Annotated in this window: 83 protein-coding genes and 1 pseudogene; 10 read left to right on the top strand and 74 right to left on the bottom strand. The window is 54.4% G+C overall.

What is annotated here, in order from left to right; all coding sequences use genetic code 11:
- Positions 1-2: 2 nt before the first annotated feature.
- From MJ257_RS07645 to MJ257_RS07625, 5 genes are read right to left on the bottom strand one after another with little or no spacing between them, the layout of a single operon-like run.
- Positions 3-647: a pentapeptide repeat-containing protein gene (locus tag MJ257_RS07645; protein WP_240268671.1), complete on the bottom strand. Its 645-nt coding sequence runs from the start codon at positions 645-647 to the stop codon at positions 3-5.
- Complete coding sequence (locus MJ257_RS07640; protein ID WP_240268670.1) at positions 647-1,501, bottom strand: nucleotidyltransferase domain-containing protein; 855 nt, start codon at positions 1,499-1,501, stop codon at positions 647-649. The genes MJ257_RS07645 and MJ257_RS07640 overlap by 1 nt, the downstream gene beginning before the upstream one ends.
- A gap of 12 nt (positions 1,502-1,513) precedes the next feature.
- The gene (locus MJ257_RS07635) at positions 1,514-3,742 is read right to left on the bottom strand and encodes a DEAD/DEAH box helicase (protein WP_240268669.1); all 2,229 of its coding nucleotides are present in this window, start codon (positions 3,740-3,742) and stop codon (positions 1,514-1,516) included.
- Entirely contained in the window at positions 3,739-5,085 is a 1,347-nt protein-coding gene (locus MJ257_RS07630) for an ATP-binding protein (RefSeq protein WP_240268668.1), read from the bottom strand. The genes MJ257_RS07635 and MJ257_RS07630 overlap by 4 nt, the downstream gene beginning before the upstream one ends.
- A gap of 25 nt (positions 5,086-5,110) precedes the next feature.
- A complete protein-coding gene (locus tag MJ257_RS07625) occupies positions 5,111-6,892 on the bottom strand; it encodes a TerB N-terminal domain-containing protein (protein WP_240268667.1) in 1,782 nt (593 codons plus the stop codon).
- A gap of 125 nt (positions 6,893-7,017) precedes the next feature.
- Here MJ257_RS07625 and MJ257_RS07620 point away from each other — a divergent pair, with 125 nt between their 5' ends.
- Positions 7,018-7,728: a M50 family metallopeptidase gene (locus tag MJ257_RS07620; protein WP_240268666.1), complete on the top strand. Its 711-nt coding sequence runs from the start codon at positions 7,018-7,020 to the stop codon at positions 7,726-7,728.
- Between the two features lie 8 nt (positions 7,729-7,736).
- On the opposite strand, the gene MJ257_RS07615 is transcribed toward MJ257_RS07620, so the two are convergent.
- Positions 7,737-8,279, bottom strand: coding sequence for a YgaN family protein (locus MJ257_RS07615; protein WP_240268665.1), 543 nt, complete (start codon positions 8,277-8,279; stop codon positions 7,737-7,739).
- 101 nt (positions 8,280-8,380) lie between these two features.
- Positions 8,381-9,199, bottom strand: a complete 819-nt coding sequence (locus MJ257_RS07610) for a VOC family protein (protein WP_240268664.1) — start codon at positions 9,197-9,199, stop codon at positions 8,381-8,383.
- A 216-nt stretch (positions 9,200-9,415) separates the two neighbouring features.
- Here MJ257_RS07610 and MJ257_RS07605 point away from each other — a divergent pair, with 216 nt between their 5' ends.
- Both MJ257_RS07605 and murI read left to right on the top strand, forming a co-directional pair.
- A complete protein-coding gene (locus MJ257_RS07605) occupies positions 9,416-10,114 on the top strand; it encodes an HD domain-containing protein (protein WP_240268663.1) in 699 nt (232 codons plus the stop codon).
- Complete coding sequence (gene murI, locus MJ257_RS07600; protein WP_240268662.1) at positions 10,095-10,871, top strand: glutamate racemase; 777 nt, start codon at positions 10,095-10,097, stop codon at positions 10,869-10,871. Before MJ257_RS07605 ends, murI begins: the two co-directional genes overlap by 20 nt.
- A gap of 85 nt (positions 10,872-10,956) precedes the next feature.
- Here the strand turns inward: murI and MJ257_RS07595 are convergent, their stop codons facing one another.
- The 5 genes from MJ257_RS07595 to MJ257_RS07575 all read right to left on the bottom strand — a co-directional run bounded on the left by MJ257_RS07595 (position 10,957) and on the right by MJ257_RS07575 (position 14,603).
- Complete coding sequence (locus MJ257_RS07595) at positions 10,957-11,502, bottom strand: GNAT family N-acetyltransferase (RefSeq protein ID WP_240268661.1); 546 nt, start codon at positions 11,500-11,502, stop codon at positions 10,957-10,959.
- A 23-nt stretch (positions 11,503-11,525) separates the two neighbouring features.
- Positions 11,526-12,074, bottom strand: a complete 549-nt coding sequence (locus MJ257_RS07590; protein ID WP_240268660.1) for a hypothetical protein — start codon at positions 12,072-12,074, stop codon at positions 11,526-11,528.
- A 37-nt stretch (positions 12,075-12,111) separates the two neighbouring features.
- Positions 12,112-12,582: a GNAT family N-acetyltransferase gene (locus tag MJ257_RS07585; protein WP_240268659.1), complete on the bottom strand. Its 471-nt coding sequence runs from the start codon at positions 12,580-12,582 to the stop codon at positions 12,112-12,114.
- 120 nt (positions 12,583-12,702) lie between these two features.
- A complete protein-coding gene (locus MJ257_RS07580) occupies positions 12,703-13,545 on the bottom strand; it encodes a Gfo/Idh/MocA family oxidoreductase (protein WP_240268658.1) in 843 nt (280 codons plus the stop codon).
- Positions 13,542-14,603, bottom strand: a complete 1,062-nt coding sequence (locus MJ257_RS07575) for a Gfo/Idh/MocA family protein (RefSeq protein WP_240268657.1) — start codon at positions 14,601-14,603, stop codon at positions 13,542-13,544. The genes MJ257_RS07580 and MJ257_RS07575 overlap by 4 nt, the downstream gene beginning before the upstream one ends.
- 231 nt (positions 14,604-14,834) lie before the next feature.
- On the opposite strand from MJ257_RS07575, the gene MJ257_RS07570 reads away from it, so the two are divergent.
- The gene (locus MJ257_RS07570) at positions 14,835-16,412 is read left to right on the top strand and encodes an FAD-dependent oxidoreductase (protein ID WP_240268656.1); all 1,578 of its coding nucleotides are present in this window, start codon (positions 14,835-14,837) and stop codon (positions 16,410-16,412) included.
- Positions 16,413-16,495: 83 nt separating this feature from the next.
- On the opposite strand, the gene MJ257_RS07565 is transcribed toward MJ257_RS07570, so the two are convergent.
- The 8 genes from MJ257_RS07565 to MJ257_RS07530 all read right to left on the bottom strand — a co-directional run bounded on the left by MJ257_RS07565 (position 16,496) and on the right by MJ257_RS07530 (position 31,166).
- Positions 16,496-21,226, bottom strand: coding sequence for an S-layer homology domain-containing protein (locus MJ257_RS07565; RefSeq protein ID WP_240268655.1), 4,731 nt, complete (start codon positions 21,224-21,226; stop codon positions 16,496-16,498).
- Between the two features lie 30 nt (positions 21,227-21,256).
- Positions 21,257-22,789 carry an extracellular solute-binding protein gene (locus MJ257_RS07560; RefSeq protein ID WP_240268654.1) on the bottom strand — a complete coding sequence of 511 codons (1,533 nt, stop codon included), beginning with the start codon at positions 22,787-22,789 and terminating at the stop codon, positions 21,257-21,259.
- 96 nt (positions 22,790-22,885) lie between these two features.
- Positions 22,886-23,803, bottom strand: coding sequence for a carbohydrate ABC transporter permease (locus tag MJ257_RS07555; RefSeq protein WP_240268653.1), 918 nt, complete (start codon positions 23,801-23,803; stop codon positions 22,886-22,888).
- Positions 23,804-23,820: 17 nt separating this feature from the next.
- The gene (locus MJ257_RS07550) at positions 23,821-24,789 is read right to left on the bottom strand and encodes an ABC transporter permease (protein ID WP_240268652.1); all 969 of its coding nucleotides are present in this window, start codon (positions 24,787-24,789) and stop codon (positions 23,821-23,823) included.
- A gap of 753 nt (positions 24,790-25,542) precedes the next feature.
- Positions 25,543-27,138: a response regulator gene (locus MJ257_RS07545; RefSeq protein ID WP_240268651.1), complete on the bottom strand. Its 1,596-nt coding sequence runs from the start codon at positions 27,136-27,138 to the stop codon at positions 25,543-25,545.
- The gene (locus MJ257_RS07540; protein ID WP_240268650.1) at positions 27,135-28,907 is read right to left on the bottom strand and encodes a cache domain-containing sensor histidine kinase; all 1,773 of its coding nucleotides are present in this window, start codon (positions 28,905-28,907) and stop codon (positions 27,135-27,137) included. The genes MJ257_RS07545 and MJ257_RS07540 overlap by 4 nt, the downstream gene beginning before the upstream one ends.
- 32 nt (positions 28,908-28,939) lie before the next feature.
- Positions 28,940-30,460 carry an extracellular solute-binding protein gene (locus MJ257_RS07535; protein ID WP_240268676.1) on the bottom strand — a complete coding sequence of 507 codons (1,521 nt, stop codon included), beginning with the start codon at positions 30,458-30,460 and terminating at the stop codon, positions 28,940-28,942.
- Positions 30,461-30,530: 70 nt separating this feature from the next.
- On the bottom strand, positions 30,531-31,166 hold the full coding sequence (locus MJ257_RS07530) for a pyridoxamine 5'-phosphate oxidase family protein (protein ID WP_240268649.1): 636 nt from the start codon (positions 31,164-31,166) through the stop codon (positions 30,531-30,533).
- Between the two features lie 169 nt (positions 31,167-31,335).
- On the opposite strand from MJ257_RS07530, the gene MJ257_RS07525 reads away from it, so the two are divergent.
- The gene (locus MJ257_RS07525; protein WP_240268648.1) at positions 31,336-31,800 is read left to right on the top strand and encodes an AraC family transcriptional regulator; all 465 of its coding nucleotides are present in this window, start codon (positions 31,336-31,338) and stop codon (positions 31,798-31,800) included.
- Between the two features lie 82 nt (positions 31,801-31,882).
- Here the strand turns inward: MJ257_RS07525 and MJ257_RS07520 are convergent, their stop codons facing one another.
- Together MJ257_RS07520 and MJ257_RS07515 are read right to left on the bottom strand one after the other, a co-directional pair.
- Positions 31,883-32,317 (bottom strand): VOC family protein, encoded by a 435-nt coding sequence (locus tag MJ257_RS07520; RefSeq protein ID WP_240268647.1) that lies wholly within the window; start codon positions 32,315-32,317, stop codon positions 31,883-31,885.
- Positions 32,314-32,793 carry a DinB family protein gene (locus tag MJ257_RS07515; RefSeq protein WP_240268646.1) on the bottom strand — a complete coding sequence of 160 codons (480 nt, stop codon included), beginning with the start codon at positions 32,791-32,793 and terminating at the stop codon, positions 32,314-32,316. Before MJ257_RS07515 ends, MJ257_RS07520 begins: the two co-directional genes overlap by 4 nt.
- Before the next feature lie 218 nt (positions 32,794-33,011).
- Between MJ257_RS07515 and MJ257_RS07510 the strand changes: the two genes are divergently transcribed.
- Positions 33,012-35,306 (top strand): Ig-like domain-containing protein, encoded by a 2,295-nt coding sequence (locus MJ257_RS07510; RefSeq protein WP_240268645.1) that lies wholly within the window; start codon positions 33,012-33,014, stop codon positions 35,304-35,306.
- A gap of 12 nt (positions 35,307-35,318) precedes the next feature.
- Here the strand turns inward: MJ257_RS07510 and MJ257_RS07505 are convergent, their stop codons facing one another.
- From MJ257_RS07505 to MJ257_RS07360, 30 genes are all read right to left on the bottom strand, one after another.
- The gene (locus tag MJ257_RS07505) at positions 35,319-36,302 is read right to left on the bottom strand and encodes a dihydrodipicolinate synthase family protein (protein WP_240268644.1); all 984 of its coding nucleotides are present in this window, start codon (positions 36,300-36,302) and stop codon (positions 35,319-35,321) included.
- Positions 36,299-37,597, bottom strand: a complete 1,299-nt coding sequence (locus MJ257_RS07500; protein ID WP_240268643.1) for a hypothetical protein — start codon at positions 37,595-37,597, stop codon at positions 36,299-36,301. Before MJ257_RS07500 ends, MJ257_RS07505 begins: the two co-directional genes overlap by 4 nt.
- A gap of 93 nt (positions 37,598-37,690) precedes the next feature.
- Positions 37,691-39,013: a helix-turn-helix domain-containing protein gene (locus MJ257_RS07495; RefSeq protein ID WP_240268642.1), complete on the bottom strand. Its 1,323-nt coding sequence runs from the start codon at positions 39,011-39,013 to the stop codon at positions 37,691-37,693.
- Complete coding sequence (locus MJ257_RS07490; protein ID WP_240268641.1) at positions 38,979-39,809, bottom strand: sugar phosphate isomerase/epimerase family protein; 831 nt, start codon at positions 39,807-39,809, stop codon at positions 38,979-38,981. The genes MJ257_RS07495 and MJ257_RS07490 overlap by 35 nt, the downstream gene beginning before the upstream one ends.
- A gap of 19 nt (positions 39,810-39,828) precedes the next feature.
- Positions 39,829-40,821: a Gfo/Idh/MocA family protein gene (locus MJ257_RS07485; RefSeq protein WP_240268640.1), complete on the bottom strand. Its 993-nt coding sequence runs from the start codon at positions 40,819-40,821 to the stop codon at positions 39,829-39,831.
- 70 nt (positions 40,822-40,891) lie between these two features.
- Positions 40,892-41,707 (bottom strand): carbohydrate ABC transporter permease, encoded by an 816-nt coding sequence (locus MJ257_RS07480; RefSeq protein ID WP_240268639.1) that lies wholly within the window; start codon positions 41,705-41,707, stop codon positions 40,892-40,894.
- The gene (locus MJ257_RS07475; RefSeq protein WP_372489754.1) at positions 41,704-42,675 is read right to left on the bottom strand and encodes a carbohydrate ABC transporter permease; all 972 of its coding nucleotides are present in this window, start codon (positions 42,673-42,675) and stop codon (positions 41,704-41,706) included. The genes MJ257_RS07480 and MJ257_RS07475 overlap by 4 nt, the downstream gene beginning before the upstream one ends.
- Positions 42,676-42,714: 39 nt before the next feature.
- Positions 42,715-44,112, bottom strand: coding sequence for an ABC transporter substrate-binding protein (locus MJ257_RS07470; RefSeq protein WP_240268637.1), 1,398 nt, complete (start codon positions 44,110-44,112; stop codon positions 42,715-42,717).
- A 137-nt stretch (positions 44,113-44,249) separates the two neighbouring features.
- Entirely contained in the window at positions 44,250-46,319 is a 2,070-nt protein-coding gene (locus tag MJ257_RS07465) for an alginate lyase family protein (RefSeq protein WP_240268636.1), read from the bottom strand.
- 66 nt (positions 46,320-46,385) lie between these two features.
- A complete protein-coding gene (locus MJ257_RS07460; protein ID WP_240268635.1) occupies positions 46,386-47,468 on the bottom strand; it encodes a dihydrodipicolinate synthase family protein in 1,083 nt (360 codons plus the stop codon).
- Positions 47,468-48,484, bottom strand: coding sequence for an NAD-dependent epimerase/dehydratase family protein (locus MJ257_RS07455; RefSeq protein ID WP_240268675.1), 1,017 nt, complete (start codon positions 48,482-48,484; stop codon positions 47,468-47,470). Before MJ257_RS07455 ends, MJ257_RS07460 begins: the two co-directional genes overlap by 1 nt.
- A gap of 167 nt (positions 48,485-48,651) precedes the next feature.
- Entirely contained in the window at positions 48,652-49,056 is a 405-nt protein-coding gene (locus MJ257_RS07450; protein ID WP_240268634.1) for a GNAT family N-acetyltransferase, read from the bottom strand.
- Positions 49,053-49,619 carry an ATP-binding protein gene (locus tag MJ257_RS07445; protein ID WP_240268633.1) on the bottom strand — a complete coding sequence of 189 codons (567 nt, stop codon included), beginning with the start codon at positions 49,617-49,619 and terminating at the stop codon, positions 49,053-49,055. The genes MJ257_RS07450 and MJ257_RS07445 overlap by 4 nt, the downstream gene beginning before the upstream one ends.
- The gene (locus MJ257_RS07440; protein ID WP_240268632.1) at positions 49,616-50,158 is read right to left on the bottom strand and encodes a GNAT family N-acetyltransferase; all 543 of its coding nucleotides are present in this window, start codon (positions 50,156-50,158) and stop codon (positions 49,616-49,618) included. Before MJ257_RS07440 ends, MJ257_RS07445 begins: the two co-directional genes overlap by 4 nt.
- A gap of 21 nt (positions 50,159-50,179) precedes the next feature.
- Positions 50,180-50,620, bottom strand: coding sequence for an aminoglycoside 6'-N-acetyltransferase (aac(6'), locus tag MJ257_RS07435; protein WP_240268631.1), 441 nt, complete (start codon positions 50,618-50,620; stop codon positions 50,180-50,182).
- Between the two features lie 40 nt (positions 50,621-50,660).
- Positions 50,661-51,086: a GNAT family N-acetyltransferase gene (locus tag MJ257_RS07430; RefSeq protein WP_275693728.1), complete on the bottom strand. Its 426-nt coding sequence runs from the start codon at positions 51,084-51,086 to the stop codon at positions 50,661-50,663.
- Position 51,087: 1 nt separating this feature from the next.
- Positions 51,088-51,588, bottom strand: coding sequence for a GNAT family N-acetyltransferase (locus tag MJ257_RS07425; protein ID WP_240268629.1), 501 nt, complete (start codon positions 51,586-51,588; stop codon positions 51,088-51,090).
- A 24-nt stretch (positions 51,589-51,612) separates the two neighbouring features.
- Positions 51,613-52,407: a phosphotransferase gene (locus MJ257_RS07420; protein ID WP_240268628.1), complete on the bottom strand. Its 795-nt coding sequence runs from the start codon at positions 52,405-52,407 to the stop codon at positions 51,613-51,615.
- A gap of 36 nt (positions 52,408-52,443) precedes the next feature.
- Positions 52,444-52,986, bottom strand: a complete 543-nt coding sequence (locus MJ257_RS07415) for a histidine phosphatase family protein (RefSeq protein WP_240268674.1) — start codon at positions 52,984-52,986, stop codon at positions 52,444-52,446.
- Positions 52,987-53,000: 14 nt separating this feature from the next.
- Positions 53,001-53,384 (bottom strand): nuclear transport factor 2 family protein, encoded by a 384-nt coding sequence (locus MJ257_RS07410; protein WP_240268627.1) that lies wholly within the window; start codon positions 53,382-53,384, stop codon positions 53,001-53,003.
- A 134-nt stretch (positions 53,385-53,518) separates the two neighbouring features.
- Positions 53,519-54,505 (bottom strand): LamG domain-containing protein, encoded by a 987-nt coding sequence (locus tag MJ257_RS07405; RefSeq protein ID WP_240268626.1) that lies wholly within the window; start codon positions 54,503-54,505, stop codon positions 53,519-53,521.
- A 61-nt stretch (positions 54,506-54,566) separates the two neighbouring features.
- Positions 54,567-55,193, bottom strand: coding sequence for a GNAT family N-acetyltransferase (locus MJ257_RS07400; protein ID WP_240268625.1), 627 nt, complete (start codon positions 55,191-55,193; stop codon positions 54,567-54,569).
- 157 nt (positions 55,194-55,350) lie between these two features.
- Positions 55,351-55,839: a GNAT family N-acetyltransferase gene (locus MJ257_RS07395; protein WP_240268624.1), complete on the bottom strand. Its 489-nt coding sequence runs from the start codon at positions 55,837-55,839 to the stop codon at positions 55,351-55,353.
- A gap of 156 nt (positions 55,840-55,995) precedes the next feature.
- Entirely contained in the window at positions 55,996-56,256 is a 261-nt protein-coding gene (locus tag MJ257_RS07390; RefSeq protein WP_240268623.1) for a helix-turn-helix domain-containing protein, read from the bottom strand.
- A gap of 14 nt (positions 56,257-56,270) precedes the next feature.
- Entirely contained in the window at positions 56,271-57,278 is a 1,008-nt protein-coding gene (locus tag MJ257_RS07385; RefSeq protein WP_240268622.1) for a GPP34 family phosphoprotein, read from the bottom strand.
- Positions 57,279-57,458: 180 nt separating this feature from the next.
- The gene (helD, locus tag MJ257_RS07380; protein WP_240268621.1) at positions 57,459-59,834 is read right to left on the bottom strand and encodes an RNA polymerase recycling motor HelD; all 2,376 of its coding nucleotides are present in this window, start codon (positions 59,832-59,834) and stop codon (positions 57,459-57,461) included.
- Between the two features lie 237 nt (positions 59,835-60,071).
- Entirely contained in the window at positions 60,072-60,557 is a 486-nt protein-coding gene (locus MJ257_RS07375) for a nitroreductase family protein (RefSeq protein ID WP_240268673.1), read from the bottom strand.
- Positions 60,544-60,888, bottom strand: coding sequence for a hypothetical protein (locus MJ257_RS07370; RefSeq protein WP_240268620.1), 345 nt, complete (start codon positions 60,886-60,888; stop codon positions 60,544-60,546). Before MJ257_RS07370 ends, MJ257_RS07375 begins: the two co-directional genes overlap by 14 nt.
- A gap of 160 nt (positions 60,889-61,048) precedes the next feature.
- Positions 61,049-61,219 (bottom strand): hypothetical protein, encoded by a 171-nt coding sequence (locus MJ257_RS07365; RefSeq protein ID WP_240268619.1) that lies wholly within the window; start codon positions 61,217-61,219, stop codon positions 61,049-61,051.
- Between the two features lie 98 nt (positions 61,220-61,317).
- Positions 61,318-62,076: an SDR family oxidoreductase gene (locus MJ257_RS07360; RefSeq protein WP_240268618.1), complete on the bottom strand. Its 759-nt coding sequence runs from the start codon at positions 62,074-62,076 to the stop codon at positions 61,318-61,320.
- Between the two features lie 172 nt (positions 62,077-62,248).
- Between MJ257_RS07360 and MJ257_RS07355 the strand changes: the two genes are divergently transcribed.
- Positions 62,249-62,857, top strand: a complete 609-nt coding sequence (locus MJ257_RS07355) for a TetR/AcrR family transcriptional regulator (RefSeq protein WP_240268617.1) — start codon at positions 62,249-62,251, stop codon at positions 62,855-62,857.
- 96 nt (positions 62,858-62,953) lie between these two features.
- Here MJ257_RS07355 and MJ257_RS07350 read toward each other — a convergent pair whose 3' ends face one another.
- From MJ257_RS07350 to MJ257_RS07245, 22 genes and pseudogenes are all read right to left on the bottom strand, one after another.
- Complete coding sequence (locus MJ257_RS07350; protein ID WP_240268616.1) at positions 62,954-63,610, bottom strand: PspA/IM30 family protein; 657 nt, start codon at positions 63,608-63,610, stop codon at positions 62,954-62,956.
- A gap of 1 nt (position 63,611) precedes the next feature.
- Entirely contained in the window at positions 63,612-64,133 is a 522-nt protein-coding gene (locus tag MJ257_RS07345; RefSeq protein ID WP_240268615.1) for a hypothetical protein, read from the bottom strand.
- Between the two features lie 148 nt (positions 64,134-64,281).
- A complete protein-coding gene (locus MJ257_RS07340) occupies positions 64,282-65,313 on the bottom strand; it encodes a glycoside hydrolase family 88/105 protein (RefSeq protein WP_240268614.1) in 1,032 nt (343 codons plus the stop codon).
- 23 nt (positions 65,314-65,336) lie between these two features.
- Positions 65,337-66,977 (bottom strand): type 2 periplasmic-binding domain-containing protein, encoded by a 1,641-nt coding sequence (locus MJ257_RS07335; protein WP_240268613.1) that lies wholly within the window; start codon positions 66,975-66,977, stop codon positions 65,337-65,339.
- A 32-nt stretch (positions 66,978-67,009) separates the two neighbouring features.
- Positions 67,010-67,909, bottom strand: a complete 900-nt coding sequence (locus MJ257_RS07330; protein WP_240268612.1) for a carbohydrate ABC transporter permease — start codon at positions 67,907-67,909, stop codon at positions 67,010-67,012.
- 18 nt (positions 67,910-67,927) lie between these two features.
- A complete protein-coding gene (locus tag MJ257_RS07325; protein WP_240268611.1) occupies positions 67,928-68,890 on the bottom strand; it encodes an ABC transporter permease in 963 nt (320 codons plus the stop codon).
- Between the two features lie 292 nt (positions 68,891-69,182).
- On the bottom strand, positions 69,183-71,453 hold the full coding sequence (locus MJ257_RS07320) for an AraC family transcriptional regulator (protein ID WP_240268610.1): 2,271 nt from the start codon (positions 71,451-71,453) through the stop codon (positions 69,183-69,185).
- 122 nt (positions 71,454-71,575) lie between these two features.
- Positions 71,576-72,658: a sensor histidine kinase gene (locus MJ257_RS07315; RefSeq protein WP_240268609.1), complete on the bottom strand. Its 1,083-nt coding sequence runs from the start codon at positions 72,656-72,658 to the stop codon at positions 71,576-71,578.
- Positions 72,655-73,359: a winged helix-turn-helix domain-containing protein gene (locus MJ257_RS07310; RefSeq protein ID WP_240268672.1), complete on the bottom strand. Its 705-nt coding sequence runs from the start codon at positions 73,357-73,359 to the stop codon at positions 72,655-72,657. Before MJ257_RS07310 ends, MJ257_RS07315 begins: the two co-directional genes overlap by 4 nt.
- Positions 73,360-73,368: 9 nt before the next feature.
- Complete coding sequence (locus tag MJ257_RS07305) at positions 73,369-74,145, bottom strand: ABC transporter permease (protein ID WP_240268608.1); 777 nt, start codon at positions 74,143-74,145, stop codon at positions 73,369-73,371.
- A 19-nt stretch (positions 74,146-74,164) separates the two neighbouring features.
- The gene (locus MJ257_RS07300; protein WP_240268607.1) at positions 74,165-74,941 is read right to left on the bottom strand and encodes an ABC transporter permease; all 777 of its coding nucleotides are present in this window, start codon (positions 74,939-74,941) and stop codon (positions 74,165-74,167) included.
- Positions 74,941-75,675 carry an ABC transporter ATP-binding protein gene (locus MJ257_RS07295; protein ID WP_240268606.1) on the bottom strand — a complete coding sequence of 245 codons (735 nt, stop codon included), beginning with the start codon at positions 75,673-75,675 and terminating at the stop codon, positions 74,941-74,943. The genes MJ257_RS07300 and MJ257_RS07295 overlap by 1 nt, the downstream gene beginning before the upstream one ends.
- Positions 75,676-75,895: 220 nt before the next feature.
- Positions 75,896-77,494 (bottom strand): response regulator, encoded by a 1,599-nt coding sequence (locus MJ257_RS07290; RefSeq protein WP_240268605.1) that lies wholly within the window; start codon positions 77,492-77,494, stop codon positions 75,896-75,898.
- On the bottom strand, positions 77,469-79,388 hold the full coding sequence (locus tag MJ257_RS07285) for a cache domain-containing sensor histidine kinase (protein WP_240268604.1): 1,920 nt from the start codon (positions 79,386-79,388) through the stop codon (positions 77,469-77,471). The genes MJ257_RS07290 and MJ257_RS07285 overlap by 26 nt, the downstream gene beginning before the upstream one ends.
- Before the next feature lie 73 nt (positions 79,389-79,461).
- Entirely contained in the window at positions 79,462-81,147 is a 1,686-nt protein-coding gene (locus MJ257_RS07280) for an extracellular solute-binding protein (RefSeq protein WP_240268603.1), read from the bottom strand.
- 117 nt (positions 81,148-81,264) lie between these two features.
- The gene (locus MJ257_RS07275; protein WP_240268602.1) at positions 81,265-82,155 is read right to left on the bottom strand and encodes a carbohydrate ABC transporter permease; all 891 of its coding nucleotides are present in this window, start codon (positions 82,153-82,155) and stop codon (positions 81,265-81,267) included.
- Positions 82,156-82,173: 18 nt separating this feature from the next.
- Entirely contained in the window at positions 82,174-83,109 is a 936-nt protein-coding gene (locus MJ257_RS07270; RefSeq protein WP_240268601.1) for an ABC transporter permease, read from the bottom strand.
- A 216-nt stretch (positions 83,110-83,325) separates the two neighbouring features.
- A complete protein-coding gene (locus MJ257_RS07265) occupies positions 83,326-85,311 on the bottom strand; it encodes a hypothetical protein (protein ID WP_240268600.1) in 1,986 nt (661 codons plus the stop codon).
- Positions 85,312-85,451: 140 nt separating this feature from the next.
- Entirely contained in the window at positions 85,452-86,873 is a 1,422-nt protein-coding gene (locus MJ257_RS07260; RefSeq protein WP_240268599.1) for a family 43 glycosylhydrolase, read from the bottom strand.
- Positions 86,870-87,652: an alpha/beta hydrolase gene (locus MJ257_RS07255; RefSeq protein ID WP_240268598.1), complete on the bottom strand. Its 783-nt coding sequence runs from the start codon at positions 87,650-87,652 to the stop codon at positions 86,870-86,872. The genes MJ257_RS07260 and MJ257_RS07255 overlap by 4 nt, the downstream gene beginning before the upstream one ends.
- Before the next feature lie 170 nt (positions 87,653-87,822).
- Positions 87,823-89,088 (bottom strand): alkaline phosphatase, encoded by a 1,266-nt coding sequence (locus MJ257_RS07250; RefSeq protein WP_240268597.1) that lies wholly within the window; start codon positions 89,086-89,088, stop codon positions 87,823-87,825.
- A gap of 103 nt (positions 89,089-89,191) precedes the next feature.
- Positions 89,192-90,107: pseudogene (locus tag MJ257_RS07245) on the bottom strand (RCC1 domain-containing protein).
- A 173-nt stretch (positions 90,108-90,280) separates the two neighbouring features.
- Here MJ257_RS07245 and MJ257_RS07240 point away from each other — a divergent pair.
- The 3 genes from MJ257_RS07240 to MJ257_RS07230 form a co-directional block, all read left to right on the top strand.
- Complete coding sequence (locus MJ257_RS07240) at positions 90,281-91,078, top strand: SDR family NAD(P)-dependent oxidoreductase (RefSeq protein WP_240268596.1); 798 nt, start codon at positions 90,281-90,283, stop codon at positions 91,076-91,078.
- The gene (locus tag MJ257_RS07235; protein ID WP_240268595.1) at positions 91,075-91,851 is read left to right on the top strand and encodes an SDR family NAD(P)-dependent oxidoreductase; all 777 of its coding nucleotides are present in this window, start codon (positions 91,075-91,077) and stop codon (positions 91,849-91,851) included. Before MJ257_RS07240 ends, MJ257_RS07235 begins: the two co-directional genes overlap by 4 nt.
- A gap of 37 nt (positions 91,852-91,888) precedes the next feature.
- Positions 91,889-93,264: mandelate racemase/muconate lactonizing enzyme family protein (locus MJ257_RS07230; protein ID WP_240268594.1), on the top strand; the 1,376-nt coding region annotated here is incomplete at its 3' end.

The raw sequence follows: 93,264 nt of genomic DNA, 5'->3' as shown, positions 1-93,264 counted from the left end.
TTCTATTTTACGATCAAGCCAAGCAGTTTGGCAAAGCCGATCGCCTGTTCCGGAGAAACCGTGCAGCCTGCCAAGGCATAAGCAGGGATATCCACGCGTTCGAACGTGCAGGTGCTGATGTCCATTCCCTTTAATGAGGTATCGTTAAAATCGGCCTCATTCAGATCAGAGCCCAGCAGCTCCACCTCCTTGAATTTGCAGCCGTAAAAATTCACGTTCTGCAGGGAGCAGTTCAGAAATCTCACCTGTTTTAAGGAAGCTTCCACAAGGTCGCTTATATTCATAATACAATGTTCAAACGTCACGGAGCCTGCATTGATTTTGGACAGATTCAGCCCCGTCAACTTGCAGTCCTTGAAATGCACCCGATGGATGATGGCTTTTTCCAGCACCGCATTGGACAAATCGCAATTCTCCAGCACGACGTCAGTCATGTCCATCCGCTCGAAGACGGTACCGACAAAAGAACAACCCCGAAGCACCACTTTGGATAAGATGCATTTCTCCATTACCCCATGCTCATAGGAAGCACCGGCCACCGTTGCTCCGACCAGCTCATGGTCCTCATCGCCCAGCACAACGTCCCAATCGGCTGGCGTTAAATCGGCCGAGAGCTGCGGGAGGCTAATTTTCGATTTTGCGGCCATCAAGATTCCTCCCCGGTTGACGTCTTCGCCAATTCATTTACTTCATCCATCAAGGTTCGGAGTTCGTGGATGCTTTCGCGGATTCCCTCTGGATCCGGTCCCAGCTTTCGGTATACCAGATCGATTCGTTCCTTGTAACGTTCGGGTTTGACGGCAAACGATTGAATGTTACGCACCGCTTTTTTCTCGTTCAGGCAATAGCGGCCATTTATTGCATACAGTGCCTGGTTGAGACTGGACACACATCGAAAGGCATGTCCGGCTACATAAGAGACATCGTCACGATCGGCATTGGCTTCCATGAACATCAGGGAAAAGCCCGCTTCAAACAGAAACTGGCGCAGCATCCCCTCTCGCAGTAGCGGCGGATAAGGAGAAGTCCGGGCTTTCAACCGGGTCAACCGGCTCTCATGTTCCCACAAGATCCGGCATACCGCCACCTCTCCCATATACATACTGTTCAGGAAAGCATGGGGATGTCCAGTCTGGTACATCATTTGGACTCTGCCTTCACAACCATCCTCAACTGCCTTTCGGACAGCCGTCATATCCCGGTACAATAAGTCTACGTGATATCCGCCGATGAGGAGCCAACCGCCGCCATTGACCCCCGGCCCCCATTCGCCGATGCCCGTCATCAGCCCGCTTCGATGCTGATCGTCGAGTTCCGTTGCGACTTGACTCAACCCAGCGATATCCAGGCCATTCTCGCCTTCATAGTACAGGCCGATGTCAATGTCCGAATCGGGACGATGGGTGTTCGTCGCCCGCGATCCTCCCAATACGATGGCTTGAAGGCCTTCCGTTCCCTGCAGGCGGTTAACGATACGTTCTAGTATCGGCTCGATCCCCATGGTTGACCTCCTCTACTCGTCAGAACTGCCCGAGCGAAATTCGCTTGGCTTCCCCGCGGCTTCCAAAGCCTCGGCCAAGCCCTTTACATCCAGCCCGTCCACGGCAAAAGCGCGCCGTACCAGCTCAGGCGGCACAAACTCATCGTATTTGCCCAGATAAGGGGCTTCCGACGCAGCCAGCAGCGCCTCCGGATGTGGAACCGAAGCCAGTTCCGCCTGAATGGCGGCTAGCAGCTCCTTGGCGCCCGCTCTCCCCGCCACAACCATATAATAAGGTTCCATCGGAACGACCTGGCGCAGCCCCATCGGGTCCGTCAGGTTATGCTTCAGCAGACGTTCCAGCGTGCGGAATTGCTTACTTCCTGCCCACGGCAAAATAAACAGCGAATCGCCGCCCGCCGGGATGACGGGACTGTTCAACAGCCCGCTCTCCCGGGCTAACCGGCGCGCCCGCTCCAAGCGGTTGGCCGCGCCCGGGGCGAGATACGGGTACAAGGTATGCTCCTCCAATACCTGGCGCATCTTCTGCATGACCCGGGTATGGACGTCTCCCCCGGCACCAAGCCAAAGCGTATCCACCTTGCCGCGGGAGGATTTCACGTACACCGCCTTATGCTTGCTGTCCACTTCCTCGACCTTCCACAGCTTCCCGGCCAGCGAGAAGCAATATCCCGGCGGCGGGACGGTGGTGATGCTGCCGATTTCCTCGGAGCCGTTGTAGACGACATGTTCTTCATCATCCTTAAAGACGGCATAGAAGCGGAAATTGTTGACCACCTTTTCCCCGCCCAGTCCGATGATCAGCGTACCTTCTTCGGTCTGCTGGACATGATCGGTCTGCAGCAAATATTGCAGCATCCCTTTGTACTCCTCGGGCTCGACGCCGCGAAATGCCGGCAGCGTCAGCACGGCCCGAGCCAAATCGGCCGGCTCCGCTTCACCGATGCTTTTCAGCGTGCTCATCGTCTGATGGTACAACACGCCAACCGGCTTCTTGCGCAGATCCACCGGTTCCACCCAACGCTCGCGTACATACAGCTCAATAACGGCGATCGCCCGCAGCAACATCCACGGCATGCGCGCTGGCAATTGGGCGTCCTCGTCTTCCTCTTCCGCGCAGAGGAACATCATCTCCGATGCCTGGTCTTCGCGCCGGCCGGAGCGGCCCAGCCGCTGCACGAAGCTGGAGCAGCTGTACGGCGCGCCGAGCTGGATGACTCGCTCCAGCTCCCCGAGGTCGATGCCGAGCTCCAGCGTCACCGTCGCTGCGGCCACCGCCGGGCCGGGGCCGGAGCGCAGCGCGGCCTCGGTCTCCTCGCGCAGCATCGCGGAAATGCTGCCGTGATGGATATGGAACACGTCACGCTCCTCCCGCTTCGCCGCAATCCGGCGCAGCTCCAGCGTGGTCAGTTCGGCGTCGGTGCGGCTGTTGGTGAAGACGAGCGCTTTTTTGCGATGGGTGTTATCGTAAACGAAGTTGTAATACTTCTGCTTGGCCAGCTCCAGATGCTCCGCTTCCCGTTCGTCCCGGGCATCCGGGAAGGAGAAGTGTTCGACCGACAGCTTCAGCTTGCGCCCGCCCTGCGGGGAGACCACCTCCACCGGCTGCGGCGTCCCCGCCCCAAGCCAACGAGCGGCAATATCGTAATCGCCGAGCGTAGCCGACAAGCCGATCCGCCTCGGCGTACAGGAAGCCATACGCTCTAATCGGGTCAATTGGCTGATGACCTGAATCCCCCGATCGGCCCCCATAAACGCGTGCACCTCGTCGATCATGATATACCGCAGATCATGGAACAACGCCGGGATCGCATTGGGGCGGTTCATGAGCAGCCCTTCCAACGATTCGGGAGTAATTTGCAGCACGCCGCAGGGGCGCTGCATCAGCTTCGTTTTCTCCGCTTGCGCGACGTCGCCGTGCCAATGCCAGACGGGCACCTCCCCATCACGCAGCAGCTCTTTGATCCGCTCGAACTGATCGTTGATCAGCGCCTTCAGCGGTCCGATGTAGAGAATGCCGACGGATTCCGAAGGCCGGTGGTAAAGCTCCGTAAGCGCAGGGAAAAAGGCCGCCTCCGTCTTCCCCGACGCAGTGCCCGACGCGATCAGAAGATGATGCGGCGTATCGAACAGCACGCGGCAGGCTTCGACTTGGGCATCCCGCAGCGAGTCCCATTTTTTGCGGTAAATATATTCCTGAATGAACGGCGCCAATCGGGAAAACGAATCCCCCCCGCTCATAGCTCAAACTCCGCCAAAAAATCATCCAGCTCGTCGGTGCCGCCCTTGTCCTTGGCCCCTTGGCTTCCGGATGCCGCGTATTCCTGCTCCCGTTCCCCCATCAGTTCCTCGAACGACAAAGCAGGCTGCTGATGCAGCAGGTGGAGCACATCCATGAAATCGCGCACGACCTCCCGGGTCGTGAGCAGCTCCTCGGCCCCGAGCCGATTCACCGCCGCCTGCATGAAGGCGATCAACTGCTCATCGGTCAGGCGCATTTCATACCCGAAATGCAGCGCGTGAATCTCGCGCAGCTTCTGCAGCAACAGCAGGATCTCCTCATGCGACAGCATGTCCAGCTTCAGGATCGGCGAGGTATACGAACGGCGCGTCCCGCTGCTGTAACGTCCGTCCATCAGCCGCGAACGCAAGGCATCGTAGCTGAACAGCCCCCGGCGCTCGTCCTCCACGAACTGCGGCGTTCCGCCCAGGTAAATGCCGAGGTACTGGGCTTTGCCCTGCATCGTGTCGTTGAACATCGTCAGAAGTTTCTCGTAATTGCTTTGGCGGGAGACGCTGTTCGTGATTTTGTACAGGTTCACGCCCTCATCGATGAACAGCAGCAGCCCGCGATACCCGATGCGCACCGCAAACTCCGCCCACAACTTCATGTAGTCGTACCAGTTGTCATCATCAATGATGACGCCGACGCCCAGCTCCTGGCGCGCCTCCGTTTTGGTCGGAACCTCTCCGCGCAGCCAGCGCAAGGCTGCCGCTTTCCGGTCATCATCGCCCAGCTTGTATCCCGACCAATAAGCCGCCAGCACCTTGGCAAAATCAAATCCGTGCACGAGACTCTGCATCTCGTTCGTCACCGCATAGATCCGCAGCTCGACCGCGTCATGCAGCTGCGGATCGCCGGGACGCAGGCCGGTGGCCTGCATTTGCTCCTGCTGGAGGGCAGCGATCCACTTCTGCAGCATCGTCTCCAGCGCGCCGCCGTCCGGCCGCGTCCGGGTGGATAAATGCATCATCATCTCCCGGTAAGTCGCCAGGCCCTGACCTTTCGTTCCAACCAGCCGCCGCTCCGGCGACAGATCGGCGTCGGCCACCACGAAGTCGCGGTCCATGGCATAATTGCGGATCATCTGGAGCAGGAAGCTCTTCCCGCTCCCGTAACGCCCCGTGATCAAGCGAAAAGCCGCTCCGCCTTCCGCGATATTGTCCATGTCCTGCAGGATCGACGCCACCTCCGGTTTACGCCCGACCGCGATATGCTCCAGTCCTACCCGCGGCACGACCCCGGCCGTCAAGGAATTGACGAGCGCCGTGGTCAGCCGTTTCGGGATTTGCACCTGTTTCATCCACCATCACCTCATCGTTCAAAACTTATCCTCTATCCCCCAGCGCTTCGCGTTGGGTGGAAAGCCACTCGTCGAGCACTGCGCGGTAGTCGTCCACAACTTCGTCCCCGTCAATGAGAAGATCCCCGATCCGCTCCATCGCCAGCTCATTGATTTCATCAATCAGCAGCTCGGGCATGGAGCCGGCCTGTTCCGCAATGGTTTGGCGTTTCGCAGCGCTATGCCCCTGGAGCAAGGCAGCCAGCATTTGCGCCTGGGGCGCAGTGAGGCTCATAAACAGCTCCTGCCATTCCTCCGGCAGGTTCGCCATCGGCTCTCTCCCGGTCTCCTCGGCGCCGGTTCGTTCTTCGGTCGATGCCCGAAGAACTTCTACCGCTGGATACGGCGATTGCGAATCGTTGGCCGTTTTCTCCGTTCGTTCTCCGGTCGGGATCGCGCTCACGGACCACACCGCGGTATCCTCCGGCATCGGATCATACCCCCGCTCAAAATCAAAGGTCGGTTGCAGCGGTTCAACGGACTTCTTCCCGAGCGGAGTTACGATCCGCTCCGGCGGCAGGCCAGGAGCTTCTGGCGCAAACGCAAGCGTCAGCTCCTCACTAAGCAGCATGTCCCGTACCTCGTTGGATTCCTGCTGCAGTTTGCGCAATTTCGCGGCGTTAATTTTCACCTTAGGCGTCCGGGCTTTCGCTTCTTCGGCCTTCCGACGCTCGAATTCCTTGCTGAGGTATCGGCCGACCAGCTGTTCGATTTCCGGCCCCACCTCGATCCCCCGCAGCTTGCCTTTAAACCCGGTCAACTCGCGCAGTTTGTTCTCCGTCAGGCGAACGAGCTGCGTCAGGAACGCGCGAAGCGGCGGATGCCCGCTATAGGGCAAGATGGAGACCGTTTTGGTGCGCCCGTATAAATCATGGTCGTACACGGCGCTGCGGAACAAGAAGCGGGAGACTTTGGTCTCCATCGGCTTAAACAGCTCCAGAATTCGGATTCCCTTGCTCCTTAAGAGATAGCCGTCGACCAGCGAAATGACCTTCGGTACGTAGCTCCGCATGTCCTTGCGCCCTTGCTCCAAGTAAAACCGACTTTTCTCCGCATCGTAATCGGTCAACGTGATCAGCAGATCCCAGCTCAGCTCCAAAGGATCGGCGGCGAATCTTCTGCGCCACTCCAGCTCCTTCAGCTCCATCGACAGATTCCGTGGCAGCTTGGCCATCGGCTCCGCGGGCAGCTCCTCTAGCTGGAACACCAACGCCAGATCGTATAACCATTCCCGCACGTAAAGATCCAGCTTGGGGTAACGCTGCCGATACCCCTGCCAGACCCGTTCCATCAAGGCATACCCCTCGGCGGGCTCCGACCAGCCGATCCCATGGATCAGCTCGTACAAATAGACGAACAGGTAAGAAAGATCGGTGTCCGGGTAACGTCCGGAACGGACCTCCTCTCGCCAGAACAAATACCATTTCAGTTGCCTCGGCTGCATCTCATCATAGGTCGGCCAGTAGGTCTGAAAAGGAACAAATTCCGCCGTATCCTCTACGGCTGCCTCCAGTTCCTTCGCTTTCTGGACAAACCGCTGCTCCCGGGAAAGATATCGGAAATCCTGCCGCCAATCCGCGTCGCGCTCCCAAAGGTCCGGAGCTACGACGCGGCTTATCGGCTCCGTCTTGCCGCTCACCTGCTTCGTGACGTCTTCCACTTCCAATTCGGCAAAAGTTAACCGGGGTTCAAGGCTCGTCTGCCGTTCCCGATCTCTATGTAAATGTGGGCTGAAAAAGCTGCGTTTCTCGTCCGCTCCGTCGTTCATCGTTCCAAAACCTCCGTCACGACCATTATACCATCGAACCGAAAATTTGTTCGCCTTTTGAATACTATTTTGCCCTCCCTTATAATGAAAAGCAACTGCAAGTTGCCAGGGAGGGCGAATGCTTGATGAATAAATGGCTGAAGGCCTTGTTGTTTCTGGTCGGGGCGGCGGTGTTGACCCGATTGATTCCTTTTTCCGACTGGTTCCGCATGCTGGATACGATGGTCCATGAGCTGGGCCATGCGATCGTCACCTTGCTGGCGTCCGGACAGGTGCTCCGCATTGAATTGCACCCGGATCACAGCGGCGTCACCTATTCGGTGCTGGCCTCGGGATGGAGCCAATTAGCCGTATCCTTGGCCGGTTATATCTCGGCTTCCCTGTTCGCGGTAGCTATGTTCTTCGGTTATTCCCGTCAAAACCAAGCCGCCGGCCTCGTCCTTATCAGTATGTTAGCGTTGGTTTCGTTGGTGCTGTTTGTGCGCTCGGGATACGGCCGGGGCTGGTTGATCCTGTTTCTATTGATAAACTTGGCGTTTTTCCTTTTGGGGGGACGAATTCGCAATTTCTACTACTTACTGCTGGCGTTTTTATGCTTGGAGGAGTCGGTGATGGGGCCGGTCACGCTGCTGCTGAATTCCATCGTTTCTCCCGGCCAAGCCGGAGACGCGACGAATCTGGCCCAGCTTACGGGGGTTTCCCCTCTGGTGTGGTCGTTGATATTTCTGGCCATTTCGCTCATTTGCGCCTTGTCCGCGCTGCAATTGTATTGGAATGACCGCAGACGAAGCCGGGAGAAAAGAAGGATGAGCGGATCGAGCTCGGTGAGCCCGTAGGATCGACCTCATCTGTCCTTCACGATCGTACATCTCAGCACGTGAACTTCCTGGTTATCACGGATCATTGCGTCGACATCGTCGCTGGACTCCATATGGTCCTTCCCCTTGTTTCTTGCGATCACACCCAAAACGACCGTTTCATTAGGGTTTACGGTAGTTGGCTGCATGGAGTGGGTCATTGCACTATCTAAATCGCCTTTGGGGATTTCCGTTTTGGAGCTGACCACGTTTCCTTTATGCCTGAAAGCAAGCGTCCAAACTTCGTCCCCGTTCCTCATGCCAAGGGTCGTTAAATACAGCCTAAAGGGATGATCGCTGATCTCTTCTATTGAAGTTTCCAGCCCAAGTACGGATCCTTTGCTTTCCCCATTTACGTACTGGTCGATCCAAAAATGAACCCGATCAGCCCCGGTCACTCCTAGGTTCACGTCAAATATCATCGTATTCCCGGAACCTGCCGCTTTCAAAATGGCATATTCCTCATTCTCCATGGGCAAGGTTTGAATGGAGATGCCGTCGATCTCCTTTCCCGGTAAATGATTGTCCAAGTTCACCGTCTCCGAACCGCTCTTTTCGCAACCCGATAGGACCAGGAAAGCAAGGAGTAGACAGGCCATGATGGGATTGATGAATTTTCGCATTCTGCACCTCACAAACTGCTGACGTTAAATCGATTCCCGTCCGGATCATAGAAATGAAAGCTTACCAATCCTTGGGTCAGAAATCCGCCGATTCCGGAGGTTTCGATTCCGCGTTGTTTTAGATATTGATGATACTTGAAAAAGTCCTGCCGCTCCCGAATCCAGCAGATCGGCTGGACCTGACCGTCCACTTTGCCCGCGTAAGCCTCATCTTTTTTTTGTTCAAGCACCCAAAGCGACTTCTCTTCCGAATGATTTAACTTCAGCTCCATCACCGCGTAGCCGCCGGCCGGATGATGTTCCACGCACTTCATGCCCAGATGTTGCCCGTACCATTGAATCGACTCGTTTAATCGGCTGACCCCCAGCCTAACCCAGGAGGGCGCCAAATCGGAGGAAGGCAGCGTCAAATCCTCCTGGAGCGTTAAACGAATGCCTTCGGCGGTAGCCCACACATCGAAATACCTGGTTTTGGGTCCCGCATACACGGCAGATACCCGCACTCCGTCGGTCACGAAAGCGCGCCGCAGACGATCCAATTCCCGGGTTCGAAAACACACTCGCAGGTCGGGTTCCACTGTGCCTCGTTCGGCATAATGATGAGGAAGCCGGGTCTCCGTAAGATAAGTAACCAGCCAGGTCCCGAAGTCCATCTGGGTCATTTTGCCTTGTGAACAGCGAGGATCGACTTTCCAGTTCTCTTGCCGAAGGATCTTCCAGCCGAAGTACGTCTCGAACCACTTTATGACCTGATCATGGTTATCCCACAACACATCGATAGATTGACCGTCAAAATAAAGCTCGGGGATCTCTTTGCCCGTTGCCATAGGGAAACCTCCCTCATACACATATTTCCAATCCTATTATCGCTGAACCCGTCCGTTTGATAAAGGAAAATATTCGTAAGAAGTGCCGCTTCCTTCCGAATCTTTCGTTCATATAATGCGACTGGGTATAACAAAACAAGTTTAAAGATTGGCGATTTTGAGGTAAGATGGTATTCGATGTTTCTATGAGCTGGAAATGGGAAAGGAACGGTGTGGATGGACCGGCGGCAGCAAATCATTGAACAGGCCGAGCAATTCGTGCAAAACGTGCACAGCGGAGACGGAAGCGGCCACGACTGGTGGCATATTCATCGAGTCCGGAATACGGCTCTGGCCATCGCTCGCAAGGAGAAGGCGGATTTGTTCGTATGCGAGCTTGCGGCGTTGCTGCATGACGTAGCGGACGAGAAGCTGAATCCATCCAAGGAAGCGGGATTGCATAAGGTACGCAGCTGGCTGGATGAACATGTCGGAGATCCGTCCGTCACGGGCGAAGTGATGGAGATCATCTCCACGATGTCTTATAATGGCGGGAAGAACCCTCCGATGTCTACGCTCGCCGGGCAAATCGTTCAGGATGCCGACCGGCTTGACGCCATTGGCGCCATCGGCGTGGCCAGAACGTTTGCCTTTGGAGGGTCCAGAGGCAGGTCCATGCATGAACCGGGGCGGGATTTCTCGGATTTCGATTATCGAAGCCGCGAGAAAACGACGATTTATCATTTTTACGAAAAGCTATTGAAATTGAAAGACTTGATGAATACCCGGCATGCCCGGAAACTGGCCGAATCGCGGCATGAATTTATGCTGGGATTCTTGGAGCAGTTTTACCGGGAATGGGATGCCACAGACGAACATCAGGATGAACAAACCACAACAAATTCAGGTGATATGAGTGAGAATCGCATTTTTTGATTCAGGCATCGGAGGCTTGAGCGTGTTGACGGAGGCCATGAGGAGGTTGCCTAAGGAAGATTTTCTTTATTTTGCCGATACCCTCCACGTGCCGTACGGGACCAAAACGCTGCCCGAGGTGAAGCGATTCGTTCAGGAATCGGTAAGCACCATCATGCGGGAAGAGATCAAAGCTTTGGTCGTGGCCTGCAATACCGCAACCAGCGCGGCAATCGAAGAGCTTCGGCGCATGTACGACATTCCGATCATCGGCATGGAGCCGGCCGTCAAACCGGCCGTCAAACGAAGCCAAGCCGCCGGTAAACGGGTGCTGGTTTTTGCGACTTCATTGACGTTAAGCCTATCGAAATATACCGACCTGGTGGCCCGGGTGGACGACCACAAAGTGGTGGATTCCATGCCGCTGCCGGAACTGGTGCAATATTGCGAGCAACTGCAGTTCGACCGAGACGAAATCGAGCGTTATTTCAGCCGCAAGCTTTCCGGCATCGATTTGGGACAATACAGCACGATCGTGCTCGGGTGCACGCATTTTCCTTATTACAAAAGCATTTTACAGCAAATTCTGCCTCCGCATATCGAACTGATTGACGGCAGCCAAGGCACGGTAGAGCGGCTGTGCTCCTTAATCGGCGGATCGGCCAGTCCCGCTCAGGAGTATACGGGCCATATCGAGTTTAGTTGCTCGGGCGAAAATCCCGCTTATCTGGCAAAAATGGCGCGAGCGTTGGATTACCTGCAATCGCAATATCGATAATCCTACGCTGCCCGCGTAAAGCCTTGTCTTGGCGAATGAACGGTCAGGACAGGGCTTTTTTTGCCGCGTAGACTCGGAACTCGATTTACTCCATCTCTTCGTTTAATAGAACCATATGAATATGATCTTCCCACTTCCCGTTGATCTTTAAGTATTTACTTGATATCCCTTCGTTTTGAAATCCCAGCTTCTGGACCACGCGAAGCGAGGCCTGGTTTCTTGGCATGATGTTCGCTTCAATCCGATGCAGGCGCAATTCATGGAACGCATGGTCCACCACTGCTTCGACGGCTTCGGTCATCAATCCTTTTCCTTGTTCCTGTTCATCGATCTTATAACCCAGATGGCAGGACTGGAACGCGCCTCTTACAATATTGCTCAGCGCCACCGACCCGATGATCCGGCCACTTCGGAATAACCAAAATTTCCGGAGCGATCCTTCTTGGATCTTGGCCGCCTCGTCCTGCAGAATTTCTTGTTGAACCGAGTAAGCATAGAAGTCCTCCGTTCTTAGCGGTTCCCACTCCTCAAGATGGGTTTTATTCCGGACGACAAACGCCAATACCTGATCCGCATAGGAATCATCGATCATTTGGAGCGTCATGCGTTTCGTTGTGATTTCATTTTTCATAGATAACCCCCGCTCTACCTGCTCTAATCGTTAGGCATAAATCTCCGCAGCACTTCGTCATCCCAAATTTGGACCTCGATGTATCGTTCCGGCCCATGATCTCCGAGCCTGTTCCACACCTGCGGCAAACCGTATTCCGCGATGACTTCGACGATTTCTCGCTTGGTGTAGACTTGTCTCCGGTACGGCTTATCCTCCTGATACCTCATGGTCGGGAAAAGATCGCCGTAAGTAAAACTGATTGAGGTTTCCTGGAATTCATCCCAGTTGATCCGAATCCAATCCGGCCGAGTATACCATGTCTTCAGCCAATCGCAGGACTCCAGCGTCATATAATGCGGATATGCATTTTGGGGTTGGCCCCCTTTTACGATAAATCGTTCTCTTGCGGTTTGTTCGAGTTCCTTTCGAATCAACATGTACTCGGCCGACCTTCGGCTGGCAAATGATTTGCCTTCCTGCCTGATTTGCTCGGATACTTCCAAAGCACGCTCTACCGGCAGGCTTGAGAGATTCCGAAACGGTCCGAGGTCCTTCTCAAAATAGTGATATAACATATAAGCTCCGGACACGCAATCTCCTTCTTCCAAGTGCTTTGTTAACTTATCCCTAGCATAAATCACATTCCATCGTTCTCATCGTAGCGGTTAGGCCGTTGTTTTCGTAAAACCGGATTCCTTTGGAATTCTCCTCAAACACCGACAATCTTAAGAAATCCAGGCCTCGCCGCTTCCCCCAGTCCTTGGACGACTCCAGCAACTTCGATCCCAAACCGCGGTTTCTATCCTCCTCGGAGATGACGATATCCAGGACGTAAACATACTTTTTCTCTTGGAGGCAGCTGATTTTCGGCGTTTCCTTCTCTTGCAGCAAGGAGAAACCCATCAATTTCCTTTCATCTTCATCTTCCACGACCAGAATCGCTGATTTTGCATCGTTGATCGTGTCGATGAGAAAACCAACGGGCCGTTCCGTACGTACGAACCTGGAAGGTTGGTAGAACACGGCGTCCGTATCCAGCTCCCAATAAAGCTTTTGGATGCCTTCGATATCTTCCATTGTTGCTTCTCGAATTCTCATTGTCTTGTCCTCCCTAGGATTATTCCCCTCATTATCCCGTTGGGAAAGCAAACCGACAATGACATTTTTACATAAAAACCCACCCTCAAGCGAAGGTGGGTTTGAGATTCAGTTCAACGATCACGAAGACGGCAGATTTACCCATGTTTCCGGCGTTTCCGCCGCCTTCTTCCCGTGCTCGATCAGGGTGATTACGGCTACGGTTTCCGCCGGATCGACCGCCGGCTGACCGGTTTCGAAGAACGTTACCAGGTTCCGGATGAACGGCTCAAAGAAATTGGAGACCGCAGAGGCTTGCGCAAAGTTTCCATTGCCGTATTTGATGCCAAGCGTAAAAGGGCAGTTGTCCCCCAAGTGGTGGATCGTAGCGCGGCGGCCTTCCCAGAAATCGATGAGAAGCGCGGGCGAATCCGCCGTTCCGGTATACATTACGCGCTGCGGATCCGCTCCCATCAGGCTCACGATGGGCTCGATTTGATGGATCGAATAGTTGGAGAAAGCGCCCGGCCCCCAGCTGCTGATCGTTTGAATTCCTGCCGGGTCGATCTCCGCATATTCGCTGGCAAAACGGAGCGCGGACGTCGAATACATCGGCGTTCCGTGCTTCACGGCCAACTCGAAGAGGCGAACCGCCGTGTCCCGGTCCGGAGCAAACGTCTTGTCGATGTAGGTCGGCTTGCCTGACCGGAGCGGCAGCTGCGACAATTCCTCGTGAACTTCCGGGTTGTCGGGAGACAACACGATCAAGTAGTCGCTTCGCTCGACAACGTCTTGGATGGACGGCAGCAATTCGATTCCATTATCCTTGCTCCAAGCCTCGTTTGTGCGTCCGTTCTCCTTGTCCCTTTTCCCATACGCATACGTCACCTTCATGGCGCCGGCGGTAGCCTGCTCGATCCAACCAGGATATTTGTTGGCGTGAAACTGGTCCAGATGCAGGTCGATAAACCCGATTTTTTTCATGGGATGGCGATTTCCTCCCCCTTGTCGGACGAATCATAGATGGCTTGGATGATTCGGGAGGACAGGATGACGGTGTCGATATGCGAGGGCTGCTTCTCTCCCGTTTGGATGCACTCCAGAAAGCCGTCGATTTCCTGTTGATACATATTGCCGGAGGTGAATTTCGGCGTCGTTTCGGTCAAAGCGCCGTCTGTCGCCGTATAGAAGGTGAAGTCCCCGCCATAGTTCAACCGGATGCCGCCCTTGTCGCCCAGGAAGTCGATAAACATCTCCTCGACCCCGATGTTCTGGGCCCAGGCTCCGTTCAAGGAGATGGTGGGGCCTTCGGTGCGGATCAGCGCGGTCACGAAATCGTCGACATCATAGGTGCCGCTATAGTCCGGCGGGCCCGCCCACATTTTGAGGTACGTATAGTTGGCCATGTCTTTCCCCAGCTTGGAGTAGGCCTGGCCCGTGACAGTTTTGGGCTTTGGATCCCCCGCGCAATACATGACGATGTCGAGGAAATGAACGCCCCAATCGATCAGCGCGCCGCCGCCGGCGATGGCTTTCGTGGTGAAAGCGCCGCCCAATCCCGGAATCGACCGGTGCGAGCGGAAGCTGGCATACACATGATAAAGCTCGCCGAGCTCGCCGTTTTGAATCATTTTTTTGATGCGGTTGACGCTTTCGTTGTACCGGTTGACCACCCCGATATTCAGAATTTTACCCGTCTCATGCTGAACCTTCTGCATCTCCAGGGCTTCGGCGTAAGTGCGGGCTGCCGGTTTTTCGCACAGGACATGCTTGCCTGCCCGCAGGCATTCAATGGCGATGGAAGCGTGCGAAGCGTTCGGCGTACAAATGGATACCGCATCGACCTCCGGATCTTCAACGATCTGCCGGTAATCCGTGATGGCCTGACCGCATTCGTATTTAACGACGGCCGCCTCCGCCCGGTCCATCAGGATGTCGCAAAAGTACTTGATTTTCACCTGCTTATGAGCTAAGTAGGACGGGATATGGGCGTGGTTCGCAATCGTGCCGCAGCCAATCACGGCAATGGTTATTTGGTTCATCGGCTTACCTCCTACAACGTGAAATAGTCGCTTCAAGAAAGTCTATGATGATTCCTAGCATACCAGATCAGGCGCGAATTGGAATGAGGCTGAGGGCGAATGCACATCAGATTACCATAAAAGGTCACCCGCCTCCCGTACCGTTCTCGTGCCGAACCCTTTACAATGAATGCAATCATAGGCAACCTGACGCCAAACTCTTAAATCCAAGCCAAAAGGAGAAACCATGCGATGAAACGCGAAATGCAGGCCGATATCGTGATTCTCGGGGGCGGAACCGGAGGAACCGCCGCGGCCCTGGCCGCTGCGGCTTCGGGCAAAACCGTCATCATGACGGAGGAGACGCTCTGGATCGGCGGACAGCTCACCAGCCAGGCCGTTCCGCCCGATGAGCACCCCTGGATCGAGCATTTTGGTTGTACGAGAACGTACCGGAATTTCCGCGAAGGCGTCCGCCACTATTATCGGGAACATTTTCCGATGACGCCGGCGGCAAGGAACCAGCCCGGGCTCAATCCCGGCAGCGGCATCGTCAGCCGGATCAGTCATGATCCGCGCGTCGGCTTGGCCGTGCTGCGGCAGATGTTGGCTCCGTACATTCACAGCGGTAGGTTGACGATTCTGTTCAACTATCGAATCCAACAAGCCGAATCCGCCGGGGACGTGGTGAGCAGCGTAACGGTGCGTCATCTTAGCACCGGAGATGAGCTCGTGCTTCAGGCCCCGTTTTTTATCGATGCCACCGAGCTTGGCGATTTGCTTCCGATAGCCGGCATCGAATACGTGACCGGAGCGGAGTCCAAAGCGCAGACCGGCGAACCCCATGCGGTGGACGGAGACCCCGCGCCACAGGACATCCAGGGCTTTACTTATTGCTTCGCCGTAGATTACGCGGAGGGAGAAGAGCATCTCATCGACAAACCCGAGATGTACGATTTCTGGCGACCGTATAAGCCCGATTTCTGGCCGGATCGGCTGTTAAGCTTGACCGGCGTGAGGCCATCCACGAACGAGCCGGTCGAATATGAAATTTTTCCGGGGCACGGGGGCAAATTCCCGCTGTTTCAATACCGGCAAATCCTCGATCCGGCCCATTTCGACAACCGTTTCGGCTTTCGTCCGCTCTCCCTGATCAACTGGCCGCAGAACGACTATTGGCTAGGCTCCATTATCGACGTTCCGGAGAAGGAAGCCGCGCATCATCTGCACCAAGCCAAACAGCTGAGCTTGTCGCTCTTGTATTGGCTGCAAACCGAGGCTCCCCGTCCCGACGGCGGGCAAGGCTACCCGGGTCTGCGTCTGCGCCGAGACGTCGTCGGAACGGAAGACGGGTTGGCCATGGCTCCCTATATCCGCGAGTCGAGAAGGATTCAAGCGGAGTTCACGGTGCTGGAGCAGCATGTCGCCACGGCCTCCCGGCCGGACGGCGTAGCCGAGTGGTTCCCGGATTCCGTCGGAGTCGGCTGTTACCGCATCGATCTGCATCCGAGCACGGGTAACCAGCCGTATATCGATATTTCCTCCTTGCCTTTTCAAATTCCGCTTGGCAGCTTGATCCCGAAACGGGTCAAGAACGTGTTGGCGGCGGGCAAAAACATCGGAGTCACCCATATCACGAACGGCTGCTACCGTCTTCATCCCGTGGAATGGAACATCGGCGAAGCAGCGGGGCATTGCGCCAGCTTCTGCTTGGACCGCAACCTCTTTCCTACGGATGTACGCAATCATGAAGAAACCTTATCCGACTTTCAGCAGCGGCTCCTCGATCAAGGGATTGAATTGCAATGGCCGAAGCTTCGTCCGGTCTAATCCGAAAAAAATCATGCCAGCCTCCGGATGACTTCATCCGCAGGCTGGCATTTTACGTTTCCCGTAGAACTCTCCAAACTCGCTTATGGATTGATCAGCCCCGCCAGCCGCAGCATTCGGGCGAGAACCGCCGCCGCTTCCGCACGGGTGGACGAGGCCTCGGGAGCGAACACCCCGTCCCCGCGCCCCTTCATTAAGCCCAAATCCACCGCGGTTGCAACGGCTTCTTCAGCCCAGCTTCCAATATGGCTGCGATCCTCGAACCCTACCAGCATGGAATCGGGATTTCCAGGGGCTACCTCCGTGCCTGCCAGCTTCAAGGCTCGAACCAACAGCACGCTCATCTGTTCCCGCGTCATTTGCTCGTTCGGACGGAACTTCCCGCCATCAAAACCTTCAATCAACCCGTGTTCCACCGCCGTCGATACCGCGCCCGCATACCACGCATCGGAGCTTACATCCGTGAACGTGATGCTCGTGCTAAAGTCACGCCCCTGTCCCGTTAGTCCGAGGGCGCGGACGAGCATGGCGGTAAATTGGACTCTCGTGATCGGAGCATGGGGACTGAATTCCGTGTCGGAGGTGCCCTGGGCGACCGTTTTGGAGGCCAACATCGCCACCTCGTCCGCAGCCCAGTGACCGCTCATGTCCGTAAAGGTCTTCCGGTGCGAAATCGCCGCATAAGTACCGCTATCCTTCAGCCGGAACGTCATCCGGGCCTTTCCGCCTTCCTGCTGGATCACCGCAGGCACGAACGCATAGCGGTTCAGGGAAGGTTCCAGAAGCAGAACGGTCGTTGTATCGGCATCTACGGCTCCGGTCAGCGGCGCGGTCGTCAGCTTGGCATCCGCTCCCTTAAAGGCAGGCAGGGCAGTCAAGGAGTCGCCCTGTCCCCAGAACAAGGAGATCTCCAGTAACGATCCAAGCCGTTCGGCCGGCTCCGGCAACAACTCGTTGAGCCGGTCTTCCTGCGCCTTCACGGGAAGGCCTATGCGAATCTGCAAGCGATCCGCCGCCCCTCTCTGGCTCAGGGATTCATTCAGCGCCTTCACAGGCAACTCCAACCTTCCTAACGAAGACTCTAGGAGGATGACGCCATTCGGCAACTCCTTCACTGCCGCCTCCAACCCCTGGATCGGCAGATGCAGGGTGATAACGTCGGAAGTTTCGTTAAAGCTGTATTGCAGCTGCTGCGATTGCGCCGGCTTCTCGCGAAGACTCTTCACCTCCTCAAGCATCCGCGTCAAATCGGCTTTGAGGTCAACGAGGTGCTGCCCGTTCTCCGCTGTTTTCTTCTGGACGCTTAACCGTTCCGGTTTCGCGGGTTGAGTTGGCGTGGACGGTGAACCGCCGCCGCCCGGCGACCCCGGTTGGCCTGGATTGGAGCCGCCATCCCCGGTGGACGTGCGAATGATTTGTACCGATTCGCTATTCGTCTTCAGCTCATCGACGTACACATCCACTTGGACGAAGTTGATTCCCGTCGTTAACGGAACGCTCGCCGTAAAAGTCCCGGTTGGGGAGATGGAAGCCGGCTCTCCGTTCACTTTGACGGAAGGCGACCCGGGCCCAAGCACTTCGACCGTCCCTTCCAACTGATAATGGCTGTCCCGTGTCTCTCGCAACTCATCGTCCATCAGGCCGCTTAATACCGCCGCGCGAACCTGATCTCCCACCTCGTAAGCATTCGCCACGAGCTGCCGGTTCGTTCTCGTGCCCGAAGGGTCGATCGTCGAGATGACGAAACCGCCTGGCGGAATCACGCTGTTGTTCTCTTCCGGAGCTCCCCAGCTCCAGTTGATGGCTTGCTTCCGGTTGACCACGCGGGTCACTTCCCCCGTGTTGTTTACGACCACCTCGACGCCAAAACGGTTCGTGCCGGTCGTTGTTCCGAAAGCTTCCGTCATCACGTTAATGTTGCCTTCCACCCGGTTCACGTTGTAATAATGACCTTCCAGGAACGTATCGGCGCTGTCGGGCAAGCTCATGCCAAGCTGGTAATCCTTCACCCATTCACGGTCCTGCAGCGCCGCCTTGGCAATCGCCCAGTTAATCTGGGAAGCGTCGAACAGCATCAGCCCGTTGGTCGTTTTCAAGCCCGCTTGGAATACCTCGCGCTGAACGGCAGGAAGCTGCACATTATTTAGCGCGATTCCCGCATACAGCGGAATTTCTCCATTCGTCACGATGTTGCCGAGAGTAATGTACTTCTGGATTTCTTGACTGGTCGTCTGGTAGGCGCCGATCATCAGAAAGTCCAGGTATTCGATATAACCGGTATCGTAATACTCCGGTGTATATACGGACTCGACCGGCAAGCCCAGGGAGGGATGGATGCGGAAGTTCTTGCTTCCCCAGTTCACCCCGTTCAGGTAATACGTCTCATACCAAGAACCGACATAGGAAGATACCTTGATGGTTCTTCCCGTTTGAGCTTCATAGGAGTCCACCAGCGCTTTCACTTCGCCGAAGAAGCTCTGGATCACGCTCGACCGGAACTCCCACCAATCCTGAATGAGCGGACCATCCACTCTGGCGTTATTTTCATAATAGAAAATATCATTCGGCCACTGGCTCAACGTCTTGCCGCGCTGGAGCAAAAACTGTTCGAACTTGACCCTCGTCTCCTCGCTGAAGTCCGCGCCTTCATTGTCGTACCGCCCCCGGTCGTGCACCACGCCGTCCACGTCATAATTTTTGATGATTTCCTCAAACGTCTTGAGCTGGTATTCGCGCACTTCATCGTTCGCCGGATTCACGAAAGCCACCAAGCCCTGCTTCGCACTTTCCCGCAGCCGTTTGATTTCGCCGTTATTCTCTGCGTAATGCACGCGCTCCTCCCAATCCAGGTGGTCATTCAGTACGGCGAACTCGTTATGGGCGATCGATCCTTCGGCAAATACGTTAACGGCAGCATGAATCTCCAGCCCCAGGGCATGGCCATGATCGATGAACTCCTGGAGCAAATCCAGGTTGGGGCTGGCCCCCGCCTTTTCGGGAGCTTGGATTTCGCTGACGTAAGGCCTTCCGGTCAAGTCGTTCTTCTTGTACGAGACGTACCCTTCAACGCCTTTCACATCGAAGGCGATGGAGGTCACCCCGCTGTCTTTGGCTTTTTGAAGAAAAGCCCGCACTTGCTCGCTCGTCTGGAACTTTTTCGCGTTGGAGGCTTGATCTACCCATAAAATGACTTCTTTGTCCGCGGCGAGATGGTCCCGGGCAAACACCGCAAGATCCCGCCGGTCCTGCTCGATCCCGTTCTTCAACACCCTCAATTCGATATAGTTGGTGCCTTTAGTTAAGGGATAGGTATAGTTAAAAGATCCCCCCGCATCAAAAGGAACGGAACTCCCGTTGACGAGCAGTTGGATGGCCGCCGGATTATCGATGTTCTCGATCATCCCCGAGAGGACCGTGTTGTCCTCCGGTACGGTGTAGATCTGCTGATTGTTCAGCTGAAGGCGGGCGATCAAGCCGTTGCCGCTCATCAGATCCCGCACCGATACGACTTCCCCGTTCTTGCGCAGCTTGATGATATCTCCAGCCTTGAAGTTTTCCGCCAGGAAGCGTTTGATGTAGTTGCCGGCATAACTGTTGTCTTGCGCCATCAGCACATAACCTTCCTCCGGTATATCAAGAGGAGTGGGTCCGGTCCATACGGGTGGCTGGCCGTTGATCGAAGGATTGATGACCTGCAAGACCCGATTGCTCGCGTCAACCTGGACCGCGACATTCGTCTGGGGAACCACGAGGGAGCCGCCGTAATCTCTGGTCAACAAAGCCACGATATTCGGCACGCCCGTCACGTCTTTGTCGACGTAGTCGATCTTGATCCGTGGACCATCGATGTCGATCGAGATGTCCTTGGGTGCCGCCTCGACCTCGATATAGTCCTGATTCTCCGCCGGTTCATACATAATCGTCATCATCTTCGTCGCCACTTCCTCCCCTGCCTGAAGCAGTTGGATCGTAACGGCGTTCGCTCCAGGACTTAAATACACGTTCTCGCGAAATACGCCATCTGCCGACAACTCGGCAGGATCCCCATTCACTGTGACGTCTAGATCCAGCTCCGCGTCATAATTCGCTACAAACCCGGCTACTTCAATGACGGGAATGTCCACGATGGTTTGATCCTCCGTGAGGATCATAAGTTCCGGAAGCTGCGGCTCCGGATCGGGCTCAGGTCCGGGGGTAGGGTCTGGAGCGGGCCCGGGTTCCGGCTCTGGCTCCGGAGCAGGAGATGGCGGAAGAAAATCCGCCGCGGTCACCTCCACCCCCGCTCGCATCAGCATCACCCGATCTCCGGCAGGATACTGCCGATAGAGCGCCGGCCGAAAACTCGACTCGTCCCAGGTGCTGTGCCCTCCGGCCAGTACGATATACCCTCCTTCCGGAATCGGGAGCATTCGCTCCGCATCCCAGGTTGTCGGGGGATCGTCTTGCGGGCCAACCACCTCCTGCACGAAGCCTTCCGCATCAACGGCGACCGCAACGTGTTGCTCCGGAACCCGCACCTCTGGCGCAGGGGTGTCATACGTTGCGCCGGTTACGGTCGCGCCGCTCGTGAACAAGGCGAGATAATCGGCCTTTTCCTCCAGCGGGGCCTGCGCCACGTTAATGTCCGTGAACACAAGCGAGCTACCGCCGTCCTCGCTTACAAACTGAATCGGTTCCCCTCCAGCCTCTTCCGCGTTCGGAATGTCCTCCATTCCGGCGGCCGAGGAGGTGATCGGCATCCCCGGCCAGAACAACGTCGCCAACAAAGAGAGAGAAATCAGCCCGGCCATCCGTTTCAGTAACGCACGCTTCATCAACTTCCCCCCTTTTCACCCGCGGATCAATTACTTAGTCGACTGGAACCATTCGTTCGCCGCAGCGACCATATCGGCTCCGCCTTCCGCTCTCCACTGCGCCAGGAATTGGTCATATTGCTCGATCGGCTTCGCTCCGGAAATGAATTGCAGCACGTTATCATCCAATAACGTCGTCAGCTTGAGCAGATTTTTGGATACGGCTTCGATCGGCGGTGCCGTTGACATGGGATCCACGACGATCAGGCCTTCGGCGTTTTTCTGGAAGGCTTCAAAATGCGCCTGAAGCACCGGATCCTTCCGTACGCGAGCCTGCCAGTAGATCGGATATTTCTCTTCGTCGACGCCCGTCATGAAGCTGCTGGCGTTGTTTAATTGATCGTTGAAGATCGGGAGAATCGGATAATACTTGTCATCCTTCACTTCGTAATGAACGCCTTCCTGGCCGAGGGCGATGCCTTTGAACGTCTCCGGCTCCAGCTTCGCGTTCAGAAACTCCATGGCGGCGTCTTTCTTTTTGGAGGACTTCAGAATTCCGATATACCAGGTCGTATTCGCCTTAGCGCCCACGACGGCTTTCCCATCCGGTCCCTTCAGATAAGGAATGATAGTCGTCTTGGCTTCGGGGAAGTTCTTCTGGAGCGCGGCAATCGTCGACCCCGCGTTCCACCAAGCCAGCTTATACATGGCCGCGTTGCCGCCGGAAAATTTCTCGATCGACTCCTGGGCCGTATTCAGCGGAGTTTCGGTATCCAGCAGGCCTTCTTTGTACAACTTGTTCATGTAGGCAATGTACTCTTTCATCTCCGGCTGCTCCGCCCGGTGCACCAGCTTGCCGTCCACTTCCTTCCAATCGGTGTACACGCCAAACGTCGTGGCAATGTCGCCGTAGATGGAATCCTTGCTCATCGTCAGAGGGATGACGTTTTTCTTTTCTTTGATTGTCCTTAGCACCGTATACAGCTCATCCCGGTTCGTCGGAATGGATAAGCCGAGTTCATCCAGCCAATCCTGCCGGACGACAAGCTCCTCGCCGATGCTCACGCCGGCTCCGGTCTCGGGAATACCGTAGATCTTCCCGTCGATCGTTGCGCTGGCGAAAGACTCCGGCTTGATCGATTGCTTGATATAGTTTCCATGCGCTTCCAGGAGTTCATCCATCGGCTCGAGCGCCCCCGCCGAAGCCAGGTTGTAGAACTGAGCCGCATTCAGCTTGGCGATGTCATAATTTTCTTTGCTGGACACCATCAGGTTGAGCTTCTCATCGGCATTCTCCGCCGGCAGCAATTCATATTCCACATGAAATCCGGTCCGTTCCTCGATGTATTTCGCCACGTATTCGGTCTTCGGATCGAATAGCCCATATTGCATAATCATTCGCAGGTCCGATTTGCCCGTGCTTCCCTCGCCGTTATTCCCTTCCGTCGATGCGTTGGTTGTACCGCCCGAAGGTTCGGCCGCATTAGGCTCCGACGTTCCTCCTCCTCCACCGCAGCCGGACAACGCCAACGCGAAACCTAGAATGGCGGTGAGTACCGCCGATGTTTTCGTCTTGAGAATCATAAATTACCTCCTTAAAATGCATTTCGATATAGGGGGTACTGCTGCAAGCGGAGCGCATCACCTCCTTCAGGAAGCTGTCATTTATCGACGTCCGTCTCAACCTTTTATCGAACCGACCAGCACGCCTTTGACGAAATATTTTTGCAGGAAAGGATATACGAGCAGAATCGGAATGGTCGCGAGCAGGATCGAAGAGGCTTGGATCGACTGAGGGGTCGTATTAATGGCGGCATCGACGTTGTCCTTGAGAAAATCGCCGCTGGAAGACACGAGAAGTTCCTTCAAATAGAGCTGCATCGGCTTGATGGCCGGATCGCTGATGTAAATCATCGCGGAGAAGTAATCGTTCCAGAACGCCACGGCAAAAAACAATCCGATGGTAGCAAGTACCGGCAACGATAAGGGGAGCATTACCGACGCCAGGATCCGGATATTCCCCGCGCCGTCCAGTTTGGCCGATTCCTCCAGTTCCTCCGGAAGGCCTTCGAAGTAATTTTTGATAATCAGCATGTTATACACATTGACCATGGCAGGGAGGAATAGGACCGGAAACGAATTGACCAGATTCAGGTTCTGCATTAGCAGGTAGGTGGGAATCAACCCGCCGCTGAACAACATCGTAAAGACGAAGATCAGCAAGAGCCCCTTTCTTCCGCGTAGCCGAACCTTCGACAACGGATAGGCCGTTAGCGTGGTCAGAAACAGACTGCACGCCGTTCCGACCACGGTCAGGGCGATCGATACCTTCAGCGAATTCAGGAACATGGAGTCTTGAAGCACATAGTGATACGTCTCGAGTTGAAGGCCCACCGGGAGCAAACCCACCTTTCCGGAGATGACGGCGCTCTCGCTACTTAAGGACTTGGCGAGCAAGTTGACGAAAGGAAGCAGCGTCGTCAGCCCCAACAAGACAAAGAATACATAATTGAACACCGTAAAGCATTTTTCGGAAAACGAGGTTTTTATCGTGCTGCGAGGCGATCGCAATCCTTCCAAAGTCGGCTTATGATCCATGTGCCCCTTCCCCTTTCCTACCAAATCCCGCGCTGCAGATATTTGCGGCTCGCCGCGTTGCCGGCGATCACCAACGTAAAGGAGATCACCGCTTCAAAAAGACCCACCGCCGTCGAGAAGCTATAGTCCTGACTGCCAAGCCCCATGCGGTACACATACGTGCCGATAACATCGGACACCTGGTAAACCACCGGGTTGTACATGACCAGAATTTGTTCGGTTCCGGCTTCCAGCACGTTGCCGAGCCGAAGGATAAACATCAGGATGATAATCGGCGCGATTCCTGGCAGGGTAATATGCCACAACTGCTTCCACCTGCCGGCTCCGTCCATTCTCGCCGCTTCGTACAACATCGGATCGATCGTGGTGAACGCCGCCAGGTAAACGATCGTGCTCCATCCGGTCTCCTTCCAGCCCGCCGAAGTGATCAGCACGCTTCGGAATACGCTGTTGTCCAGGAAGAAGGCGATCGGTTCCATTCCCATCGCGCTTAAGGTCTTATTGACGATCCCCCCGTTCGTTGACAACAGATCCATAAACACCCCGCCAACGATAACCCAGGACAGGAAATGCGGGAGATAAATGACGGTTTGCACCGTCCGCTTGAAGATCAAATTCCGCATCTCGTTTAGCATCAGGGCGATGATGATGGGTAAAGGAAACAAGATGACGATTTTCAGAAAGCTGATGATCACTGTATTTCTGAACACTTGGGCAAAATCCGGCGACGTAAACAGCTTCTCGAAATGCTTCCAACCGACCCACGGGCTGTCCGCAAATCCGCTGAAAATGTTGAAATCCTTGAAGGCAATGCTGATCCCGTACATCGGCGTGTATTTGAACAACAAAATAAACAAAATGCCCGGCACGAGCAGCAAATAAAGATCCCATTCCTTCCGGATGTCGAGTCCCAACCGGCTCCAATAACTTCGTTTGGGCTTGGGTGCTTTGGTCGATTCCGTTCCGATCCCGATCTTCAATGACATCGGCTTGCCCCCTTTCTTCCTTCAATCGTCCATTCGTAAAACAATTGTAAAATCGGACCGGCGGGCTGAGTAGGAGAGACCAATTACTATTTGTGGTAATCTGATGGTTTCTAAGCCTTTTGAGAGCAAAAAAAAGAAGCCTTGCGGCTTCTATCGGGCGTGAAGTTATGATCATATCAATCGACGTGGACGGTACGATTAAGGTTATGCATGATGGCATCGTACAGAAATCCGTAAATTCCTCATGGTCAAACCGATCAAAATAGTTCTTAAATCGTTGCATCGCGGCGTAATCTGATCGGTAAGCTCTCTCCGTGCTCATTTCTCGCTAACGCTTGCCAGAGAGCTTATTTCGGGAAAACAGGGGGATTTCCTATTCTAACGCTTGCCAGAGAGCTTATGAGGGGGAAAACAGCTCCTATTTCGCCGAAAATCGGGAAATAAGCGTTCTTATCAGCGTTAGATTCGGCGGGTCCCCTTTTGGGCACAAATAACGCCGCTCACAAGCGTTAGAGCTGAACTGCGGTCGCTGTCCCGGCTAGATACTCATCCACCAGCACCTTGAACTATGGAGCGACTACTGACTACTACTCTCTTCTGAATCTAGCGCCCTGCCTCTGCTCCCCACGTCCAACCCCCGCCGCCAAACGCCAGCACCCGCGCACCTAGCACCTCCCTCGGCACCCACCCCTCTGCGCCCTGCTCCCGCTAGGCAACCCGCCCAGAGTCCGGGCTTGCCAGCTTAACTGTAAACTAACTTTTGCACTCCCCGGGATTTACCCCCCAATACTTGCGGAAGACCTTGGTGAAGTAGCTCACGTCCCGGTAACCCACCGAGCGGGCGGCGTCGTAGACCTTATGCCCTTCCTGCAACAGCGATTTGGCCCGTTCCATCTTGCGTTCCAGCACATAATCCGAGAAGGCGGCACCCATCTCCTGCTTGAACAGCCGGCTAAGGTAAGAGGAATTGATATACATGCGATCCGCCACCATGTGCAGCGTTATTTCCTGATCCATTTCCTCGTTCAGCAAACGGAGAATCTCCTTCACCACCTGATGGCTGTTCGCTTTGCGCTGCTCTTTCACGTAGGCCACAACCCGGCGTACGATTCTCGCCAGAAGCGCCCAGGTTTGCGATTGGGTGCTGAGCAAACTAACGTTCTGAATATATTTCGCATCTTCTTCAAGCACCTGCTTGATCGTCCACCCCCGCTTTTGAATCATCCGGGTAAACAGGCCGTGCACAAAAAGAACCGCCTCATGAAAATCGTCCGAGGACTCCATCTTCGAAACCAGCCCATCCCAAATCCCCTGCAGGGCTTCCATGGCTTTGGCCTCGTCCGCGGTCTCCATCGCAATCTCCAGCTCCTTCTCCAGGTTCGGCTGAATCGCAAAGGGTCGGGCGCTCTCCCCGGCCGTCTCCCGATACGGGATGACAAGATTATGCCCGAACACGACCCGCTCCTGCAGGGCATGGCAAGCCTGCCGGTATAACGAATCCAGATGCTCCAACGGCCCCGCCGCCGCGCTAAGGCCGGCACTGGCGGTGCGATGCAGCATTTCTTTGGTCCGGGAAAGCAACTGCGACAAGTCCGCGTTCATCCGCAGCGGTGCCTCGCTCGCTTCCGCCTCGGGGCCGATCACGTAGACCAACATCAGGTTCATATCCGAGTTGGCGGCGATCCACCAGGTTGGAGGAGTTAGCAGCTCTTTAGCCAACAACTGCAGCGTAAACTTCTGGATCTCCGTCGACTCTCCGTCCTCCGGGGAAGGATCCAATTCCACCGCCGCAACCGCGATCCGATCCTCCTGCCGCAACGGAATGTGCAATTCTTTGCTTTTGGCCAGAATCTCCTCCCGTCCAACCTTGCCGCCGGCCCACTGAAGGAAAAACAGATTTTGCAAATGAGGCAGGTTGGACAGCCACTGCTTCTCTAACGCCGCCTGCCGCCGCCATTGCTCCAAATCCTGTTGCAGCTGGCGACGAGCATCCAGCACGGCTTCCAGAATCTCCTCCTCGCCCGCGGGCTTCAGCAAATACCGCGAAACCCCGTGTTTCATCGCGATCTGGGCAAATTCGAAATTGTCGTGCCCGCTCAAAATAATGACCTTCATCAACCGGTTGAGGAATCCGCGTTCCTTCAGCTCCCGTAATAGCGCCAATCCGTCCATGCCGGGCATTTGCACGTCGATCAGCATGAGGTCGGGTTTCTTCCGCTCCATGAGCTTTAAAGCATCAAGACCGTTAGCCGCCGTACCGATCATGTCGATCCCGTGCGACTCCCACGTGATATTATGGGCCAGCGCCTGGCGCAGCCGGGGCTCGTCCTCCACGATCATCAGATTCATCCCGTTCTCCCTCCCTCCAATGGAATCGATAATGAAACGGCCGTTCCTACGCCCCAGGTGCTCTGAACGGCCAGCTTCGCCTCCGGTCCGTAATACAGCTTCATCCGGCTCAGCACATTGCGCAGGCCGAACAAGTCCTTCGCCTGCTCTTCATCCTGCGAATAAGCGGCTACTTTGTGGAGATCCATCCGGTCAAGCTCCTGCTGGATATAGCGAAGCCGCCCCTCTTCAATGCCCGGTCCGTTGTCCTCCACGCGGATGAACACCGTATGCTCCTGTTCCATCCAACTCGAGATGACCAGACGTCCATCCGATTCTTTTCCTTCCATGCCATGGATGATCGCATTCTCGACGATGGGTTGAAGCAGCAGCTTTAACAGCGGAATCCGCTTGCTTTGCTCCGAGATCCGATATTCCACGCGGAAATTGTCCATAAATCGAAGCTGCTGGATGCGCAAATAATAGTTCAAGTGGACGATGCTCTCTTCGATCGTAAACTCCTGCCTGCCCTTGTTCAGGCTTAGCCGGAAAAAGCTGGAGAGGTTCATCACCATCTCGCTGATTTCCTCCGCATCGTAATTTTTGGCCATCCAATAGATCGAATCCAGCGTGTTGTACAAAAAATGGGGGTTGATCTGCGATTGCAGAAAACGGAGTTCGGTCGTCTTCAGCCGCAGCTGCTGCTCATAATGATCCTCGATCAAGTGCTTCTGCACCATGACCATGCGGTTAAACGATTGGATCAAAAATCCGAACTCGTCCTTTCGATTCGTACTGACATGGGTGCTAAGCTCTCCGTTCCCGAATCGTCGCATCCCTTTGGCCAGCTTCAGCACGGGAGAGGCGATTCCGCTGTAAACGACCCAGGAGACGGTAAAAGCAAGTATCAGGCTGAGTCCGATAATGGCAAACGTGAACTGGCGCAATTGATCGGTCTCCAGGTACAGCTCGCTTTTGGGCTGGAGCAGCGTCAACCGCCAGGTCGAGTAGGAAGAATCGATTGTGACGGACATGTCCTGCTCCGGGAGATGCGGTGCCGAAGGTTTGCCCACCTCAAGCAGCACCTCTCCTCGATCATTCGATAGCGCGATCCGGCTATTTTCGGAGGGCAGCAGCGTTTTGATAATGTTCAGTAATTTATTCTTGCTGAACGACACGACCAGCAAATTGGCTTGCCGATCGCTGTTGTACAAATCCATTGCCCGCAGCAGCGATATGCTGTCGGAGTTCGTCAATTGCCCAAAGGTCACCCCGTCCGTTACCGCATAGTCCGCCTTAACATAAGAGATGCCTGTCCCGTTATGGCGGGCGGTCTCCACAAACCATTCCTTCTGCGCGTCCCCCGCCAGTTGCTTGCCTCCGTAATGGGTGGAGATCAGCATGCCCGAGGCCGGATGGTAGACGGAAATTTGCGAAATATACCGGTTTACCGATACCGAATTCGACAATTGTTCCAAAATAGAAGAGAACGCCAGGATCGAATGCGGCGAGAAATCGCTCCCGTTCTCGTTCAGCAGCGCATTCATGGCGGGGTCGCCGGCGATCAGCGTGGAAATCTCCTCGACATTCTGAAAGACCAGGTCCAAATGGTTCATCGCCGAGGATAGGGCCGTTTCGGTACGCTGCACCGCCTGGTCATAAAGAATATCCCGCGACCTCTCCACCGCAAACAGGCTGATCAACACCAGGGGGAGCAAAATGAGTATAAAATATCCGGTCAGCCGGAATTGAATATGGTGCGAAAACCGGTTCAAGATCCATCGAATCACCGTACTCCCCCTTCCATACCGAGAAGCTCGCCTTATCTTCTGCTCTCGTACCAGCGATTGACTTCTTTCGTAATTTCACTCCCCCCTTCCGCTTTCCAACGTTCGACGTATTGGTCGAACGCGTCCAGCGGTTCGATGCCTAAAATGATTTTGACGAATACGTCCTCCAATCGATTGAGATGATCGCTGTATTTTCCCATGGCTGGCGTCGGAATCCCGTAAAATGCGCTAGGCATAATATTGCGGTGAATGGTCTGGATATTGTTGTACAGGTTAAAATCACCCAGCGAGTCGAGCCGCTGCTTAAACAACGTCTCGTCGGGAACGTCCACCAGGGACTGATAAATCCCGCGGTACAGGCTCTCGTCATGCAGGGCGAAATCCGTGACGATCCGATCTCCTTCCCGCCGCCAAATTTCATTTTCGAAACCAAGCTTCAACGTTTTATAATCGCTTGCGATAAAATCCAGCAGTTGAATCACTTCAGCGGCATGCGGTGAATCGGCGGGGATGACGTTATAGCCGCGAATGGTGTCTATGCTGTATACGCCTTTGTTCCCTTGGGGCCCTATCGGGTATTCCAGGGGAATCCAGCGGGCGTTCGGATCCCGTTTCATGTTGGCCGCAATCGGGCCGCGCGTGTCGTACCACGTCGCTGAGAATAGCCCGACCTTTCCGTATTCGATCTTCTCGAACAAGTTCGTCTGAAGGTTTAACGGGAACTCCCGTTCCAGCAGTCCTTCTTGGTACAACCGGGCCAGGAAGCCTAGCGTTTCCTTGGTTTCCGGCAAAATATTGCCATATACCAAATTCCCATCCCGCTCAAACCAGGTATCCAGCTGCGTACCGAAAGCGCCGAAGAACGGGGAGGACCGTCCAAGGTCTGCCGTGAACGTCAGACCGACGGTGTCTTGCAGGCCATTGCCGTCCGGGTCGTCCCGGGTAAAGGCTTGAATGACTTCGTAGTATTCGTCCAGCGTTTTCGGAGGGGCTAGGCCTAGCCGGTCCAGCCAATCTTTTCGCGCATACATCAATTCGATGCCCGTCACTTCGTTTAAGCTCGGTACGGCATAAATTTTGCCGCCGTATTTGACTCTGTCCCAGACTTCAGAGGGGATTTTCGCTTTCAGGTGGGGGCCGTACCGGTCGATGAGATCATCCAAGGGGAGGAGTGCCCCTTGCTTGACATAATTGTCGAACCAAACGGGCTCGTAGGCGTGCAATAGATCGGGGAGATTCCCTGAGGACATAATGACGTCCAGTTTCTCGTCGTAGACCTCGGTGGGAGGCGTGTTGACCTGGATGTCCAGGCCGGTTTGCTCTTCGATGTAGTTCAAATAGCGGTTGTCGTTCTCATCCATGCCTTCGGGAAAAGTCATGCCCAGATTGGAGATGACGATGTTGACCTGAGGACGGGACCGCTGATCTCCATTAAGGGGCGGCTCTTGGGCTTGGCCGGGAAAGCCGCAGCCCGCGAACCCCGTGACAATGCCCGTCAGCAGCAGCGAAAAAGGAAGCAGCCGTACGTTCCTGCGGAACTGGATCTTCCGCATTCTCGTTAATTTCGGAAGGCATTTGGATGTCTCCGCCTTGTTTCTCGCCATGCGCCCCTTTCCCTCCCTCCTAATACAACCGGTTTTCATAGCTATCCTGCAGCGATTGGCGGACCTCCTCTTCGGTTCTGCCCAGTTTCTTGGTATGTTCGGCTAAAATCGCCGACGGATTGGGCAAGGCTTCTGGCGTTAACCAAGAGCTTGGCTCCCATACCTGCGATCGGATAAAGGACTTGGCGCAATGCATATAACACTCTTCAACCTTCACGCCGATTCCGAACAGAGGCACCTTGTTCTTGGCTTTCAACCGCTCCATCAAATCCTGATCCCTGATGATGCAAGCTTGCCCGTTAATGCGCAGCGTTTCCTTTAATCCGGGAATGATGAAGATCAATCCGATCCGCGGGTTTTCCACGAGATTGCCCAAGGAATCAAAGCGTTTATTTCCCGGGCGTTCGGGGATAACGAGATGAAAGTCATCCAAGGTCAACACAAATCCGGCTTCATCGCCGCGGGGCGATACGTCGCAATTTCCTGCCGCATCGCTTGTTGCCATAAACAGCATAGGAGACTTAGAGATGAAATCGCGGATAGACGGATCCAGGCGAAACACGACTTTATGCTTCACCGGTTCGCTGGGATATCCGCATAGCTCGTTTAATTCTTGCTTGGAGGTTATCGTATCTCGAAATAATGACTGGTCCATGCTGATCCCCTTTCTTTACCCAAATTATACATAGCTTCGTCCAGAGATTTTGTCGAACGTTGAGGGCGATTCTCTTGAAAAAAATTTAAAAAACTTAGGGAAATTCATTTTATACCATGTTAGGATGCGATTGAGTCGCGATGAATCATCTTTAAGGAGGAATCCAAAAATGGAGTTTAAGCTTGAAACGCTTCCCCGCTATCGAATCGCTTATGCGAGGCACGCGGGACCCTATGGTCCCGACAACGTTCACACGATGGAGCAAATCAAAACATGGGCGGAGGCCAATCGCCTACTGAATCCCTCGGCGATCCTGTTCGGGATTCCACAAGACAACCCCCGAACAACGCCGCCGGAAAACTGTCGGTACGATGCGTGTATCGTTATTTCGACGGACGAAGATGTACGGGTAGAGGCACCTATCCGCATCGGTGAAATAGCCGGTGGAGATTACATGGTTCTCACGATAAAACACACCGCTCAAGACCTTCAGTTGGCCTGGGCCGAATTGTTGCCCATGCTTCATACCATGGGATATCAAATCGAGGACAAACCGATGATGGAACGATACACCGGGGAAATGATCCGGAATGAGTCTTGTGAAATCTGCGTGCCTATTAAAATGTTGCAGTGAGAGAGCTCGGCCCAACCCGGCTTCGGATATTTATGCTAAAGCCGGGTTGAGTTGATCTGATCCTGTCCTGTTCTGTTCAAAATCAAAAATCATCCTTGTAATCATCGACCGGATCCCAGATCGACCAGGCCCCTTCAAGGAGGTTCCCCTCAGGATCACGAAAGTAAAAATACTTGGCTTCCCCGTTACCCAAGGTCATCAACTCTTCCACCTCCACCCCCTTATTCCGCAGAAACCCGTGCGTATATTCGATATCGGGGCAATTCATCGCCATGATCGGGAACGGATTTCCGTTCCGCAGAATTTCAAGCCGTTGGGGACTTTCCGTCTCGATCAACAATAACGCAATCGATTGTTGATGGGGATGATGCAACACGGCCAAGTAAGACCCGCGGTCCTCAAATTTATTCATCAATTTAAACTCCAGATGGTCCGTATACCACCGAATGGACTTGTCGATATTGGAGGTTGGCACATACACATAACCAATCCGGGAAAATTTATAAGATTTGCTCATCCGGGAAATAACCCCCTGCCTATTAAATTGGCCGTCACCGGCTTCTTACCGATTTCTCGTGACCACACGGATAATTGTCCGATATGGTGGATCTCATGGGCGATCACGTGCCGCATCACTTCGCCGTAGGTATGGGCTTCCCGTTCTCCGTCATCCGTGATGTCGATCATCACGCGGTCCTCCAGGCTATCTTTCCACTCGTAAACAAAGGGGGCGACTTCCGCATGACAGAGGGCAGAGAAATCTTGGACCCGACCTAAGCCGGCGACCTCCTCAAAGGAAGGGATTTGAATGGCTTTCCCTTGGATTCCGCCGCAAATCCAACCATACTCGACAGCCACAATGTGATACAGCGTAGGGAGGATGTATCCAAGGCCGCCGACCCGTTTTTTCATCAATTCTTCCTCGTTGACCGACTCGCACCAGTCGAACCAATCCTTGCGGACCTGCCAGTTATACTCGAATAATTTCAACATCCCTTCTCCTCCTTCAAACGGCGATCTGATCACCTTCTAATTCCTCATCCAATGAATTAGACGGACTAAGCTTTTTTTCCTTCTCAAGATACAAGTGGATTGGGAGCTGGACAAGCCTCCTTTTTCGGACGATTTACGGAAGTATTCACTAATTCGTGAAGCGTTTACAATGGTGAAAAATGTCTCTCTATTTCAAAGAAGGAAGTGAGGAGATCTAGATGTTTGCGTTACTTGCTAAGCGAAAAGATGGGTTCTTCAAGCTGTTCGCCGCTCTATGCATCGCTTCTCTCCTTCCGCTTTACCCGCTCGGCCCCCTCCCAACGGTCTCAGCCGCTTCCCTCGTAACGATTGATGCCCCCGCCAACGGAGATGAAGTGGAGGTAGGAACGCTTACCGTGTCCGGCCAGTACATGGAGGCGTACAACATTGTGCTGATCGTCAATGGAACGGATCAATTGCCGACCTGGACGGACAGCGAAAACGGCGAAGCCTCGGGAGTTTGGAGCGCCGAGCTGGACACCAGCCGATATGACGGCGAGATCACGCTGCTTGCCAGAGGGACGCAAAGCACGACCCGATACGGCGTATCGAGTCAGCCCATTACGATCCGCGTGAATAATCCCCAAGTGACGAAACCTGCCGTTTCCATTACGAATCCGCTCGATGGGGCTCAGCTCAGAGGGAAATCCACCCCGATTCACGTTTCCGTAGACTCCAGGAATCAAATCCGATCGGTCGAAGTTCGGATCAATGGCGGGGCTTGGCAGAAAGCCGTGAAGTCCGGAAAGCTTTACAAATATACCTGGAATACCAAAGACCTTGGCGACAAGACCTCCAGTCTGGAAGCCAGGGCGACCGACGAGTATGGCAACGTCGGCAGAAGTGCGACCGTCTATGCCTCCACGGGAAGCGGAACGCATGAACCCGTGACGATCGAGAAGCAGGATCGCGCCATGTGGATTTGGGAGAAAGCCGCCTACAACCTGTTCCTGAACCCCGGTTCCACATCCGCGCTAAAAGCTTTTGCCGACGACACGGCCACCTTTGATTCCGACCCGATCACGACCTTTTACATCGGCGTGTTCCCCTACGGCGGGGTGGATATTCTCGATGAGTCCCCCGACAAGGTACGCGATTTCGTGAGTTGGGCCCATGACAACGGATACCAGGTTCAGGCCTGCATCGCCGGCGGAACAACGCCGCCCTACATGGGAGCGCTGGCCCCCTATCACGAGTATGCCGTCCGGGAAATCGAGAAGGTCATCAATTACAATATCGCTGCCGCTCCGGGCGAACGATTCGACGGCGTCAACGTGGACATCGAACCGTATATCCTGCCGGAGTTCAACGCGGAGAAGCCTTCGGTTCAACTGCAATACCTGGACGTGCTGCAAAAAATGATCGATCGCCGGAACGCCGCCGGCATTGACCTGCCCTTCGGCCCGGCCATCCCGCGCTGGTTCGACAGCAGCGAGGGCGCCAAGGAGATTACGTGGAACGGGGAAACCAAATGGTTATCCGAGCATGTTCAGGATCTCAGCGATTATATCTCGATCATGGATTATCGCGACGTGGCGGATGGCAGCGTCGGCATCATCGCCCAAGCGCAAGGCGAACTGAGCTACGCCAATGCCATCGGCAAGCCGAATTCGGTCGTGATCGGCGTGGAAACGCTGGACATCGCAAATAGCGGCGATCCGGAAACGATCACGTTTCGCGAAGAAGGGCGCGCGTATATGGAAGCCGAGCTGGATAAAGTGTATGCGGCGTTCCAGGCGGATCCGGCTTTCGCCGGCATCGCCATGCACCACTACGATTCGATCCGCTGGCTGCCCTCTGTCTGGGGTCCTGACGGCCACCTCTGGCGCGTCGATCCTGCGGATACGGAGCCGCCTTCCGCCTTGCCCGGTCCGCCGCTGGCATCGGCTGCCGGCTTTCAATCGGTGCAGTTAAGTTACGGGCGGGCCACGGACAATTCCGACATCGAGCATTATTTGATCTATCGCGGCACGGAACCCGACTTTACACCGGATGACGCGCATTGGGCCGGAAGCTCCCGAAATTTGACGTATACGGACACGGGATTGCTTCCGAATACGACCTATTATTATAAAGTTGCGGCCATGGACATCAGCGGCAATGTCGGGCCGGCCACCTCGCCGGCGGCATCCGCAGCGACGGCGACCTCTTCCACCTACTTGCGGCCGATGATCGTCGGCGGGATGAACGTGACCTTTAACGGCACACGTGCTGAAGTCCGCTTGGAAATCATCGATCTCGAAACGGGCCAAGGTGTTCCTGCCGCCGTTTACGGCCGGTTTACGCAAAGCGGTGGCCGCTACATCGAAATGGTGACCGACGCGGACGGCATCGCCAACGGTTCATCCGAAGCGTTAACCTACCCGTCCGGCGAGGTGGGGTTTCTGCCGCAGCGGATCGTGGCCCCCGGTTACTATTGGGCTTCAGCCTATGATCAGAACCGGCACGTGACCGCCGTTTGGCCGCAGCCCTAACCCTAGCGCGGACTAATACAAGCGATACCGTTCAATGGCCCGGCGAAGAGAAGCGATTTCCTGCCGGTCCATCCTGTAACCGGCGAGGTCATTGGCCGCCTCTTCCGGGATCACGCCGGACAATGCAAGGCACCAGAGCATGCGCAAAATATACTTATCCATCGGGCGGATAAACGTGCTCTCGGCATAGCCGTCCACCCGGCCGGATAACTCCATGAACCTCTCGAAGTCTTTGGCGGCATACGCCCGCATCAGGTCATGCTGAATGTTCGGGAACGCGGCGCCCAGTCCAACTAAGGCGCCGCGAGCCCCGCGCATCAGCGAGTACCCGAACATCCGGTCCTCCCCGGTTATCAACAGCCGCTCCGGGAATTCGTCAGCGATCAGCGTAGATACGTCTTGTAATGTCATGACGCTGTCGAGCGTCGCCATTTTGATCCCCGCCGTCATCTCAAGGGACAACAAGGCTCTCAGAACCTCGGCGGAGTAAGCAATCCCCCCGGCCTCGTCATACAAATAAAACAAGATAAGCGGGACGCCTAATTTCGATAACTCCAGGTGATATTCAACGATGGCTTGATCTAGCTCTGCGTCCGGGAGCTCCCGGAACAGCGCTGGCGGAAAAACAAGCAGCGCATCCGCTCCCCCCTGGATCGCATCGGTTGCCATAGCCAAGCTCTCCTGCTTCCATTGGCTGATCCTGGAAACGCCCAGCCAACGAGGATCCGGGAGCGCTCCAACGCCGGCCACCAGCAGCTTGGATTCGCCAAGCGCCGTTCTCCACTGCTCCAGCACCGCCATTCGCTCCGAACGGGCCATATGTAACCCTCGCCCCGTGTGTGCCCATACGGCCACACCGGCAATGGATTGGGCCGCAAGATACCGGGCATAAGCCTCCTGCGCCTGCAAGTGAATGCGTCCTTCGCGTGTACGCGGCACCGGTACGGCCGGGATGAGCCCCCATTCCAAGGCTTGTCTTACCCTGTAATGATTCACTCGTGTACCCCCCTCACGAAGAAATCGCGTCCCCGCTCCCGGTACCAGGAGGTCACTTCGCGAAAAGAAGCGATCCCCTCCCGCTGTCCGATTCCCCCCGTTTCCCTTAAATGAAGCATCCAGGTGACCAATCCGTTCCGCGGATGAAAATACAGTTCATGCAAAGCCCTTTCCGTCTTGCTGCCGACGGTCATGCCGTACGCGCTGGAAGGCAATTGAAACAAGGTATGCATCTGCAAGCTTTCGGCGCCGCGCAGCGCATATTCCAGCGCCATCTTGCCGGAATGCACGTCACCCGTCCCCGAAATGCCCGGAACCGGCGCTGACAGTTCTCCTTCCAGCTCCAGTCTGCGCAGCCGGGAGAGCAGACGCAGATTCCGCCGACTTAAATCGGGCCCGCCGTAGGCAGCCCCGCCTTTCGCGGAATCCGGATGAGCTTGGTTATATAACCGATTGGCGTAAATCAGGTAATCCGGCCGAACCTCGCCTTCCTCGATCAACGTCCGGATCGTCCTCAACTGAAAGTCATCATCGAACACCGTATTCATCAGCTTGATGCCCAGCCGTATTTCGCCCGGCGGCAAGGCCGATCGGATCAGCTTAGGCACCTCTCGGTACCACCGCAGGATCGCTTCCTGCTGCTTCGCCCGGTCCGATCCGGCCAGGGTCGGGCTGAAATCCTTTTCCAATTGAAGCGGACCCGATGCTCCGGCCTTCCGCCAAACCTGAGCCAAGCTCTGCGTCGTATGGAGATATTCCTCCACCGCGAAGTCGTCGTCCCCCGCCGGCAAATGATATTTGCAGGAGGGCACGACAACGGTTCCCCATTCCCGTCCAAGGCGGAGCGAGGCAGCGACAAAACGCAAGTATTCCGCGAAAGTCCCATGCCACCCTCTTCCATGCCAGGTCACGTTCCAGCCGGTATCGCCCGTTTCTGTCCCCACGATGGGCTCCACCTTCATCCGCGTATCCTTAACGGCCCAAGCTTCCATCGAACGGTGACCTTGTCCGTTCTCCGCGATCACTGTCTTCAGCACGACAAACCCTAGGCCTGCCTGCGCATCGGTGAGAACTTGGGATTCATTTAGGGACAGCTGACCGGCAGCTTTGCCGAAAGGGTTTTTGATCGGAGCGGATCCATAATTCGAGGATACGTCGATGCCGTATTCCTCCATCACATAAGCCTCGACCCGCGCTGGAAGACCGGTATGCCGGAAGCGTTCGTAGTCGCGGCGGATTCGGGCCTCATCCGTTTGGCGGAGGCTGGGCACGGCGGGCAATATCAGGCGGTCCATCAGCTTCATCCCCTTTTTTGAATCATGCTATATCCCCATTTGTATGCCCGCCATGCCCCCGTTTTGTCCTCCGAAACGCCTATTTTTTCCCGATCAAAAAAAACCGTCGATATGCAGGGCGTAAATCTGCCTTGGGCGCCCGCGCCCCACCGGCTGTTCTTCTCCGACGATCGTGGCCAACTCGTATTTCTCCAGCGCGGCCATGATGCGCCGGGCGCTGCGCAGCGTAATCCCGAACCCTTCGGCGAGCTGCGCTGCCGTTAAGGCCCGAGTGTCCAGCCTGCGGCACAGGGAAATCAGCCGGTTTAGCGTTCCGACGCTCAGCCCGGCTTTTTTGGCCATCGAGATCAACTCCGGGTCCTCGCTGCGCGCCGAGTATTTCAGCGTCAGTTCCGACCCCATCGGCCCATACACCTGTCCGTCCTGCATCATGAGAAAGCAGTTGCCTCCTCCGCCCGCTTTGGCTTTCAACAGCGCTTCCCGGGCTTTCCCTTCCGCCTCGTTTGCCGTTCGGCCCAGGCCGATCCCGATGCTGGCCTTCCATTGCAGGCGCTCCATCACTTCCAGCAGCAGCGGCGCCTGTTCGAATTTGCGGGTGACCTGTTCGATGATCCCGCGCGTCGTAATGAAGGAGACTTCATTGGAATCCGTCCAGTTGATCAAGGACTGCGTTTCCTCGCCGAAGTCGATCAGGATTTGCTGAAGAATGATTTTTTTGCGCTGGATTTCGTACTCGGAAGCCGCCTCCTTGACGACCCGCTCGAAATGGTCAATGCTCAGGATGCCGATGGCCATCTGCGTGCTAGATAACCGCAGGTTCTTCCCCTCAAGAAGCGCCCGGTTCAGGACGTCTCGGATGGCGGATTGCGTAGGCACGACGCGAAAGGCGGGAACGCCGAGCTCGACAAGCTGTTGGTATACCGAAGTGACGCAGGTGACGGTGGCCGCGACGAGCCCCCGGCTCCATAGGTCGTAGTGAAAAGCGACCAGATCCTCGTGGCGCGTGCCGGCGCTATAGGATTTGACGTAAATTTGCCGGCTTGCCAGGCCCAACTCGTCTAGCTGTTCTTCCAGCTCATGCCGCAGGAGCACGTCTACGCTGATCCGGACTTCCCCATCCATCTCTACCTGACGATTCCGGTAGAAATCAAACAACACCTTAAAAAACGCGGTTCCGGAATATTGCACGTGCACCATCGGCAGGCCTGGCTCGCTATCAAGCGCAAGCTGATAGGGGATCGGCCCCGTGAAGAGCAAGATATCCGCCTGCTCCCGAACGCATGCCACAACCTCTAACGTATCCTGCTCATGTACATAGGGGGTCGGGATCATGGTTAACTCCCGAAACACGCTTGCGACTTCCACCACCTTACCCACCAGGTCACTTGGACCGATTACCGCCACATTCAGGTTCAAGGACGATCGCACCTCCGCCGGATAATTCCTGTTTCACTTCGAGGCATGACAACTGCGTTAATTCCAAGACCTGATCGCCGAAATATTCAAACGAGACATACCCGTCATACTCCAGCTCCGCCAGCTTTCGCAGGATCGCGCGATGATCGCTGTCTCCCTGCAGCACGGAAACGGGAACGCTTTGGGCCCAGTCCTGGCGGTTCCATTTGTAGTTCTTGAAATGGACGTGGGTGATCCGGGGATAGAACCGATTCAAGGCGGGCAACGGATCGAGGTGATCGACGAAAAAATTAAACCCGTCGAAGATCAACTCCAACTCCGGCCCGCCGCGATCCAGGAGCTTTGCGATACTCTCCATGGTATCGGCCAGCGTGCGATTGTGCATTTCGATGGCTAGGCGGACTCCATGCCCCGCGCAAGCTTTCGATGCCTCCGATAAACCGGACGATACGCAGTTCCATATCGAACGGTCCGACTCGCGGGACGGCAGATGCCCGGCGAAAGTGCGAACCCTCGGGCAGCCCAGTTCTGCCGCCCAGCGGGCCGCCCGCTGGACCTGCTGGAGATCGGCTTCTTCGTTTTGGGAAAAGGCGGCGTACGTACTGATCACCGGAACGCTTAGCTTATGCTCCAATAAGTACCGCCCAAGCTCGTAAGTCGTGCCGCCGCTGTCCAGATACGCCTCGAGATGGCCGTCCCACAGCTCGACGCCGTCAAGCTCTATCCGAGCAGCTGCTTCCAATACTTCTTCGATGCTCATCCCTTTGAGTCCGGTGGAGCAGATACTGAATTTCATCGCGGGGGTGATTGGCTGCTTATTCGACAACTTGTTCCACCCCCGTAGCCTGCGAACGGTACACCGCCTCCAGCACGGCGATCACCGACTTGGCGTATTCGCCGGAACACTCCGGCTCCGAGCGATGTTCAATGGCATCCAGCAGGTCACGAAGCTGTGAGGCAAACGGAGATTCGGCGTCTGGGGCGACATCTCCCTCCGCCGGCTCGTATTGCCCGTCACGGCTGATCCATAAGCCTTGGTGGGAAACCAGCCTGGCCATTCCGCCGGTAAAAATCAGCTCCGTCTCGTCTTTCGCCACGCCCGCATAGCCGGATTGCACGATCACCGCACCGATCCCGCCCTCCGTTTCCGCCAGGACCACGCCGCTGCCTTCCACGTTGCCGATCGGCGCTTCATAACTCAGCACCGCCTTGACCTTCGCCACCCGTCGGCCGGTCAACCATTGGATTTTGTCGATCGAATGGGCGCCCAAATTCATCAGGATGCCGCCTCCGGCCTTCTCCTTCTCAAGGAACCAGCGCGGCCGTTCCTCCCCGAAATAGGCCTTGTGCCGGGTGTCGTGAATCGCCACCAGCTTGCCCAGCCTGCCGCTTTCGATCAATGCCTTCGCTTGCCGGTTCGCCGGCAAATAATGCTGCGTATGCCCGACCATCAGCGCTACCCCGGCTTCCCTTACTGCAGCCAGAATCGCGTCGCAAGACGCCGAGCTTAAGGCCATCGGCTTCTCCAACAGCAAGTGGCAGCCGTTCGCCGCGCAAAAGACGGAGCATTCCTCGTGCAGGTGGTGCGGCAGCGCGATGATGGCGATGTCCGGCTTTTCCTGGACGATCATCTTCCGATAGTCGTCGTATAAGTTCAAGCCATATTCCGTCGCCACCGCCTGCCTCTTCATCTTATCCGGTTCCGCCACCGCCACCGCGGTCAGCCGATCCGGCCCCAACTCCCGAATCGCGTCCAGATGATTGCGCGAAATGCCCCCAGCCCCGATCAATGCAACCCGGTAACTCATGAACTCCCTCCTTTACAGCCTTAACTTCATGCCGCAGAATTGCAGCCGCGCCTTGTCACAATTCCACCTCCTACTTAATGCCGGCGGAATTGCTGCCTTGCACAAAGTATTTCTCCGCGAACAAAAACACGAGCAGGATCGGGATCAAGCTCATTAACGCGGCGGCCACCATATACTGCTCATTGCCCGACCATTGGCCGGCCATGGACAAGATGCCGATCGGCAGCGTAAAGTTCTCCTTCGACGTCAGGAAAATGGCCGGAGATAAAATCTCGTTCCATTTCGTCATGAACGTGAACACCGCCAGCGTCGCGAAGGTCGGCTTGCACATCGGCATAAAGATCCGCCAGTAAATCTGCATCGGGTTGCAGCCGTCCAGCCGGGCCGACTCCTCGTAATCCCGGGGGATGCCGAGAAAAGCCTGCCGCATCAGGAAAATGCCAAACGGCTGGGCCAGCCATTCGATGATCCACAGCGGCGTCAGCGTGTCGAGCAGATGCAGCGACTTGAAGATCACGAACTGCGGAATGATCAGGACGACCGGCGGAATCATCATTGTGCCAAGAACGACGAGGAACAGGGTATTTTTGAACGGAAATCTTAATCGGGCAAACGCGAAGGCCACCATGGAGCACGAGATCAGCGCACCGATAACCGACAGCACGGTGATGATGACACTGTTCATCGTATACTGGCCAAACGCCCCCAGCTTCCAGACTTCGACGTAATTGCTCCACTGCACGGGAGAAGGAAACCACTCCGGTGGAACTTTGGTGTATTGGGCATAGCTTTTCAAGGAATTAAACACCGTCGTTAGAAAAGGCAGCAGCATGACGAGCGAACTGCAGACGATGACGGTATAGCCGGCGATTTTTCGCTTCTTCATTCGTAATGCACCCACTTTTTCTGCAGCATCATTTGGACGACCGTCAACAAGAACAAAATCACGAACAGCACCCAGGCGATCGCGGAGGCATAACCCATGCGCAGGAAGGAGAAGCCCTCCTGATACAAGTAAATCATCAGCACCAGGCTCGCTTTGTTGGGCCCGCCCGCAGACGATGCATCCATCGCCCCGCCGGTCATGACGTAGATTTGCTCGAACGCCTGAAACGTCGAAATCGTGCTCATGATCAACACGAGGAACGTGGTGCTTGAAATCAGCGGAACGGTGATGCGGCGAAACTTCTGAAGCGTCCCGGCACCGTCGATTTCGGCCGCTTCATACACCTCGGACGGCACGTTTTGCAGTCCGGCCAAATAGATCACCATAATGTATCCGATGCCCTTCCACACCGCGATCATCACGAGCAGCGGGATGACGAGGTGTTCATCCTGCAGCCATTTTTGGGGATCCAGGCCGATCGCTTGCAGGAACGAATTGGCAAAGCCGAACCTGGGGTTGAATACCGCGTCCGATACGTACATAATGACCGTCCACGAGGAGATGACGGGCAAGAAATGCGCGAGCCGGAACAGCTTCAATGCCCGCAGCTTTTGGTTTAATGCCACCGCAAGCACGAGGGCAAAAAAGGTCTGCAGCGGCACGAATAAGATCGTGAAATAAACGGTGTTCCCCAGCGCCTTCCAGAAGATCGGCTCGTACAGCAGCTTGGCGTAATTGTCCAGCCCGGTCCATTGGGGCGGGTTCAGGATGTCATACTCGGAGAAACTGAAATACAAGGAAGCGAGAAGCGACCCGAGGACAAACACGAGAAAATGAACGAGATAGGGAGTCACCATCAGGAGCCCCCATTTGCCGTCGTTATGCAAGCGACTTCGTTTTTTGCGGATCAAAGGAGGCCCGATTCGAGCCGGGTCTCCCGCCTTTAGTTTCGCCGTTTTTTCCGCCATGTTCATCACGCTTTCTGATCGATTTATCACGAACCGCCTCTATTTCTTATAGAAATCGTCCAGCACCTGCTGCACATCCTTGTCTGCTTGGGTTAACGCTTCGTCGACGCTGATCTCGCCTTCGAAAGCCCGGTTGATGCTGTCCCCGAACTTCCCGACCCATTCGCTCCAAACCGCGTTGACGTCCAGCGTGCCGGCGAATTCGAAGCTGTCGAGGAACGCCTGCTTGTTGTCCGGCTTGCCGCTCAGGAATTGCTCGGAGTTCGCCACCGACTTTTTGACCGGCACCGCTTCGCCGAGCGCGGCCCATTCCTTTTGCGCTTCGTCTTCGGTCGCCCAATATTTCACCCATTCCCAGGCCGCGTCGCCTTTGGCCCCTTCCGCCTTCTTGTTGATGACCCAGGAGTTGGCGATCACCGGGGAGAACCGTTTGCCGTCCGGTCCTTTGGGCAGCAGGGTCACGTCATAATTCAGCCCCGCCGCATTGGCGTCGATCGTGCGGGCATAGATCCCGATGCGCATGGCTGCCGCTTTGCTGGGGAATGGGGCCATGTTGCTTTGGAAGCTTTTCAAATCGGAAGGGGTGGTTAACAGCTCGCGCTGCATGCCGTCCACGATCCATTCCATCGCCTGTTTGTTCTCCGGGGTATGGATGATCGACTTCGTCAGCGTTTCGTCCAGAACCCCCCCGCCGTACGATTTCAGCACCGTCATCCAGCCTTCGGTAATGCTGAAGAACGTTAAGCCGTATTGCGCGACTTTATTCTTGTCAAAAGCGGCATCCGTCGCATATGCCCCGTTCGAATCCTTGGTCAGCTTCTCGACCGCCGCCTTGAGATCGTCCCAGGTCCAGTCCTCGGTTGGATACGCGACCTTGGCTTCGTCAAACATGTCTTTGTTATAGTAGAGGACCGCGATTTGAATGCCCTGCGGGACGCCCCAGTATTTTCCGTTCGCATCTTTATTGAAGTCAAGCCCGTAATAGTCGTCCTTCTTCAAGTCCCGATCGATCCATTCCGTCAGGTCCTTTAAAACGCCGCGCTCTGCGTATTTCGGGACAAGCACGCCGTCGGACAGCCAGAGGTCGGGCGCGCTTTCGGCGGCAATCTGCGTATCGAGCTTCTGGAAAAACTGATTATACGGCGAGGATTCCGTCTTGATCTTGATATTCGGATGCTTCTCCTGAAACTTGGCGATCAGCTCCTGCATTTTCGCATCGGTTTGTGCCGAGGAATAATAACCGAGTCTCAGCTCCACCGGCTTGTCGGCCGCCTCCTGCGGCTGATTTTGCTGTTGACCTTCCGTCTGTCCTCCGGACCCGCCGCTGTTCGCGGACGGAGTCCCGTTCCCTCCCCCGGAACACGCCGAAATCAGCAACACTAACGTCAAGATGACGATTGAACCGATCCCTTTCCGTTTCATGCCCAGACGTCCCATATCCATCCCCCTTGCTTAATTCCACTCCGTGTAAGCTTTTTCAAGAAGGTCGATGGGAGTGGTAATGTCGTTATCTTCAAAGTAATGGACCTCGAATTAGAGTTCAACGTCCTTAAGTCGCCCCTAAATGGGGAGCATCACACATGCACGATAAACGTCTGGACGAGGGACGCGGCCGCATGAGATCGGCGAACCAGCAGCACATCCCCGCTGAGGTGAACGCTGGCAAACTGATAACCCCGGGGTCCCTGGTGCGAAAATAACACCGCATCCTCTCCGCCGTCATGCGTGATCGATAGAGCCGTCGCCAGCTCCTTCGGGACGGGGCTGCCATAGCTGTCCAGGACGTCCAGTTCTCGGATAACCGGCACCGCCTCGCTCTGCTGCAGGGCAGGATACAACACCGTGACAAACTTCGTAAACCCTTGGCCGGATTGCCGAAGGACGACTTTGCAGGCGGACGTCTTTTCGTTATAGTTGCGCGATATCCAGCTAGGTTCGATATCGATCTTCACGGGGTGGAGCGGAAGAATCCGCAGCACAGGTCCCTCGCTGTCACCGGCGTCCCCGATCACGAGGCGACCCTCGGCCTGATACCGCACCTCCAGCCCCTCGGCCAAATGAAACGGCAACGCATAGGCGTGTTCCTCGTCGCCATGGGACCGGCAGGTATCGACGACAACCCAATAATCCGGCTTCACGAACAGGATTTGCCGCATCACTTGAACCGGATAGGGCAAGCGCCAATAGCCGTCATGTTCCCCTTGGGCATAATCGTAATCCGGGGACGTCCGCCATACGCGGCCGAGCGAACGAGCGACGTTCCTCCACTTCCAGGAATCCACATAGTCCGATATCGTCCGTCCATCAACGGACACTGTATTGTGTTGGAGCGATTCCTTGAAATACTGGCGATCACGGGTTTCCATGTAGGTATACCGTCCCGGATCGGCCAGAAACTCGCGGCCGTAAGCAAACAGGCTGATGTGCAGGGCATCGTCGTGTCCGTGGGCCCGAATCACATCCATATGGCCGTTATCGAACCAAAGATAGCGGGCCGTCGGCTGCCAATCGCTGCGCATGAAGGCATACCCGCCTTGCGCCAGCTCCTTGGAGACGAATTCCGGCGAGGTCGCTTCAAGCTTCTCGTAAAGCTCGAACCCTTTTTCCGCGAAATACCAGATTCCTTCGTAATCCAGCGAAGCATAGGCTTGTGATTTCAAATCACCTCGCCGGTACAGTACGGCCCCTCTCGCGAGGACGTCCCGTATATCCGTACTATCGCTGTCGCTAAAATTCGGCTGGCGTCCGTCCGGCTGAATGATCGTCAGCGAGGCGGTATACATGCGGTTTAGGGTATCGTGCAGGACAGGCGGCAACGCGATGCCGTTAAGCTCCGCAAGCCACACCGATTCGAACAGGCAATGCAGCACCTCGTGATGATACATGCTGCTCTGTTCATTTTGCAGGCCGTCGTCAAATACCTGGAGCGGGCACATCTCCGCCAAGCGCTGGATCGCGGTTTGCTGCCAAGTTGCCGCTTCCTCCAGTTCGGGAAATAGCAGTGCCAATTGAAGCAGGCCGTTCGTTTCGAGAAATCCCCAATTGCTTTGTCGGTCATGCGAGGTATAGGCGATGTGCAGATACATCCCGTGCCGGCGGATCGCTTCGAGGAATAACGCCTCTTCCTCCGCCCCCCAATGCTCTGAACTGCGTACACAGTAATAGCCTTTAAGCCAGTGGGTGATTCGAATGCCGCTGTCCAGCTTGCGCCAGGTATCTTTGACATTGAAGTTTCGGTCGGCGCTCGCCTGCACTTCCGCTTCAGTTAGCGGGTTTTGCCCCATCCAATCCTTCAGCAGCCGGATATATGCCAACGCATAAGATTCTTGACCGGTTAACCAATACGCTTGCCCCAGCTCGCCCATGTACCTTGCCCGGTTTAGCATCACGAGCCATTCCAGATCCTCGTTGTGCCGGTAATACCAATTGATGCCGTGTTCGAAGGTTACTTCCTCTTCGCAACGCTCCATATCCCAGCGATGGGTGAATATAAACGTATTCCGCGCGGCCAGATCCGCTCGGTGAAGCACCTGCTCCACTTCTTCAGGCCAATGCTTGCGGCAGGCATCCACGATGAAGGAACGATCCTCCTCACTCCAGTAAAAACGCCATGTTCCCGGATTTCCTTGCTCTCCTATCGCCATTTGCTCTGCTTGCCTCCTTCATGACTCATCTTTCTTGCCATTGGCCTTCAGCCTTGAAGATGCCATCTAAAGCGAAAGCCCCAACCACTGCTCCAACCCTTCTTGGACAAACCGATCATCGTTAAGATCAGGATATGCGCGATAAACGCGATCAATTTCTGCTATTTGACCGGCCGACAGCTCTTCCTCGGGATCAAGGCACCAACGTCCGGCCAGCAAGCCTTGGCGGCGCAGCACTTCATGGATGCCGGGAAGACAACCTTGAAACCCATTGGCCGCATCAAAAAAAGCCGCATTCGCATCGGTGATCCGCGCGCCGCGCGTTAGCAGCTCCGCAGGGATGGGGGCGCCGCTTTCGCGAAAGGCGATGATCTCTTCGAGCAGCTCCACCGCTTTGGACGTCCATACCGCCCAGTGGCCCAGCAGACCGCCGACGATGCGCTTCTCCACCGTTTGCCCCGCGGCGGTGCGGAATCTGTACACCGTGAGCAAATCGGCGACGATGTTATCGTCGTTTCCGGTATAAAGTGCGATCTCATCCCGGCGGCTCGACTCGCAAACCGCCCGCACCACGTCCAAGGTTTGATAGCGGTTAAAAGGGGCGATTTTGATCGCCTTGACCCCCGGCAATTCCGCCAACTCGCGCCAAAACGCGTAGCTAAGCAGCTTCCCCCCTACCGCCGGCTGCAAATAAAACCCGCAGACGGGGAGCGCTGCGGAGATCGCTTCTGTGCGGCGGATCAGCTCCGCCTCGCTGAAGTCCGCCAGCCCGCCATTGCTGACCAGCCCCAGGTCATAACCGAGCCCGGCAGCCAGCTCGGCTTCTCGAACCGCTTGCTCGGTAGGGCCGCAGATACCTGCCACTTTGAGGAACGGGCGCCGAAGCCCAGCGGCTTCCACCTCCTCGGCGGCAAGGCGGAGCACCGGTTCGAACAAACCGATCTCAGGGTCGCGGATCTGGAATTGCGTCGAGTGGACGCCTACCGCGATCCCGCCGCTGCCGGCGGCGATATAATACCGCGTTAACGCGCGTTGCCGGCGCTCATCCAATCGGCGCGCCGCGTCCAGCGCCAGCGGGTGCGCAGGGATCACCGTTCCCCGGTGCAGCAGTTGGCGCAGCTCGGGCTTAAACTGAAGAGAACCGCCCATCAGAAATTCCCTCCCCTTTCCTGAAAATGCGTGGGTTTGCCTAACGTCTCTCCACCTGCCTCGACCCACTCCGCCGTCCATTGCATCATCTGTCGAAGCGAAACCCGGGGATACCCCAATAAGGCATGCGATGCGGAAGCATTGCTTAACAACGCCGTAGCCTGTTCCTCTCCGGTGAATACCGGCGGGGTCCCGAAGGCTTCGCCAAACCGCTCGGCCAGCCAACGGATCGATACCGTCTCCGGCCCGGTGACGTTGATCGTCCTCGGCGGCGAATCGCAGTGCAGCAGCGAACGGATCGCCATCTCATTGGCGTCCCCCTGCCAAATGACGTTGACCAGGCCCATGTTCAGGTCGACGGGCTTCCGTTCCTTCACCGCCTTGGCCACCTCCAGCAAGATGCCGTACCGCAGATCAATCGCATAATTCAAGCGGAAGTTGACGAGCGGGGTACCATTCTTGCGGGAAAAATATTCAAACACCCGCTCCCGCCCCAAGCAGGATTGCGCGTATTCGCCGATCGGCGCGGGGGCGGTTTCCTCCGAAGCCCCGCCCTGGGTGGCCGCCGTCAGCGGGTAAATATTGCCGGACGAGAAAGCCACGATCCGCGAGGCTTTAAATTTCTCCGCCACTCGCCCCGGCAAATAAGCATTCATCGCCCAGGTATAATACTCTCGCCCCATCGTCCCGAATTTATGGCCGGCCATGTAAATGACATTCGGCGCCTCCGGCAAACGCGACAACGCCGTTTCATCCAGCAGATCCGCCGAAATGGTGCGGGTGCCCGTGGCCTCCAGCTCCTCCCGCAGCGTGCCTGAGGCGAACCGGGAGACGCCGGTGACCTTTGCGTTTTTCCCTGCGGCAGCCAGGCCCCGGGCAAGGAGTTTCGCCAAGCTCGGGCCCATTTTCCCGCCGACGCCTAGAATCAGAACATCGCCGTCCAATTGGGTAAGGTCCCGGACCAACCGGTCTGAGGGCTCGCTTAATCGCTGCTCCAGCTCAAGACTCGTTTTCATCGACGTCACCTCTTCCATGCAAGGTAGTAGTCCAACGGTCGAAGAACTCGACTGTTTCCCCTTTATCGTAGAAGCGGCAGGAATTCCAGACAACGACCTTATATCGCCCGAAATAACGCAACAGGAGGGTACCGGCTGCGCCGATACCCTCCTACTCATCTTCTAAGCTATAGCTTTTTGGACAAAAATACTTCGAGTGGATCCTTCTCCTGCAACAAACATCCGACATCCATATATCCTAGCTTTCGGTAGAAATGCTGCGCCTCTTCGTTGGATTGCGTCGAGGTCATCACCATTTGAAATCCCATCTCTCTCATTTGTGCTTCCCAATGCAAGACGACCTGCTTGCCGAAGCCTTGACCCCGATAAGGCTCGTCGATCCAGATCAGGTTCATAAACGGCGTGTTGTCCCAAAAATAACCGTACCTCATCCAGCCGATCTCTTGGTCGGATTTCCGAAGGATGTAGATCTCCTTCGCCATCACTTTGGTTGGAATCAGCAGCTTGGCGATATGCTTGTCCCTTTCGGTGATGTAACGGATGTCTGCTTCGGTAGCATATTCAATGTTCACGTTAGCTCCCCCTGTTCGTTCTCCAAGCAAAGATCCCGGATCTGCCTAAGGATTGCAGGAACATCACTCGGATCCTGGATGACAAATCGATATTCCGCTTCCTCTGTGCCTGGTCGATCCTGTTTCAAGCCGCTTTGTCGTTCCAAGATTTCCCGGAAACTAGACGCACTTCGAAAAATCGTTTTGTTCCTCTGCGTCTTTTCAACTCGTTCTTCCAGCAAGCTCAAGGGCAAATCAAAGCAGACCAGAATTCGCTTAAATCCCTGCTCTAGAAAATAACGAAGCACATTCCTTCGCGAGGGTCCATGCAGATTCGAATTACACAAAATGATGTGCAAGTGACTGTGCTCTACCGCATAATCCACTATAGTGTTGGTGATCGAGAACTTTAACGTGTTTGGCCCTTCCGAGGGGCGTAGTTTCATATAATTCTGGTTAATAAACGCAGCATGATTGTCCTGATCAATCACCACCGCTTGCGGCATCGCTGTTTCAAGTTCTCTGGCGAATGTCGTTTTTCCGCTATGCGTCAATCCCACCGTCATGATGACAAAGCGGTTCATAACTGCTCATACTCGCTTCTTAAAATACTCATGATGATGCTATCCCAATATCGCCCCACACGGAAAACCTTCTGTCGGAGTCTCCCTTCCTCTTTGAACCCACATTTTAGATAGCAATGGTAAGCTCTTTCGTTATACTCGTATACTTCGAGATCAATTCGATTTAAATTGAGTTCTTCGAAAGCAAATTTCAGCAACAGTCGAATGGCTTCAGTGCCATACCCTTTGCCCAAACATTCTTTTCTTCCGATAACGACAGCTAAGGATGCAAATCGATTCTTCCAGTCTATTTTATATAGGTCAATTTGGCCTATATACTCCAAGGAGTCCCTTGCCCCAATGACAAAACTTTTATTACTAGACTTCCCTTCAACCATCGCCCGAAAGAAGGCTTCTGTCTCCACCCTGGAATGAGGATATAAGAAGTTATCCGAAAGAGTGCTGGTTATTTCCGGATCATTCACCCATCGTTGAATAAAGTCCAAATCCGAATCACGGTATTCTCTGAGAACAATCTTGTCTCCAATTAGATGGGACATCCCTAGTTCATCCTTTCGAGATTATTCTATCTCCTTAATAAACGCCACGATTCTTCCGGCTTCCCTAAATCCAATCTTTTGGTGAAACGATTGGCTTGCAAGGTTATCCCATCCTGTATCCGATCCCAACTCTTTACATCCCAAAGACTTCGCCCATCCTTCCCCCGCTTCCACCAGTTTCCTGGAGACGCCTTGATTCCGATGGTTCTCGTCGACGTAGATTCCTTCCACGTACCCGACGGGACTTGAACTGGAGCCTTCAACATAATCAAAACGCAGGGACATATGCAAGAATCCGATATAGCTGTCTTCAATGGCAGCAAGATAGACCTGATCTTTCTCGGATGCTAGCAATTCTTCGAATTCGTCCCGAAGCTCCGTCCATTCATGTTCCGGCCAAAGCTTCAACGCTAAGTGAGTTACGGCATCCAGATTCGTTTGATTTGCTTGCTCGATTCTCATTTGAACCCTCCCAATATAGAAACAACCCAGCCTAGATCGCTTAGTTCTTAGGCTGGGTCACTACGCCAAACATTCCCGTCATTCCTTCATGGTCGTTAAGCCCGAACTGACGATAAAACGCTTCCTTCCCGTGGGAGGCAAACAGGCCAACGAAAGCTTTTTCCGGTGCATTTTCCTTTAGGTAATTCATCAAAGCCTCCATAATCCTTCTTCCCACGCCATGGCCTTGATGATCGGGATCTACGGCAACATCCTGAATGTAAAAATAAATCTGCCCGTCCCCCACGATCCGGCCCATCCCGATCGCTTCACCCTTCCGCTCCACAACAACTCCGAATATCGATTGGCTTAAGGATTTGTCGGCGACCTCGAAGTTCATAAACTCTTTCCAACCCACGGCCGTACAAAGCCGGGTGTATTCGTCAAATGTAGGTACTCTATGAATTATGGTGTATTCCGTGCTCAAATCATCTTCTCCTCAATGTAAAATACAATAGCCCTTCCTTTAACTCGCTTTCTTGATGAAATCCCAACTTCTGAAGCAACCTCTGAGACTGGAGGTTATCGACTTCCGTCGTCGCCTCGATATAGTCCAACCCCATAAGTTCAAACCCTATACGGATTAACGGGTTCAAAGCCTCCTGCATCAGCCCCTTGCCCCAATAACCCGGAGCTAAATCAAACCCGATTTCCGCTTTGGTTTCCTGATAGTCTTCGGTAGACCAGCAATGGTAACCGCAGGTCCCGATGAGTTCCTTGGTTTCTTTGCTGAATAATCCGTACCGGCAACCCGAGTCCTGGATATGGAAGGCGATGATCTCTTCGGCCTCCCGCACATCTTTACAAACCTCAATATCCATAAACCTCGTGACCTCCGACACCGAAAAATGCCTGAAAACGGCCTCTGCATCAGCCAAAGTCAATTCTCTCATAAATAGTCTTTCGGTTGTTATGTTCGGATAGTTCATTTCGTACCGCCTTCTTCTAGGGTGTTAAGTCCAATCCTCAAAATGCTCCTCCAGAAATCTAATTTCCTTCTCGTAGTGAGCTAAATGGCCTTCCTTAACTAGCTTGAGAAAAGCCGGATCCCCGGAAGCAGCACGATCGGATAAGGTGGTGCACATGGCTTGAATTCGAGAGATAACCCAATCCTTGAGATCTCCCGGGACATTCATTCCGTAGGATTGAAAGAATCGCTCGATCCTTCTTTTTCTCGAAGCAGCATGACGTTCTTGATCATAAGGGATAACCTCGCGGTCCGCTTCCCCCGGCGCAAAACTTGCGAGGGGAACGGAGGTGTACAAGGTATAGGCGATATCCCACAATCGTGGACCGGGGCCGGCCATGTCAAAATCTATGATTCCTGCCGGCCGGTTGTGCTGAAACACAACGTTATACAACGCCGCATCGTTATGGCAGACCACTTCATGCAAAGCCTGATCGGGGTAGCCATTCATCGATTCCACGGACGAAGTAAATCCTAAGGTGGCCTCATGATAGCTCCTCAGAAGCTTGGCAAGTTCAATTAGCACGTCGTCGGACCACATATAGGCTTCGATTTCCGGATAGCGGTTGCCAGGTACGTCACCTTCCAGGTAGGTAAGAATTTCCCTCCCCTGCTCATCTCGCCCCAAATATCTCGGAGAGTGGGCATACCCTTGGTTTTCAAGATGCTTGAGCAAATCATAAACGTATGGATTGGGTTTGGCATCTCTGCGGACGGTTCCCCCAACTCTCACGACCTGATTGATATTTCCGCCATTCAGGATTTCTTCGTGTTCGGACAAGTTCAATCCTCCATCCTTCTATGTAAAGCTATCGGTTTATTTCCACAGACGTTTGATATCCCTTCGCCCATCGCTAAAGAAACTAAGCTCATACACATCCGGATTTGAAAGCTGTCGCCAAGCCTCGAACCCAAATGAATCATCATAATATTTCAAGACCAGGGACATCAAATTCCCGTGCGTCACCACGGCTACACTCTCCCCTGGCCGTTGAATGAGGTCTTCGATGACAGATGCTCCCCGGATCATCGCCTCGCGTGAGGATTCGCCGCCCGGCAGCTTCAAATCGAGATCATCAAACGACAGCCTTAAGTGATCCATCCAATCTGGCAGGTCGTTCGTCGACAAAATCCGCTCACCGAGTCGATCATCCCTTTGGATGGGTAAACCTACTCGCTCGGCTAGCGGTTGTATCGTTGCGATTGCCCTTTGATAGGGGCTGGCGACAATGCGACCGATAGATCGGTCACCTAACATATCCGCCAATTGCCTTGCTTGAAGATACCCCTCTTCCGTAAGTTCCGCAGCGGGCTCCTGACCGTTTGCCTTACAATGCCTTATGAGGTAAATCCGCTTCATCATCTCACCTACTGCTATTGATAGGGATGGAATTTCTCCCGTTTCATCTCGTATTCGTTTAATTCTACGATAAGAGCGTCTCGAAAATAAACCACGCTAGCCCCGTCCCATTCGTATTCGATCCCTTCAAAACAACATTTGAAGGACCATTCAACAAATGCGGACAATTTCTCGGGGTCATAACCAATATGGTGGATGTTCCAATAGAGCACCTTGTTTCCGCTTTCATTCCACTCCGTAAACCATCGCTCCAGTTGATGTTTCCCTTGGATGACGGCTCCCGTGCATTCTCTAACCACACCATCTTCATGGATCGTGCGTCTAAATTGATCTGCGTTTTGCTCGACCCATGATTCGAAATAGGACGTAATCAACCCAATGGCCTGATCCCGGTTCATGGAAAGCCTCCTCACCTACCATAAATGAAGCTCACAGGCGTGATGTTCCCACCCAATGGGTGGGTTCTTGTTCTCTTGAAGTTACACCTTTAGATTCAAATTCCTCCACCAATAATACCATAACCTTCCACAATTCAAAAGAACATTTGTTCGTATTTTGCCAACTGGTCGTTGAGCAGAGATAAACAAAAACCAAATCCAAACGTTTCTGTTCTTTTCAACCGAATGTCGATGCAATGAGCCCCCGAAGATAAGGGTAACGTCAGTTCATGACTAAAGGATACATACCCCTGGTCATTCCATTCTGATGAAATTGTAAACTTCTTTTCTCCCTCGAAAACAATCTTTCCATCGATGAACAGAGTGATTTCGTCGCTAAAACCATATTTCAGAGTGACGGTTGATTCATTGTTTAATTCAAACTTCCGTGTTAGTCTTGCCTCTGACACAGATGCAGGAAGATAACGATGTAAATTTAATCTTCCGTTCGCTTCACAGGTAACGAGACCATAATCATGAAGGAACCATTTCGTTATGACTCCTTCAGGCATAGATTCGTTTGTGTCGATAAAGTTCATATCAGAAATACGGGATGAATCACTTATACGCAAGTCACGGAAATAAGCGGGCTTATAACTCCATAATCCGATGAGCCCTTTTTCGTGGCCGTGAGCTAATTGAGGTACGACAAGTGGGGGTTGATCGTTTAATCGAATCACGGCACGGCGGTCTTTAAAGTCTACTCTTAAATGAAACCAATCGCCCATTGGAATTTCAACCGTCTGCTGTGCACCAACCCCGTGATATATTTGCCATGTGTTCATTCCACGAAATACAGGATCATATTGCAAGGCGTCCCATCTCCCGCTAGTATGAGGTTGCCCATAAGCTAGTTCATAGTTCAATGGGTCCGAAATTCGAAAAGCAATTCCGCAATAGCTCGCTTCATCCGAACCGACATAGACGTCAATGCTGCCCTCAGAAATAGACAAATGCGGGAGGATGGCCAGTCCATTCAGGCACAGACTTTCTACTCCCCGCCAGTTCTTAACGGAGGCCTCAGCCTGATCCTGTAAAATGAACTCACTCCCTTTTGTTACATCAACTTGGAAATCACTCATCTTAAACATCTCCCATAAGATCGCACTATTATTGGCTCAGATCCGTTGCTTTCCAATCCCCTTAAGAGGAACTCGCCATATTCCACTCCTCTTTGAATAGCCCATAAACCACTTTATCAACGAAACGGTCGATGAACCATTCCGCTTGGCGCAATGTGCCTTCTTGGGCAAATCCGATGCTTTCGGGGATTTTTCGGCTTCTAAGATTTTCGGGTTGAACTCTAATCTCGATCCGATTAAGCCCTATTGCTCCGATTAATCGATGCTCGTCCCATATGCCACACCAACCCCCATTCCCGGACGCGTTTTTATGGATGCATCTTGTAATGAAATTCCTAGCATCTTCAACGGTATGAGTCTTATGGGGGAATTCAAGCCACTTGCCGAAATGATCCCGGTTATGATGTATGAGTTCGAACAACTCTTCGGAGTGACTTAAGTCGAATAAAGCGATCAGTAGCTGTTCATCTATTCTTCTTCGCATTGAATCACCTCCGACCAGCCCTTTGTCTAGCCATAGAGAGAATGAACAATCCCTTGGGTGAATTGGGGATACGCCACACTCAAGATGACCGATGCAATGAAGATGACAAGCAGGATTCTCGGATATTTTCCCCTCATATAACGCACCGTCTGGTACAAGCAAAGTAATAATATAGGAATAGCGATCAAGGATGTGATGTGCCACTGGGTCTGCCCTTCCTTCGTCCAACTTCCAATCCCCAAGAACTCCAGGAAGCTGTCCAATAAGGAATAGCCGTAAGCGTGGTTTGTGGCTAAGATCAATAATAGGAAATATACCGTCAACCATAGCCAGCCTTTGTTCAGCCGTTGATCTTGCTCCATCACCGAGCACCTTCGCTGCTCAACACGACCGAGGTCTCGATTTGTCTGTCAGGAACGTTCCAATAAGTGCGAAGCAATTGATTCTTCTCCGCGGGTGACACCAGGCGAAAGCCATGCTTGACATAGAAGCGGATGGCCCAATCCGCCGATGCCCAAGTTCCGATTAAGATCGGTTTATCGGTTAAATTCATGAGGTGAGTTAGAAGCTTTGAGCCTATTCCGCTCTTCCGCTGCTGGGTTCGAACATAAGCATGTCGAATTAAAGAAACTTCCCCTTTATCCTGGATCCCCATGACTCCTACTAATTGGGTACCTTCTTCATAGCCCCAAAATACGACGCCATGGTTGATTTCATCGGATAATTCATCTCTCGTCATATACGGTTCATGATACCTGTCCGCAGGGATAACCCCCTTGTAGGCTTGCGCAGCATCATTAACGATCTGATAAATGTCCTCCTTATCCTGATCTGTACATAATCTAAGCATGGAATTCCCTCCTTGGTTTTGCGCATCCCTATCTCGATCCGTAATCAAACCCCCTTCCATAATTATACATCCGATCGTTAGGGGACGAAAGGAACGATTCCGTTATAAAAAAAGAAGACCCCGCCAACGCAGAGGTCTCTGTTGCTCATAAATCGATTATTCCATCGTCAGCATCGCTTTGATCTCCGGGACCGACATCCCCTCGGAGCGCAGTTGCTTGATCCGCGAGATTCGTTCCACCGTCTCTTCCCGCCGGTACCGACGCGTCAGATTCTCCTCGGCTTGCTCGAACGGCAGCATGCCTTCCTCCGTGTAGAACTTCAAGGTGCTGTATCGGGTAGCCGTCAACCTCGCCAGTTCGCCGATCGTGACGAACTCCGAAGCTTGAATGGCTTCCATGGATCGTTGTCTGGACATGGGGCAGGACTCCTTTAGATCGGGCGTTTCGGAAGCAGCCGGACCCCTTGGATCGGTACGCGCACCGTCACGAAATGCGGAACCGCTTCATAAACCAGATTGTCGATTTTGATCATGGGGATCTCCCCGTCCTTCAGCACGGTAAACACATGGCCCTGCGCTTCAAGCCGTTCTTTGACGGCCTCCAGCCGTTGCTTGGAGTTGGAGAACCACGCCTCCGTCTCGATAAATACCGCCTGCGACCGGTCCAGCAACGGAAACAAGAACAGCATGCCGGTGCCGACCGTAGTGCGGACGAAAGATTTTTTCATGCGCAGCGCATGCTTCACCCCGAATTCCCATCCCCGGTAGATTCGTATTGGAAAGATCGTATGGGCCAACGAATCGCTTAGGTCCAGCTCGTTCATTCTTGTCGCCACAAGGTCCAGTTCATTCCGCGAGAAGAGGTCCGGCAAGCAGCCGCTTTCCCGCAGCAGCCACAAGAGGCAGACCGCATCGTCGCTGATCGGCCCCTCCTCCAGGATTTCCGCCCGGAACCCCTCCGTAATCCTCGTATATTCTTGGATCGGGCAGCGGTACTCTTTGATCGTCACGCCCGCCGACTCGTAATACATATCGCACCCGAGCAAATTCGGGATCTCTTCCATCATTCCCAGATCTGAAAGGGACTTCGCCATGGCGAGTTCGAAACGGTCTATTGTCCGTTTGGGCAGCGAGGAGGCCCGCTTTAACCACCACGGCAGCTGAAGTTGACGGCCGCGCGCTTTCGACCCGACCGGCTTCAAGATCGCTTCCCGGTAAGCCAAATCCCCGCTCGATGCATTCCTCCCCGGACCCGGTGCATCCTCGATCTTGCCATTCGCAGCGGTTAACCCTCCATCCAGGTTTACCTCTAGAATGACCGCCGCCGCCATCGCGCGGAGCGAGATTTTCTTCACGGTCGTCATCATGTTGCTTCGCTGCGCATTCAGCGCGATCATCGAGAACCGCTGGGCCAAGGTAAGCTCCTTCAATTCTGCCATCGCCAAACTCCCCTATCGTTCTGGAATCGAGTGACCTCCACCAACTAAACGTCACTCCCGAACTTCCTGCTTCCAACTTCACGCTTACCACTTATTACTTACTACTTACGACTTACTATTTACAACATATTCCTTTCGGAACGTTTTGTCAATTGGGAAATCGCGTATTTTCGAATGGCCTTACTTCCCTTGCTTATTAACCAATACAAGCCCCTGGTTGATCGCCGGTTCCAGAAACGGACTGGCCGCCCCGACGCTGAACAGGTGCAAATGGTGCATCGCCCGGGTACAGGCGGTATAAAACAGTCGCCGCACGCTCTCCTCACCATAGGACTGTGCCGAAGCATCGTAAATGATCACCGCGTCAAACTCGATGCCTTTGGCCAAATAGGCCGGAATGACCACCACGCCTTGCTTGTATTCGATCGAATCGCGGGTGACCAGCTTGAGCTCGGCCATACGTTCCCCACTCAAAGCCGCATAGGCGGCTGCGCTCTCCGCTGCCGACCGGCAAACGATGGCGATCGTGGCCGCCCCGTGCGCTTTCAACTCGGCGACGCTGCGTTCAACGCGGCGGTGCAGCTCCGCCAGATCGGTCACCTGCGTCAGTGTCGGCAGGTCTCCTTTCCGCTCGAACGGTTCGATATTTTCACCGCCTTGGATCAAGCTCCGCGTAAACTCGACGATCGGACGGGTCGACCGATAGCTGCGGCGCAGGTGGATCGTTTCGGTAGCCTCCGGCCCGTATAGGCGAGTCAGCCCTTGAAAATCCGCCGTACCGGCGGCATGGGCGAAGATCGCCTGGTGGAAGTCGCCGAGCACCGTCAACTTCGCGCCGGGAAACAGCCTTTTGATAAACTCGAACTGGAGCGGGGAGTAATCCTGCGCCTCATCGATCAAAACATGGCGGATGGATACGTTCGCCTGGAACCCCAGAATCAGCTCATGCAGCAGCAGAAAGGGAGTCGCATCCTCATAATACAACTTCCCCTCCTCAAGGTTCTGCACCGTGATGCGGCAAACGTCCGCCCAGACTTCCCGCACCCCCGGCGCCTCTGCTTCCAACCATGAGCCGGTACGAATGAGCGGCGCTTCAAAGAGCTGCTTATACACCCCGGCCAGATCGATGAACCGCAGCTCACGGATCTGTTCCCGCACCGGCTTCAGCTTCTTGCGGACGACCAGGCGTGCAAGCTCCCGCGCCAAGCGTTCGCCTTCGATCTCCTCGTCCGAATCCTCGGTCAGGCCGTATTTATTTCGAATGCGCTCATAGGCCCGTTCGTATTGCTCGTTGCTGAGGAGTTCAATCGCTTCTTGCACCCATGGCTTGCGGCGCTCCTGCTTCTCGATCTCGCCGATCCGTTCATTCAACCATGTCGTTAATCGCTCGATCCTCCCGGACAAACGCAGGGTTTCGTCTCCGCCGTAAAACTGCTCTGCCATCTCTTCCGCCGTGACCAACGACTCCCCGCGGAACTGCAAAGGTTGGAACCGCATGCCGCCTTGCTCCAGAGACGACCGATAAGCCTGGATCCCCTCGAAAAAAGACGCCGACGCCTTTAACCGAATCGCGTCCATCCGCGCTTGGTAATCCGGGTCTTCCATCGCCGTCAGCACATATTCCAGCTGCGCGTAAGCATCCTCGACCTCGAACAACCCGCTAAGCCGGTGATCGAGGTATTCCTGGAACGTGACCTGTTGCATATTTTCCTCGCCAAGCTCGGGAAGCACGCCGGATACGTAAGTCTGAAACATCGCATTCGGCGAAAATAAAACGATCTGGTCTGCCGTCATTCGTTCGCGGTATTTGTACAGCAAATAAGCGATCCGCTGCAAAGCGGCCGAGGTTTTTCCGCTGCCGGCGGCGCCTTGGACGATAAGCAGCCGGGCGCGGTCATGCCGGATGATCCGGTTCTGCTCCTGCTGGATCGTCGCCACGATGCTGCGCATTTGCGAATTGGCGGTTTGGCCGAGCACCTGCTGCAGCACCTCGTCCCCGATCGTCAGCGAGGTGTCGAACATCGATTCGATCCGCCCGCGGCGAATGAGATACTGCCATTTCCGCTCCAGTTCTCCGCGAATTGTCCCTCCGGGGGTGGCGTACTCGGCCGGTCCCGGCGCGTAATCGTAATACACGCTGGAGATCGGGGCCCGCCAATCGTAAATCAGAAACTTCTCCCCGCTTGGATCCACCAAAGAGGAGACGCCGATATAGACCCGCTCCGTCTCCGGTTCCCCTTCCTCGGCGAAATCGATCCGTCCGAAGTAGGGATTTTCTTGCATCCGCAGCAGCGCCGCCCGGCGTTTGGAGGCTTGGCGATGGCTGCTTTGGCTTAACGACAAGACCTCGGCCTGCTGGCGCAGGCTGATGACCGTTTCCAAAAAGTCGTCGAAGTTATCCAAATTCACCGTGACGTCCTCCCAGAAATGCTTGCGGAACTCGACGACCTCGTTCCTGCGGCGCGAGGTGTCCTCCTCCAGTTCGCCGATGCTGTCCGCAAGGACCTCCATGACACGGTCCAACCGTTCCTGTTCCCGCTCCAGCTCTTGATTCATATTCAGCACTCCTTTTTGCAAATTTGGGGGTTGACTCGAGTTGATTTTTTCTGTACAATAAAATTAGGAGAGGTATACCTTATTGATCATAACTTGGCGCATGCTATTCAAATATAGCATGCTTTTTGGCGTTTATCAATAAGAGATACCAAAAGCCGCGCCTTCCCTTTACAGGGAAGAAACGCGGCTTTTTAAGTATAAGGTTTGGTATTCTATTCCCCCTGCCATCCCACCGGATTAGGGCAGCGTTTTAATTTTCTCTCCGATCGGCGTTCTTGGTTTCGCCGCCGTCACCTCGGCCGGGTAACCGATGCCGAATACTCCTATCACCTCGTACCCCTCCGCCACGCCAAGAAGCTCGCGGTTGTGGGGCAATCCGCCAATGGAAGACCAGAACGTACCGACGCCCGCTTCATGAGCGGCCAACAAGAAATTTTGCGCAAAGCATGCGGCGGCCATCACGTTCTCATCCCGCTCAATGCCGGTTGCTCCGGGTTTGGATAACAGCGCGAGAACGACGGGGGCGCCCCAGAAATCGCTCTTGTGCTTCAGCTTCGCCCGCGTTTCCGGACCGATGCGGAGCAGCTCCCACGGTTCATTGCAGCGATGGTTCGGTGCGAAGCTTGCCGCTTCAAGCCAGCCCATCATCGCCTCTTCGTCGATCGGATCCGGTTTGAACGCCTTGATGTTTCTCCGGCTTTTGATCAAATCAATCGCGCTCATGCTCATCCGTAACTACCTCCCTTAACTCGAACAAATGGATAAATTCTTGAATGATTTCGTCGACCGCTTTCAATTCGCCGCTGATCACCGGCTTGATCGCGTCGTATTCCGGTTGATTCAACTGCTGTGCAAGCGCCCTGCGTTTGACCTCTAGCCGATCCAAAAAAGCGATCGCCCGTCCGCGCCGAAACGTTTGAGCGCTTTGGATCCGCGGCTCTGCGCCCTCCATGACCGAGCGCTGGCCTCCCCGGCCATGGACCCGCCGGTCCCTGGATGCGTGAAATTCCGGACCTTGATGCCCCCGATCGGACTCATGTCTGCCATCCCGCATTCCTCGATCCCTCCCGCGTATACAGATGTATACGATTCGTTACTTGTATACAAATGTATACAAGGAACGATCCATTGTCAAGTTTATCCATCCCGGCACAAATAAAAAAGACAGCCCCTCCCGTGAGAGGTCTGTCTGTCCGAATTCCCGATTCCCATCGTTAGTACAACCGTTCCTCACCGGTAACCGGGTTTTGAAACGCCGAACGGATATCGCTTTCCGTCAATTCTTCAGCAAACTCCGTGTCCTGGGCCGGTTTAGAATGGGACGGCCGCTTGGCTTTAAGGTTTGTTCTCTGAGTATCCGCCGGTTGTTTCGTTTCCTTCTCCATCGCCTAGAGCACTCTCCTTTACTTGCGTAGATATTGCATGCCTAAGCGTTAGGGTGCAGCCCGGTTCCGCTTTTTATGCAGAGATGCTGGCGTTTTGCTTAATAAGCCGTCCAGCCGGCGTCCGCGGTAACCGTCGTGCCGTTCACGAAGCTGGATTCATCGGAGGCCAAGAACAAAGCGACTTTCGCGATATCCTCGGGTTTCCCAAGACCCGGGTTAATGACCATCCCCACTTGGGCCCGCTCCATCCCGAATGGATTGACCGCCGTGAGTGTAGAGGCAATGTTCGTTTCCACCGCGCCCGGCGCGATGGCATTGCAGCGAATCCCGAGGGTGGCATATTGGAATCCAACGTTTTTCGTCAATCCGATGACGGCATGCTTGGAAGCGGTATAAGCCGCCCCGGCACGGGAACCAAACAACCCGCCGGCCGAAGCAATGTTCACAATGACCCCGGCTTTCTTCTCTGTAAAGATCGGCAGCACCTTGCGAATCGTCCGCATTGGCCCAGTCGTATTCACAGCGAATACTTTATCCCACAACGCATCGGTGAGATCGGCGGCCGGAACGAAGTTATCCATGATGCCTGCATTATTGACCAGGATGTCCACCGTACCGAAGCGGCTTACCGTACCGTCGATCAACTTCTGTACGTCTTCCTCCACTGCGACGTTGGCGGCTGCCCCCATCGCTTCTCCGCCTTTGGCTTCAATTCCTTCGACAACTTTCTGGGCTTGCTCCAAGTTCAAGTCGGAGACGACCACCTTGGCCCCCTCTGCCGCAAACAGCTCGGCAATCGCTTTCCCCATCCCTGAGGCTGCCCCGGTAACCACCGCAACTTTTCCGTTTAGCTTCATCGTTCTACCTCCATTTTTATGGTAAACTGTACATGTGTTGATTAATGATCATTTATAATTCAAGTATAAAAATCACAGTAAATGCCCGCAATCAGCAAATTTATATGTATTGTTCAGTAACGGACAACATCGGACTGTTTTGTACACGAATCCGAAGAAAGAAGATGAAACGATGACCCGGACAACATCCAAACCGGACCCGAGAATCCTGCGCAGCAAAGCCGCGCTGCGCGCCGCCCTGCTGCAGTTAATGGCGCAGAAACCGTTCCATGACGTTACGATCACGGATATCGTCAAGCAAGCCGGTTATAACCGAGGAACGTTCTATGCCAATTACGGCACGAAAGAAGAACTCCTCAACGATATGATCGAGGCTAAAATCCAGGATCTGCTTCACGCCTTCCGGGCACCGTACGAAAAGGTCGTCGCGTTTTATCCGCATGAACTCCACGCGCATTCGGTCATGATCTTCGATCATGTTGCCCGGAATGCCGATTTCTATACCGTCCTGACTCGCAGCGAGGTTCTTCCCGCTCTCCGCGAGAAGATTCTGGTATCGCTCAAGCAGATTATCATGGAGGACTTGCATTGCGAAAGCTGCGAGACGGAAGTCATCGACACGGAGTTGATGGTGATCTATTCGCTTCATGCGCTGCTGGGGCTGATTTTTCATTGGATCGAAAGCGGGTTGATTCACTCCCCGTCGTACATGCAGGAGCAACTGGTGCGAATTCTGCACCGCCAATCCGACGTAAAACTGGAGGTCAGGAGCAAACATTAACCTTCCATTCGAAAAGCATTCGTCAACACAAGAACCTGCCGGTGATCCCGGCAGGTTCTTGTTCCTATCGCGGTCTATGACTAAGCCGCGTTCCACTTATGAACTTTGTTTGGCCGCTTTCAGCTTGGCCAGCTCGGCCTGAACTTCGTCCTGCTCCGACCAATCGGCCAGGCGAAGTCCGGCTTGATCCACCGCTTGATAAGAGGTGACCTCGGCCTCCAGCCGCATCACCTTTTGCTCCATCCGATCGAACCCGCGGACGATCTTCCCAGTGTCACCGGCCGTTACGGCCGCCGAGGTGGCCCGCAGCGCGGTCATGGCATTTCTGCGCGCCAAGAGGAATGTGAGCTTGTTGCCGAGCTCTTGATGCAGCTCTACCAATCGGCCAATCTCGCCTTTCAGGGCTGCGGTTTGCTTCCGGATGACCTCGCGCTGTTCCAGGTACGTTTGCCGGAGCTTGTCGTGATGCAACTTCTCCTGGATCGCCAGCTTCGCAATCTCGTCCTGCTCCCGATCGACCGCCAATCCGGCCTGGCGGGTGCGTTTCTCGATGAGTTGTCCGGTTTGCGCAATCAGCAAATCATAATGCTGCTCGGCGGCAAGCTGATTTCTCAAAGCCTGGCGGGCATGATCGATTTGGTCCTCCAACTGCCGGATATAATATTTAGCCATGCTGACCGGGTCTTCCATCCGATCCAGCAAATGGTGCGTATCGGCCGCCGCCATGTCTTTCATTCTTCCAAAAATCCCCATCTTATTTTTCCTCCTTATATTGATTGCGTTCCCATTCATCCAGGAATCGGCCCCGGTTCAAACCGGCCTCGATCGGATACGGGCTAACGATAGAATGTTGCGGAATGGCATACGGTCGCTGATGATGGCTAGTCCATTTTCTGTACAAGAAGTAGGCCAAGGCGACAAGGATCAGGCCCCACAACGGGGGAAGTAAACTCATGACGCCGAAAACGGCGAACGCGGCACCCGCCCATTTCAGGATTCCGCTTGCTTTGGCAAACAACGCGGCGCCGCCGATCAATGCAGCCAGCTGCAGCAGGATCGGCCATAACGGCTTGGCGCTTGCCGCCTCCGTCCGGCTGTCCGGTTGCATCATCATCGGCATCCCCCGTTGCTCGTAACGGTAGGCATCATGCCATCCCTGATGCTGGCCCATATGGGCACTGGCCGTCGTCACGCCGACCATTTGCGAGATTACGATCGCTGTGAAGAGGACAACGACCATAACGGCTAACCCGGCCGCGATGGAAGATCGTTTCACGACACTCACCTCCTTTCCCGGATTTCTCCGTCTTGATGGGATTAGCTTAACGCGCGAACCTTTAATGAAACTTAACTAAGGGCTTGGACGATCGATTTGCATAAAAAAAAGCGAAACCACCACGTGGTTCCGCTTCAATCCCATCTGATTACCGCTGCTCGTTTTCGATGACGGCCGCCAGCAGCGCGAGCGTCAGCCCCTGCCCCCAGCCTTGCGCCCATTTTCGATCGATGTGAAGATATCCTTCGATTTCCTTCATCACGGCAGTCCCGCCCGATACGTTCAGGACCCGTCCCTGCTCGGTGATGTTGCTCAGCACGCCGTCCAGCGCCTTCTGCACGTATTTGGTGTGCAGCGGATTGCCCTGCGTGATCATCGCCGCCGCGATCCCCGCCGTTGCGGACACTTCGCCGTAAGCGTTCGGGTAATCGAGCACGGTGCCCCACAATCCATCCTCGTGCTGCAGCTTCTTCAGCGCAGCCAACTGATCGCGCAAAGAGCTCCAAAGATGCATCATCGGCGGATACAAATAGGCCTCCGGCAATCCTTTAGCCGCACGGGACATGGTGTACGCGGCCCAGGCGTTGGCACGGCCCCAATAGATGCCGGACATATGATCCTGGTTGAGGTGATTGTACCCGTGATACCACAGTCCGGTATTCTCGTTTTGCAAATAATTGATATGCCAGTAGAACTGGTGGAGCGCATCGTCGATCCACGGCTTCTCGCCCAGCATCACCCCGGTTCGGAGCATGAAATACGCCGCCATGAACAACGTATCCGCCCAGCATTGCTCGGGAAAATCATTGCCCGCCGACACCGTGTGCTGGAGCACCCGGTCCCCGAATCGCGGAGCCTGGTTTTGCAGATAATCGATTTTGCTCAGGATCAGGTCGAGATATTTCTGCTCCTTCGTTTGTTCATACAACGTGAGCAGCATATGCCCCATCGCGCAAGCGTTCACCGTCCAGACCGGAAGACACGCCTCGATGTACTCGTCGCACCATTGAACCATCCGCTCTACATAAGCCGCCTCCTCGGTCGCTTCAAACGCCCGGCTGATCCCGTAATAAGCCACGCCGCACGGCCAATCCCAGGTCAAATCCATCCCGAAGGTGTACTCCGCGACCCGTTCGATGATCGGCTTCAGCTCGGAAGGGGCCGTTCTCAACTTCAACATCTCCATCCTCCTCGCCTTGGGTCCTATTTGTAGTTCCCGGCATCGATCGCCGCTTGCTTCTCGTCGAGAATCTCCTGATAACCCGCCTCCAGGTACGTTTTCTTGGCCGCCTCGTACGTGGCGTCGAATTCGCTCTCCGGCGCGATCGCAATCTTGACGTACAGCTCCTGGAACAGCGAATTCAGGTCGGCTTTGTATTCATTAACCTTCTCGAGCACGACGCTGTACAAGGCATCCGGCGTACGGAATTCCGCATACTTGTCGTAGAACGCCAAGGAATCCTGGGCCAATTTTTCGTGTCCCGGCGGCGACATGCTGCGCAGATAAGCCTCCCGCATCTTCTTCGGATCATCGTATTTCACGGTTTCGACAACGAGGCACCAGTAGTCCTTGTTGTTGTTTTGGGAAAGCACCGAATCGCCTTTAAAATCCGGTTTTTTCACGGCGATGCCGTCGGCATCCAGCGTATAGTTTTCGCCTTCGACGCCGTTTTGCAGGAAGAACAGGTTTTCCGGCTGGCTCATCCATTCCAGATACATCCACACGGCGGCGCGTTCCATCTCGGTGGACTCATAGTTAATCCCCATGATCATCCCGAACGGCCAGTAGGCGCGTCCCTGAGGCTTCCGTCCTTCCGGCACGCCGGCCTGGGCGTCCAGCACCGCGAATTCCGCATCCGAATTGTTCTTCAAGGTGGAGGTGATCACGTCGGTATTGCTGGAGAGATAGAAGCTGAAGGTGCCGGTTTTGCCCGCCACGAATTCGGCCTTGGCCTTGTTCTCGTCATCCCGCAGGTAAAACTCCTTATCGATCAAGCCGTTGTTGTACTGGTAGTTCAAGTTGCGCAGGTAACGTTCGGTGTCGGCGGTCGTCAGATCAGCCACGCCCAAGTCGGAATACAGCGCGCGGTATTTCTCGTCGATCGGCCAGTCGCGGAACGCGTAATTGAACGTGTAGTTGTTCTTCTTCAGCGTTTCGCCGCCGGTGCCCAGCCCCGCCTCCTTCCACTTGGCCAGCAGCTCGTTATATTTCTCCAGGGAGGTCAAATCCTCCATTTTCATGCCGACCTTCTCGACCCAATCCTTGCGAATCAGCGTCGTAAAGCTGTCCAGGCTTGGACGTTCGCCGAAGAAAAACACGTTTTTCTTGTCGACTGTTCCATACTGCTTAATGGTCTCACCCATCGTTTTCCAGTACGTTGGCGCGTAGTGGGCGATTTCGTCCAAATCCAGCTCCTGCATCACGCCCTCCCCGTAGTAGGCCAAAGCCTGGGGCATATCATAATGGAAAATAATATCCGGCGCTTTATGCGAAGCCAGCAATTGCTCGTAATCCGTCACCTCGTTGCTGCGGGTGATCGGAATAAATTTCACGGTGACGTTATATTTATCGCCGAATTCCTGCTGAATCCAGCGCGTATAGTAGTTGTCGGTGACATTCCAGCCCTCGAAAGCCCTTTCATAAACCGGAAGCTCCAGCGTGACCTTCTCGGGAAATCCGGCCGAGTAATCGGCATATTTGCCGTCTGCAGTTTTATTGGCCGAAGGCGTCGGCTCCTCCGAGCCGTTGTTCGGATTGGCGTTCTTGCCGCTGCCGCCCATACAACCCGACAATAAACCTACGATGATCACAGAAACCAGGATCCAGGTGAACTTTTTGCCCATTTCTCGATTCCCCCTAATCGTTAATGACTTAACTACTCCTTGACGGCCCCCAGCATAACTCCCTGCACGAAATACTTCTGGATAAAAGGATACACGCACAGGATCGGCAGGGTGGCGAATACGACGCACGAGGCTTTCAACACCTCGGGATTGCTCAGCGAGACTTGCGTTGCTTCCAGTTGGAAGCTTTCGCTCGCCTGAATGACCAGATAATACAATTTCAGCTGCAGCGGCCGCAGGTCCACCCGTTGCTTAATGTAAAATAACGCGTCTTGATAAGCGTTCCAACGCCCCACCGCATAGAACAGCGACAACGTCGCCAGAATGGGCTTGGAGAGCGGGAGCACGATGCTCCACAGGATGCGGAAATGCCCCGCCCCGTCGATCCGCGCCGATTCCTCGAGGCTGACCGGAATGCTGCTGGAAATCGCCGTTTTCATGATTAGCAGGTTAAACGCGCTGAAGGCCTGCGGCAGAATGAGCGCCGACCACGTATCCAGCATGCCGAGATTGCTGATCAGCATATATTCGGGAATGATCCCGCCGGTAAAATACAAGGTGAACATAAAGAGGAACGTCAGCGTGGTGCGGCCCTTCAACTGCTTGCGGGACAGCGGATAAGCCGCACAAATCGTGATGATCATGCCGAGCGCCGTGAACAAAATCGTGACCACCACCGACACGTACAAGGAACGCAGAATACTGGCATCGGCGAAGATTTTGCTGTACGCCTCCAACGTAAACCCTTCCGGCCATAAAAACACCTTGTTCGCGATCACAAACGCATCATCGCTAAGCGACTTCGCCACGACATGAAGAAACGGCAGCAGGCACATGAGCGAGGCGAGGATCAGCGCAAGATGGATCAAGACGTCCCAGACGTCGTAGCGGCGTTTTCGGCGCAGCGGCAGCGTAGTTACGATTGCTTTCATCAGGGTTCGCCTCCTTTCTTAGAGCAGCCCATCCTCGCCAAGTTTCTTGGCGACCCGGTCGGCCAGCAGGACGAGCGCCAGCCCAATCACGGACTGGAACAATCCGAGCGCCGTGGCACGGCTGAAGTTTCCGCTTTCGATCCCCCAGCGGTAAACCAGGACCGGAATCGTCGTCGTGAATTCGGTGGTCGCTTTATTTTGCAGGGCAAAAATCCGCTCGAACGAGCCTTCCATCACCCGGCCCAAATTCATGATGAGCAACGTCACGATGGTCGGACGGATCGAAGGCAACGTCACGTTCCACACCTTCCGCCACCTCCCGGCCCCATCCACGGTTGCCGCCTCGTACAGCTCCGGGTTAATGCCGCTCATGGACGCCAAGTAGATGATCGTTCCCCAGCCCATGCTCTGCCAGATGCCGATCGCCAGATAGCTGATCAGCCAGTTCGTATCCTGCTGCAGGAACGGAACTCGCGTGCCGCCCATCATCGCGATCAAGTTATTGATGACCCCGTTGCTTTCGCTCAACAGCTGATAAGCGATCGCCCCGATGATGATCCAGGAGAGAAAATGCGGCAGATAGAGCAGCGTCTGGTTAATCCGTTTGAATTTTACGTTTTTGATTTCATTCAGCAGGATGGCGAGCAGGACGGGGATCGTGAAGCTAAAGACCAAGTCGAGCGTATTCAGCAGCAGGGTATTGCGGACGGCGCGGCCGAAGTCATGTTTGGCGAAGATTTCGGCAAACACCTCAAAGCCCGCCCATTCGCTGCCCCAAAACCCCCGGGCGATTTTGTAGTCCTTAAAAGCCAGCACCAGTCCGGACATCGGCGCGAACTTGAACACCAGTACGAAGGACAACGGAATCAACAGCAGCAAGTAAAGCTCCCAATCCCGCCGGACATGGAACGCAGCCCCCCGGCCTAAAGCCGGGCCAACCCTCAATTTGGACTTTGATTTTGAAGCGCTTTCAACTTTCACAACATTCACCTCCTCCATGGTCTGGCCTGACTCGGATCCATCGCGGCGGTTCCGGCAATGGCGAGTTTGAGTCACATCATACTCTCCCGTCCGCCAGCCGGTAAATCATGAATTCTGATCTTCCGCTTCACTTTTGATCGATTCTCCCCTTTTGCCCTCATTCTTTGCGCGAAATGATCAAATTTGAAGGGAATGAGCAAAAATGGAGCTGCCTTTCGCGTCCTGACCAGGACGAAAAGCGCTCCATTTTCCGAAATAGGCTTGTGATGCAGGTTCGTTCGAAAAAAACGAATCACGAGGTTCGCAACTTGGACGCCTTATAGCTGCTTGGGGGCATCCCTTCGTATTTACGGAAAAACCGGTTAAAGCTTTGCACATTGTAGTAACCGACTTCCGAGGCGATCTGTTTCATCGTCATCCCGGTTTCCAGCAGCAGCCGTTTGGCCTTCTCGATGCGCAGCAGATTGATGTAATCGATCAGGCTTTTCCCCGTCAACTCGTAAACGATCTTGCGCATGTAGGAATAGCTGATGCCGATCTCCTTGGCCATCTCCTCAAACACGATCTCCTCGCAGAAATGCGTTTCGAGATAGCGAATGATCCGCTCTCCGTAGCCTTTCTCGCCGTCCGGGTTACGCGCAAGGTGCTGAATGATTTCGCGATAGAACTCGCGCAAATAATCGTCCAACTCATCAAGCGTGTCGATGCCGGCGATGGCGGAATAAATGTTCCCCCGGCCCGCAAAAATTCGCGTGGGGCTGATGTTGTTTTCCCTGAGGTGTTTGATTGTGACGCCGATCAGCTGGTGGTAGATGAACATGATATTATCGTAGGAAATGCTCGGGGCTGACTGGATCTCATCGCGGATGAGGGCCAGTTCGTTCATGAGACGATCGAGATCCCCGATTTCCAGGAAATTGAGAATCCGTCGTTCACAGTTTGCGGGATAAATATAGGTTTTGCCGCGTTCGTCTTCCTGTCTCCAATATGTGATTCCGCCGCTGCCTTCAACCATGCGCCGTTTGATGACTTCCATCGCCTCCGCCGCGCGGTCCGGGATCAAGCTCCTTGTCTCCGCCCGGCTGCTGATACCGATGGTAACGGTATGGCCGAGCAGCTCCGCCGCATAGATGCTTAACCTCTCAAACGCTCCCGTGATCGCTTCGCAGCCGCGATCCTGTTCCTCGGGCCCGAAATTGATCACGACCACGAAGCAGCCCTCGCCGTGATACACGCATCGGGCCGGAACCTCGGGCGGGAACTGGGTTTCGCCATGCGAAATGAGCAGATACCGGTGATAGCTGCGGGTTTCCGGGTTGGTTGTGTCTACGTATCGCCTGTAGCGATCGATGGAAACGACGGCGACCCGATAATAGGCTTTCGGAAACATTTCCGCGGCCGCTTTAGCCTCCTCCCCACGCAGCAAACGATGGAGCGCCAGGCTGCGGGTATCCTGCTCGCGTTCCTGCAGCAATTGATAGAGCTCCTCTTCTTCCTCCTGCATCCGTCTGAATACGGCATCCAGAAAAGCCAGTTCGTTTTTATCCGCCACGCCCCGGCTGCCGCTGGATCTCACCGTTCGCACCAACTCCCGCAACGGCTTGGACAGCCAAGTCGCAAGGAACACCGTCGCGACGCTCCCGGCAAAGATCATGATCGCCGTCAGCCAAAAGATATTGTGCTGCAGCTTATTGGTTTTGGTCATCAGCTCGTCCATGGAGTAGATGCTGACGTTCCACCATCCGAACAAATCCGATCGGGACCAGGTGTACAGGAGCCGCTCGCCTTCGAGCTCATGAAACGAAAACCCTTCCCGTACTCGGCTGTCCAGGATCTCTTGCATATACGGCTGCTTGGTTCCGTCGGTAAACAGCACCGCCTTGTCGTTGTGCGAAATGATCCGCCCGTCCGCTTGCATGAGCAGGTAACCTTGCTGGCCCGGCTCGGTTGACCGCAAATATTCCCCAATTTGGCTTTCCCGCAGATTAACCACGATCGTCCCGCGCGTCGTCGTCGAGAGACGGTTCAGGGGCAACACGTAGGAGATGACGGTTTCTCCCGAGGATAGCCTTCGCGGTACCCACACGCCGCTGATCCCTCTTCGTCCCGCAAGGACCTTCTCCATCCAGCCGATCGGTTCATAACGGTCCGTAGTCGTAATGCCTTTGTCGGTCGAGACCACATAATCCGCACCGTTCAAGTAGAAATAGGAGGAAGATACCCCGTTCACCCGGTTGTTCAGATTTACCAGTTCCCGAAGCACCGTCAGCGCCTGGCTCACATGGTTGTAATTCTCTTGAAGCTCTCGGTAAGTTTCAAAATGGCGGATGCGGTCAAAGACCCTGCTTGCGGTTAACCGTACCGTGTCCTGAGCCAGGTTATTCAGCGCATTTTCGTTCAGCCTTCGATTGGCGTCCAGTCCCGCCAAGGAGGATTCCGCGATCGCCTTCTCCGAATACCGCAGGATCTGCGCGCCGCTGTAGAACATCAGGATGGCCGTGGGAATGGCCATGACGCAGAACAGGATCAATGCCAGTTGCAGCATCATCGGAAATCGTTTCATAGGTCCCCTCTTCCCGTCATGGATTAGCCGTCGTGCTCACGGATGTCGCATGCTAAAAATGCAGGGATAAAAACGCTTACAAATGGAACTTGGATAAATTATACATCAACTGACCGCCGGCTTCATATCCCCAACGTTCGACTTTCCGGTATCGTGAAATAAAACTCCGTACCCGCCCCCGGTATGCTCCGGACACCGATGGTTCCACCATGATCCTCCACGATTTGTTTGCAGATGGCCAACCCAAGGCCCGTACCGCCGTAGGCTCTTGAACGGGATTTTTCGCCTCGGTAGAACCGGTCGAAGACATAGGGAACATCCTCCGCCGGAATTCCGGGCCCATTGTCCCTGACGGCGATGCGAAGTCCCGCCTCTTCTTCGACGGTTGCCGTAACGGCGATATGGGCGTCCGCTCCCGCATATTTCCGCGCGTTGACGATCAAATTCTCGAATACCTGCGCCATACGGCTGCGATCGGCTTCGATCGGCACGGACGGAAACGGTCTTTCCACGGTGAACCGCCCGGTCAAATCATCGAATTCATTTTCGATCGGACTTAGAATCGCTTCAAGCAATTCCCGACTATCCTGCCTTGTCGTTTCCATCCCGATCTCCCCCAGCTCCAACCGTGAAAACTGAAGGAGCTCATCGATCATCCGTTCCAGCTTGTCCGTCTTGTCCCGGATCACGGCGAGATACCGATCCTGTTTCTCTTTGCTTTGGGCGACGCCATCCTGCAGTCCTTCCACATAACCGCGAATGGAGGTGAGCGGCGTCCGCAAATCATGGGATATGCTGGCGATCAGCTCTTGACGGGAACGTTCGTAGGCGGCCTGCCCGTCCAAGGATTCCTTCAATCTCGCTCGCATCAACTCAAATGCGGCGCTGAAGCGCCCCATCTCATCGTGATTTCGGTATTCGATTTGAAAATCCAAATTCCCGTTCATGATCTTGGCGGCGGCCGCATTCAACTCCTGCAAGGGGATCAGGACGTTCTTAGTGACCAATCTCGTTAAAATGAACGCACAGCAGACAAAGGCCAAAATAAACAACGCCGAGATGAACATCATCCGGGGATCGACGGTTGCCGGAGCTGCCGAAGAGCCTGAAAACGTTCCGGAAAACGTAATCAGGATCAGCGGTAGTAGCACGATTCCCAGCAAAGAAGCGATGATTTTGAATCGCAATCCCCATCTCAATCTCATGACGTTCCTCCATCAAACTTATACCCTACGCCCCACACGGTCTTGATGTACAGGGGATTCGACGGATCCTCCTCGATCTTCTCCCGCAGCTTCTTTATATGCACCGTGACCGTATTCAGATCGCCGTACTCGTTATAACCCCAAACCTGGCCGAAAATTTGCTCGCGCGTCAAAACCTGGTTCGGGTGGAGCGCCAGGAAACGAAGGACTTCAAATTCCTTGGCGGAACACGATACAGGACGGTTTCGGACCTTGACCTCATAAGCCTTCAAATGGATCTCCAATTCGGAAAAACGAAGAACATCCTCCGGTTTCTCTGCAGGAGCCGAAAGCTGATTCACTCTTCTTAGCTGCGCTTTGACCCTCGCGACCACTTCCCCGGGACTAAACGGTTTCACGACATAATCGTCGGCGCCTAGACCTAACCCGAGGATTTTGTCTACGTCGCTTTTTTTCGCGCTGAGCAGGATAATGGGGACCGCGGATTCCGCACGGATGATGCGGCAAAGCTCCAATCCATTCAGTTTAGGGAGCATGATGTCCAGAATGACCAATTGCGGCCGATAAGACTTGAACATTTGAAGCGCCTCATCCCCGTCGCCGGCGATGAGCACGTCAAATTGTTCTTCTTCCAGATAATCTTGCAGCAGCTCGGCAATTTCGCTTTCGTCTTCAACAATCAAAATGGGGCTGCCGTGCACGAACTTCACCTACTTACCCATGAGATCCTTCTTCTTCAACACTATAACACTTCCAAGGTAAAAAAAACCAATGGTAACGATCGTACTAAGAACTCCTTTGAAGGATTCGGCGGAAAACGGATCATGCAACTCATGCAGATGAAAATACCGCATCTGGTAGACGATAAAATAATCCTTCACCTGACGGATCCCTTCCACGAACGGAGACAAGGCCATAAGCCCCAGCGGTAACCCTATCGTAACGCCCAGATTGGACGCGACGATACCGATGAAGATCACAATCATCCCGAACCCCAGATTCGGCAGCAGCATCAGCAGAAAGGATCGCATCGTAACCCAAATCCCTTGTCCGGACGAATAGGCGACTCCTTCCAGCACAAACTGTTCTCCCCAACCTAAAGCAAGCGTCCCCACAATATAGGAGGAAATCACCAAATACCCCAAACCTACAGCTACAAGCAGAAAAAATGACGCCACCTTGGCATTCAGCAGCTCGATCCGGCTGACCGGGCGAACCAGCGTCAGGGTTAGGGTTCCGCTCCGAATCTCATCGGCGATCAGGTCTGCAGCTAGGACCGCCATGAACAGGATCATCAACTCCGTGCTGCCGTTTAACACCTGAAAGGCCAGCGATTGCCCGTTCAAATCGATAGCGGAGAAATTCGTCTCTTTCCAACGGGATTGAAGTACGAAGATGATCTCGATTCCGGTGATGAGACAGAAGAAAAGGGGTATTTTTGTCAACCGGGCCGCTTTGATTAATTCATTTTGGATAAGGTGTATCATGGAAACTCCCCCTTTTAGCCTAAAGAACAAGATCTTTCCTCTTGATCGATTGGACGCTCAGCAAATAAAAGACGATGAGATAAATCAAGATCACGACGGTGCTTTGAATCGCCGGTTCCCCGAGCCTATTCTGCCCGACGGATTCATGGTAAAAATACATCTGATTCACGATCGAGTAAGGTTTGATTTCTTCAAATGCATTCAAGTATTGAGCCGCGTTCAGGAGGCCGATCGAAATTACGAGAGCTACACTCATGCTGTCGCAGCAAATCGCGATCCACACGACGATCATTCCGCAAGCCATATACGGCAATATCATCAGGGCATAAAGCTTAAGGGTCAGCCATACGCCTGCTCCCGGCAAATACGACGCTCCGCCATATCCCGTATGATCGCCCCAACCCAACGCCGCGGTCCCCACCGCATAGGAGGATAGGACCGTGAAGCCGACCAGGATGACGATAAAAAACAATAAGGCGGTGATCTTGGCGTGAAGCCATTCGACCCGGCTGACCGGACGCAATAAAGATAACTTCAACGTTCCTTTGCGGTACTCTTCGGTGATGATGTCCGTGACGTAGACGGGAATGAAGATGGCCATAAACTGGGCCATGCCGTAAATGAACGTCAGCGGAAGCGATTGGCCGTTGGGGGTAACGATCACCGTCTTTACGTTTCCATCCAGTTGATAATAGTAAACGGTGATGATCGCATTGAGTACCAGGATGAACATGAAGATACCCATTTTTTTCAATCTTAACATTTTAAACAGCTCGTTCCTTGCCAGACGGATCATCAACCCCGCCCTCCCGTTCCGTTCGTCACTTGGAAGAAGAATTGCTCCAACGTAGTTTCCGGGGGCACGATCGATGCCACTTTCCCTTCGGCAAGCAGCCGGCCATCCTGGACGATACCGACTTTCGTGCAGATTTGCTCGACCTCATGAAGCAGATGGCTGGAGATGAAGAACGTAATCCCGCGCTCGGAGGCTAGCTGCGCAATCATTTCCTTGATTTCTCTCATCCCTTGCGGGTCAAGCCCGTTGGTCGGCTCGTCCAGGATGATCAATCGCGGATCGCCCAACAGCGCGTTTGCGATCCCGAGTCTTTGTTTCATCCCCAGCGAATAGGCTCGGACCTTGTCCTTCGCCCGATTCCGGAGCCCGACCATCTCGAGCACTTCATCGACTCGCTTCTGCGTAATGCCGGGCAGCAGATTCGCCATCAGGCAAAGATTATCGTATGCGGATAAATAGCCGTAGAAAACGGGGTTCTCCACGATCGCGCCCACCTGGGATATGGCTGCTTTGAAATTCGTGCGCAAATCAACCCCGCCGATCAGCACCTCCCCCGCATCGGGGTAGACTAATCCGGTAATCATCCGGATCGTCGTTGTTTTACCTGATCCGTTGCGGCCCAGAAATCCATAGATATCGCCTTCCTCCACCCTGAGACTCAACCGATCGACGGCCGTTCTCGTTCCGAACGTTTTCGTCAGGTTATTCGTTTCCAATAGCACCTTGCCGCTCATGAGTTCACCTTCCTGCCTTGGTTTAGAAGTATCGCTTCTAATAGGCTAAACCCAAGGTATGAATAGTGAATGGTGAAAAAATAAACGATCCATGGTGTATTTATTAACATTTGATAAACTGCCAAAAAAGCCCGTACCGGGGAGGTACGAGCTTTCAGACGAGGAATGTTTTATTCTTTTGACCGACATTTGGCCTAGGCAGCGGTGATCCCTCAACGGTTTAGCTGTCAGCCCCCGAGAGCCGCACATTACCGGCCGCCAACTTGTCTCGATACTCCTGAGGAGACACGCCCTCCAGCTCTTTGAAGACGCGGGAGAAATGACGGGTATTCTCGAACCCGACGGCGGTGCCGATTTCCGACAGCTTCAGCGAACCCTTTCCGAGCAGTTCCTTCGCTTTGCGAATTCTTACTTTTTTCAGGTAAGTGACAAAGCTCTCGCCGGTATACGCCTTAAAAGCCTCGCTGAAATAGGAGTAATTCAGCGACACATGGTTGCTGACGATCGCCATGTTTAATTGCCGGTGGTAATGGTTCTCGATATACGTCACCGCTTCTTTCATGTCTCCATGCTCGCTGTGAGCGGAACGAACCTCTTTGATATATTCATCCAGATCCGATAATAACTGCTCCAGCGATCGGAAATAGTCGTGAAAATGGCAGAAGTTCGACAGATCTCCCACTTTGCGGTACAACTTCAGCACGTCGACGGAAGCTTCGCCGTATACGCGGAACACTTCATCCAACACCTGCTCGTTCATATGCCGGCTGACGGCCTCCAAGTACGATATATCGATTTCGGGCAGCTGATCAATCCGGAAAATCTCTTGCAGCAGCGGTCCGATTTCCTTCTCGCGATTCGTGCCCAGGATATTGCCAAGTTTACGGATGGCTTCCTTCGGCACGGGATAAGACAGCCGCTTCATCTTCATGTCATCGTACCAGATCAACCGGGTCTTCGGATAAATAAACGTATATTTCAGCGATTCGCACGCCTGGCGGTAGCATAAGGCCAGATCCGTGAGCCGGCTTCCCTCTTGACTGACGCCGATCAACATTCCGTCAAGCTCCCGTTCCGCGGCCAGCAGCGACAGGTCCTCGAACTTGCTCCGCGGACCGCCAACCAGGATCATTCGTCCCTCGCGGTCCAGCAAGGAGGCGCTGAGGACACCGTCCACGCTTTCGAACATATGCTCCGCAAGCGACTTCAAATCCTCCTTCTTCATCCGGCTGCCGTCCACGTTTTTGTAGGTTAGTGCCGCGATCCAGAAGGGCAAAGCATATTGATCGAAACCGATTTCGGTACTCCAGATGCCAAGGTCCTCCCCAGCCAACTCCGGTTGCAGCAGGAGCTCCTGCAGACGCACGGATTGGACCTGCAGCCGATAACTCTCCGTGGCGGCCATTTGCTCGGCCATATGCGAGCGTTTCGCCAGATTGTCCTGGCATTTGCGCAGCGCCGCGAACAATTCGTCCCGGCGGATCGGTTTCAGCAGATAATCGACAGCCTGATATCGGATGGCCGCTTTGGCATATCTAAAGTCCTCGTACCCGCTGAGGATGATGATGAGCGGCCGACCGATCTGTCCGGCCGGCAATGGTCCTTCCGATACCTGCTCGATTAACGCGATCCCATCCATCACGGGCATGCGGATATCCGTAATCATGATGTCCGCGCCTTGGGCCCGGTACAGCTCAAGAGCTTCCGCCCCTTGAGCTGCCGTGGTCAGATCATACAGACCCGGGAATTCGCGTTCAATCATGGTCTTTAATCCAATACGGATGTTCTTCTCGTCATCCACGATCAATAGTTTTGTCATCTGTGCCAACCCTCCCTGTTAACAGCACCTTCGGCATGATCATCACAACCTGGGTGAACTGTCCTTGCTCGCTGAAGACCTTCAGGCCGTATTGTTTTCCATAGTAAAGCCGAATGCGCTCTTGAACGTTACGAAGGCCTATCCCGTAATGGTTCGACGACTTCGATGCAAAATTGCCCGGAATCTTATCTGTCAGGCCGACCTTATCCAATTCCAGGTTCAACTCGAGGAGCGAGGTCTCGTCGACCCCTCTCCCGTTGTCCGTCACTACGATTCGGATATCGCTACGGGGCAATTCGAGAACCTCGATCGAGATGTTCCGCGATCGTTCCTCTTCCCCGGTCCAGGCATGCTTCACCGCATTTTCGACGATCGGCTGCAGAGACATCTTGAGCATTTCCATTTCAAGGAGATCGTTTGGAATCTCCAACTGCAGCTCGATCGGTTCATCGAACCGGATATTCATCACTTCGATATAATTTTCGATATGGCGTATTTCATCGCGCAGCTTCACGTATTCCCCGGACCATTTAAAGTTATACCGCATCATTCCCCCCAGGGAAGTCAGGGCATCGGAAATTTGCCGTTGGTTTTCGATTTCGGCCAGCATCTTTATATTCTCTAATGTATTATACAGAAAATGAGCATCGATTTGGTTATGAAGCGTGCGCAACTCCGCTTCCTTCGTGAGCGCCTCCTTGTACACGGCCTGAGCCACCAGCGAATTGATGGTATTCATCAGCTTGGAAAAATGATGCGCCAGCTCCCCGACCTCGCCTCCGCCGCGGATCGTGATGCCGCTGTATGCCTCTCCGCGCCGCACCTTCTTCATCTCTTCCGTCAGCACGCGGAGATTCTTGAGAATAAACGCATTGAGTATATAAGCGATGACCGTGACGAGGGTAATAAATCCGATGTTCGCTCCGATCAAGATATTGCGCATATGTGAAATTTCTTTCAGCACGCCGTCCATGGACACGATATTCAGCAGATCCGCGTTGATCCGCTCAATGGGCTTGTGCAGCAGCAGAAATGATTTTCCGTTCTCTTTGTAGTGAATATCCCAAACCCCGGTTTCTTTATACCGCAACAAGCGTTCCCGAATCGCTTGCTCCATTCCCGGGTTGGCTTGCAGATAAGAGTTCTGCGATCGGGTAAACATCTGGGTTTTGCTATCCATCAGAAGCATTTTCGAGTCATTGTCCTGAGCAGCCGCGTAAGTTCTCGGGCTGAATTTCTCGAGCAGCATATCCACCTGGACCATTCCGACATGATGGTTGGCCGGGATGCTCATTTCCCGGAGCAGGGACACCTTTGGGGTTGGCGCAGGGGTTTGTCCCTTGTACCGTTCCATGATGTCCGGGTCATTATATAAGAAAGACCAGGACTCCATGCCCTTTAATTCCTTCGCCTCCTGAAACCAAGGCTCGCCCGCTACCCGGCTTTCCCGGAAGAAGATCGGCCAGATTTCGGTGACGTTGCTGCTGGAGAACAAGCGCAGATGCTCCACGTTCGGGTTGTAATATTGAATCCGCGTCAAGCTTTTAAAGCTGTTGTTGCTGAAATTGACCAGCTCTTCCGTGCCGGGCTCGGTCGTATTGGCGAGATAATCCTGGACTTCAATATCATCATAGGCGACTTGCACCGCCCGTACCATCGATTCAATCTGGGTATCGATATGCTGGACTTCCATCTCCAGCAGCGAGGCATTCTTGTCTTCGGCATCACGGACATACATGTTGTTGATGGCTCCATACGAATAAAAGGACACCAAGGCACTGGGTCCCAAGATGATAAAAATATAGGATGCGATCAGGCGGCTCTGAAGCGAGCGGCGCCCAAACCAATACTTAAACGAATCCCACCAAGCTGCCCAGGGCTTGCTTCTATCCATATGCCGATTGACCCCTTTTCATAAAACGCCCAAAAGCCCGCGGTTCGCGGGCGTTTTTTGGGCAGAGCGATGATTATTGCATGCCAAGTTTCTTCTTGTTCTCTTCGTACTTAGTTTGCTGGAACGCCTGTACTTTAGCAAGTCCCAGATCTTCTTGTTTCTTGATGTAATCCGCCCAAATCTTATCGAATTCGGCATCGGACGGCGCCATCAGCAACTTCGGCAATGTCTTGCTGCGCAGATCCTTAATTTTGCTAAGGATAATGCCTTCATCCGAGTTGGCCAACGGATCGATCAAGTCAAATTCGGAGACGCTGATCGTTTTACCGCGAGTCCAGTCTTCCAACTGTTTGTAGGGTTCAACCGATTCAGGCTGCCATTGTTGGGTGATGTTGGTGTTTTGCATCATCCAGAAAGTGAAGGAAGAACCGTATTGTTTGTCGAATGCTGCCCGGTCTTTATTCATAAGATCGAAGGCTTCCGGTTTGAATTGGTCTTTGCCGTCAATCGTGTCATAGCTGACGCCTTTTTCACCCAGGTAAAGGTCTTTTTGACCTTCTTCACTCATCAGGTAGCTCAGGAACTTGATCGCGCGAGCTTTATCCTTCACATCTTTGGAGATCAGAGTTACCGTCCAGCCGGAGATCGAAGGACCATTCAGCGTAGGCGGATCCAGTTTGGAGTTGGCAGGACCGTCAACCGCGATGTAAATCTTGTTTGGATCTTGTTGGTACAAGGTGCCCAATTGAGCTGCGAAGTCCGTGCGTTGGTACAGCATCGCGAAGTAACGTCCTTGCGCGATTTTCTCTTCCATTTGAGCGCGTTTGTCGATGAAGATATCTTTCGCCAGCAAGCCTTCTTCGTTGGCTTTGCGCAGCGTTTTCAACCAAGCTACATATTCCGGATCCGTTTCACGGTTGTACAGCTTGCCGTCTTTTTGTCTCGGAATCGCCAGGAAGTTCTGCAGATATTGTTCCAGGGAGTCATTACCGACAGCTGTAAATTCATGCAAGCCCAACGGAATCAGCGGTTGGCCGTTGATTTCAGGGAATTTCTCTTGAGCTGCTTTCAGAGCAGCCAGGAAGCCTTCCGGTGTACGCATGTCAGGGCTGCCGATAGCTTCGTAGATGTCTTTACGTACGACGAATGTTTGGTTGGATACATAAGTATCGCCGTATTTCTCGTAGTCTTTCGGAGACGAGGAGGAGTTCGGATATCCGTATACATTCCCGTCGGGTTGCGTGTACCAGCCCAGTTTATCCGGGTCAGCCACTTTGAAGAAGTATGGATCATATTGGTCAGCCAATTTATTCAGAGGTTCAACGAGTCCGCCTTCGATCATCTTCTTCACGCCGTCTTCATACCAGCCCAGCGTAATGAAATCAGGCAGCTTGCCGGAAGCGATCAACGTGTTCAGCTTCTCGTTTTCATTGCCGGCAGGAACGATGAAGTTGATATTTACGCCCGTCTTCTTCGTTACGTATTGGGAAGTCGGGTCAACGCCCCATTTATTCGGGAACCAGGCAAAGTTCAGGTACCAGTCGAACGTGATCGGAGACGTATCGGATTTCCAACCCGGTTCGTCTGCCGATGGAGTTACGGCCGGCTCGGTGGATTCCTGCGTATTGGTGTTGGCAGCCTTGTTGTTAGCGCTTTCTTTGTTGGCATTGCCATTACTACCGCAAGCAGCCAGAGACAGGACCATGATGGCCGCCATCAGCAGCGTCATCATTTTTTTGGACTTGCTTTTCATGCCCATGCTTTTTACCCCTTTTCTCATTTGGTGTGATTCCTTTTATGTGCAACTCCATAGCCGCCGTGAAGCGGCTTGGAGGAGTTACCGTTGAAGATGGTGAGTTCGGTCGAAGACCGCCTCTTAACCTTTGATCGAGCCGATCATCATCCCTTTAACGAAATAGCGTTGCAGGAACGGATAAGCGAACACGATTGGCAGGGTCGTTACGACCATCGTTGCCAGCTTGATGGATTGGGAAGTGACGGTTTTGGTCACCGCGCTGCCCTGTACGGCCGTCGTCATAATGTTGGAACTCGACTGGGCCACAACCCGGTATAGGAACGTCTGGATCGGCTGCAAGTTCTCGTTGTTGACGTAAATAATCCCCGTAAAGTAATCGTTCCATTGATATACCCCGTGGAACAAAGCGATCGTCGCGAGAACTGGCATCGATACCGGAAGCACCACTCGCAGGAAGACCGTCCAATCATTAGCTCCGTCAATCCGGGCCGCTTCCTCCAGTCCATCGGGAATTTCCCGGAAGAAGGTCATAAAGATGATCAGGTCAAAGAAGCTGAACAGCACCGGAATGATGTAAACCATAAAATTATCGAGCATATGCAAATCCCGGATGAGCAGGAAGGTCGGAATGAGCCCTCCGGAGAAAATCATGGTGATTGTCCCTAGCAGGATGTACAGCTTTCCTCCGATCAGATCTCTGCGAGAAAAGGCGTAGGCGACCATTGCTGTAAAGAAGACGTGCGCTACAACGCCGATGACGGTCTTGGCAACCGTAAGTCCCATCGCGGTCATAATGCCGGGATTATCGAATACCGCCTTGAAATTCTCCAGGCTGAACACCCTAGGCCACCAGTAAATGCCCCCGAGCATGGCGTCCTTCCCGTCGTTGAAGGCGTTGATCAGCACGTACCAAATCGGGTACAGCGTAACGAAGCAGATCAGCAGCATTCCCAAATTATTGAGCGTATCGAAGACGACTTCGCCTTTCGTTCTGCGGCTTAATGAAAACATGTGCAGGTCCCCCTTGGCCTAAAACAACGAAGTGTCGTTGAGTTTTTTGGATACTTGGTTGGCAATCAGCAGCAGGATGAGCGCAATGACGGACTTGAACAATCCGATCGCCGTGGAGAACGAGTACCGGCCCGAGGATATCCCCGTATAGTAGACGTAGTAATCTATAACATTACTTGCACTGTCGTTCAGTGAGTTACGCAACACCAGGATCTGGTCGAAGTTGGAGTTCAGCACGCCGCTGACCGCCAGGATGAACAAAATGCTGATCGTGGCTTTGATCGCAGGAAGCGTGACATACCACATCTGTTGGAACCGTCCGGCCCCATCAATGGTGGCCGCTTCGTACATTTCGGGCGAAATGCTCGTAATCGCCGCCAAGTAGATGATTGCGGACCACCCTAATTCTTTCCAAATATCCGAAGTGATGACGATCGTCCAGAAATATTTCGGCTCGGCCAAGAACGAGATCGGTTTATCGATGATATTCAGGGCCATGAAAATATCGTTGATGATGCCCACGTCCGACAGCCATGTCGCCAAGATACCGCCAAGCACGACCCAAGACAGGAAGTGAGGCAGGTAGGAGATCGTTTGGATCGCCTTCTTGTAGCGGAGCGAACGAACCTCATTCAGGAACAGGGCGAATACGATCGGCAACGGGAAAGTGAGCAGCTTCAGCAAACTGATCCCGAGCGTATTTTTCATGACATTGACGAAATTCTCGTCCTGCAAAAATTCCTTAAAGTGCGTAAGACCGGCCCATGGGGCTTCGGCTATCGTTCGAATAATGTCGTAGTCCTTGAAAGCGATGACGACACCGTACATCGGAATATAGTTGAAGATGATCATCCAAACGATGCCGAGCAAAGCCATAATCTGAATATGTCTTTGCGAGTAGAGTTTCTTCAGCCATTTTCGCCTTGACGAGGGCGGCGTTTCTATCTCTTGCATGGCTGCGGGTTGCGTTGACGGCTGCATTTCCATCCCCTCTGACCTCCAAGCTGTTCTAGTCTATTATTGTAAGCACTTTCACCTATCTGTATCTATTGTACTTGGGATCGGGCCATAGGGATATGCTCCAGATTTCGTATCGATGTATTCGTTTTTCGGCTAGCCATTCGATATAAAAAAAGAAAGCCCGTACCGAAATGTACGGGCTTTCAACGCTTACTTAATAATCAGCTCTTCCGGCTGGACATCGTACGGGGCTCTTCTTCCTTGAATCACGTCCAGCAATCCCGCATGGGTGGCCTTGATTTCCTGCACAAAAGCCTCATAAGGCCGGTGGCAGACATCAACGATCCCGATCTGGTAGTTCTCCCCGTCAAATCGGCCAAGCGTTGCTTGATCATTCAGTATAAAGTAATGCGTACCGACCAAATGCTTCTGACTCGCAGCAAATTCCGTGTAATATCGGTACGCTTTGCCGCGGTCGGCCTGGGTGTATACGCCTTTCAGACCTGGGCTTAGCAGCCCTACGTCCGGAGCACCGAAGTGGAATTCCCCGATCATCACCGGCTTGCCGGTCTGTTCAAAGATGTACCTAATATCCGCCTCATCCGGTTTGAACTTATAGCAGTTGTAGGTATAGACATCAAAATATTCGCTTCCCTCCAGCACCAACTCCGACGATATCCAGGCGTACCGGATGCCGAGGTTCAAGTGATGTGGATCGACCCGCTTCAAGGCTACGGCCGGAATGCGAATAAATTCATGGGCCATCCGGCGGGAAAATGCCAATAGATCCGCGTCGGCCGCATCGGTGAATTGTTCATAGCGAAGCTGCCGGATCCCTTCGAAATCGGCGAGTTCCATCGCCCACGCCTCGCTCAGCGCCTGGGGATTCCCTTCATATTTGTGCGTAAGATAACGAATCAGCTCCTCCTTGCTGGCAAAAGCATGTCCGCCGCGGAACATTTCCCGCGCCAGGTTCACCCTGTCCCTAAACGCCCAATGCGGTTCGTTCGACATGAAGTATCCGATCAGGCAGCGGTCTTCCTTGAACGGCTCCAGCTGCGCAGCATACCGCTCCGACGCCTCCCGGTACTCCTGGCTGAACACGTCCGGGAAATCCCGGTACACGGCCTTTTCGGTCATCGGAAAACCGGATAGCGGCATCACATAGGGCAGCTTCGCCCGCTTAGCAAAGTTCAGATCCGACCAGTTCCCGATCGTATTGAATCCCCAATCGATCAGCCGGGAACGGGTCATTTGGCTCCAAGCCTCGCGATAATTCCCGCCGAAAGCCCGAATCAGATTGCTGACGGCATAATTATAATAACGTTGCCCATTCAACGTTTCTCCCGCCCGGAACGCAGGTCCGTAAGCCCCTTCCCTCTCCGGAAGCCACTCCAGACAAGGCTCGATGCCGTCGATGCGTCCCGCTTCCCCGGGAGTGACCACATCCAGCCCCTTACTGTAAAAAGCATATCCGTCCGGGTCCACCAGCCAAGACCTGTCGCCTTGCTGCGCCACCCGAAAGTACCCTGTAGGCTCAAAGGAAATGGATTTGTACCCTCCGTACGCACTGTATTCCGGTCCAAACTCCGCGCCCGAGGCCGCTTCGGCTTCCTTCCGCAAATATTGGACCAGTTCGTCCGCCGAGCCGGTTTTGCCGCTCCAGTCCTTCATCTTCAACTGTCCCAGCTCATCGACGATCGGTTCCACCTCCGGTCCGAGTCTGCAATCGGGCTTCTCGTCCGCAAGATACAAATCATGCAGGATAAAGGAACGATTCATATAGAACGGCAGAAAAATCATCTCAAAATGCTCGACTTGCTCCGGTTCTAAGGCGGTTCCCTGCAAGAACGACTTCAGCTTGCCCGGCGTTCGTTCCAGATAGATACTCTGGGCATCCAAATGCGCGAGGTCAAAGTACGTTCGAATCCGGATCTGCGGCAGGAAGCCGGTCATGCAATACAAATCCGGCACGTTATGCTCCGAACCGGGGTCATGCTTAGAAAATCCGAGCACCATTTGAAATTCCGTGATCGATTGAACCGTCAGCTCCAGCACCAGGTATTGGCCTTTCTTGAACTGCAGGCCGGCGAAATGAAGCCTTCCCCCATCGGGGGATATTTTGAGAAAACGCCCGCCGTCCGGAAGCGATTTCAATTCAATATTGCCGCTTACGTTGATTTGGGTAGGTCTCATATCTAAAGTCGCTCCTTCGGAATGGTCAATTCATCAAAATTATACGACATTTCGAAGACCTTCCTTCCGTTTTCCGAAATTGCGTGACCTCTCCCGAAATTGCGTGACCTCTCCCGAAAAACGCCGGATCGTCGGGACGCCTATTCCAAGGTAAACGAAGCCAGGTCCGCGCTTCCGTTCCCGGTATACTTGAGATAAACGGCCTGTACGCCGTCCGGAATGACGATGTCAGCGGCGTATTCCGTCCAGACGTTCGTAAAGTCAACCGGAAGGGTTCCGAGCGACGGACCGTCCCATGCCGTTTGGACTTCGAAAGCGCCTTGGCAATATCCGCGCACCTTGATTTTGACCCTCGTAATGCCTTGGCAATCGAAATACTTGAACCCGGCCGTGGCGGAATCGGTCATATTGGCGATATATCCGGTCTTCTGATCCCCGTCCCTTCCTTCTTGGGTGATTTTCGGAAAACGGCTGTCCATCCAGGCCCCGGTGCCAAATCCGCCGGTATACAACGCTTCGTCTTTGCAAAACAGATGGCAAGCCAGGTAGGCGGGATATTCTCCCCGTCCAACAAGCGGACCGCCATTCGGACCGCAGGAGGTCATCTCCGCTTGGGGGATCGTTCCGTCGGCGCGTAGGGTGATCGGCTCCATGCAGCCCTGCCGGCAGAACGCCGTACCGTTGGTATGACGGTGATAGAACACGTACCATTGCCCGTTGATCTCTTCGATGCTGCCATGGTTGTTGCCGCCGTAGTACATCGGCTTGTCCGCCGGTTTATAGGTATCGATATGAAGATCATTGTTGCTGACGATGACGCCTTGATAGACGAAACCTCGAGTCGGATGGGAGCTGGTTGCGAAACAAAGCTCATGCATGACGATCGAGGAATAGATCAGGTAATAAGTTCCGCCATGCTTACGGATCGAAGGGGCCTCAAAAAACGCATGCCCTTCAAACCCGCCGCCCTTGCTGTAAGGCTCGCTCGGCGCAACAAAAACCGGTTCCTCCACAATCGTGAGCATATCCGGGCCCAGCACCGTAGCCATCGCGCCGTGTCGGGATCGGTCTCCGGGCGCACAAAATCCGGTGTACAAGTAAGTCCGCTCGCCTTCCGTCAAAACGCCGGGGTCAAACTGGGGCTCGTCGCCGGCTCTTTCTCCCAAACGCGTGCCGTCGGCATACTTGACGTACCCGTAGAATTTGAACTCTCCGGCCGGGGTATCGCAGACGGCGACCGAAACGACCGGAACCTTGTCGAGCACGTAATAAAGGTAATACCGCCCGTCCGGTCCGACCGTAACGTCCGGGGCATAGAGGCACATCCGACCGTCCGGATTCAGGGGGTCATCGGTTTTCTTGTAGATGACGCCTTCGTACCGCCAATCCCCCAAATCCTCCACGGGAGCCGACCAGCACACATAGTCGTTTAAACAAAACACATGACCGTTAAAGCGGTCATGCGACCCGTATACGTAAACCCTGTCGCCCCAGACATGCGGCTCCCCGTCAGGGACATACTCCCAAGACGGCAGATACGGATTGAACCCTTGCTTCTTCATGATCCGGTCCCCTCTTTCCGTTCCTTTCGAAAAATCCGCTCGGAAAATTCCTTCAAACCTTTTCTCCACACAGGCCAGTCGTGGCCCCCGCTTTCCTCCACCCAAACGTGGGGGATCCCTTGTTCGGCGAAGTAAGCATGTGTCCGGTCGCTGACGTATTTCAGAGAATCCTCATCACCGCAAGAAAGCCATAGCAAGCTCAAGCGTGCCGCCGTTTCCTGCGGATTCGGAGCAAGCTGCCCGGGAGACTTCGTGTTGGGGGCCGGGGAGAACGCCCCGATCCAGGCGAAATGATCAAGATGGCTGAGGCCGATGTTCAGGGATTGCCCGCCGCCCATGGATAAACCGGCGATGGCACGGCTCTCCCGTTCCTTCCTAACCGGGTATTTCGCTTCTACGAACGGAATCAGATCCTGGAGCAAATCCATTTCGAATCGTTCAAACGCCTCGAGCTTCTCGGGGGCGAAAGGATCGCCTTCGGCTCTGTCTTCCGGCATGGCACGACCGTTGGGCATCACGACGATCATGGGCATAAGCTCCCCGTTCGCATACAGCCGATCCAATATGAGATGGGGTTCTCCATGCTCAAACCACTCGTTTTCATCCCCGCCTATGCCATGCAATAAATAGAGCACGGGATACGTTTGGTCCCCGGAATAACCGGGGGGAGTATAAACTCTAGTTTTGCGTCGGGTTCCGACGGTCGTGGAGTTATATTCCACGATCTCGACGCGTCCGCCATGCGAATTGCTGGACGTATCCGATTCTTGTCTATTCATGATCTTCATCCTCTCGGTCAGTGGATACATGAATTATAGCGCTTCCAAAAAAACGATCGATAGGCCGAAACTAAAGAACTCATCCGCATTTCTTTAAAATAAATACAGGCGACCGGCCAAGTGGGTCACCCAACTTGACGATCGCCTGTTTGTTCATAGAACTTCGGACATTATTTTGCTGTAAGGCCCAACGCTTTCATCATCTTCGTAAAGATTTCCGTATTTTCGAACACCCCGGTGAACAGGTTGGCGTTCTTCCCCATTGCCGTGACCGGAATATCGACGGCCGTATGACCGGACGTCGTCCAATCGACGATAAATTGTTCCTTGGAACCCGCGATCGCGAACGGTCCGTCTTCCTTGGAGATCGCGTCCCCGGATTCGTCCTCCGCATCCACCGACTCGATCGAAAGGCCGCCGGTCTCATGGTCGGCTAACACCAACACGAGCGTATCCGGGTTTTTCTTGGCGAAATCCTTGGCGACCTGTACGGCTTTATCCAGCTGCTGACCGGCTTTAATGGTCAATGCGGCATTGTTCTCGTGCGCCATCTCGTCGGTTGCTTCCTCTTCGACCATCAGGAAGAAGCCTTTTTTGTTTTTGGACAACGTGTCGATCGCTTTCTTGGTCATGTCCGGAAGAGATACGACCGGGTTATAAATATCGCCGTCCCCTTCTTCTCTTTGCTGAAACATCTCTTCATTGGCGAACAAACCGAGAAGCTTGCCGCCCTTTGCTTTTTGCAGATCTTCTTTATTGCTGACGTAGGTATAGCCCAGCTGTTTGGCTTTATCGACCAGGTTGCCCTGGGTCCCTTTACTCTTCTCGGAAGGATCCTCTGCCGGTTCGTCTTGGAAAGCGCCCGGGTTACCAGCCGGGAACCAGAAATCCTCGCCTCCGCCCAGCAGAACATCCACTTTGCTCTTGGTCAGAAATTGCAGCGCAATGTCACTTTGCGCGGAACGATTCTCGACATGGGCGCCAAAGGCCGCTCCGGTCGCGTCCGTCACCTGGCTGGTGGTAACGACCCCCGTGGACAACCCGGCTTGTTTGGCGTATTCCATAATCGTTTTAACCGGTTTCTTGTTGGCGTCCATCCCGATCGCGCCATTATACGTTTTTACCCCGCTGGCATAAGCCGTAGCGGAAGCCGCCGAGTCGGTCACGGCCGACGTCGAGCTCGTATGTACCAGTCCGGCATAAGGCATGTCGTCCATCGCCAGTTTGCCTTTCTCTCCTACCGTAGCCAACCGAATGGCGTTGCGTGCTGCATTCCCCATCCCGTCCCCAACGAACAGGATCACGTTTTTCGTTTGCGAGGAGGCTGCCACTGCCGGGCTCGGGGTCTGTGCGGTCAGAATGCCGGTTACCGCAACCGCTGCCGCCGCAGTCACCGCGAATGCCGTTCTTAAACGCATGCTTTTTGCAAGTTTCATAAAGTACGAACCTCCTAAATGATTTAAGTTTCCGTACTCTATGATAAATACCTTATATTAACGAGATGTATTAAGTATGTTAAATAATGTTAAACCCTCTAACTCATGGCTCGGAGCGGAAACCTCTGCCGGGAAGCTGGATGCTTCTCCAGCCGCTCACCTCGCATTGGCCGTAGTTATTAACGCCAGTGGCAACCACCGTGCCGTCCGATTTTAGGCCAAGCGTATGGGCGCATCCCGCGGCGATCGCTACAACATCGCGCCAGTGGCCGACCTCACCTTGCCCGTGTAAATTCCAGCCTGCCGACACGACGGTACCGTCGGCCTTTAACCCCACGGTATGATAGCTACCAGCTGCAATCGCCACAATATCGCGCCAGGCCTCCACCTCGCATTGGTGATGCTTGTTCAATCCCGCAGCGACCACGGTGCCATCCGACCGAAGACCAACGGTATAAAAGATAACCTGCCGCCACTTCGGCGATTTCGCTCCAACTGCTTACGTTACATTGGCCATAACGATTATTTCCCGCCATCTTCACCGTACCGTCCGATCGGAGTCCGGCGGTATGCCAATCCCCTGCGGCTACCGACACGATTCCACGCCAGTCGCTTACTTCGCATTGGCCTTCCGCATTCCTCCCCACAGCCGTTACCGTACCATCGGATTTGAGCCCGAGGGTCCGGCGCCATCCCGCGGCGATCGCTACGATCCCGCTCCATCCGCTCACCTCGCATTGGCGATGCTGGTTCCAACCGGCCGCCACCACCGTACCGTCCGACAGAAGACCAACGGTATGCGAATTTCCCGTGTTCGTCGCCATATGTACATTACCTGCCGCTACCGCCACGATGTTACGCCAGTCGTTAACTTTGCATTGGCCATGTTTAGAATCGCCCGCAGCGAGGACCGTGCCGTCCGATCGAAGCCCGACGGAATGCCGCGGGCCTGCCGCCAGGGTCGCGTTAGGCCAGCATTTTGCCTGAAACGGCGGTTCCTTCTGTGAAATAGGTTCCATCTCTTACCTCCCTGCCTTGCGCGTTCGATGTTGACCTAATCATACGAAAAGCTATCGAAAAAAATCAAACAAAATCATAAGATTAACGTCTCGAACCCGGGGGCGGCCGAAACTTATGATGGTAGTGTGACATAGCTAGCTGCCCTTACAAAGTGGCAACCCGGGGGTGATGTATGACTCAACCTGCACAAGTCGTTCTGATTACGGACGTCGACCATCCGGCGGGCAAGGCACTGATCCGCCGCTTCGCCGAGGATGGCGCTCATTTTCTGCTGAACAGTCCGTCCGATGGGAAGGAGGCGGCCGCCGAGATCGACATGGCCAAGGCGGCCGGCTCCAAAGTGATCGTGAAGAACGTCGACCTGAGCGTCGGCACAAACGCTAACGAGCTTGTCCTGCTTGCGGAGCGGGAGCTCGGTGCGCTAAGCGTCCTGATCCATACCAACGATCGTCTTGTTCCCCTTACCGTTGAAGCCGGTTCCGAAGCGTCGTTCCGGGAAGTGATGAGGACGAACGCGAAATCGGCCTTCCTTTGTGCGCAAGCGGCCGGGAAGGCAATGGCGGCGCGGGAGGCCGGCTGCATCATTTTCGTCTCGTCTATCCATGCCGAGAAGCCGACCGGCACCTCCTTCGCCTACAGCGCATCCAAAGGCGCCGTCAAGATGCTGGCCAAAGAGGCGGCCCTTGAGCTGGGGCGCCACGGCATTCGCGTGAATACGATCGAAGCCGGCCCGATGGAAGGCGACGACGAGCGGTTCCGCAGCTCGCTGACGACGCTCTACCGCAGTTGCGATACCAAGGTACCGAGCGCTCGGTTGGGTACCGCGGATGACATCGCGAACGTCGCCCGCTTCTTGGCGTCAAGCGAGGCGCGTTTCGTGAACGGCGCGGATATCCGGCTGGACGGGGGATTCCTGCTTCATTATATGGATCATAAAATGAAACGGCCAAGGAGCGGTGATTCGCCATGAGCATAGCGGGCAAGGTCGCACTCGTAACAGGAGCCGGAACCGGCATCGGCCAGGGGATCGCTCTCGAGATGGCCAAGAGAGGCGCCATCGCTGCGCTCCACTATAACCGAAGCGAAGCCGGCGTTCTCGAGACGAAGAGACGAATCGACGAAGCGGGAGGCGAAAGCTTCATCGTCCAAGCGGACGTCTCGAATCAGAAGGAGATCGACGGGATGGTTCGCCGGATCGAAAGCCGCGCCGGCGATATCGATGTTCTCGTCAACAACGCCGCCGTGCAACTGAATTACGACCTCTTCAAGCACGACGGCGACACGTTCGATCGCCTGTTCGATACGAACGTGAAGGGGTACTGGCAATGCATCCAAGCCGTCATTCCCGGCATGAAGCGGAAAAGAACCGGCCGAATTATCCTCATCTCTTCGGTACACGCCAAGCGGCCGACCGATTTCGATCCGGTTTATGCCATGACCAAAGGCGCGATCCGCATGCTCGGGCGGGAAAGCGCGATCGAGCTGGCTCCTTACGGGATAACGGTAAACACGATCGAGCCGGGAGCCGTCGACGTGGGGAAATACAACCTCATCTCGCCGGATGATCCGGACGCAGAGAAGAAACGGGAGGCGCGGCGCAAGCACCACCAAGAGAAATTTCCGATGGGGCGCGTGGGGCTCCCGCTCGACGTCGCCCACCTCGCCTGCTTCATCGCCTCGAACGAAAGCGATTATATGACGGGCTCCGCCATCCGGCTCGATGGCGGGAGCATGCTGCTGTAGCGCGGCTGCAGCAAACCACCCGATTAGGAGTGATTACATGGTTAACAAAGAAACGTACGAACAAACGCTGGCCCATGTCCGTACCTCCTCCAGCCCCTCGGAGCTGCGCATTACCGATATTCGCTTCACCGATATCATCGGCGGGCCGTTTCACAGCAGCCTGATCAAGGTATACACAAATCAAGGGCTGGTCGGCTTCGGGGAAGTCCGCGACGGCGCAGACAAGGTTTACGCCCTCATGCTGAAGAGCCGGCTTCTCGGGGAGAACCCGTGCAACATCGACAAGCTGTTCCGCCGGATCAAGCAGTTCGGGAGCCATGCCCGTCAAGGCGGCGGCGTCAGCGGTATTGAGCTTGCCCTGTGGGATCTGGCCGGCAAGGCGTACGGCGTGCCGATCTACCAGATGCTTGGCGGCAAGTTCCGCGACCGGATCCGCATGTATTGCGACACGGATGTTGACGGCAAAGACACCGGCAAAGCGATGGGGGAAGCGCTCAAGAAACGAATGGAAGCCGGCTTCACCTTTCTGAAGATGGATCTCGGCATCGGCCAAATCATCGACGAGCCGGGGACGCTGAGCGCTCCGCTAGGTTTCTTGGAAGAGATGCGGGAAATCTCGAAGCGCCGCTATGCCCGGGACGCAGGCAACCTCACCGAGCAGGAGCTTCGCGAAATCAAGAACCGCCACTACGATATCTACAACATTCCGCACCCTTTTACCGGCATTCACATCACGGAAAAAGGACTCGACATGCTGGAGCAGTACGTTGCGGACGTCCGGTCGGTCATCGGCAGCCAGGTGCCGCTCGCCATCGACCACTTCGGCCATATCGGACTCGAGGATTGCATCAAGCTGGGCAGACGCATCGACAAGTTCAACCTCGCCTGGATGGAGGATATGATTCCATGGCAGTATACCGACCAGTACGCCCGCCTGGCCCGCGCCGTAACGACGCCGATCTGTACGGGGGAAGACATCTATTTGAAGGATAACTTCAAGCCGCTTCTCGAAGCCGGCGGCGTGTCCGTCGTCCATCCGGACGTGCTGACGTCCGGAGGCATCCTGGAGACAAAGAAAATCGGGGACATGGCACAGGATTACGGCGTCGCAATGGCGATCCATATGGCGGAAAGCCCCATCGCCTGCCTGGCCGCCGCTCACGTCGCCGCGGCGACCGAGAACTTCCTTGCCCTGGAATACCATTCCTGCGAAGTCGATTGGTGGGACGACATCGTCATCGGCAGCCGCCTCCCGGATAAGCTGGTCCAGAATGGCTTTATTACGCTAACGGACGCCCCGGGACTCGGGATCGATGATCTGAACGACGAGGTGCTGGCCCGGCATCTTCACCCGAGAATCGGCGGCCTCTGGGAATCGACGGATCAATGGAATCATCATTATTCGAACGACCG

It is taken from the genome of Paenibacillus timonensis (assembly GCF_022427145.1).
GTDB classification, from domain to species: Bacteria; Bacillota; Bacilli; order Paenibacillales; family Paenibacillaceae; genus Fontibacillus; species Fontibacillus timonensis.
Note: the sequence above shows the minus strand (reverse complement) of the source record. Positions and strands in the feature narration are given on the sequence as shown.

Coding starts and splice junctions, on each gene's coding strand:
- MJ257_RS07645 (WP_240268671.1), bottom strand. CDS start 647: ATGGCCGCAAAATCGAAAATTAGCCTCCCGCAGCTCTCGGCCGATTTA.
- MJ257_RS07640 (WP_240268670.1), bottom strand. CDS start 1,501: ATGGGGATCGAGCCGATACTAGAACGTATCGTTAACCGCCTGCAGGGA.
- MJ257_RS07635 (WP_240268669.1), bottom strand. CDS start 3,742: ATGAGCGGGGGGGATTCGTTTTCCCGATTGGCGCCGTTCATTCAGGAA.
- MJ257_RS07630 (WP_240268668.1), bottom strand. CDS start 5,085: ATGAAACAGGTGCAAATCCCGAAACGGCTGACCACGGCGCTCGTCAAT.
- MJ257_RS07625 (WP_240268667.1), bottom strand. CDS start 6,892: ATGAACGACGGAGCGGACGAGAAACGCAGCTTTTTCAGCCCACATTTA.
- MJ257_RS07620 (WP_240268666.1), top strand. CDS start 7,018: ATGAATAAATGGCTGAAGGCCTTGTTGTTTCTGGTCGGGGCGGCGGTG.
- MJ257_RS07610 (WP_240268664.1), bottom strand. CDS start 9,199: ATGGCAACGGGCAAAGAGATCCCCGAGCTTTATTTTGACGGTCAATCT.
- MJ257_RS07605 (WP_240268663.1), top strand. CDS start 9,416: ATGGACCGGCGGCAGCAAATCATTGAACAGGCCGAGCAATTCGTGCAA.
- MJ257_RS07595 (WP_240268661.1), bottom strand. CDS start 11,502: ATGAAAAATGAAATCACAACGAAACGCATGACGCTCCAAATGATCGAT.
- MJ257_RS07585 (WP_240268659.1), bottom strand. CDS start 12,582: ATGAGAATTCGAGAAGCAACAATGGAAGATATCGAAGGCATCCAAAAG.
- MJ257_RS07580 (WP_240268658.1), bottom strand. CDS start 13,545: ATGAAAAAAATCGGGTTTATCGACCTGCATCTGGACCAGTTTCACGCC.
- MJ257_RS07575 (WP_240268657.1), bottom strand. CDS start 14,603: ATGAACCAAATAACCATTGCCGTGATTGGCTGCGGCACGATTGCGAAC.
- MJ257_RS07570 (WP_240268656.1), top strand. CDS start 14,835: ATGAAACGCGAAATGCAGGCCGATATCGTGATTCTCGGGGGCGGAACC.
- MJ257_RS07565 (WP_240268655.1), bottom strand. CDS start 21,226: ATGAAGCGTGCGTTACTGAAACGGATGGCCGGGCTGATTTCTCTCTCT.
- MJ257_RS07560 (WP_240268654.1), bottom strand. CDS start 22,789: ATGATTCTCAAGACGAAAACATCGGCGGTACTCACCGCCATTCTAGGT.
- MJ257_RS07555 (WP_240268653.1), bottom strand. CDS start 23,803: ATGGATCATAAGCCGACTTTGGAAGGATTGCGATCGCCTCGCAGCACG.
- MJ257_RS07550 (WP_240268652.1), bottom strand. CDS start 24,789: ATGTCATTGAAGATCGGGATCGGAACGGAATCGACCAAAGCACCCAAG.
- MJ257_RS07545 (WP_240268651.1), bottom strand. CDS start 27,138: ATGAATCTGATGATCGTGGAGGACGAGCCCCGGCTGCGCCAGGCGCTG.
- MJ257_RS07535 (WP_240268676.1), bottom strand. CDS start 30,460: ATGCGGAAGATCCAGTTCCGCAGGAACGTACGGCTGCTTCCTTTTTCG.
- MJ257_RS07530 (WP_240268649.1), bottom strand. CDS start 31,166: ATGGACCAGTCATTATTTCGAGATACGATAACCTCCAAGCAAGAATTA.
- MJ257_RS07525 (WP_240268648.1), top strand. CDS start 31,336: ATGGAGTTTAAGCTTGAAACGCTTCCCCGCTATCGAATCGCTTATGCG.
- MJ257_RS07520 (WP_240268647.1), bottom strand. CDS start 32,317: ATGAGCAAATCTTATAAATTTTCCCGGATTGGTTATGTGTATGTGCCA.
- MJ257_RS07515 (WP_240268646.1), bottom strand. CDS start 32,793: ATGTTGAAATTATTCGAGTATAACTGGCAGGTCCGCAAGGATTGGTTC.
- MJ257_RS07510 (WP_240268645.1), top strand. CDS start 33,012: ATGTTTGCGTTACTTGCTAAGCGAAAAGATGGGTTCTTCAAGCTGTTC.
- MJ257_RS07500 (WP_240268643.1), bottom strand. CDS start 37,597: ATGGACCGCCTGATATTGCCCGCCGTGCCCAGCCTCCGCCAAACGGAT.
- MJ257_RS07490 (WP_240268641.1), bottom strand. CDS start 39,809: ATGAAATTCAGTATCTGCTCCACCGGACTCAAAGGGATGAGCATCGAA.
- MJ257_RS07485 (WP_240268640.1), bottom strand. CDS start 40,821: ATGAGTTACCGGGTTGCATTGATCGGGGCTGGGGGCATTTCGCGCAAT.
- MJ257_RS07480 (WP_240268639.1), bottom strand. CDS start 41,707: ATGAAGAAGCGAAAAATCGCCGGCTATACCGTCATCGTCTGCAGTTCG.
- MJ257_RS07475 (WP_372489754.1), bottom strand. CDS start 42,675: ATGGCGGAAAAAACGGCGAAACTAAAGGCGGGAGACCCGGCTCGAATC.
- MJ257_RS07470 (WP_240268637.1), bottom strand. CDS start 44,112: ATGGGACGTCTGGGCATGAAACGGAAAGGGATCGGTTCAATCGTCATC.
- MJ257_RS07465 (WP_240268636.1), bottom strand. CDS start 46,319: ATGGCGATAGGAGAGCAAGGAAATCCGGGAACATGGCGTTTTTACTGG.
- MJ257_RS07460 (WP_240268635.1), bottom strand. CDS start 47,468: ATGGGCGGTTCTCTTCAGTTTAAGCCCGAGCTGCGCCAACTGCTGCAC.
- MJ257_RS07455 (WP_240268675.1), bottom strand. CDS start 48,484: ATGAAAACGAGTCTTGAGCTGGAGCAGCGATTAAGCGAGCCCTCAGAC.
- MJ257_RS07445 (WP_240268633.1), bottom strand. CDS start 49,619: ATGAACCGCTTTGTCATCATGACGGTGGGATTGACGCATAGCGGAAAA.
- MJ257_RS07440 (WP_240268632.1), bottom strand. CDS start 50,158: ATGTCCCATCTAATTGGAGACAAGATTGTTCTCAGAGAATACCGTGAT.
- MJ257_RS07425 (WP_240268629.1), bottom strand. CDS start 51,588: ATGAACTATCCGAACATAACAACCGAAAGACTATTTATGAGAGAATTG.
- MJ257_RS07415 (WP_240268674.1), bottom strand. CDS start 52,986: ATGAAGCGGATTTACCTCATAAGGCATTGTAAGGCAAACGGTCAGGAG.
- MJ257_RS07410 (WP_240268627.1), bottom strand. CDS start 53,384: ATGAACCGGGATCAGGCCATTGGGTTGATTACGTCCTATTTCGAATCA.
- MJ257_RS07405 (WP_240268626.1), bottom strand. CDS start 54,505: ATGAGTGATTTCCAAGTTGATGTAACAAAAGGGAGTGAGTTCATTTTA.
- MJ257_RS07395 (WP_240268624.1), bottom strand. CDS start 55,839: ATGCTTAGATTATGTACAGATCAGGATAAGGAGGACATTTATCAGATC.
- MJ257_RS07390 (WP_240268623.1), bottom strand. CDS start 56,256: ATGTCCAGACAACGATCCATGGAAGCCATTCAAGCTTCGGAGTTCGTC.
- MJ257_RS07385 (WP_240268622.1), bottom strand. CDS start 57,278: ATGGCAGAATTGAAGGAGCTTACCTTGGCCCAGCGGTTCTCGATGATC.
- helD (WP_240268621.1), bottom strand. CDS start 59,834: ATGAATCAAGAGCTGGAGCGGGAACAGGAACGGTTGGACCGTGTCATG.
- MJ257_RS07375 (WP_240268673.1), bottom strand. CDS start 60,557: ATGAGCGCGATTGATTTGATCAAAAGCCGGAGAAACATCAAGGCGTTC.
- MJ257_RS07370 (WP_240268620.1), bottom strand. CDS start 60,888: ATGCGGGATGGCAGACATGAGTCCGATCGGGGGCATCAAGGTCCGGAA.
- MJ257_RS07365 (WP_240268619.1), bottom strand. CDS start 61,219: ATGGAGAAGGAAACGAAACAACCGGCGGATACTCAGAGAACAAACCTT.
- MJ257_RS07360 (WP_240268618.1), bottom strand. CDS start 62,076: ATGAAGCTAAACGGAAAAGTTGCGGTGGTTACCGGGGCAGCCTCAGGG.
- MJ257_RS07355 (WP_240268617.1), top strand. CDS start 62,249: ATGACCCGGACAACATCCAAACCGGACCCGAGAATCCTGCGCAGCAAA.
- MJ257_RS07350 (WP_240268616.1), bottom strand. CDS start 63,610: ATGGGGATTTTTGGAAGAATGAAAGACATGGCGGCGGCCGATACGCAC.
- MJ257_RS07340 (WP_240268614.1), bottom strand. CDS start 65,313: ATGTTGAAGTTGAGAACGGCCCCTTCCGAGCTGAAGCCGATCATCGAA.
- MJ257_RS07335 (WP_240268613.1), bottom strand. CDS start 66,977: ATGGGCAAAAAGTTCACCTGGATCCTGGTTTCTGTGATCATCGTAGGT.
- MJ257_RS07330 (WP_240268612.1), bottom strand. CDS start 67,909: ATGAAAGCAATCGTAACTACGCTGCCGCTGCGCCGAAAACGCCGCTAC.
- MJ257_RS07320 (WP_240268610.1), bottom strand. CDS start 71,453: ATGAAACGATTTCCGATGATGCTGCAACTGGCATTGATCCTGTTCTGC.
- MJ257_RS07315 (WP_240268609.1), bottom strand. CDS start 72,658: ATGAGATTGAGATGGGGATTGCGATTCAAAATCATCGCTTCTTTGCTG.
- MJ257_RS07305 (WP_240268608.1), bottom strand. CDS start 74,145: ATGATACACCTTATCCAAAATGAATTAATCAAAGCGGCCCGGTTGACA.
- MJ257_RS07300 (WP_240268607.1), bottom strand. CDS start 74,941: ATGATCCGTCTGGCAAGGAACGAGCTGTTTAAAATGTTAAGATTGAAA.
- MJ257_RS07295 (WP_240268606.1), bottom strand. CDS start 75,675: ATGAGCGGCAAGGTGCTATTGGAAACGAATAACCTGACGAAAACGTTC.
- MJ257_RS07290 (WP_240268605.1), bottom strand. CDS start 77,494: ATGACAAAACTATTGATCGTGGATGACGAGAAGAACATCCGTATTGGA.
- MJ257_RS07285 (WP_240268604.1), bottom strand. CDS start 79,388: ATGGATAGAAGCAAGCCCTGGGCAGCTTGGTGGGATTCGTTTAAGTAT.
- MJ257_RS07280 (WP_240268603.1), bottom strand. CDS start 81,147: ATGGGCATGAAAAGCAAGTCCAAAAAAATGATGACGCTGCTGATGGCG.
- MJ257_RS07275 (WP_240268602.1), bottom strand. CDS start 82,155: ATGTTTTCATTAAGCCGCAGAACGAAAGGCGAAGTCGTCTTCGATACG.
- MJ257_RS07270 (WP_240268601.1), bottom strand. CDS start 83,109: ATGCAAGAGATAGAAACGCCGCCCTCGTCAAGGCGAAAATGGCTGAAG.
- MJ257_RS07265 (WP_240268600.1), bottom strand. CDS start 85,311: ATGAGACCTACCCAAATCAACGTAAGCGGCAATATTGAATTGAAATCG.
- MJ257_RS07260 (WP_240268599.1), bottom strand. CDS start 86,873: ATGAAGAAGCAAGGGTTCAATCCGTATCTGCCGTCTTGGGAGTATGTC.
- MJ257_RS07255 (WP_240268598.1), bottom strand. CDS start 87,652: ATGAATAGACAAGAATCGGATACGTCCAGCAATTCGCATGGCGGACGC.
- MJ257_RS07250 (WP_240268597.1), bottom strand. CDS start 89,088: ATGAAACTTGCAAAAAGCATGCGTTTAAGAACGGCATTCGCGGTGACT.
- MJ257_RS07240 (WP_240268596.1), top strand. CDS start 90,281: ATGACTCAACCTGCACAAGTCGTTCTGATTACGGACGTCGACCATCCG.
- MJ257_RS07235 (WP_240268595.1), top strand. CDS start 91,075: ATGAGCATAGCGGGCAAGGTCGCACTCGTAACAGGAGCCGGAACCGGC.